124 protein-coding genes, 2 pseudogenes and 1 other annotated feature are annotated in these 115,343 nt (G+C 36.6%); of the genes and pseudogenes, 91 read left to right on the top strand and 35 right to left on the bottom strand.

What is annotated here, in order from left to right; all coding sequences use genetic code 11:
* The first annotated feature begins 289 nt into the window (after nt 1-289).
* The 4 genes from pepV to Q3V31_RS12780 all read left to right on the top strand — a co-directional run bounded on the left by pepV (nt 290) and on the right by Q3V31_RS12780 (nt 5,936).
* Nucleotides 290-1,696, top strand: coding sequence for a dipeptidase PepV (gene pepV / locus Q3V31_RS12765; protein WP_000104325.1), 1,407 nt, complete (start codon nt 290-292; stop codon nt 1,694-1,696).
* 218 nt (nt 1,697-1,914) lie between these two features.
* On the top strand, nt 1,915-2,460 hold the full coding sequence (thpR, locus tag Q3V31_RS12770) for an RNA 2',3'-cyclic phosphodiesterase (protein WP_000248924.1): 546 nt from the start codon (nt 1,915-1,917) through the stop codon (nt 2,458-2,460).
* Nucleotides 2,461-2,748: 288 nt separating this feature from the next.
* A complete protein-coding gene (gene pulA, locus Q3V31_RS12775) occupies nt 2,749-4,890 on the top strand; it encodes a type I pullulanase (RefSeq protein ID WP_000921712.1) in 2,142 nt (713 codons plus the stop codon).
* Nucleotides 4,891-5,138: 248 nt separating this feature from the next.
* Nucleotides 5,139-5,936: a phosphotransferase family protein gene (locus tag Q3V31_RS12780; protein WP_002077574.1), complete on the top strand. Its 798-nt coding sequence runs from the start codon at nt 5,139-5,141 to the stop codon at nt 5,934-5,936.
* Between the two features lie 3 nt (nt 5,937-5,939).
* Here Q3V31_RS12780 and Q3V31_RS12785 read toward each other — a convergent pair whose 3' ends face one another.
* Entirely contained in the window at nt 5,940-6,218 is a 279-nt protein-coding gene (locus Q3V31_RS12785) for a YtzH-like family protein (RefSeq protein WP_001122236.1), read from the bottom strand.
* Nucleotides 6,219-6,450: 232 nt separating this feature from the next.
* On the opposite strand from Q3V31_RS12785, the gene trmB reads away from it, so the two are divergent.
* Nucleotides 6,451-7,104 (top strand): tRNA (guanosine(46)-N7)-methyltransferase TrmB, encoded by a 654-nt coding sequence (gene trmB, locus Q3V31_RS12790; protein WP_001239377.1) that lies wholly within the window; start codon nt 6,451-6,453, stop codon nt 7,102-7,104.
* Nucleotides 7,105-7,174: 70 nt separating this feature from the next.
* On the top strand, nt 7,175-8,029 hold the full coding sequence (locus tag Q3V31_RS12795) for a YtnP family quorum-quenching lactonase (protein WP_000400673.1): 855 nt from the start codon (nt 7,175-7,177) through the stop codon (nt 8,027-8,029).
* A gap of 98 nt (nt 8,030-8,127) precedes the next feature.
* Here the strand turns inward: Q3V31_RS12795 and Q3V31_RS12800 are convergent, their stop codons facing one another.
* Nucleotides 8,128-8,439: a PepSY domain-containing protein gene (locus Q3V31_RS12800; protein ID WP_000118537.1), complete on the bottom strand. Its 312-nt coding sequence runs from the start codon at nt 8,437-8,439 to the stop codon at nt 8,128-8,130.
* 148 nt (nt 8,440-8,587) lie between these two features.
* Here Q3V31_RS12800 and Q3V31_RS12805 point away from each other — a divergent pair, with 148 nt between their 5' ends.
* The 14 genes from Q3V31_RS12805 to Q3V31_RS12870 all read left to right on the top strand — a co-directional run bounded on the left by Q3V31_RS12805 (nt 8,588) and on the right by Q3V31_RS12870 (nt 22,807).
* Nucleotides 8,588-9,661 (top strand): M42 family metallopeptidase, encoded by a 1,074-nt coding sequence (locus Q3V31_RS12805; protein WP_001031515.1) that lies wholly within the window; start codon nt 8,588-8,590, stop codon nt 9,659-9,661.
* A gap of 296 nt (nt 9,662-9,957) precedes the next feature.
* Nucleotides 9,958-10,467: a DUF84 family protein gene (locus Q3V31_RS12810; RefSeq protein WP_000869947.1), complete on the top strand. Its 510-nt coding sequence runs from the start codon at nt 9,958-9,960 to the stop codon at nt 10,465-10,467.
* Nucleotides 10,468-10,550: 83 nt separating this feature from the next.
* Nucleotides 10,551-10,865 carry a thioredoxin family protein gene (locus Q3V31_RS12815; RefSeq protein WP_000838192.1) on the top strand — a complete coding sequence of 105 codons (315 nt, stop codon included), beginning with the start codon at nt 10,551-10,553 and terminating at the stop codon, nt 10,863-10,865.
* A gap of 79 nt (nt 10,866-10,944) precedes the next feature.
* On the top strand, nt 10,945-11,757 hold the full coding sequence (locus tag Q3V31_RS12820) for a DUF1444 domain-containing protein (protein ID WP_000784610.1): 813 nt from the start codon (nt 10,945-10,947) through the stop codon (nt 11,755-11,757).
* Complete coding sequence (ytpR, locus tag Q3V31_RS12825; protein ID WP_001006781.1) at nt 11,754-12,368, top strand: YtpR family tRNA-binding protein; 615 nt, start codon at nt 11,754-11,756, stop codon at nt 12,366-12,368. Before Q3V31_RS12820 ends, ytpR begins: the two co-directional genes overlap by 4 nt.
* A 144-nt stretch (nt 12,369-12,512) precedes the next feature.
* The gene (locus Q3V31_RS12830) at nt 12,513-12,857 is read left to right on the top strand and encodes a hypothetical protein (protein ID WP_016130354.1); all 345 of its coding nucleotides are present in this window, start codon (nt 12,513-12,515) and stop codon (nt 12,855-12,857) included.
* 40 nt (nt 12,858-12,897) lie between these two features.
* Entirely contained in the window at nt 12,898-13,836 is a 939-nt protein-coding gene (locus Q3V31_RS12835) for an N-acetylmuramoyl-L-alanine amidase (RefSeq protein WP_329765388.1), read from the top strand.
* A 156-nt stretch (nt 13,837-13,992) separates the two neighbouring features.
* Nucleotides 13,993-17,910 (top strand): DNA translocase FtsK, encoded by a 3,918-nt coding sequence (locus Q3V31_RS12840; protein WP_329765389.1) that lies wholly within the window; start codon nt 13,993-13,995, stop codon nt 17,908-17,910.
* A gap of 61 nt (nt 17,911-17,971) precedes the next feature.
* The gene (locus tag Q3V31_RS12845; RefSeq protein ID WP_000658379.1) at nt 17,972-19,090 is read left to right on the top strand and encodes a nicotinate phosphoribosyltransferase; all 1,119 of its coding nucleotides are present in this window, start codon (nt 17,972-17,974) and stop codon (nt 19,088-19,090) included.
* Between the two features lie 252 nt (nt 19,091-19,342).
* Complete coding sequence (murC, locus tag Q3V31_RS12850; RefSeq protein WP_000219455.1) at nt 19,343-20,653, top strand: UDP-N-acetylmuramate--L-alanine ligase; 1,311 nt, start codon at nt 19,343-19,345, stop codon at nt 20,651-20,653.
* Nucleotides 20,654-20,845: 192 nt separating this feature from the next.
* Nucleotides 20,846-21,394, top strand: a complete 549-nt coding sequence (locus Q3V31_RS12855) for a GNAT family N-acetyltransferase (RefSeq protein WP_000494646.1) — start codon at nt 20,846-20,848, stop codon at nt 21,392-21,394.
* Nucleotides 21,391-21,882, top strand: a complete 492-nt coding sequence (locus Q3V31_RS12860) for a GNAT family N-acetyltransferase (protein WP_071735160.1) — start codon at nt 21,391-21,393, stop codon at nt 21,880-21,882. Before Q3V31_RS12855 ends, Q3V31_RS12860 begins: the two co-directional genes overlap by 4 nt.
* Before the next feature lie 77 nt (nt 21,883-21,959).
* Nucleotides 21,960-22,364 carry a PH domain-containing protein gene (locus Q3V31_RS12865; RefSeq protein WP_001010607.1) on the top strand — a complete coding sequence of 135 codons (405 nt, stop codon included), beginning with the start codon at nt 21,960-21,962 and terminating at the stop codon, nt 22,362-22,364.
* A complete protein-coding gene (locus Q3V31_RS12870; RefSeq protein ID WP_000717591.1) occupies nt 22,361-22,807 on the top strand; it encodes a hypothetical protein in 447 nt (148 codons plus the stop codon). Before Q3V31_RS12865 ends, Q3V31_RS12870 begins: the two co-directional genes overlap by 4 nt.
* Nucleotides 22,808-22,846: 39 nt before the next feature.
* Here the strand turns inward: Q3V31_RS12870 and Q3V31_RS12875 are convergent, their stop codons facing one another.
* Nucleotides 22,847-23,962, bottom strand: a complete 1,116-nt coding sequence (locus tag Q3V31_RS12875) for an aminopeptidase (RefSeq protein WP_000654729.1) — start codon at nt 23,960-23,962, stop codon at nt 22,847-22,849.
* A gap of 187 nt (nt 23,963-24,149) precedes the next feature.
* On the opposite strand from Q3V31_RS12875, the gene Q3V31_RS12880 reads away from it, so the two are divergent.
* The 5 genes and pseudogenes from Q3V31_RS12880 (at nt 24,150) to ccpA (ending at nt 28,703) form a co-directional block, all read left to right on the top strand.
* A complete protein-coding gene (locus tag Q3V31_RS12880; RefSeq protein ID WP_001197724.1) occupies nt 24,150-24,659 on the top strand; it encodes a DUF948 domain-containing protein in 510 nt (169 codons plus the stop codon).
* Between the two features lie 2 nt (nt 24,660-24,661).
* Nucleotides 24,662-24,988: a bacillithiol system redox-active protein YtxJ gene (gene ytxJ, locus Q3V31_RS12885; RefSeq protein ID WP_002067603.1), complete on the top strand. Its 327-nt coding sequence runs from the start codon at nt 24,662-24,664 to the stop codon at nt 24,986-24,988.
* Nucleotides 24,989-25,100: 112 nt separating this feature from the next.
* The gene (locus Q3V31_RS12890; protein WP_033656793.1) at nt 25,101-26,117 is read left to right on the top strand and encodes a CamS family sex pheromone protein; all 1,017 of its coding nucleotides are present in this window, start codon (nt 25,101-25,103) and stop codon (nt 26,115-26,117) included.
* 237 nt (nt 26,118-26,354) lie between these two features.
* Nucleotides 26,355-27,428: pseudogene (locus Q3V31_RS12895) on the top strand (bifunctional 3-deoxy-7-phosphoheptulonate synthase/chorismate mutase).
* 276 nt (nt 27,429-27,704) lie between these two features.
* Nucleotides 27,705-28,703 (top strand): catabolite control protein A, encoded by a 999-nt coding sequence (gene ccpA, locus Q3V31_RS12900; protein ID WP_001103287.1) that lies wholly within the window; start codon nt 27,705-27,707, stop codon nt 28,701-28,703.
* Between the two features lie 34 nt (nt 28,704-28,737).
* Here ccpA and Q3V31_RS12905 read toward each other — a convergent pair whose 3' ends face one another.
* From Q3V31_RS12905 to dhp61, 3 genes are all read right to left on the bottom strand, one after another.
* Nucleotides 28,738-29,100 (bottom strand): DUF4288 domain-containing protein, encoded by a 363-nt coding sequence (locus Q3V31_RS12905; RefSeq protein WP_000271417.1) that lies wholly within the window; start codon nt 29,098-29,100, stop codon nt 28,738-28,740.
* A 15-nt stretch (nt 29,101-29,115) separates the two neighbouring features.
* Nucleotides 29,116-29,352 (bottom strand): DUF3949 domain-containing protein, encoded by a 237-nt coding sequence (locus tag Q3V31_RS12910; RefSeq protein ID WP_000637886.1) that lies wholly within the window; start codon nt 29,350-29,352, stop codon nt 29,116-29,118.
* An 83-nt stretch (nt 29,353-29,435) separates the two neighbouring features.
* Nucleotides 29,436-29,732, bottom strand: a complete 297-nt coding sequence (gene dhp61 / locus Q3V31_RS12915) for a protein Dhp61 (protein ID WP_000389943.1) — start codon at nt 29,730-29,732, stop codon at nt 29,436-29,438.
* Nucleotides 29,733-29,883: 151 nt separating this feature from the next.
* On the opposite strand from dhp61, the gene Q3V31_RS12920 reads away from it, so the two are divergent.
* The gene (locus Q3V31_RS12920) at nt 29,884-30,156 is read left to right on the top strand and encodes a DUF3917 domain-containing protein (RefSeq protein ID WP_000636596.1); all 273 of its coding nucleotides are present in this window, start codon (nt 29,884-29,886) and stop codon (nt 30,154-30,156) included.
* 47 nt (nt 30,157-30,203) lie between these two features.
* Here Q3V31_RS12920 and mscL read toward each other — a convergent pair whose 3' ends face one another.
* The 3 genes from mscL to Q3V31_RS12935 all read right to left on the bottom strand — a co-directional run bounded on the left by mscL (nt 30,204) and on the right by Q3V31_RS12935 (nt 32,423).
* Entirely contained in the window at nt 30,204-30,608 is a 405-nt protein-coding gene (gene mscL, locus Q3V31_RS12925; protein ID WP_000266993.1) for a large-conductance mechanosensitive channel protein MscL, read from the bottom strand.
* Between the two features lie 128 nt (nt 30,609-30,736).
* Nucleotides 30,737-31,663, bottom strand: coding sequence for a Gfo/Idh/MocA family protein (locus Q3V31_RS12930; RefSeq protein WP_098452307.1), 927 nt, complete (start codon nt 31,661-31,663; stop codon nt 30,737-30,739).
* Between the two features lie 79 nt (nt 31,664-31,742).
* The gene (locus tag Q3V31_RS12935) at nt 31,743-32,423 is read right to left on the bottom strand and encodes an ankyrin repeat domain-containing protein (RefSeq protein ID WP_329765390.1); all 681 of its coding nucleotides are present in this window, start codon (nt 32,421-32,423) and stop codon (nt 31,743-31,745) included.
* Nucleotides 32,424-32,572: 149 nt separating this feature from the next.
* On the opposite strand from Q3V31_RS12935, the gene Q3V31_RS12940 reads away from it, so the two are divergent.
* The 3 genes from Q3V31_RS12940 to Q3V31_RS12950 all read left to right on the top strand — a co-directional run bounded on the left by Q3V31_RS12940 (nt 32,573) and on the right by Q3V31_RS12950 (nt 35,130).
* The gene (locus Q3V31_RS12940) at nt 32,573-34,027 is read left to right on the top strand and encodes a sensor histidine kinase (protein WP_016130342.1); all 1,455 of its coding nucleotides are present in this window, start codon (nt 32,573-32,575) and stop codon (nt 34,025-34,027) included.
* A gap of 1 nt (nt 34,028) precedes the next feature.
* Nucleotides 34,029-34,718, top strand: coding sequence for a response regulator transcription factor (locus tag Q3V31_RS12945; protein WP_000821764.1), 690 nt, complete (start codon nt 34,029-34,031; stop codon nt 34,716-34,718).
* A gap of 121 nt (nt 34,719-34,839) precedes the next feature.
* On the top strand, nt 34,840-35,130 hold the full coding sequence (locus Q3V31_RS12950) for a hypothetical protein (RefSeq protein ID WP_071735164.1): 291 nt from the start codon (nt 34,840-34,842) through the stop codon (nt 35,128-35,130).
* Between the two features lie 92 nt (nt 35,131-35,222).
* Here Q3V31_RS12950 and Q3V31_RS12955 read toward each other — a convergent pair whose 3' ends face one another.
* The 5 genes from Q3V31_RS12955 to acuA form a co-directional block, all read right to left on the bottom strand.
* On the bottom strand, nt 35,223-35,636 hold the full coding sequence (locus tag Q3V31_RS12955) for a VOC family protein (protein ID WP_016130341.1): 414 nt from the start codon (nt 35,634-35,636) through the stop codon (nt 35,223-35,225).
* Between the two features lie 56 nt (nt 35,637-35,692).
* A complete protein-coding gene (locus Q3V31_RS12960) occupies nt 35,693-36,556 on the bottom strand; it encodes an alpha/beta fold hydrolase (RefSeq protein WP_090814249.1) in 864 nt (287 codons plus the stop codon).
* 122 nt (nt 36,557-36,678) lie between these two features.
* Nucleotides 36,679-37,845 carry an acetoin utilization protein AcuC gene (gene acuC, locus Q3V31_RS12965; RefSeq protein WP_080119936.1) on the bottom strand — a complete coding sequence of 389 codons (1,167 nt, stop codon included), beginning with the start codon at nt 37,843-37,845 and terminating at the stop codon, nt 36,679-36,681.
* Nucleotides 37,842-38,486: an acetoin utilization AcuB family protein gene (locus tag Q3V31_RS12970; RefSeq protein WP_000634567.1), complete on the bottom strand. Its 645-nt coding sequence runs from the start codon at nt 38,484-38,486 to the stop codon at nt 37,842-37,844. Before Q3V31_RS12970 ends, acuC begins: the two co-directional genes overlap by 4 nt.
* A 17-nt stretch (nt 38,487-38,503) precedes the next feature.
* Nucleotides 38,504-39,136 (bottom strand): acetoin utilization protein acetyltransferase AcuA, encoded by a 633-nt coding sequence (gene acuA, locus Q3V31_RS12975; protein WP_016130338.1) that lies wholly within the window; start codon nt 39,134-39,136, stop codon nt 38,504-38,506.
* Between the two features lie 176 nt (nt 39,137-39,312).
* Here acuA and acsA point away from each other — a divergent pair, with 176 nt between their 5' ends.
* The 6 genes from acsA to tyrS all read left to right on the top strand — a co-directional run bounded on the left by acsA (nt 39,313) and on the right by tyrS (nt 44,592).
* Nucleotides 39,313-41,031: an acetate--CoA ligase gene (acsA, locus tag Q3V31_RS12980; RefSeq protein WP_329765391.1), complete on the top strand. Its 1,719-nt coding sequence runs from the start codon at nt 39,313-39,315 to the stop codon at nt 41,029-41,031.
* Between the two features lie 95 nt (nt 41,032-41,126).
* Nucleotides 41,127-41,684 carry a maltose acetyltransferase domain-containing protein gene (locus tag Q3V31_RS12985; protein ID WP_000845592.1) on the top strand — a complete coding sequence of 186 codons (558 nt, stop codon included), beginning with the start codon at nt 41,127-41,129 and terminating at the stop codon, nt 41,682-41,684.
* A gap of 66 nt (nt 41,685-41,750) precedes the next feature.
* Nucleotides 41,751-42,206 (top strand): hypothetical protein, encoded by a 456-nt coding sequence (locus tag Q3V31_RS12990; RefSeq protein WP_090814250.1) that lies wholly within the window; start codon nt 41,751-41,753, stop codon nt 42,204-42,206.
* Entirely contained in the window at nt 42,187-42,732 is a 546-nt protein-coding gene (locus tag Q3V31_RS12995; RefSeq protein WP_000057208.1) for an RNA polymerase sigma factor, read from the top strand. Before Q3V31_RS12990 ends, Q3V31_RS12995 begins: the two co-directional genes overlap by 20 nt.
* Entirely contained in the window at nt 42,713-42,958 is a 246-nt protein-coding gene (locus Q3V31_RS13000) for a hypothetical protein (protein ID WP_001293781.1), read from the top strand. Before Q3V31_RS12995 ends, Q3V31_RS13000 begins: the two co-directional genes overlap by 20 nt.
* 77 nt (nt 42,959-43,035) lie before the next feature.
* Nucleotides 43,036-43,265, top strand: a binding site (T-box leader).
* Between the two features lie 70 nt (nt 43,266-43,335).
* Complete coding sequence (tyrS, locus tag Q3V31_RS13005) at nt 43,336-44,592, top strand: tyrosine--tRNA ligase (protein WP_090814251.1); 1,257 nt, start codon at nt 43,336-43,338, stop codon at nt 44,590-44,592.
* 78 nt (nt 44,593-44,670) lie between these two features.
* Here the strand turns inward: tyrS and Q3V31_RS13010 are convergent, their stop codons facing one another.
* Complete coding sequence (locus Q3V31_RS13010; protein WP_016130333.1) at nt 44,671-44,973, bottom strand: YjdJ family protein; 303 nt, start codon at nt 44,971-44,973, stop codon at nt 44,671-44,673.
* Between the two features lie 187 nt (nt 44,974-45,160).
* Between Q3V31_RS13010 and Q3V31_RS13015 the strand changes: the two genes are divergently transcribed.
* On the top strand, nt 45,161-45,289 hold the full coding sequence (locus Q3V31_RS13015; RefSeq protein ID WP_000050938.1) for a hypothetical protein: 129 nt from the start codon (nt 45,161-45,163) through the stop codon (nt 45,287-45,289).
* A 379-nt stretch (nt 45,290-45,668) separates the two neighbouring features.
* On the opposite strand, the gene rpsD is transcribed toward Q3V31_RS13015, so the two are convergent.
* Nucleotides 45,669-46,271 carry a 30S ribosomal protein S4 gene (gene rpsD / locus Q3V31_RS13020; protein WP_000135322.1) on the bottom strand — a complete coding sequence of 201 codons (603 nt, stop codon included), beginning with the start codon at nt 46,269-46,271 and terminating at the stop codon, nt 45,669-45,671.
* Nucleotides 46,272-46,825: 554 nt separating this feature from the next.
* On the opposite strand from rpsD, the gene megL reads away from it, so the two are divergent.
* Nucleotides 46,826-48,001, top strand: coding sequence for a methionine gamma-lyase (megL, locus tag Q3V31_RS13025; protein ID WP_000726600.1), 1,176 nt, complete (start codon nt 46,826-46,828; stop codon nt 47,999-48,001).
* 63 nt (nt 48,002-48,064) lie between these two features.
* Here megL and Q3V31_RS13030 read toward each other — a convergent pair whose 3' ends face one another.
* On the bottom strand, nt 48,065-48,544 hold the full coding sequence (locus Q3V31_RS13030; RefSeq protein ID WP_000494318.1) for a GAF domain-containing protein: 480 nt from the start codon (nt 48,542-48,544) through the stop codon (nt 48,065-48,067).
* A gap of 147 nt (nt 48,545-48,691) precedes the next feature.
* Between Q3V31_RS13030 and refZ the strand changes: the two genes are divergently transcribed.
* Nucleotides 48,692-49,330: a forespore capture DNA-binding protein RefZ gene (gene refZ / locus Q3V31_RS13035; protein ID WP_000814943.1), complete on the top strand. Its 639-nt coding sequence runs from the start codon at nt 48,692-48,694 to the stop codon at nt 49,328-49,330.
* 11 nt (nt 49,331-49,341) lie between these two features.
* On the opposite strand, the gene Q3V31_RS13040 is transcribed toward refZ, so the two are convergent.
* Nucleotides 49,342-50,286 (bottom strand): DMT family transporter, encoded by a 945-nt coding sequence (locus Q3V31_RS13040; RefSeq protein ID WP_016130332.1) that lies wholly within the window; start codon nt 50,284-50,286, stop codon nt 49,342-49,344.
* A gap of 124 nt (nt 50,287-50,410) precedes the next feature.
* Between Q3V31_RS13040 and Q3V31_RS13045 the strand changes: the two genes are divergently transcribed.
* The 8 genes from Q3V31_RS13045 to Q3V31_RS13080 all read left to right on the top strand — a co-directional run bounded on the left by Q3V31_RS13045 (nt 50,411) and on the right by Q3V31_RS13080 (nt 59,949).
* A complete protein-coding gene (locus tag Q3V31_RS13045) occupies nt 50,411-51,253 on the top strand; it encodes a LysR family transcriptional regulator (RefSeq protein ID WP_329765607.1) in 843 nt (280 codons plus the stop codon).
* Between the two features lie 207 nt (nt 51,254-51,460).
* Nucleotides 51,461-53,170, top strand: a complete 1,710-nt coding sequence (gene ezrA / locus Q3V31_RS13050) for a septation ring formation regulator EzrA (protein ID WP_329765392.1) — start codon at nt 51,461-51,463, stop codon at nt 53,168-53,170.
* A 172-nt stretch (nt 53,171-53,342) separates the two neighbouring features.
* Entirely contained in the window at nt 53,343-54,485 is a 1,143-nt protein-coding gene (locus tag Q3V31_RS13055) for a cysteine desulfurase family protein (RefSeq protein ID WP_000638968.1), read from the top strand.
* 6 nt (nt 54,486-54,491) lie between these two features.
* The gene (gene thiI / locus Q3V31_RS13060) at nt 54,492-55,706 is read left to right on the top strand and encodes a tRNA uracil 4-sulfurtransferase ThiI (RefSeq protein ID WP_000989278.1); all 1,215 of its coding nucleotides are present in this window, start codon (nt 54,492-54,494) and stop codon (nt 55,704-55,706) included.
* Nucleotides 55,707-55,785: 79 nt separating this feature from the next.
* Nucleotides 55,786-55,980, top strand: coding sequence for an alpha/beta-type small acid-soluble spore protein (locus Q3V31_RS13065; protein WP_000168891.1), 195 nt, complete (start codon nt 55,786-55,788; stop codon nt 55,978-55,980).
* Nucleotides 55,981-56,172: 192 nt separating this feature from the next.
* Nucleotides 56,173-57,759 (top strand): acyl-CoA synthetase MbcS, encoded by a 1,587-nt coding sequence (gene mbcS, locus Q3V31_RS13070; RefSeq protein WP_000817782.1) that lies wholly within the window; start codon nt 56,173-56,175, stop codon nt 57,757-57,759.
* A 101-nt stretch (nt 57,760-57,860) separates the two neighbouring features.
* Nucleotides 57,861-58,292 (top strand): VOC family protein, encoded by a 432-nt coding sequence (locus Q3V31_RS13075; protein WP_000635056.1) that lies wholly within the window; start codon nt 57,861-57,863, stop codon nt 58,290-58,292.
* Between the two features lie 88 nt (nt 58,293-58,380).
* Entirely contained in the window at nt 58,381-59,949 is a 1,569-nt protein-coding gene (locus tag Q3V31_RS13080; protein ID WP_329765393.1) for an amidohydrolase, read from the top strand.
* Nucleotides 59,950-60,181: 232 nt separating this feature from the next.
* Here Q3V31_RS13080 and Q3V31_RS13085 read toward each other — a convergent pair whose 3' ends face one another.
* Nucleotides 60,182-60,985 (bottom strand): NAD kinase, encoded by an 804-nt coding sequence (locus Q3V31_RS13085; RefSeq protein ID WP_000013620.1) that lies wholly within the window; start codon nt 60,983-60,985, stop codon nt 60,182-60,184.
* A 204-nt stretch (nt 60,986-61,189) separates the two neighbouring features.
* On the opposite strand from Q3V31_RS13085, the gene Q3V31_RS13090 reads away from it, so the two are divergent.
* The 5 genes from Q3V31_RS13090 (at nt 61,190) to ackA (ending at nt 65,561) form a co-directional block, all read left to right on the top strand.
* Nucleotides 61,190-61,828, top strand: coding sequence for a DUF2953 domain-containing protein (locus Q3V31_RS13090; RefSeq protein WP_000252005.1), 639 nt, complete (start codon nt 61,190-61,192; stop codon nt 61,826-61,828).
* Nucleotides 61,829-61,839: 11 nt separating this feature from the next.
* Nucleotides 61,840-62,235, top strand: a complete 396-nt coding sequence (gene ytfJ / locus Q3V31_RS13095; RefSeq protein ID WP_000350005.1) for a GerW family sporulation protein — start codon at nt 61,840-61,842, stop codon at nt 62,233-62,235.
* 134 nt (nt 62,236-62,369) lie between these two features.
* Entirely contained in the window at nt 62,370-62,870 is a 501-nt protein-coding gene (gene tpx / locus Q3V31_RS13100) for a thiol peroxidase (protein WP_000024524.1), read from the top strand.
* A gap of 211 nt (nt 62,871-63,081) precedes the next feature.
* Nucleotides 63,082-64,068 (top strand): class I SAM-dependent methyltransferase, encoded by a 987-nt coding sequence (locus Q3V31_RS13105; RefSeq protein ID WP_000076016.1) that lies wholly within the window; start codon nt 63,082-63,084, stop codon nt 64,066-64,068.
* A gap of 299 nt (nt 64,069-64,367) precedes the next feature.
* Nucleotides 64,368-65,561, top strand: a complete 1,194-nt coding sequence (ackA, locus tag Q3V31_RS13110) for an acetate kinase (RefSeq protein ID WP_000034571.1) — start codon at nt 64,368-64,370, stop codon at nt 65,559-65,561.
* A 23-nt stretch (nt 65,562-65,584) separates the two neighbouring features.
* Here the strand turns inward: ackA and Q3V31_RS13115 are convergent, their stop codons facing one another.
* Both Q3V31_RS13115 and Q3V31_RS13120 read right to left on the bottom strand, forming a co-directional pair.
* Nucleotides 65,585-66,019, bottom strand: coding sequence for an NUDIX hydrolase (locus Q3V31_RS13115; RefSeq protein WP_000283493.1), 435 nt, complete (start codon nt 66,017-66,019; stop codon nt 65,585-65,587).
* A gap of 72 nt (nt 66,020-66,091) precedes the next feature.
* Entirely contained in the window at nt 66,092-66,727 is a 636-nt protein-coding gene (locus tag Q3V31_RS13120; protein ID WP_001054286.1) for a DUF1796 family putative cysteine peptidase, read from the bottom strand.
* 137 nt (nt 66,728-66,864) lie between these two features.
* Here Q3V31_RS13120 and Q3V31_RS13125 point away from each other — a divergent pair, with 137 nt between their 5' ends.
* Entirely contained in the window at nt 66,865-67,698 is an 834-nt protein-coding gene (locus Q3V31_RS13125; RefSeq protein ID WP_001256862.1) for an EcsC family protein, read from the top strand.
* Nucleotides 67,699-67,730: 32 nt separating this feature from the next.
* Here Q3V31_RS13125 and Q3V31_RS13130 read toward each other — a convergent pair whose 3' ends face one another.
* Nucleotides 67,731-68,393, bottom strand: a complete 663-nt coding sequence (locus Q3V31_RS13130; protein ID WP_001244528.1) for a YitT family protein — start codon at nt 68,391-68,393, stop codon at nt 67,731-67,733.
* 853 nt (nt 68,394-69,246) lie between these two features.
* Here Q3V31_RS13130 and Q3V31_RS13135 point away from each other — a divergent pair.
* On the top strand, nt 69,247-69,441 hold the full coding sequence (locus tag Q3V31_RS13135) for a hypothetical protein (RefSeq protein ID WP_000910278.1): 195 nt from the start codon (nt 69,247-69,249) through the stop codon (nt 69,439-69,441).
* 28 nt (nt 69,442-69,469) lie between these two features.
* Here the strand turns inward: Q3V31_RS13135 and Q3V31_RS13140 are convergent, their stop codons facing one another.
* A complete protein-coding gene (locus tag Q3V31_RS13140) occupies nt 69,470-69,787 on the bottom strand; it encodes a hypothetical protein (RefSeq protein ID WP_000759797.1) in 318 nt (105 codons plus the stop codon).
* A gap of 166 nt (nt 69,788-69,953) precedes the next feature.
* Here Q3V31_RS13140 and Q3V31_RS13145 point away from each other — a divergent pair, with 166 nt between their 5' ends.
* On the top strand, nt 69,954-71,159 hold the full coding sequence (locus Q3V31_RS13145; protein ID WP_000412335.1) for an argininosuccinate synthase: 1,206 nt from the start codon (nt 69,954-69,956) through the stop codon (nt 71,157-71,159).
* Nucleotides 71,156-72,544, top strand: coding sequence for an argininosuccinate lyase (argH, locus tag Q3V31_RS13150; protein ID WP_016130328.1), 1,389 nt, complete (start codon nt 71,156-71,158; stop codon nt 72,542-72,544). Before Q3V31_RS13145 ends, argH begins: the two co-directional genes overlap by 4 nt.
* A 57-nt stretch (nt 72,545-72,601) precedes the next feature.
* Here argH and Q3V31_RS13155 read toward each other — a convergent pair whose 3' ends face one another.
* Complete coding sequence (locus tag Q3V31_RS13155) at nt 72,602-73,168, bottom strand: DinB family protein (RefSeq protein WP_329765399.1); 567 nt, start codon at nt 73,166-73,168, stop codon at nt 72,602-72,604.
* A 94-nt stretch (nt 73,169-73,262) separates the two neighbouring features.
* A complete protein-coding gene (locus Q3V31_RS13160; protein ID WP_000342972.1) occupies nt 73,263-73,442 on the bottom strand; it encodes a hypothetical protein in 180 nt (59 codons plus the stop codon).
* 95 nt (nt 73,443-73,537) lie between these two features.
* Here Q3V31_RS13160 and Q3V31_RS13165 point away from each other — a divergent pair, with 95 nt between their 5' ends.
* Nucleotides 73,538-74,233: a hypothetical protein gene (locus Q3V31_RS13165; RefSeq protein WP_001252921.1), complete on the top strand. Its 696-nt coding sequence runs from the start codon at nt 73,538-73,540 to the stop codon at nt 74,231-74,233.
* 41 nt (nt 74,234-74,274) lie between these two features.
* Here the strand turns inward: Q3V31_RS13165 and Q3V31_RS13170 are convergent, their stop codons facing one another.
* Nucleotides 74,275-74,733, bottom strand: coding sequence for a universal stress protein (locus Q3V31_RS13170; protein ID WP_001066676.1), 459 nt, complete (start codon nt 74,731-74,733; stop codon nt 74,275-74,277).
* 147 nt (nt 74,734-74,880) lie between these two features.
* Here Q3V31_RS13170 and Q3V31_RS13175 point away from each other — a divergent pair, with 147 nt between their 5' ends.
* Together Q3V31_RS13175 and ald are read left to right on the top strand one after the other, a co-directional pair.
* Nucleotides 74,881-75,672, top strand: coding sequence for an SDR family oxidoreductase (locus Q3V31_RS13175; RefSeq protein ID WP_329765401.1), 792 nt, complete (start codon nt 74,881-74,883; stop codon nt 75,670-75,672).
* Nucleotides 75,673-75,885: 213 nt separating this feature from the next.
* Nucleotides 75,886-77,019 (top strand): alanine dehydrogenase, encoded by a 1,134-nt coding sequence (gene ald / locus Q3V31_RS13180; protein WP_001219388.1) that lies wholly within the window; start codon nt 75,886-75,888, stop codon nt 77,017-77,019.
* A gap of 51 nt (nt 77,020-77,070) precedes the next feature.
* On the opposite strand, the gene Q3V31_RS13185 is transcribed toward ald, so the two are convergent.
* Nucleotides 77,071-77,496, bottom strand: a complete 426-nt coding sequence (locus tag Q3V31_RS13185; protein ID WP_088009219.1) for a hypothetical protein — start codon at nt 77,494-77,496, stop codon at nt 77,071-77,073.
* Complete coding sequence (locus Q3V31_RS13190; protein ID WP_000615651.1) at nt 77,493-77,708, bottom strand: helix-turn-helix transcriptional regulator; 216 nt, start codon at nt 77,706-77,708, stop codon at nt 77,493-77,495. The genes Q3V31_RS13185 and Q3V31_RS13190 overlap by 4 nt, the downstream gene beginning before the upstream one ends.
* A 179-nt stretch (nt 77,709-77,887) precedes the next feature.
* Here Q3V31_RS13190 and Q3V31_RS13195 point away from each other — a divergent pair, with 179 nt between their 5' ends.
* The 6 genes and pseudogenes from Q3V31_RS13195 (at nt 77,888) to Q3V31_RS13220 (ending at nt 80,517) form a co-directional block, all read left to right on the top strand.
* Nucleotides 77,888-78,310, top strand: coding sequence for a hypothetical protein (locus Q3V31_RS13195; RefSeq protein ID WP_090814259.1), 423 nt, complete (start codon nt 77,888-77,890; stop codon nt 78,308-78,310).
* Nucleotides 78,311-78,354: 44 nt separating this feature from the next.
* Nucleotides 78,355-78,687 carry a cupin domain-containing protein gene (locus Q3V31_RS13200; protein ID WP_329765403.1) on the top strand — a complete coding sequence of 111 codons (333 nt, stop codon included), beginning with the start codon at nt 78,355-78,357 and terminating at the stop codon, nt 78,685-78,687.
* A complete protein-coding gene (locus Q3V31_RS13205) occupies nt 78,684-79,472 on the top strand; it encodes a GNAT family N-acetyltransferase (RefSeq protein WP_000736480.1) in 789 nt (262 codons plus the stop codon). Before Q3V31_RS13200 ends, Q3V31_RS13205 begins: the two co-directional genes overlap by 4 nt.
* A gap of 2 nt (nt 79,473-79,474) precedes the next feature.
* On the top strand, nt 79,475-79,819 hold the full coding sequence (locus tag Q3V31_RS13210) for a DUF6176 family protein (RefSeq protein WP_001100238.1): 345 nt from the start codon (nt 79,475-79,477) through the stop codon (nt 79,817-79,819).
* Nucleotides 79,820-79,974: 155 nt separating this feature from the next.
* Nucleotides 79,975-80,247: pseudogene (locus tag Q3V31_RS13215) on the top strand (anti sigma factor C-terminal domain-containing protein); the annotation flags it as partial.
* Between the two features lie 63 nt (nt 80,248-80,310).
* Nucleotides 80,311-80,517 (top strand): hypothetical protein, encoded by a 207-nt coding sequence (locus tag Q3V31_RS13220; RefSeq protein WP_001248910.1) that lies wholly within the window; start codon nt 80,311-80,313, stop codon nt 80,515-80,517.
* A 14-nt stretch (nt 80,518-80,531) separates the two neighbouring features.
* On the opposite strand, the gene Q3V31_RS13225 is transcribed toward Q3V31_RS13220, so the two are convergent.
* Nucleotides 80,532-81,359 carry a DUF2785 domain-containing protein gene (locus Q3V31_RS13225; protein WP_000941480.1) on the bottom strand — a complete coding sequence of 276 codons (828 nt, stop codon included), beginning with the start codon at nt 81,357-81,359 and terminating at the stop codon, nt 80,532-80,534.
* 89 nt (nt 81,360-81,448) lie between these two features.
* Here Q3V31_RS13225 and Q3V31_RS13230 point away from each other — a divergent pair, with 89 nt between their 5' ends.
* On the top strand, nt 81,449-81,823 hold the full coding sequence (locus Q3V31_RS13230) for a hypothetical protein (RefSeq protein WP_000816834.1): 375 nt from the start codon (nt 81,449-81,451) through the stop codon (nt 81,821-81,823).
* A gap of 20 nt (nt 81,824-81,843) precedes the next feature.
* Nucleotides 81,844-82,227: a DUF3221 domain-containing protein gene (locus tag Q3V31_RS13235; protein ID WP_001081408.1), complete on the top strand. Its 384-nt coding sequence runs from the start codon at nt 81,844-81,846 to the stop codon at nt 82,225-82,227.
* A 20-nt stretch (nt 82,228-82,247) separates the two neighbouring features.
* On the opposite strand, the gene pepQ is transcribed toward Q3V31_RS13235, so the two are convergent.
* Nucleotides 82,248-83,345 carry a Xaa-Pro dipeptidase gene (gene pepQ / locus Q3V31_RS13240; RefSeq protein WP_329765406.1) on the bottom strand — a complete coding sequence of 366 codons (1,098 nt, stop codon included), beginning with the start codon at nt 83,343-83,345 and terminating at the stop codon, nt 82,248-82,250.
* Between the two features lie 149 nt (nt 83,346-83,494).
* On the opposite strand from pepQ, the gene Q3V31_RS13245 reads away from it, so the two are divergent.
* Entirely contained in the window at nt 83,495-84,178 is a 684-nt protein-coding gene (locus Q3V31_RS13245) for a metal-dependent hydrolase (protein WP_016130322.1), read from the top strand.
* A 39-nt stretch (nt 84,179-84,217) separates the two neighbouring features.
* Here the strand turns inward: Q3V31_RS13245 and Q3V31_RS13250 are convergent, their stop codons facing one another.
* Nucleotides 84,218-84,379, bottom strand: coding sequence for a hypothetical protein (locus Q3V31_RS13250; RefSeq protein ID WP_000984674.1), 162 nt, complete (start codon nt 84,377-84,379; stop codon nt 84,218-84,220).
* A 244-nt stretch (nt 84,380-84,623) separates the two neighbouring features.
* On the opposite strand from Q3V31_RS13250, the gene Q3V31_RS13255 reads away from it, so the two are divergent.
* The 3 genes from Q3V31_RS13255 to Q3V31_RS13265 all read left to right on the top strand — a co-directional run bounded on the left by Q3V31_RS13255 (nt 84,624) and on the right by Q3V31_RS13265 (nt 86,801).
* A complete protein-coding gene (locus Q3V31_RS13255) occupies nt 84,624-85,937 on the top strand; it encodes a CBS domain-containing protein (RefSeq protein WP_000201570.1) in 1,314 nt (437 codons plus the stop codon).
* A gap of 155 nt (nt 85,938-86,092) precedes the next feature.
* A complete protein-coding gene (locus tag Q3V31_RS13260; protein WP_329765407.1) occupies nt 86,093-86,416 on the top strand; it encodes a hypothetical protein in 324 nt (107 codons plus the stop codon).
* Between the two features lie 121 nt (nt 86,417-86,537).
* Complete coding sequence (locus tag Q3V31_RS13265; RefSeq protein ID WP_000093645.1) at nt 86,538-86,801, top strand: DUF3949 domain-containing protein; 264 nt, start codon at nt 86,538-86,540, stop codon at nt 86,799-86,801.
* Nucleotides 86,802-86,808: 7 nt separating this feature from the next.
* Here the strand turns inward: Q3V31_RS13265 and Q3V31_RS13270 are convergent, their stop codons facing one another.
* Entirely contained in the window at nt 86,809-87,114 is a 306-nt protein-coding gene (locus Q3V31_RS13270) for a YtpI family protein (protein ID WP_001144758.1), read from the bottom strand.
* Nucleotides 87,115-87,270: 156 nt separating this feature from the next.
* Between Q3V31_RS13270 and Q3V31_RS13275 the strand changes: the two genes are divergently transcribed.
* Nucleotides 87,271-88,203 (top strand): DHH family phosphoesterase, encoded by a 933-nt coding sequence (locus tag Q3V31_RS13275; RefSeq protein ID WP_000545126.1) that lies wholly within the window; start codon nt 87,271-87,273, stop codon nt 88,201-88,203.
* Nucleotides 88,204-88,302: 99 nt separating this feature from the next.
* Here the strand turns inward: Q3V31_RS13275 and ytrI are convergent, their stop codons facing one another.
* Both ytrI and Q3V31_RS13285 read right to left on the bottom strand, forming a co-directional pair.
* A complete protein-coding gene (ytrI, locus tag Q3V31_RS13280; protein ID WP_001265739.1) occupies nt 88,303-88,806 on the bottom strand; it encodes a sporulation membrane protein YtrI in 504 nt (167 codons plus the stop codon).
* Nucleotides 88,803-89,216, bottom strand: coding sequence for a YtrH family sporulation protein (locus Q3V31_RS13285; RefSeq protein ID WP_002034291.1), 414 nt, complete (start codon nt 89,214-89,216; stop codon nt 88,803-88,805). The genes ytrI and Q3V31_RS13285 overlap by 4 nt, the downstream gene beginning before the upstream one ends.
* A gap of 42 nt (nt 89,217-89,258) precedes the next feature.
* Between Q3V31_RS13285 and dnaE the strand changes: the two genes are divergently transcribed.
* From dnaE to Q3V31_RS13325, 8 genes are all read left to right on the top strand, one after another.
* Nucleotides 89,259-92,585, top strand: a complete 3,327-nt coding sequence (gene dnaE / locus Q3V31_RS13290; RefSeq protein ID WP_000673706.1) for a DNA polymerase III subunit alpha — start codon at nt 89,259-89,261, stop codon at nt 92,583-92,585.
* A 133-nt stretch (nt 92,586-92,718) separates the two neighbouring features.
* On the top strand, nt 92,719-93,927 hold the full coding sequence (ystJ, locus tag Q3V31_RS13295; RefSeq protein ID WP_165444500.1) for an NADP-dependent malic enzyme: 1,209 nt from the start codon (nt 92,719-92,721) through the stop codon (nt 93,925-93,927).
* Nucleotides 93,928-93,941: 14 nt separating this feature from the next.
* The gene (locus Q3V31_RS13300; protein ID WP_000204454.1) at nt 93,942-94,586 is read left to right on the top strand and encodes a FadR/GntR family transcriptional regulator; all 645 of its coding nucleotides are present in this window, start codon (nt 93,942-93,944) and stop codon (nt 94,584-94,586) included.
* Between the two features lie 185 nt (nt 94,587-94,771).
* A complete protein-coding gene (gene accD, locus Q3V31_RS13305) occupies nt 94,772-95,641 on the top strand; it encodes an acetyl-CoA carboxylase, carboxyltransferase subunit beta (RefSeq protein WP_000942865.1) in 870 nt (289 codons plus the stop codon).
* Entirely contained in the window at nt 95,629-96,603 is a 975-nt protein-coding gene (gene accA / locus Q3V31_RS13310; protein ID WP_000818787.1) for an acetyl-CoA carboxylase carboxyl transferase subunit alpha, read from the top strand. The genes accD and accA overlap by 13 nt, the downstream gene beginning before the upstream one ends.
* A 128-nt stretch (nt 96,604-96,731) precedes the next feature.
* Nucleotides 96,732-97,691, top strand: a complete 960-nt coding sequence (gene pfkA / locus Q3V31_RS13315; protein ID WP_000821159.1) for a 6-phosphofructokinase — start codon at nt 96,732-96,734, stop codon at nt 97,689-97,691.
* 53 nt (nt 97,692-97,744) lie between these two features.
* The gene (pyk, locus tag Q3V31_RS13320; RefSeq protein WP_001232681.1) at nt 97,745-99,502 is read left to right on the top strand and encodes a pyruvate kinase; all 1,758 of its coding nucleotides are present in this window, start codon (nt 97,745-97,747) and stop codon (nt 99,500-99,502) included.
* 235 nt (nt 99,503-99,737) lie between these two features.
* Nucleotides 99,738-100,127, top strand: a complete 390-nt coding sequence (locus Q3V31_RS13325; RefSeq protein ID WP_000871641.1) for an FxsA family protein — start codon at nt 99,738-99,740, stop codon at nt 100,125-100,127.
* 450 nt (nt 100,128-100,577) lie between these two features.
* Here Q3V31_RS13325 and ytvI read toward each other — a convergent pair whose 3' ends face one another.
* A complete protein-coding gene (ytvI, locus tag Q3V31_RS13330) occupies nt 100,578-101,696 on the bottom strand; it encodes a sporulation integral membrane protein YtvI (protein ID WP_001081383.1) in 1,119 nt (372 codons plus the stop codon).
* Nucleotides 101,697-102,128: 432 nt separating this feature from the next.
* Here ytvI and Q3V31_RS13335 point away from each other — a divergent pair, with 432 nt between their 5' ends.
* The 12 genes from Q3V31_RS13335 to coaE all read left to right on the top strand — a co-directional run bounded on the left by Q3V31_RS13335 (nt 102,129) and on the right by coaE (nt 115,315).
* On the top strand, nt 102,129-102,590 hold the full coding sequence (locus Q3V31_RS13335) for a DUF441 domain-containing protein (protein ID WP_000625507.1): 462 nt from the start codon (nt 102,129-102,131) through the stop codon (nt 102,588-102,590).
* 385 nt (nt 102,591-102,975) lie between these two features.
* Entirely contained in the window at nt 102,976-104,124 is a 1,149-nt protein-coding gene (citZ, locus tag Q3V31_RS13340) for a citrate synthase (protein ID WP_000503655.1), read from the top strand.
* 160 nt (nt 104,125-104,284) lie between these two features.
* A complete protein-coding gene (icd, locus tag Q3V31_RS13345) occupies nt 104,285-105,577 on the top strand; it encodes an NADP-dependent isocitrate dehydrogenase (RefSeq protein ID WP_000206900.1) in 1,293 nt (430 codons plus the stop codon).
* Nucleotides 105,578-105,596: 19 nt separating this feature from the next.
* Nucleotides 105,597-106,535 (top strand): malate dehydrogenase, encoded by a 939-nt coding sequence (gene mdh / locus Q3V31_RS13350; RefSeq protein WP_000153239.1) that lies wholly within the window; start codon nt 105,597-105,599, stop codon nt 106,533-106,535.
* Nucleotides 106,536-106,751: 216 nt separating this feature from the next.
* Nucleotides 106,752-107,225, top strand: a complete 474-nt coding sequence (locus Q3V31_RS13355) for a MaoC family dehydratase (protein WP_000914188.1) — start codon at nt 106,752-106,754, stop codon at nt 107,223-107,225.
* Between the two features lie 96 nt (nt 107,226-107,321).
* Nucleotides 107,322-107,558, top strand: a complete 237-nt coding sequence (locus Q3V31_RS13360) for a hypothetical protein (protein ID WP_033670355.1) — start codon at nt 107,322-107,324, stop codon at nt 107,556-107,558.
* A gap of 161 nt (nt 107,559-107,719) precedes the next feature.
* Nucleotides 107,720-108,439, top strand: coding sequence for a two-component system response regulator PhoP (gene phoP / locus Q3V31_RS13365; RefSeq protein ID WP_001065224.1), 720 nt, complete (start codon nt 107,720-107,722; stop codon nt 108,437-108,439).
* Nucleotides 108,432-110,195, top strand: coding sequence for a sensory box histidine kinase PhoR (phoR, locus tag Q3V31_RS13370; protein ID WP_001032143.1), 1,764 nt, complete (start codon nt 108,432-108,434; stop codon nt 110,193-110,195). The genes phoP and phoR overlap by 8 nt, the downstream gene beginning before the upstream one ends.
* Before the next feature lie 284 nt (nt 110,196-110,479).
* A complete protein-coding gene (gene polA / locus Q3V31_RS13375; protein WP_000412796.1) occupies nt 110,480-113,113 on the top strand; it encodes a DNA polymerase I in 2,634 nt (877 codons plus the stop codon).
* A gap of 12 nt (nt 113,114-113,125) precedes the next feature.
* The gene (gene mutM / locus Q3V31_RS13380; protein WP_090814264.1) at nt 113,126-113,956 is read left to right on the top strand and encodes a DNA-formamidopyrimidine glycosylase; all 831 of its coding nucleotides are present in this window, start codon (nt 113,126-113,128) and stop codon (nt 113,954-113,956) included.
* Nucleotides 113,957-114,028: 72 nt separating this feature from the next.
* On the top strand, nt 114,029-114,661 hold the full coding sequence (ytaF, locus tag Q3V31_RS13385) for a sporulation membrane protein YtaF (RefSeq protein ID WP_090814265.1): 633 nt from the start codon (nt 114,029-114,031) through the stop codon (nt 114,659-114,661).
* A 51-nt stretch (nt 114,662-114,712) separates the two neighbouring features.
* A complete protein-coding gene (gene coaE / locus Q3V31_RS13390) occupies nt 114,713-115,315 on the top strand; it encodes a dephospho-CoA kinase (RefSeq protein WP_016130319.1) in 603 nt (200 codons plus the stop codon).
* Nucleotides 115,316-115,343 lie beyond the last annotated feature (28 nt).

The raw sequence follows: 115,343 nt of genomic DNA on the forward strand, positions 1-115,343 counted from the left end.
TCTACATGATAAAATTCATGCTTTAATCTACTTAAATTTTACAAAAGTTTAACAAATATTCATATAGAAAAATATTGGTAGTTGACATTGTATATTTGGTCAGTCAACTAATTCATAAATTTCTACGTAAAACGCCAAATTCCTGCAAATTTTTTTGAGAAAATAAAAGAAAAACTAATGAGAAATATCTGAAATATTACAATTGTTCGTTATTGGGTTTTCATGTATGGCATAAGAGATTTCGGTTTGCTATGATGAAAGAGACAATATAGTGAAGGATGGATGCGTGATGTCAACGATTAATTGGACAGAAGAAGTTGCAAAACGAAAAGATGATTTAATTCGTGATACACAACAATTTTTACAAATTAAAAGTGTATGGGAAGAAGAATCTGCGAAAGAGGGCGCACCATTTGGTGACGGTGTTGAAAAAGCTTTATCTTTCATGTTACATAAAGGAGACGCAGATGGTTTCGCTTCTAAAAATTTAGAAGGGTATGCAGGTCATCTTGAAATGGGACAAGGAGAAGAATTAGTAGGTATCCTTTGTCACGTTGATGTTGTACCAGAAGGAGATGGCTGGACAACTCCTGCGTATAGTGCGGATATTCGCGACGGGAAGATTTTTGCACGCGGTGCGATTGATGATAAAGGACCGACAATGTCAGCTTATTATGCAATGAAAATTGTAAAAGAATTAGGCTTACCTCTTTCTAAACGTGTTCGTATGATTTTAGGAACAGATGAGGAAAGTAATTGGAAGTGTGTAGATCATTACTTTAAAAATGAAGAAATGCCAACAATCGGTTTTGCACCAGATGCAGATTTTCCAATTATTAATGCTGAAAAAGGAATTTCTGACATACAAGTTGTTCAAAATGGTAGCGAAGAGAAAGAAGGCGCATTTAAGCTGATTTCATTTGAGTCAGGTCGTCGTTTGAATATGGTTCCTGATTATGCAGAAGCGATTATTACAGGAGAAGATGTAAATGCACTTACAGTAGCATATGAAGAGTATTTACAAACTGCTAAAAAAATGGGTAAAGCAATTGTAGAAGGTAATACGGTGACGTTACAAATCAAAGGGATTTCAGCTCACGGATCTACTCCGGAAAAGGGAGAAAATGCAGGTTTATTATTGGCAAACTGCTTAACGAAAGTTTCTCTTGATGGAAAAGGGGCTTCGTTTGCATCGTTTGTAACAGAAACATTTACAGGAGATATTTTGGGCGAGAAAGCTGGTATTTCTTATAAAGACGATATTAGCGGTCCGTTAACAGTGAATGTTGGTCGCCTTTCTTATACGCAAGAGAATGGTGGTAATTTAGGATTAAATGTACGTTATCCAGTTACGACTAATTTTGAAGAAATGATTGCGAAGTTAAAAGAATATGTCGGTACTCATGGATTTGAAGTAGCGGATTATTCGAACTCTCGCCCGCATCACGTTGATAAAGACCACGTATTAATTCGTACGCTGCAACGCGTATATGAAGAACAAACAGGCGAAAAAGCAGAACTATTAGCAATCGGCGGTGGTACTTATGCTCGTTCATTGAAAGCTGGCGTTGCATTTGGCCCGCTATTCCCTGGAAAAGAAGAACTTGCGCATCAAAAAGATGAGTACATTGAAATTGAAGATTTATTAAAAGCAACAGCGATTTATGCTCAGGCGATTTATGAATTAGCAAAGTAATGGATATGTAAATAATGAGAGGCCGTCCCAAAAGTTTTTTTGGGACGGTTTTCTGTTAGAGGTAGGTTGCTTCTCTTGTCGTATTTTGTTGTTAAGTCGATATAATTTTAATTACTATTGCAATTTTAACTTGGTTAGACTTTTTAGGAAGGTTCGATTCTTTTTAACTGAATGAGATAAGAAAGAAAAGCAACAATAATATAAAGGAGACGATGTAGATGGTGCCGCATTATTTTGTCGCAGTAACTTTACCACGTCATATAAAAGAAATTCTTTCTAATTACAAAGTGGAAATGAAGGATGAATTACTATTTCGCTCGTGGGTACATGAAGAAGACTATCATATTACCCTTTCATTTTTAGGAAGTGCGACAGAGGAACAATTAGAAGGAATAAAGAATGGATTACAAACACTTACAGAAATCAAAGAACTAACTTTCACGTTACAAGAATTTTCAACGTTTGGCATGGAAGACGAGCCGCGTATTTTTTGGGCGAAGGTAAGTGAGAATAATAATTTGGTTCAGTTGCAAAAGCAAGTGCATATAATTTGTGAAGAAAATGGCTTCTCTCTAGACACGCGCCCTTATCATCCTCATATTACTGTTGCTCGTAAATGGGTAGGAGAAAAAGTATTTGATCTGGCAAATGTAAAAGGCTTACCTGTAACATCATTTCAAGCAGATACGATTACTTTGTATGAATCTCACGTGAAGGAAACGCCAAAGTATAGACCGGTTGCTGAAATAAAATTACAAAAATAGAATGTATGAAAACGTTTTTTATACAGGTGAATATACTATAGAGAATAATGTTTTACTGTATAGAGTCTTGCTGATAAGAAAAGCCTTATCATTTGCAGCTCGTTTCACCCCTCTATTTGCGGGCAGTAAGACTCCCACCTCAAAATTAGGATAAAGCAAAGAAGTTAGGTGGGAGATCTACTGCCCATAAAGGCCCGATTGGTGTGGGCTAATAATCAGCGGGGTAAAGCCTTCCCACTGATTAAAGTTTCACTTTATTTTAACTTTAAGAATGATGGTGATTTTTTTATGTTGAAAGTAAAACGTCCATTTGATGCCTATTTAGATGAAATGAATAAAATTACAATTTTGCTCCCGCATGCGTATGGAACAAGCCGGACATTTCGTTTACAAGAAGGAAGCAATTTGAAAGAATTGCCGATTGCTCATACTATTGCTCTTCCAGATGCAACGAAGTATGAGTGCTTTATAGAAGAGCCGCTAGATGTGGGGAAATATTATACAGTACGAGATGAACGGAACGAAGAAACAGATTTACAAATAGGCGCTGTGATTCGAACAGCAATTTTCGATGAAAAGTATTATTACGAAGGTACAGATTTAGGTGCTGTGTATCAAAAAGAAGTGACGATATTTAAAGTATGGGCTCCAACTGCAAGGCTTGCAAAAGTAAGAATTTATAAAAGTGATAAAGAATATATCGATTATGAAATGTACAGAGGAGAAAACGGAGTTTGGACTCATACATTACAAGGCGATTTAGCCGGAGTAAAATATACATTTCTCGTATGTATTAATTTAATATGGAATGAAGCAGTGGATCCTTACGCAAAATCAGTGACTGTAAATGGGAAATACGGCATTGTTATCGATTTGGAAAAGACGAATGTAACAAAACGACAGGAATTACCACCATTACAGTCAATGACAGATGCCATATTGTATGAACTGCATATTCGTGATGCTACTATTCATCCAAACAGTGGAGTGAATAATAAGGGAACATATAAAGGGTTGATAGAAGAGGGGACAACGGGACGAAATGGGACGTTAACGGGATTATCTCATATAAAAGATTTAGGTGTTACACATGTTGAACTATTACCTTTATATTGTTTCGGCGGTGTAGATGAGGCGAATCCTGCTTCCGCATATAATTGGGGTTATAATCCATTATATTACAATGCACCAACAGGATTTTATGCTACAACCCCCTCTGATCCGTACAACAGGATAGTAGAGTGTAAACAACTGATTGAAACATTTCATGCGTGCGGCATCAGGGTAATTATCGATGTTGTATATAATCATGTTTATGAAAGAGAGCTATCATCATTTGAGAAGCTTGTCCCGGGATATTATTTTCGTCATGGTGAAGATGGTATGCCTTCTAATGGGACGGGAGTTGGAAATGATATAGCATCTGAACGGAAAATGATGAGGAAATTTATTCTAGAATCTGTTTTATATTGGCTTACTGAATACAATGTTGATGGATTCCGATTTGATTTAATGGGAATTTTAGATGTTGAAACGATGAATGTGTTAGAAAAAGAAGTGCGAAAAATAAAGCATGATGCGCTGTTATTAGGTGAAGGATGGGATTTACAAACACCACTTCCTCTTGGAGAGAAAGCTACGTTAAATAACGCGAATAAAATGCCATGTATCGCGCAGTTTAATGATCAATTTCGTGATGGAATAAAAGGAAGTACTTTTAATATAAATAAACGTGGCTTTGCATTTGGTGGGCATGTAGACTGTAATCATTTGCAGTATATAGTAGCTGGTAGTCTTTTAAGTATGAAAGAAACAGGATTATTCCTAGAGCCAATGCAAAGCATCAACTATGTAGAATGTCATGACAATATGACGATGTGGGATAAACTAGTGCAGAGTAATCCAGAATCAGAAGAAATTTTGAAAAGACGTCATCGATTAGCAACTGCAATAGTTATTCTTTCGCAAGGGATTCCTTTCTTACATGCAGGGCAAGAATTTTATCGTACGAAGCAAGGAAACGAAAATAGTTATAATGCAAATGATGAAATCAATCGATTAGATTGGGAGCAAAAAGAAACAGAGATGGAGACCGTTAATTATATAAAAGGTTTAATCGCGATTCGGAAGGAGCATGGGGCATTCCGATTAAAAAGCGCTGATCTTATAAAAAAGCATATGACTTTTTTGCAAACATCAAAAGAAGCACTTGCATACCATTTGCAAAATGTAGAATCTTTCGGACCGTGGAAAGAGATTGTTGTGTTATTCAATAGTGGTTTGCAAAATGAAATAGTCGAGCTTCCAAAAGAAGAAACGTGGCATGTGATAGTAAACGAAAAGCAAGCAAAAACACAGCCAATTTCTTCATTTAGAGGAAAGGAACTTGAAATGGCTCCAACTAGCACGTATATATTGGCGATAATGTGACAAATCGCTACTTGACGGTGAGAATGTAATAAATGTAGAATTGACAAAGGTGACGATTTTGATAAGTTGTCATTCTATGAGTGATTTTGTAAAATAAACTAGAAGAGCAGGGGATTTATCCTGTTTTCGGCTTATGCCAAGTTTTCTTTTCATTCAACTACAGTAAAATATATGAATCCACAACATGTGTAGAAATGTTGCGGTTTTTCTTTTCATAACTATAAAAGATAAGGATTTGTTAACGGGTAATGAATATGGAATGGTTGGAACAATTATTAGGAAAAGAGTGGAGTCTTATACCGGCTGGTGGAGTAACGGGCGATGCATATATTGCGCAAAACGGACAACAAAAGTTATTTTTAAAGCGGAATACATCGCCCTTTTTAGCGGTATTGTCAGCAGAAGGAATTGTTCCAAAATTACTTTGGACAAGAAGGGTAACGAACGGTGATGTAATTTCTGCGCAAAAATGGCTTCCGGGACAGAAGTTAGAGCCAGAGGATATGAAACTAGAACGTGTTGCGAAACTTTTGAAGAAAATACACTCCTCTAAAGCGCTTGTGCAGATGATTCAAAGGCTAGGAAAGCAGCCGCTTCATGCGCAAGAGTTATTACAACAATTACAACTTGTTTTAAGAGGAGATATAAGAGTTGATGAAACAATTCAGCAAGGTCTTCAATATTTAACAGAGTCATTAAAAGATATTGAGTACGATGAATTCGTTGTATGCCATTGTGATGTAAACCATAACAATTGGATATTGTCGGATGAAGATGAATTGTTTTTAATTGATTGGGATGGAGCTGTGATTGCTGACCCAGCTTTAGACCTTGGTATGTTATTATATTGGTATGTTCCGCGTCATGAATGGAGTGAGTGGCTCGGATATTATGATGTTGAACTAGATGAATCATTGCTTAGGCGTATGAGATGGTATGTTATAGCACAAACGATTTTATCTATTCAATGGCACACAACAAAAAAGCAGCAAGCAGAAGCTAAATATTGGCATCAATATTTACAGCAACTACTTGCTTCAGAATAATACTTAAGAAAAATTGTCCATTCCAGCAATCCACTGAGTAAGTTGTTCTTGATTATTGGAAATATGGTTGTCCAAATTAGAGGAAGATTTACCCGATTGACTATAAGAATATACATCGTTTAGCATTGCTTTAGCGTCACTACTTATACTATCGTTTGCGAGTAACGATTGAATGAGGCGCTCTAATTGCTCGCATTCAGAAACTGTCCCGCAGCAATCACTTTGATGGTTGACTAAAATATCTTTTAACACTTCTAATTGATGCTGTTGATTAATTGGCATGAACGGATCATCCTTTCGAGTGTTTTTCTCTCACTGGAAATGTAAGAGAAAAAGCTGTTTCGTCATGGAATGTTTAATGCTTTATGTAGTTTTTATCAAAATGGTACATCTTATACTTGAAAGAAACGGACCGAGTGCTCGTACGTGCTTGGTTTTTTGTTTGATAGATTGATTAAAACAGAAAGAAGGAATTTTTCCTTTAAAATAGTTTTGTAAAGAGAGGGAGACATCTATGCGTTTAAGACATAAACCTTATGCAATGGATCGAATTAATGAATATTCACATATCGTAATCGGAAACCCAGAAGAGCGCGCTGGTAACTGGAAAGAAGTATTTGGAAATGAACAACCAATTCATATTGAAGTAGGTACAGGGCGTGGCCGCTTTATGTATGATATGGCAAAAGCGAATCCACATATTAATTATATTGGAATTGAAAAATTCACAAGTGTTGTTGTAGATGCACTTGATAAATTAATTGAAGAAGAATTACCGAACTTAAAGTTAATTAATAAAGATGCTGAAGATTTAAAAGTTTTCTTTGCAAAAGGTGAAATCGACCGCGTTTATTTAAACTTCTCAGATCCATGGCCGAAGAATCGTCACATGAAACGTCGTTTAACGTATAAAACGTTTTTACGCAATTATGAAGAAGTGTTAGTAGAGGGTGGAGAAATTCACTTCAAAACTGATAACCAAGGCCTATTTGAATACTCTCTTATGAGTATGGCTGAGTATGGTATGTTATTAACTTACCTTAGCCTAGATCTTCATAATAGTGATTATGAAGGAAACATTATGACAGAATACGAAGAGAAATTCTCTAGTAAAGGTCATCGTATTTATCGAGTTGAAGCGAAATATCGCACAGAACCTATGCAGTAATGCATAGGTTTTTTTGTAGCTAAAACAATCAGAATTTTATGTTAATATTAAAAAGAAAGGGGGATGAAAGATGGAACATTTACAAATTGGAAATATAAAAGTGACATGGCTAAAAGGTGGGAATACACATTTAGATGGAGGTGCAATGTTTGGAGTTGTGCCGAAAGTACTTTGGTCACGCAAATATCAACATAATGATACAAACCATATTTATTTACGAACAGATCCGTTACTTTTGCAAACGAAAGAAGGAAACATGCTTATTGATTCTGGAATAGGAAACGGTAAGTTAAATGAGAAAATGAAGCGAAATCAAGGTGTAACAGAAGAATCATCGGTTTATGAATCGTTAGAAAAACTGGGTCTAAAGCCTGAAGATATTCATTACGTCTTAATGACGCACCTTCATTTTGATCATGCATCTGGTTTAACAAGGCGGGAAGGAGATCACTTTGTGCCTACGTTTCCGAATGCGAAAGTTTACGTAAGTGAAACGGAATGGAATGAAATGAGGAATCCAAATATTAGATCGCGTAATACATACTGGACGGAAAATTGGGAGCCGATTGTAGATAAAGTTGTTACCTTTCAGCAAGAAATAGAAATTACGGATGAAATAAAAATGGCGCATACGGGTGGTCATAGTGATGGACATGCCGTTGTCGTCCTTGAAAGTCAGGGTGAAACGATGCTTCATTTAGCAGACATTTTACCGACGCATGCACATCAAAATGTATTATGGGTAATGGCCTACGATGACTATCCAATGACATCGATTGAACATAAACAAAAGTGGATGAAGTATGGTGCTGAGAAAGAAGCATGGTTTACGTTTTATCATGACGCGTATTACCGTGCAGTAAAGTGGAATGAGGAAGGGCATATCGTAGAAAAAATAGAGCGAAAAACGAGTATAGAAGCTTAAAAAGAGGAGGTTGTTCCAGAATGTTTGTTGGAGCAGCCTCTTTTTTTATTGTCGGCGATTAAAAAAATAAGAGGTTCACCTAATGGGAACCCTCCTTTTTATGCTGCTATAACCTCTAAAACAGTGCCTGTTTTAGCATCAACTAAAAATTCAAATCTTTCTTGTATATCATCTAACATCGTTGTAAGGCCACCGCGATACACTTCGTATGCGACATCATATTTTTCAAATGTCTCTGGAACCATATGTACCCAAGAGCCAGTAATTTCACCTTTATGACTTAATGCTTGTTTCACCATTTTCAATGCTTTTTCTGAAGAAATATGGGATTGTTCTTGCACTTTGTTTGCAACGAAATAACCAGCTGCGAACCCAACGCCAAGACCTGCTACTAAACCTTTCCAGCTCATATATTCACCTCAATTCTGTAAAATAAAAATAGTGTACCGATAATAATTATAATGCAAACGCAACTAAAAAAGAAGAAACTAGAAACATTTCGAAAATTTCGTTACAATAAAAGAGGTATTCTACTAAGGTTTGAAAGAAGGGGACTTCGTGAATAAAGAGACATTACAATTATTTCGTACGTTAACAGAATTACAAGGTGCATCAGGTTTCGAACATGATGTACGCCGTTTTATGAAGCAAGAATTAAGCAAATATGCGGATGAAATTGTACAAGACGGTTTAGGTAGCGTATTTGGTCTGAAAAAAGGGGACGAAACTGGCCCACGTGTTCTTGTAGCAGGTCATATGGATGAAGTAGGTTTCATGGTTACGCAAATTACGAAAAACGGAATGCTTCGTTTTCAAACGTTAGGCGGCTGGTGGAGCCAAGTGTTATTAGCACAGCGCGTACAAGTTATGACAAAGAATGGTCCTGTTATTGGGGTTGTTGGTTCTATTCCTCCTCATTTATTAAGTGACGCGCAACGTGCAAAACCGATGGATATAAAAAATATGTTAATTGATATAGGTGCAGATAGCTATGAAGATGCGATTGAGATTGGTGTAAAACCAGGACAACAAATCGTGCCAATCTGCCCGTTTACGCCGATGGCAAATGAAAAGAAAATTATGGCGAAAGCTTGGGACAACCGTTACGGATGTGGCCTTGCAATCGAATTACTAAAAGAGTTAAAAGACGAAACTTTACCAAACACATTATACTCTGGTGCGACTGTACAAGAAGAAGTTGGTCTTCGTGGTGCACAAACTGCTGCAAATATGATTCAGCCAGACATTTTCTATGCGCTTGATGCAAGTCCAGCAAACGATGCGTCTGGTGATAAAACGCAGTTCGGTCAATTAGGAAAAGGTGCTCTTCTTCGTATTTATGACCGCACAATGGTAACTCATAGAGGAATGCGCGAATTCATTTTAGATACAGCAGAAACACATAACATTCCGTACCAATACTTTATTTCACAAGGTGGTACAGATGCAGGCCGTGTACATACAAGTAACTCTGGTATCCCATCAGCAGTAATTGGTGTTTGTGCACGCTATATTCATACACATGCTTCTATTTTACATGTTGATGATTATGCAGCTGCGAAGGAACTAATTACGAAGCTTGTGAGAGCCACGGACAAAACGACGTTAGAGACAATTAAGAATAACGCGTAAAGAGGAAGGGTGAAAAACCCTTCTTTTTTTAGGTTGAATAGATGACCCAGCGATGAATGGGCGCAGTCAGTGCCTAGTTGGTGCTCGAGCGATGTATTAAGACTGCGGGTAGGAAGAGAGAGGAAGGTTGGTTTTGAGTTCGAGGACGGTAATGTTGAGGGAAGCCACCTTCTTTTTTAGGTTGAATAGGTGACCCAGTGGTGAGTGGTAGCGGTCAGTTTTTAATAGATGCTCGTACCACGTATAAAGGGTGGTTTTATTAAGACGAAAAGATGAATTTTATAGAGGTGAACAAAATGAAAGTAGTAGTTGGATCGAAGAATAAAACGAAGGTTGGTGCTGTGGAGAAGGTTTGGAAAGATGCTGAAGTTACATCTCTTTCTGTTCCATCAGGAGTAGCAAACCAGCCTTTCTCAGATGAAGAGACAATGCAAGGAGCGGTAAATAGAGCGAAGCGAGCGCTGCAGGAAGGAGAAGCTCAAATCGGTATTGGGCTAGAAGGCGGCGTAATGAAAACAGCGCACGGTTTATTTATGTGTAACTGGGGCGCGCTAGCGACAAGTGATGGGAAAACATTTGTTGCTGGCGGGGCACGTATTAAGTTACCTGACGATTTTTTAGCACCTCTTGAAGAAGGAAAAGAGCTAAGTGAAGTGATGGAAGAGTTTGTAGAGCGAAAAGATATTCGTAGTCATGAAGGTGCTATCGGTATTTTTACAGATGATTATGTCGACCGAACTGAATTATTTGTACACGTTGTTAAGTTACTTGTTGGGCAATATAAGTATGATGAAAAGCAAGCATAAACCTTGCACCATGCGCGATGTATGGTAGTATAAAGAAAAGATTATAGTGTAAAAAAGTGCACTCGTTAGAGGAGGAAATATAGATGAAATCATTAGAAAGCATGGAACAATTCCAAGAATTAAAAAATGAAGAGAATGTAGTCTTCATGTTCTCAGCAGAATGGTGCCCAGATTGCCGTTTCGTTGATCCATTTATGCCAGAAGTAGAAGAGAAGTATAGTGATTTCTCATTTTACTATGTAGATCGTGATGAGTTTATTGATCTATGCGTGAAATTAGACGTATTTGGCATTCCGAGCTTTGTAGCGTACAATAAAGGTGAAGAAACTGGACGCTATGTAAACAAAGATCGTAAAACACAAGAGCAAATCGAAGAGTTTATTGAAGGTTTAAAATAAGACAATTAGCCAATTGAATTGTAAAAACAACCTCTACCTTCGCGGGGGAGGTTATTTTTTTGGAAGGGAGGAAAAAGAGATGAAAATGACAAGTAAAAAGATGAAAGACGAGTTAATGAAGAAATTATCTCGACCAGAATGGAATTTTCATTATGATAGCGAGAAAGAAGTTCTTCGTATTGAACAAACAGACTCGAAAAAAGGTATTAACGTATCACTTCCAGGAGTAGTAGCAAAATGGGAAGTGAATAAAGAAAAGGCGATTGAAGAGGTCGCTTATTACGTACAAGAAGCGCTAATTGCAATGCATAAAGAAGAAAATAGCACGGCGAAAATTTTACCTGTTATTCGCTCTACTTCTTTCCCGAAACAATCAGAAGAAGGAAATCCGTTTATTATGACGGACCACACGGCGGAAACACGTATTTACTATGCGCTAGATTCTAATAAAACGTATCGATTAATTGATGAGCGTTTATTGCAAAAATTAGAGCTTACAGAGCAACAAGTACGTGAAATGGCATTATTTAATGCTCGCTCATTAGGTTATGAATTTAAGCAGGACACAGTAGCAGGTAATACATTCTACTTTTTAAACACAAATGATGGGTATGATGCGACTCGTATTTTAAACGAATCGTTACTACAATCGATGCGTGAAAAGATCTCTGGTGACATGGTTGTGGCAGTTCCTCACCAAGATGTATTAATTATTGCTGATATCGTCAACGAAATCGGTTATGATATTATTGCACAAATGACAATGAAATTTTTTGCCGAAGGGCATGTTCCGATTACATCACTTTCATTCGTATATGAAGATGGGGACTTCGAACCAATCTTTATTTTAGCGAAGAATCGGAAGAAGACAGATGGAAAAGAGAAAGGATGAACGAAGTGAACGTTTTTTACAACCTTGAAGGAATTGGTGACACTTTAATTGTTACCTTACAAGATATTACTTTAGAAAACCGTACATTTGACCGCAAAGGAGATGTTGCTCGTGTATACGATCGTGAAAGCAACGTAACAGCAGGATTCAACATCTTTAATGCATCTTCTTATGTGGAAGTAACAGATAACGGAAACGTTACATTAACGAAAGAGTTTGTTGAAAAAATTAACGGAATTTTAGCGAAGAATGGCTTTGAAGAAAAAGTAGAAGCTGATTTTACGCCGAAATTTGTTGTAGGCTATGTAGCTGAAAAAGAGAAGCATCCAAATGCTGATAAATTAAACATTTGTACAGTAGAAATCGGTACAGAAACATTACAAATCGTATGTGGTGCACCAAACGTTGATGCAGGACAAAAAGTTGTCGTTGCAAAAATCGGCGCTGTAATGCCAAGTGGTATGTTAATTAAACCAGCTGAACTTCGCGGTGTTCCTTCTTCTGGAATGATTTGCTCTGCACGTGAATTAGAGCTTCCAGACGCTCCACAAGAAAAAGGTATTCTTGTATTAGAAGACAGCTTTGAAGTTGGACAAGAATTTAAATTTTAATTGATATAAGAAAAAGTAGTCTCACAATATGTGGGGCTATTTTTTTATGCGAAATTCTTAGGATTGTAACGTTTCTCTTCAAAATCTATATTGTATTTTGAAAATGTATTAGGTAAAATTTAGAAAAAAGAAGGGGATAGACGTATGAAACAACAACCAAAAATTGCAGAACTTCTGAAACGAATTGAAACTTCAAAACAGCAAGATATCGAGTTAGGTTCCTATGAAATTTATTTGTTTAGCGAAAGTGAATTAGAAAAAGGGCAAGTCGGTTATCGATATGATAAACATAAAAATTCATTAATAAGTGAAGGGAATGGGAAGTGGCAAGAAGGATGGATTTCGATCGGATATGAAACGGATATGGGCGATCCAGTTTTCGTGAATGTGGATGATGACGTTTATCCGGTTTATACTGCAGAGCGTGGTACAGAAACGTGGCAGCCTGTTTATATTGGAAGTATGGATGAGATTATACAACAATTATAAGAAATACTTTGAGTCCGGTGCAAAGTGATGGGAGAGAAGCATGAAGTATATAAAAATAATGAGCATGATTGCATTCATTGGAATATATATGGGAGGTTGTTCGCAAGAAGAGCCGAAAAAAGAAACAACATCTTCTGTACAACAAAAAAACGATGATAAAAAGGAAGACGCACCGGTAGAAAAGCAGCAAGAAGAACCGCAAGCAATTCAAACGAATAAGCAAGTGGAACATAAGCAGGAGGAAGTGCCAGCCGAGGAAAAGAAAGAGGAAACTACGCCAGTGCAGCCAACTGAACAACCGCTGCAAAATAATGAGCAAAAAGTAGAGAGTAATGAAAAACAAGGAAAGTTTCTTGTCGTTATTGATCCAGGGCATCAACAAAAAGCGAATTTAAATTTAGAGCCGATTGGACCAGGAGCAGCGACGCAAAAATATAAAGTGACAGATGGTACAACTGGTGTTGTAACGAAAAAGAGGGAATCAGTTCTTGTATTAGAAATGGCTTTTCTATTGAAAGAAAAACTGGAAGCAAAAGGTATACAAGTGTTGATGACGAGAACGGCTCATGAGGTTGATATAAGTAATAAGGAAAGAGCGACATTTGCGAATGATCATAAGGCGAATTTATTTTTACGTCTTCATGCAGACGGTTCTGAAAACCAAAACCAAAGTGGGTTCGCTGTATTGACGCCAGCAGAAGGAAGTCCATATACGAAAGAAATTTATGCGGAAAGTCTTCAAATCTCTCAAACAATTATAAACAAAATGAGGCAAAATCATCAGGTGAAAGTAAATGGAATTAAATTTCGGGATGATCTTTCTGGATTTAATTGGTCAAAAGTTCCGGGAGTACTATTGGAACTTGGATTTATGTCAAACCCTGAAGAAGACAAAAAATTATCTGACCCACAGTATGTAAATTCTTTATTGCAAAGTGTAACGGATAGTGTGGATGAATATCGGAAGAGTAAAGATTAAACGGGGTCTTACATGTAAGACCTCGTTTTTCATATAGAAAAACAATCGCGAATTAGAATATTATGGATAAAACTAATATGCTTAATTTTACCTGCACTTTTTGCCGAATGCTGATACAATAAAGGATGTTACTATTTAGTAGAAAGAGTGGTAAACATGTTAGATTGGATGAAAAAGCTGTTTAACAAAGAGGAAGAAAAAACAGTGATGAATAAAGAAGTACCGGCACAAATTGAAAGTCAGCCGAAAATTCCTCGTGTAAACCACTACACTGAAGCAAGAGAAGCACAAATGGCAAGTCGAAATGCAGGGAAATGCCGTTTTCCATTAATACCGGATAATGGGTTCGATGAAGAGGATGTAAGAGAAATAGAGCACTTTGAAGAACGACCTGTTCAAGTAGTAACATATGAAGAGCCGTCTGCTCAAAGCGGAATAAAAGTGGAAAGAAGCAGACGACTATATGTGGAAAAAGCAGTTCCTACATATGAAGAGCCGGAATTGCAATATGAACAGGAACAAGAGCCTATCGTAAAAAAAGCATCCGTCCCATCAAAAGAAAGTAACCGTAGACCATTTCGTCCAACAGAGATGATTTCGCCGATTTATGGATATAATCGTCCTTCAGTAGAAAAGAAGGTTGTACAGGAGGAAGAAAAGGAAAGAGAAGATCTTGAAATATCCATTGAAGGAACATCAGTTGTGGACGCATGGTTAGAGAAAAAGGGCTATACATTATCCGATTTTTCAGCAGGCAAAAAAGAAGGTTCGTCTAATAAGGAAGAACTGAACGAACAAACACAAAAAAATAGTGAAGTAAAAGAAAAATCGGTTGTGGATGCATGGTTAGAGAAAAATGGTTACGAGGTTGAGAGTCAAGTTCCTTCATTAGAAAAAAGCCAGAGTGATCAGTTGCTTCATAAAACTGTAGGACAGTTGGAAGAAGAGGATACAACTGTACAAGCCTTGCAGCAAGAACAAGATGTAGTGGAGTTATCGAATAAAGAAAATAACGAAGAAACTCTACAAGAAGAGTCAATAGATTCTAAAGTAGAGAACGTGGAAACAATATTACGAGAAGAAATTGAATGTAGTACAGAAATAGAAGAAACTGTTGCTGAAGTTGTAGCAAATCAAGTTGAAGAGGAATCTTCAGAAGATGTAGTAATTGTAACAACAGATGAAAAGCTTCAAGAAACAATCACTATAGAAATACCAGATGCTTTTGAAGAAGAATTAGAAGAAGCAACTGAGGAAGCAGCAGAAGAAGTTGTGGAATTAGAAGCAACTGAGGAAGCAATAGAAGAAGTTGTGGAATTAGAGAAATCTGAGGAAGCGACAGAAGAAGTTGTGGAATTAGAGAAATCTGAGGAAGCGACAGAAGAAGTTGTGGAATTAGAGAAATCTGAGGAAGCGACAGAAGAAGTTGTGGAATTAGAGAAACCTGAGGAAGCAGCAGAAGAAGTTGCAGAATTAGAAGAAGCTAAGGAAGCGACAGAAGAAGTTGCAGAATTAGAGGAAGCTAAGGCAGCAGAAGAAGTTGTGGAATTAGAGAAACCTGAGGAAGCAGCAGAAGAAGTTGTGGAATTAGAGAAACCTGAGGAAGCAGCAGAAGAAGTTGTGGAATTAGAGGAATCTGAGGAAGCGACAGAAGAAGTTGTGGAATTAGAGAAACCTGAGGAAGCAGCAGAAGAAGTTGTGGAATTAGAGGAATCTGAGGAAGCGACAGAAGAAGTTGCAGAATTAGAAGAAGCTAAGGAAGCGACAGAAGAAGTTGCAGAATTAGAGGAAGCTAAGGAAGCAGCAGAAGAAGTTGCGAAGTTAGAGGGTACTAAGGAAGAAGAACCAATTTCTCAAGAAACAGTAATTGAAGAAACAATGAATACAGATTTAGTGGAAAATACACCAGTTGCAGGGCAACCAGTGATTTCTCAACAAGAAACAATTACGTTCAAGGAAGAAAGTGAAGTATTCGTACCAATTTCAGAAACGGATGAGCAAACAAAGAAAGATGTTCAAAACTTTGCGAACGTTTTAATTGAAGAAGCGGAAGAAAAGAAGCAAGTTGCTGAAGAACAGCCTGCTTTACAAATAGAAGAACCGAAACGTGAGAAAAAACGTCATGTCCCATTTAATGTTGTCATGTTAAAGCAAGACAGAAAGAAATTAATGGAAAGACATGCGGCAAGAACGAACGTAATGCAATCAACTGCCAGTGAACGAGTGGAAGAAAAGCCAGTGCAGCAAGTGGTAGTAGAACCACAAGTGGAAGAAAAGCCAGTACAGCAAGTGGTAGTAGAACCACAAGTGGAAGAAAAACCAATGCAGCAAGTGGTAGTAGAACCACAAGTGGAAGAAAAGCCAGTGCAGCAAATGGTAGTAGAACCACAAGTGGAAGAAAGTCCAGTGCAGCAAATGGTAGTAGAACCACAAATGGAAGAAAAGCCAATGCAGCAAGTGGTAGTAGAACCACAAGTGGAAGGAAAACCAATGCAGCAAGTGGTAGTGGAACCACAAGTGGAAGAAAAACCAATGCAGCAAGTAGTGGTAAAGCAAGTACAAGAGCCAATTTCAAGTACGGAAGTACAAGAGAAAGCATATGTTGTAAATCAAAGAGAGAACGATATGCGAAATGTATTGCAAACACCACCAACATACGCCATTCCACCATTAACATTGCTATCGGTTCCGCAGCAGGCAGCGTTAGATAATACAGAATGGTTAGAAGAACAGAAAGAATTATTAAATACGACATTTAATAATTTCCATGTTGGAGCACATGTTATTAATGTGTCACAAGGTCCAGCTGTAACTCGTTTTGAAGTACAGCCAGATCCGGGTGTGAAAGTAAATAAAATTACAAACTTAAGCGATGATATTAAGTTAAGTTTAGCTGCAAAAGATATTCGTATTGAAGCACCGATTCCAGGGAAAAGTGCGATTGGAATTGAAGTTCCGAATAAGGAAAGTAAGCCAGTATTTCTTCGTGAAATTTTAAGAAGTCCTGTATTTACAAAGAGTGAATCACCGCTTACAGTTGCGCTTGGACTTGATATTTCAGGCGATCCAATTGTAACGGATATTAGAAAAATGCCACACGGACTTATTGCGGGTGCAACTGGTTCAGGGAAAAGTGTGTGTATTAATGCGATTTTAACAAGTATTTTATATAAAGCGAAGCCGCATGAAGTGAAGTTAATGTTAATCGATCCGAAGATGGTTGAGCTTGCACCATATAATTCTGTTCCACATCTTGTAGCACCTGTTATTACTGATGTAAAAGCAGCAACAGCTGCGCTAAAGTGGGCAGTTGAAGAGATGGAACGTCGTTATGAATTGTTTGCGCATGCTGGTGCTCGTGACTTAACTCGTTACAATACGATTGTAAGTGGGAGAGAAATCCCAGGTGAGACATTACCTTATATTGTAATCGTCATTGACGAGTTAGCGGACTTAATGATGGTTGCTCCTGGTGATGTTGAGGAAGCGATTTGTCGTATTGCACAAAAAGCTCGTGCTTGTGGTATTCACTTATTAGTTGCGACGCAGAGACCATCTGTAGACGTTATTACAGGTTTAATTAAATCAAACATTCCAACGCGTATTGCGTTTACAGTATCATCTCAAGTTGATTCGCGTACGATTATCGATATTGGGGGCGCGGAGAAATTACTTGGCCGTGGTGATATGTTATTCTTAGGAAACGGTACGTCTAAACCGGTTCGTGTACAAGGTGTATATGTATCGGATGATGAGATTGAGAAAACAGTTGATCATGTGAGAAAGCAAATGAAGCCGAACTACTTATTTAAGCAAGAGGATTTATTAGCGAAAACAGAACAAGCTGAGTCGGAAGACGAATTGTTCTTTGATGCATGTCAATTTGTTGTAGAACAAGGGGGAGCGTCCACATCTTCTGTACAGCGAAAATTCCGCATCGGTTATAATCGCGCGGCACGTCTAATTGAAGAGATGGAATCGCAAGGGATTATTTCTGAAGGAAGAGGAACGAAACCGAGAGATGTCCTTATTTCTGAGGATGAATTCGCTGCTATGCAGGAAACAAATGTATAGTAAACGGTTTTGCTGTATACTAATAGAAAATGTTGGATAGTAAAGTAGGGAGTAAAGCGACATGAAAGAAATTGAATTAAAATTAAAAGGTGAAATAAATCGATTAACAAATAGAACATTTAAATTTGACGAGCGCGTTGGAGAAGGATGGTTCTCTGCCGTTTACTTTTTAAAAACTAGAGAAATTATTGAAGAATTTCGCCCGAAAAGTGTTGTAACAATGCAGTTTTTCCAAAAGGAACATGCAGTTCTTTGCGGAACAGATGAGGTAATCGCATTGCTACAAACATTTGCCAAAAATCCTGAGGAATTAGAAATTCATTCTTTAAAGGATGGCGATAATATTAGTCCGTTTGAAACAGTGTTAACAATTCATGGTCCTTATGAAAATTTCGGATTTTTAGAAGGTGTAATTGATGGGATTTTAGCCCGTCGTACATCAGTTGCGACAAACGTATATAATGTTGTCCAAGCTGCACGTAGTGTAGATAAAGAAAAACCAGTTATTTTCATGGGAGATCGTGATGATCATTATACGCAACAAGCTGGTGACGGTTATGCGGCATACATCGGAGGTATGAGCGCACAAGCGACGCATGCAATGAATGAGTGGTGGGGCAGAAGTGGTATGGGGACGATGCCTCACGCATTAATTCAAATGTTTAATGGTGATGTTGTTGAAGCTGCAAAAGCGTATCATAAGAAATTCCCAGAAGATGAATTAGTTGTATTAATTGATTACAATAATGATGTCATTACAGATGCACTTCGCGTAGCTCGTGAATTTGGATCAACATTAAAAGGTGTGCGTGTCGATACGTCTCGTACAATGATTGATCAATACTTCATTCGTCACCCAGAAGTACTTGGAACATTTGATCCACGTGGTGTAAATCCATCGCTTGTATTTGCACTTCGTAAGGCTCTTGATGAGGAAGGGTTCCAACATGTAGATATCGTTGTAACTGGTGGATTTGATGAGAAGCGTATTCGTGAATTTGAAGCTCAAAATGTTCCTGTCGATATATATGGAGTAGGAAGTAGCTTATTAAAAATGAATATTGGCTTTACTGGTGATAACGTAGAATTAAATGGAAAACCAGAAGCAAAAGCTGGTCGTAAATACCGTCCAAATCCACGTTTAGAGCGTGTTCAATTAGAAACAAAAGAAGATATGTAAAAATGAGAAAAACTGATAGGTGATTGACCCTATCAGTTTTTCTGTTATCATAGTATAACAGCTGGTTTTTTGCTATAATAAGTTTGTTATGGACATAAAAAGAAGTACGTACGTGGTTATCCTGATAAGTGAAGATTAAAGAAAACTTCGCTTCATCAGAAATGTATGATGATTACCAAAATAAGAAAAGATTCATATACTGTCTTATAGATAGGCCGTTGTATTAGTTCGAAATGTTGGAGGTTCTTTAAGATGACAGTTTACCATTTTGTAGGAATTAAAGGAACAGGAATGAGTTCATTAGCGCAAATTCTTCATGACATGAAGCATACTGTTCAAGGGTCTGATTATGAAAAGCGTTTCTTTACACAAACAGCATTGGAAAAGCGTGGTATTTCCATCCTTCCTTTTGATAAGAATAATATTAAAGAAGGACAAGTGATTATCGCAGGAAATGCATTTCCTGATACGCATGAAGAAATCGTAGCAGCAAAAGAGTTAAATATCCCAGTACATCGTTACCATCACTTCTTAGGTGATCTTATGAATCAGTACACAAGTGTTGCTGTAACTGGTGCACATGGAAAAACATCAACAACTGGTTTGTTAGCCCATGTAATGCAAGGTGCACACCCAACATCATACCTTATTGGAGATGGAACGGGGCATGGGGTAGAAAATAGTAAGTATTTTGTATTTGAAGCTTGTGAGTATCGTCGTCATTTCTTGTCTTACTATCCAGACTATGCAATTATGACAAACATTGATTTTGATCATCCAGATTATTTTACAGATGTCAATGATGTATTCAATGCATTCCAAGAGATGGCATTGCAAGTGAAAAAAGGCATTATTGCATGTGGTGATGATGAAGAACTTCAAAAAATTCAAGCGAAAGTACCTGTTATTTTCTATGGATTTGGAGAAGATAATGATTTCCAAGCACGTAACATTCAAAAGAGAACAGATGGTACTATATTCGACGTATTTGTTCGTAATACGTACTATGACACGTTCAAAATCACAGGATATGGCGATCACAGCGTATTAAATGCATTAGCAGTAATCGCGCTTTGCCATTATGAAAACGTTGATGTAGAAGCAGTTAAGCATCAGCTAACAACTTTTGAAGGCGTAAAACGTCGCTTTAATGAAAAGCCAATGGGAGAGCAAGTTATCATTGATGACTATGCACACCATCCGACAGAAATTAATGCAACGATTGAAGCAGCTCGCCAGAAACATCCAGAGCGTGAAGTTGTCGCTGTATTCCAGCCGCACACATTCTCACGTACAGAAAAGTTCTTAGATGAGTTCGCGGAAAGCCTAAGCAAAGCTGACCAAGTATACTTATGTGATATTTTCGGATCAGCGCGCGAAAACAAAGGTGAATTAACAATTGAAGATCTGCAAAAGCGTATTGACGGTGCAGAACTAATTACAGATACAACAACGGATGTATTAAAGAAACATAAAAACGGCGTTCTAATTTTCATGGGCGCGGGAGACATCCAAAAATTCGAAGCGGCTTACGTAAAAGAAGTTCAAGTTGCAGAGAAGTAATAGAAAAGACGCATAGCTACGGCTGTGCGTCTTTTTTGTGCTGTTGTGGTTGAACAGCGTTGTCGAATCTAGTCGGTAAGTCGATATAACTACAGCTGTGTTCGATATATTTTAAGAATTGTTGATATATTATGGTGCATTCCTTTAATTTAAAATGTTAGAATAATAAGAAAACTAAAAGGGGCTAAAAACATGTTCACACTCCGAGTAGATGATGAAATTGAACTACAACTATTAGAAAAGCATCATAAAGAGGAACTATATGAATTAATAGATCAGAATCGTACCCATTTAAGAAGATGGCTTCCATGGGTAGATGGGACGAAATCTGCTGATGCGTATAATGAGATTTTTCCAATGTGGTTAAAGAAATTTGCAGAAGGAGATGGGTTTGAAACTGGTATACGTTATAAAGGAAAGCTTGTTGGGATGGTAGGCATTCATCCGGTGAGTTGGGGCAAGAAAGCGACGAGTCTTGGTTATTATCTTGCAGAAGATGCTGGTGGAAAAGGTATTATGACGCGAAGTGTGAAGGCTGTGCTTCATTATGCATTTGATAATTTAAAGCTAAATAAAATTGAAATTCGTTGCGGTGTTGAAAATGCGAAAAGCCGTGCAATTCCAGAGCGTTTAGGTTTTAAGATAGATGGGATTTTACGAGATGAAGAATGGGTGTACGATCATTTTCAGGATATTACTGTATATAGTTTACTAGCTTCGGAATGGAAGGATATTCGATGAACGAGAAGATTTGTATTATTCCATATGAAAGTAAGTTTCAAGATGAAGTAGTAGATCTCATTGTTCATATTCAGCAAAAAGAGTACAATGTCCCAATTACGAAAGAAGAGCAGCCGGACTTACTAGAAATAGAAACGTTCTATCAAAGGGACAACGGAAATTTTTGGGTAGCAACTTATGATGGTAAAGTAGTTGGAACGGTAGCTTTATTAGATATTGGAAAGCATCAAGTGGCGCTAAGAAAAATGTTTGTGAAGAAAGAGTTCCGCGGAAAAGAATGGGGCGCATCACATACGCTACTTCAAACGGCAATTTCTTGGGCGAAGGAAAAGAACTTGGAAGACATTTATTTAGGAACAACAGTTAAATTTCTAGCAGCACACCGTTTCTACGAAAAGAATGGTTTTCAAAGCGTGAATATAGAAGAGTTGCCAAAAAGTTTTCCAGTGCTAGAGGTAGATAAGAAATTTTATAGATATACTGTTTAAAAAGATCATTTATAAATGATCTTTTTTTATGAACTAAAATGGAAATAATGGTATAATTTAGGTTAGGGGGTGTGGGTATGAACTTTCCAATTCAAAGAAGTAAGTCTGCGATAATTTGCGTTAGTCTAACGTTAGCCTTCATGGTGGTATATCCGATTGTAATGTTCTTTACAAGAAAAGGGGATTGGGTTTCAGCTCTAATTGGGATGGGGTTATGCTTCATTGTAAATGGTCCTCTCGTTTGGGAAATATTTATTAAAAAACATAAAGTAGAAAATGGTGTGCTAAAATACGGCGTTTTAAATGAAGATGTTGTATTGAAAGATATTAGAATTATTCGCCAAGTTGGGAAGTCTCTTGAAATTACGACGAATTCATATAAGGTACATATGATTGGGATGCCACAAGATATGAATGAATTCTTGGCGCTTATTGAGAAAGAAAATCCATATGTGAAAATAGAAATGGTGGGTGAGAAATGAAAAAAATCTGTGCGCTCTGTTTATTTTTATTAACGACATCGATTCTTTTAATAGGATGTAGTGCGAAGAAAGAGAAATCTGACGTTAGCTTAGAAAAGGCACAAAAAATTGAAGTTGAATCCCTTATTGATTCGAGTGATAAAAAAACAATTACCGATAAGAAAGAAATCACAAAGTTGTTTGAATCAATCAAAATGGATGAGTGGGAAATGGAATCGGCTCCTATGGATACTCCGCAAGGGAAAACGTTTAAAATGTATCAAGAGGATACACCAAAATTATTGGATTCGAGTAAAGATAAAAAAGAGTTACATGAAATTGGTACTATGACAGTATATAAAGATGTTCCTTATGTTGAGGTTGAATTGAAAATTAATAAAATAAAAAATAAAAATAGTTTTAAAGTATCAGAAGATGTGGCTAAAAAATTATTAGAGTATTAATGGAAAAGCGCTCGGATAAAATTCCGAGCGCTTTTATTATTATTTTAAGTTCTCTGGGTTTAAAGCTTCTAATTCAGGAACAACAAAACGTCCGTCTTTACGGATTAGTACGTCGTCGAAGTAAATTTCGCCGCCGCCGTATTCAGGGCGCTGGATGCATACTAAATCCCAATGGATGTTAGAGTTGTTGCCGTTCCATGCATCGTCGTAAGCTTGTCCAGGAGTGAAGTGGAAGCTGCCATCGATTTTTTCATCGAATAGAATGTCTCCCATTGGATGCAAGATGTATGGGTTTACGCCGATTGCGAACTCACCAACGTAGCGTGCGCCTTCGTCTGTATCGAAGATTTTGTTAATGCGTTCTGAATCGTTTGCAGTTGCTTCAACGATTTGGCCGTTCTCAAACTTAAGTTGTACATTTTCAAATGTATAACCGTTGTAAGGAGATGGTGTATTGTAAGAAACTGTACCGTTAACAGAATCGCGAACTGGTGCAGAGTATACTTCACCATCTGGAATGTTTAAATGACCTGAGCATTTAATAGCTGGAATGTCTTTAATAGAGAATGTTAAGTCAGTTCCAGGACCAGTTAAGCGAACTTTATCTGTTTTATTCATTAATGTAACAAGGCTATCCATCGCCTTATCCATTTTACCGTAGTCTAAGTTACAAACTTCGAAGTAGAAGTCTTCGAAAGCTTCTGTGCTCATTTTAGCAAGCTGCGCCATAGAAGCATTTGGGTAGCGAAGAACAACCCAGCGTGTTTTTGGAACGCGGATGTCTCTATGAACTTTTTTGCCAACTGTTTGGCCATGAACTTTCATACGTTCACTTGGAACGTCAGCTTGTTCGTTAATGTTATCACCAGAGCGAAGGCCGATATAAGCGTCCATATCTTTCATTACGCTCGCTTCATATGCAGCGATTTGTTCGAAATGTTCTTCAGTAGCACCCATTAATAAAGAGCGATCTACTTGATGATCTTTTAAAGAAACGAATGGGAAACCACCAGCTGCATATGCTTCTTTTACAAGTGCAGTTACAAGTTCTTTTTGTAAGCCAAAGTTTTCAATTAATACTTTTTCGCCTTTTTGTAAGCGGATAGAGTAGTTAATTAAATTGTATGCTAACTTTTCAATGCGTGGATCTTTCATATGTAAAGCCTCCCTACTAATTATGTATCCTTTCCTATTGTAACCTACTTAGTGGAATTTGTTGAATCATTTATGTTAAAGTTAACGAATAAGTATGAAAATTCTAATGAAAAGATAGGGATTAGAACGAAACGGAAAATGATTGTATAATGAGAGAAAGTATGAAAAAGATAAAGGAAGTGATGAAATGCAAGTTCTTCTATATGTAAGTGCGGCTATTATCGCGGTTGCTTTCGCTGTATTAGTAGTGTATGTATGCAGAACGTTGTTATCGGTTCAGAAAACGTTAGAAAACGTTGCGAGCACGTTAGAAGGTTTAGAAAAGCAAATGCAAGGAATAAGCGTAGAGACGGAGCAATTATTACATAAGACAAATGCGTTAGCTGATGATATTCAACAGAAGTCACAGTCGTTAAATAAAGTAGTAGAAGGTGTGGATGGAATCGGAACGACGATTCACTCTTTAAATACGAAGCTTCGCAATGTATCAGAGTCTGTTACGGACGAAATTGAAAATAATGCAGATAAAGTAGCACAAGTTGTGCAATGGAGCAGTGCAGCAATTGAAGTATACAACCATTACCGTGCTACGAGACAAGAAAAAAAGATTGAAAAAGAAGAGCGTAAACTTGAGAAAGCTGAGCAGAAGGCTGAAAAGAGAGAGAAACGCTCTAGACTTCGCATGAGAGGTGAGTAATGATGAGTATGATGAAGATTGAAACAATTGAAGAACTTGAAGCGTTAGTAGAAAAGAACGAGCCTTACGTTCTTTTTAAACATAGTACGACATGCCCAATTAGTCACGGTGCATATACAGAGTTTCAAGCGTATTGTGGTGAAGAAAGAGAAGTGCCAGCATATTACTTATACGTACAAGAAGCGAGAGATGTTTCGAACCATGTTGCAGAGCAGTACAGCATTAAGCATGAATCTCCGCAAGTGCTATACATAAAAGATGGAATGGTAGTATGGCATACATCGCACTGGAATATTAAAAAAGAAGCTTTAGAAGAGAATGTAAAATAGGGGGAGGCAAGCGAAGGGCTTGCTTCTTTTTTATTTTGTTGCAATATATTTATGGTACACTATAGATACATTAAAACTAAGTAAATTGAATTTTGAAAGTGGGTTTGAAGCAATGAAGAAAATGGCGTTATTCATCGCAAGCTTAAGTTTATTACTGGGGGCTTGCAGCAATAATACTATTGAGAAGAAAGATGAAGTTGTACAGAAAGATACGAAAGAAAAAAGTATGATTCCAAGAACTGCTGTTTCTAAGGATTACTATAGAACGGTTATTCCTTTAAAAGAACAAAAGGTAATTAATACAGTTAATGTTAAAACTAATTCTAAACTAGATTTAGCAGAATATGAAAATGGTTTAATGAATATTGCTTCAAAACAATTCGATACAGAAAATTACGTATTACAATTAAATCAATATATTCCAGAGAAAACAATTGATGAATTAGTTACGAAACAAGAAGCACCGGTTTTGACTAATATTATAGAACAGGACTACTTCGGCAAACAGAATTCAAATGAACTAAGCTTATCTGGTGTTGTTATTGGTTTAGCCATGTCTTCAAGTGTATCTAATGAAGAAGCTATTTCTAAAGGTACTGCAGTTGCCAAGCAACTTATAGAAGCTATTAATAAAAATGATAAATATAACAAATCTTCAATTACGTTTGCTATATTTAAGCAAGAAAGCACAAGCTCTTTAAAGAATGGTACTTATATTTCAAGCGCTACTGTTCAAAAGAACGAGACTAACCTTGGAAATTGGGATACTATTGATGAAAAGTCGTATTCGTATCCTTCTCAAGAATTTGAGGCGGCACATGGAGAAGATAATGATAAGCTAAAGGATTTTTCTAAAGCAATGAAGGCATTTTCTCCAGGAGATTATATCCCTGTTAATGCTAAGATTTCTTATAAGCAAAATAAGATGGATAAATTAAAGATGGATATTGTCGTTAAATATAATGGTAAGTCAGAATTAATGGCGCTTTCTCAAATGGCTGCTCAAAGTATGTTAGAAAAATTCCCTAAAGATGCTAAAGTTCAATTACAGATAAAGTCTGAGAATAAAATCGAGGCTGTTATTATAAAAGAGAAGAACAGCGATAAACCGTTCGTTTCTTTCCTATAAAATAAAAAAAGACAGTTTTTAAGCTGTCTTTTTTTATTTTATAAATTTTCCGGAATACAGTAATTTAAATTTACACTACGGATTTTCTGCTTTCTTATGATGCTATTTCCACGTCTTTTTTCTATCTTTTTCATACATTATTCTATGTTGTATATCGTGTGACAACCTCGTATGTATCAGCTATAATAAGTTATCTTAAAAAAGTTAATGAAGAAATTTAAAAGAGGTGGCTTTCTTATGGCATCACAAGAATTAGATCGATTACGTTCTAGCATCGATCAAATCAACCTACAATTATTAGAATTATTGAATGAAAGAGGCCGTCTCGTACAAGAGGTTGGAAACTTAAAAGAAGTACAAGGTGTGAAAAGTTTTGACCCTGTACGTGAAAGAGAAATGATGAATTTAATTGCGGAGAATAATAATGGTCCATTTGAAACATCGACCTTACAACATATTTTTAAACAAATTTTTCAAGCTGGCTTAGAACTACAAGAAGACGATCATCGCAAAGCGCTACTTGTTTCTCGTAAGAAAAAAGCAGAAGATACGATCGTGGAGATTAATGGAGAGAAAATAGGAGATGGAAACCAACATTTTATTATGGGACCATGTGCTGTAGAAAGCTATGAACAAGTAAGCCAAGTTGCAGAAGCAATGAAAGAGCAAGGTCTGAAACTAATGCGTGGTGGTGCTTTCAAGCCTCGTACATCTCCATATGATTTTCAAGGTCTTGGATTAGAAGGATTGTAAATTTTACGCCAAGTTGCAGATGAATATGATTTAGCTGTTATTAGTGAAATTTTAAATCCGAATGATATTGAAATGGCATTAGATTATGTTGATGTTATTCAAATTGGCGCTCGCAACATGCAAAACTTCGAGCTATTAAAAGCAGCTGGTGCTGTAAATAAGCCGATATTATTAAAGCGTGGTTTATCCGCAACAATTGAAGAATTTATTAATGCGGCAGAATATATTATGGCAGAGGGGAATGGTAATATCATTTTGTGTGAACGAGGTATTCGCACATATGAAACAGCAACGCGTAATACGCTTGATATTTCCGCTGTGCCAATTTTAAAGAAAGAAACACATTTACCTGTCGTTGTCGATGTAACGCATTCTACAGGGCGACGTGACCTTCTATTACCAGCTGCAAAAGCGGCTATGGCAATTGGTGCTGATGCTATTATGGCTGAAGTACATCCGGACCCAGCAGTTGCATTATCAGATGCAGCACAACAAATGGATATTCCAGAATTCAATGAGTTTATGAAAGAATTAAAAGCATTCGGAAGTAAATTATAAAAAGATTTTTTAGTCTATGTAGCCCTTGTTACATAGACTTTTTACAAAAATTGCCCTTTTTTGCATAAAAAATACGAAAATACGAGAAAAGAAGCGAATTTTTTCGAAACTTTTGCGGGAAAATATTGTATGAGCCTGCGTTTTTATCGTATCATTAGTAAAAGGAAGAACTCGGGACGATTGTTGGCATCTGCAAATAGAGTTGATGTCTTTTTTTCATTCAAGTGAACCGATACATAAAAATAGATAACATAAATAGAAGGAGTGTGCGAAAAGATGAACGTAACAATCTATGATGTAGCTCGTGAAGCAAATGTTTCAATGGCTACCGTATCACGTGTTGTGAACGGTAACCCAAATGTAAAGCCTACAACAAGAAAGAAAGTATTAGAAGCAATTGATCGTTTAGGATACCGCCCAAATGCGGTAGCACGTGGACTAGCAAGTAAGAAGACAACTACAGTGGGTGTTATTATTCCTGATATCTCAAATACGTTTTATGCAGAACTTGCTCGTGGAATTGAAGATATCGCAACAATGTACAAATATAACATCATTTTAAGTAACTCTGACCAAAACAAAGAGAAAGAGTTCCATTTATTAAATACGATGCTTGGAAAACAAGTGGACGGAATTGTTTTCATGGGTGAAGATATTACAGACATTCACATTGAAGAATTCAAAAAGTCTCCAGTACCAATTGTATTAGCAGCGTCATTTGATGATCAAAATGAAACGCCATCAGTGAACATTGATTATACACAAGCAGCTTACGATGCGATGAAGCACTTTATTGAGCAAGGACATAAGCGTATCGGTTTCGTCTCTGGTCCTTTCATTGATAAAGCGGGAAGCGCGAAGAAGTTACAAGGTTATAAAAAAGCTTTAGAAGAAGCAAGTATTTCATATGATGAAAATCTTGTAATCGATGGAGATTACACATATGATTCAGGTATCGAAGCATTCGAAAAGCTTTGGAGCAGTGATGAAAAGCCAACAGCAATCTTCGTATCTTCTGATGAAATGGCACTAGGTGTAATCCACGCAGCACAAGACGCTGGATTAAACGTACCAACTGATGTAGAAGTGCTTGGCTTTGATAACACACGCCTTGCATTAATGGTACGCCCGCAGCTTTCAACAGTTGTACAACCAATGTATGATATCGGTGCAGTAGCAATGCGTCTATTAACAAAGTATATGAACAAAGAAAAAGTGGAAGATCACACTGTTATCTTACCTCACCGTATCCAATTTAGAGATTCAACGAAGTAAGAATAAAAAAGCTCACAGCAATTGCTGTGAGCTTTTATTCATATTCAGGGTAGTATTTTTTTACTACTGTATCTACAGTTTCATTTTTCTTAACATGTAAAAATCTTGCGTACAATTCTTTTCCTGTATCAAATGGCGTATCGTCTAACTCGAAAACATGAAGCACTTTTCGAAATTTCCACGTTACTTGCTGAGCGTACATATTATCGTACGTATCTACAGATTGTATAGCTACCTTTTCCCCTAGTTCATGAGCCTCTTCTAAACTGTTTGCTTTAACAAGAATAATACTTTCTTCAAAAAGCGTATCGTGATTCTCTTCATAATGCTCATCCATTTTACTAGGATTAGGCTCACCTGAATGAACAGATTCAAACAATAATTTTACAGCGTACATACGAGAGTGTTCTCCTTATGCTTGATGTTTTACTCTATAAACAATACTTGCTACAAGTGAGGCTGGTATTGTAAATATATTACTTTGATAATGATAATGTATTTGGGACTCTTCATAAGACATTTTGTCGTAAAGTTCATCTTGCGAAACGTTCATTTTCTCCTGCTTTGTCTTAAGTATCTTAATATAGTTGTACTGTATTGGAACGAGAATGATGAAATAGGCTAATACGATTAGTGAAATCCAGATCATTATGAACACTCCCTTAAAAAGAAAATTTGTATGCACTAATCATATCAATTTATAGAAAAAAATAACCAACTTTTCAAAGTGGATTAATTCTCTTCCCAAAAAGCGAAAAGTTCTTCGGGATTTCGTAAATTATGTTCGAGGCATGTTTGTGCAGTGCGTTTAAAACTTTGTACTAAATGCTCTAACCTAGAAGGATCATATTGCTTTACATTGCCAGCTACAATCGTTTCACCCTTATCCAAGTTAAGTGATATTTTTAGCAAAACTATATTTGTTGCTACTTGTACAACTTCGATATAAAAAAACGTTTTGTCTAAGTCGATTGTAATATAATCGAATCGCTCTACTTGTTTAAAATATCCCACAATATTATCTTCCAAATGAAACCTCCTTATTTTATTGGATTATATTGTAAGGTGTTCGCTATAGATGGGGTTATTCCTTGTTATATGTCACACAAGTGCAAATTCACCTATTATAGGGCAATGTCATGTATAATAGAAAGAAAAGGCTTGTGAGGGGGGAGAAGAGATGATCGTTCTTTGGATAATTACGCTTTGTATGACTGCTATTTTTGCATATATGACGTTAAAACAAAATGGCTTAAAGCGATTTGTTCCAGGAAGTATTCTTGCAGGAATCGCCCTTATCACGTATGTAATTTCAATTTTTACTGAAAGTATTTCGATAGATTTAAGTACGAGCTTAATGTTTATTGGTATTACACTATTTGCAGGTAGCATTATGGTACTGATGGTTGCAGGTATTATTATATTTATTCATATGAATTCGGAAACGTTATAGCATAAAAAAAGGCATGTCCCTAAGGGGCATGCCTTTTGTCCGTTCAATTATGCTCTATCTTTAGAAGAATTTTGTTGTTTTAGTAAATCGCGAATTTCGCCAAGAAGTTCTTCTTCTTTTGTTGGTTCTGGAAGTTCTTCTTTCTTTTCTTCTTCTTCTTCTCTTTTAGATGTTAGTTTGTTGAAAACTTTAACAAACATAAAGATAGCAGCTGCAATAATTAAGAAATCAAAAATAGTTTGGATGAAGTTACCATACATAATAGATGATTTACCGAATGAAATTTTTAAATCTGTAAAGTCAACGCCGCCTAATACCATACCAAGTAATGGTGTGATGATATCTTTTACTAAAGAACTAACGATTTTACCGAATGCAGCACCGATTACAACCCCGACAGCTAAATCAATTACATTCCCTTTGAACGCGAATTTTTTAAACTCGTTCCACATGTGTCAATCCCATCCTTTCCACGATTCATTATGAAATTTATAATTCCTATCAACATATTCTATAGAAATTTGGAAGAGAAATAAAGAGGAAATGGGAATGAAAGTAAATTCTGAAAAATGTATCCGTTTTAATTTTTATTTACATTCTCCAGTAGAGATTGCAACAGTTGCTGCGTTTTTAATGCTTCTAATCCATCTACAACAGGCTTTGTATTTCCGTGTACACATTCGATAAAATGATGAACAGCATCTTCAAAACCACGTTGTTTTAGCGTCGTATCCCATGACGGGGAACCGCTTTGTGAAACCGAGTTTTCTTGTTCAATTTCAAAGGTATTCATATTTTTTACACGAATGATTTTCCCTGTTGTTACAAGTTCAATTTGCTCTAAATTTGTACCTGCATGGCGATGCATTGCTGTAGAAAGTAATAGTCCATTTGAAGTTGTATATGTATGATGCCCGTAAAGAAGTTCATTCTTTTCATTGATTTGCATCATATTGTGAACGACGTTAAGGTCATCATTAGCTAACCAGCGAGCAGTATCTACAATATGTAAGTAATCATCTAACATAGTAAAGTCATACGTATATGGCCCCACTTTATTTGTGCGGTGCTTTTCAATTCGGATCCATGAAATATCATGAGCTTGCTCTTTGGCAGCAACGTACATAGGAACGAATCGGCGATTAAATCCGACCATTAACTTTCGGTTATACTTCTCGCTCAACTCGACTAGTTTCTCAGCTTGTTCTACTGTAGCTGCTAGCGGCTTATCAACATAAACGTCGATTCCTTTTTTCAGAAGTTCAGAAACGATTTCATAATGTGTAGCAGTTGAACTATGAACGAAGATTGCATCGCATTCCGAAGCTAACGTTTCAATAGAATGAAAGTCTTGAATACGGTATTGCTGGCAAACTTGTTTCCTTTTCTCCGCGTTAGGTGTAAACGCCCCTACAAAATCCCAATCTGTTTCTTTTGTAAGTGTTGGAAGATAGGCTTTTTGTGCAATACTTCCAAGTCCAATCATCCCAATTTTAGGTTTGTTCATGTTTATTCCCACCCTATTAATATTAATGTAACGGGTTAAATGTAGCATAGGGTGGGGGAGGAAGGCAAAAAATAGCTTTTTATTTACGTCCGTCTAACAAAATCTTCTCTATCTCTTCAAAGTTATGAGCGCGAGCGTGCTCTAGTGGGGTAACACCATCGTTGTCTGGAATATTTACATCAGCACCGTGCTCGATAAGAAGGCGAATGACTTGTTGCTGTGTTTCGTTTCCGTTACTTAGTACGATGGCTTCCATTAAAGCGGTCCACCCGAGATTATTTACATGGTTAACATCAATAGTTGTTCGCGTAAGGAGTTCTTTAATAACATCAATATAGCCATGTTCTGAGGCGGGGATAAGGGCTGTTCCACCGTAACGATTCGTAAGCAATGGATCTGCGCCGGCATCAATCGTTAGTTTTAAAATATCGAAGTAACCTTCTGCACCGGCGTATAGAAAGGGATTGTTTTTCATATCGTCTTGGATATTTACGTCAGCCCCTGCTTCAATAAGCGCTTTTGCAGTTTTTACATCATTTTTGTATGTAGCAATCATAAGAGGGGTACGTCCTTTATTGTCTTTTATATTCATATCAGCCCCTTTTTTGAGTAACGATATAACAGTATTCGTTTCTTGTTTTTCAGTAGCTGCTAGTAGCGCTGTCTCCATGTTTGTCATCTCCTTTTTAACTTCTTGTTCTTGCGAGCAACCTTGCAAAAAAATTACGCAACAGATCATGCTTAATGTTTTTTTGAACATGGAATTTCAACCTCCTTATTTCAACTGTAAAAGAAGAACATTAAATTTTTATAAACTGACGCTAAAATTACTATAAAATCGCTTGAGTATTTGAACATATATTTTTATGCTTATGGGAAAGAAGGTTTGTTAAAGTGAGGATGTAAGAAATGTCTATTAAAACAAGATTTTTATTCTCTTATATTGCTGTTATTCTCGTTTCCATTATGCTCATATTAGTTGCGGGATTTTTAATTGTTTTTTCCATAACAGGAGACTTGGAATCAGTGAAAAATTTCTATAAAAGTTCCTATATTCAAAAGCCGCTTACGCCCGAAGAAGAGAATACGTATATTGAATTGAAATTAGCGGCAAAGAAAAATCAATCTCAACTATTAGATGAATCGTTCGTTTCATCACTTGAAAAAGAAGGTGTGAAAATAGTTGTAAGAAAGGGAGAAACCATTTCTTATGCTACAAAAATATTTGAAAGTGTATCTTTAAAAGAAGCCCTTCCGAAATTTGAATCAGCAAATATTAATAGTCGTGGTACAACGGAACTAGGCGATACATTTTATCGATATGTAAAATTTGATTTTTATTTTCCTGGGGATGAAGAAGGGAGTATATTTGTACTAAAAAGGCAAAGTTCATTTGTCGATCTTACACAAAAGTTATTTCCGATTTTGTTCGGAGCGCTTTTACTGTTAGCCATTTTACTCATAGGGCTATTAAGTTATTTCGTCTCAAGAAGTGTGATAAAACCAATTTTTGTACTGAAAGATGCGACTGGGAGAATTAAAGAAGGGGATTTGGATTTTCAAATTCCAGTTATATCCCATGATGAAATCGGGCAATTAAATCAAGGATTTGAGGAAATGAGGAAGAGATTAAAAGAGTCGATTGAGGTGCAAACGCAGTATGAAGAAAATCGAAAAGAGCTCATTTCAAACATATCTCATGATTTAAAAACACCGATTACATCTATTATTGGATATGTAGAAGGTATAAAAGATGGAGTCGCAAATACGCCAGAAAAAATGGATAAATATTTAACGACCATTCATACGAAGGCAAAGCATATGGATACACTCATTGATGAGCTCTTTTTGTTTTCAAAGCTTGATTTGAATCGAGTTCCTTTTCAGTTTGAAACGATAGAGTTAAACGTGTTTATGCAAGAATTATTAGAAGAGATGCAGATGGATTTAAGTGAGGAAGGTATAGAAGTACATTTACAATTACATTCATCACCACTATATGTAACGGCTGATTGCGAAAAGATAAATAGAGTGATATCAAATTTAATTCATAATAGTGTGAAATACATGGATAAAGAAGAGAAGAAAATTACTGTAACGGTATTGAGTGATAACAATAAAGTTATTGTAAAAGTGATGGACAATGGATCAGGTATAGAAGCTGATACGCTGCCGTATATATTTGAGCGGTTTTATCGTGCAGAGCAATCGCGAAATTCTAGCACAGGTGGAAGTGGACTTGGCTTAGCGATAGCGAAGCAAATTGTTGAAGAACATGGCGGAGAAATTTGGGCGGAAAGTAAGCTTGGGGAAGGTACAAGTATTTTCTTCTCATTGAAAAAAGTACAGGAATGTGGTGAGTAGAATGAAGAGAATTTTACTAGTAGAAGATGAAATAAGTATTGCAGAATTACAGCGAGATTATTTAGAAATTAGTGATTTTCAAGTCGATGTAGAGCATTCAGGAGAAATAGGTCTACAAATGGCTCTTCAGGAAGACTATGATTTAATTATTTTAGATATTATGCTTCCGAAAATGAACGGTTTTGAAATTTGTAAACAAATACGTGCTATCAAAGATATTCCAATTTTACTTGTTTCAGCAAAGAAGGAAGATATAGATAAAATTCGCGGACTTGGTTTAGGGGCGGATGATTATATAACGAAACCGTTTAGCCCGAGTGAATTAGTAGCAAGAGTAAAGGCGCATATTTCTCGTTATGAAAGATTATCAGGAAATGTGAGTAAGCAACGCGATACGTTGTATATCCATGGGATTTCTATCGATCAGCGAGCGAGAAAAGTTTTTATAAACAATGAAGAAATCGCGTTCACAACGAAGGAATTTGATTTACTAACATTCTTTGTAACGCATCCAAACCAAGTATTAAATAAAGAACAGTTATTTGAACGTATTTGGGGACTAGACTCAGCTGGCGATTTAGCCACTGTCGTTGTTCACATTAGAAAGCTACGTGAAAAAATTGAAAGAGATCCTGCTCACCCGCAATATATTGAAACAGTATGGGGAGCTGGTTATCGCTTTAACGTGTAATGTACCTGCCGAGTAATTGGCAGGTTTTTTGTTGTTATCTGGACTAAAAGGGGTAAATAGGTAATTTATGTTAAAATATAAAGAGAGATAGAACATAGGAGAGTATGAGAGGGCGTGCTACATTTTGGGAGATACATTAAAAGATAATAAATTAAACAAGGCTTTAAAGATTGGAACGAATATCGTACTTATTTTATTAATTATCGGTGCAATACAAATGTTTTACGATAAAGATAATACAAATGATCATTTCGGTTGGTTCTTTTTTGCGATCTTTTGGGTAATTAAAAGTATTTCTAGCTCTAAGGTAAGCTTAAAAGATAGAGATAAAAAGTCAGTATTACTTGATGTAGGTTTAGTTGTTATTTCTTGTGTTCTTTTAGTTGTTTTTAGTGTGAAATATTTCTTTTGAAGGTTAATATATTCATTAACGAGGCTTTAATGGAATAAGCCTCGTATCTTTCTATGTTATTTAATACTTACGTTTGATTGTAAAAAATCACTCTATATTAGGTATTTTTCTTTGAAAATAGGACTTAATTCACTCCAAACATCAAATTTATTACCATCTAAATCATAAAAAACAAAATTCTTCCCAACATGCCCTCTGTTTTCAATCTCCCCAACTAGAATTTCCTTTTCAATAAATTCACTATGAATTGATTCTAGTGCATGTAATCCGTTAACTTCGAATGTTATAGAAAAGCGTTCTTCACCGTGAAAATCAAAAAAATTTAAGGTTTGATTATCTTGGGATTTAACTAGAAAAAAGCTTTGATTTGCAAAGTTAATAATAGCTTTGTCTTCGTCTTTAAAGTGCAACTCTGCTCCCAATTTGTTCACATACCAATTTGAAGAAAGTTCTACGTTGGTAACTGGAATATAAGTCGTTCCAACTCTTAATAATTTTTCTTTCATCCTATTTTCCTCCTTTAGCAAAACAGCACTAATAAACTTGTTCTCTCTTCCTAGACTTATTGCCTTTGTGAGTCCTTAATTTTCTTTTTAATCCCAAAAAATTCTTGAGTAATAGAAGTAAACCGACTGGCTTCTTCTAAAAAAGGATAATGGTTACTGTCCTCAAACGGCACAAAAATAGAATTACGAATGCCCTCATGCATTTCGATAGAATATTGAATTGGGCACTGCACATCGTGTCTTCCGCAAATAATTAGCATTTTTATGTTGATAGAAGGTAAGTACTTTCTTAAATCAAATGAAGGATATTCTTGAGAGAAAGCGTTCATCCGGCTAACAGACATTGTTTTTTTGATTGGTTTACAAAAATAAGAGTTGTAGTTTTCAGGTTTATACAATGATAATTTTGTTCTCTTAGTAGAGAGTTCCTTTCGTTCTTCATTTGTAAGATGAGGGTCCTTCAAGTTTTCGATGAGTTTTTGCATATAATGAAACTGCGGATGTGCAGGGGTATAAATACAAAATGGTGTTTCGGTATAGTTACTTGCTGCGGCTCCGACAACGACTAATGATTGTAAGGAATTTGGATATGTAATCGCGTATAAAAGCCCAAGCATACCGCCTGTTGAATGACCAGCGAAATGCCATGTAGGAAGTTGTGAAGCTTCTCTTATTGCTTCTAAGTCGTGAATCGTTTCAATCATACTTAATTCGTTTTCTACTTTGGCTTTTATAGAGTTACCAGCATCTCGTAAATTAATGAGGAATACACGATGTGTAGAAGTGAAAACATCTGCAAAGTAATCGCCAGTTTCATTAAATTGTGAATAGTGATGTGTAATACAAAGCGGTTCGCCATTTCCTTTTGTAAAGAGTTCAAATGTGCCACGTTTCGTGTGGATCATTTGTTGTGTCCACATAATATCACTACCTTTTCTTATACGAGTTGGGCCAGTCCGTTAGTAACTGAAATATATCGACTTACCAACAAAAACCGACAATAAATAAAAGGAGGCTATTCAAAAACGAGCCTCCTTTTCGTTTAGTACAAAGATTTTGTCATATTATTCCGAATAATTTCAAGAGATTTCGCTACAGTTAATGCATTCTTTTCTTCAATTTCTGGTTTACGGGGGATAGGTTTATACATGTTGTCTGGATCTTCCCATGTGAGGGGAAGTTCTGTTTCGGCTTGTCCTTTCCAAGCGTCAATCCATTCTGGAGGGAGATAACCTGAGATGTTTTGGATGTTGTTCATTTCGAGCCAAATAAGTGCCCAAGCTCTTGGGACGACGCGCCAGTGGTCATAGCCACCGCCGCCGACAGCGATCCAGCGACCATCGCAATATTCATTAGCGATTTCGCGAGCGAGCTTCGGTATTTCACGGTAAATGTTCATCGATGCGCAAAGGTGTGTAAGTGGGTCGTAATAATGTGCGTCAGCGCCATTTTGCGTTAAAATAATATCCGGTTTAAAGTATGCTGCAACTTCTTTTACAACCGTTCGATATGAATCTAAAAACGATTCGTCTTCTGTAAAAGCGTCGAGTGGAACGTTAAAAGAATAATTATATCCATTTCCTTGTCCACGTTCATTTACTGCGCCAGTTCCAGGAAATAAATAACGCCCAGTTTCATGTAATGAAATGGTGCATACGTTAGGATCGTCGTAAAAAGACCATTGTACCCCGTCACCGTGATGAGCATCTGTATCAATATATAAAACGCGTAAACCGTATTTCTTCTGAATATATTTCATTGCGATAGAGCTATCGTTATAAATACAAAAGCCAGATGCTTTACCACGGAAGCCATGATGTAAGCCGCCGCCTAAATTGAGGGCGTGCTTTACTTTTCCAGAAAGAACAGCATCGACAGCTGTTAATGTACCGCCAACGAGTAATGCACTTGCTTCGTGCATATTTGGAAACATCGGTGTATCTTCTGTTCCGAGTCCATATGTCATCGCAATTGATTTTTCTAACTTACCTTCTCCAGCACGTTTTACCGCATTTATGTACTCCTCTGTATGAACGTAGGCAATCTCTTCATCTGTAGCCATCCGTGGCGCGATGACTTGAGAGGGAGAGATAAAACCGCTCTTTTGTAATAAATCATACGTGAGTGTGACGCGCAGTTGGTTAAAAGGATGATCAGGGCTAAATGAATAGCCCCGAAAGTCATCCGAATAAATGAAGGCGCTACTCATGCTTGCATCCCCATTATGTTCGGCCATAAAACACGATAGCCTTCTGTTTCAAGTGCTTCAATCACCCTTAAAGGATTCATCGTTTGAATGCGGAAAACGAGTACTTTATCATTCTCATCTTTTGCTGGGTAGACGAGAACGCTCACGATATTGATTTGTAAATCACTAAAAATAGCAACAACTTTTCCGAGAATACCAGGTTCATTTTTTACTTGAATTTCAATTTGTGAACTTGGTTGATGTGCTCCTGTTAATTTCACTAACGTGTGCAGTACCGTAGATTCAGAAATGATTCCAACTAACTTTCCAGCCTTTGTAACAGGGAGACAGCCAATTTTATTTTCAAAAAATAAAGTAGCAATTTCCTCAACGAAATCAAGAGGATGGCAAGTCATAACAGGATGTTTCATAATAAGTTCAAGTGGTTGCTTCAGCATATCGAGTGAAACTTGTTCATCTAAAATAGACGGACTTGCATCTCTTACATCCCGATCAGAAATAATGCCTACGACATGATTATTTTGATCGACAATTGGAATGTGCCGAATGCCTTTCGTGCGTATTGTTCGGATTGCTGTTTCAATTGTATCGTTTGGATGTAGTGTCACTACATCTTGATTCATAATTTCTTCTACAATCATTCCAGTTGCCCCCTTTATTAATACATAAAACGATTGTGAAAACGTAGACGATCAAATGCTTGAATAGAATCCGTATCAACGCGTTTACCGATGCGGACCATTAAACAGTTAGCAGGATGCGAACAAATTTCAGGATCATCTGTAGCCATCCATTGTAAGCCACCAGCATTCATCATTTTTTCCATTACTTTTCGGTACTCCCAAACATTTAAGCCTGTTTGTTTTAAATCCCAGTGCCAATAATATTCAGTCGTCAATATAATGTAATCTTCCATATGATCGTCCATCATTGAAACTTCTAATAAGTTCTTTCCGACAGCGCAACCGCGGAAGGCAGGGACAACTTCAATCGCCCCGAGTTCAATTAAGTTTTCTATCTTTCCTTCTGACCATCGTTCGAGTGGATCAGGATACAAGTATGTAACATATCCAACAATCATTTGGTCATGTCTAGCAATAATGAGACGAGCTTCTGGTAATTTAGAAATTTCGACAATTGCTTTATATTGCTGCTCGGCAGGACGAAACGCAACTAAATCGGGATGAAATTCATACATTTCTAAGTTATGTGTAGAGACAGGACCTTCAATAATTAAAGTGCCTTTCGCTGTTTTTAAGTTTCTAGCATTATATATTTTTTTATGAATCAATGTATTACTCACCACCTTGAGGGTTTGTGAATCTATTAATATCGTACTTTATAATATATGCGATGTGAATCGAAATTTGTCATTAAAAATTTGTCTAAAAATCAACAAAAATACTGAAAATTTTAAATAATGTCATTATAATAGATAATAGAATACATAGGAGGGGGATGTAAAGTATGAAAGTAGAAACGCTTCCTGTCATTAAAGGAGAAAATAATTTGCCGAATTATGATGAGGCATACGCGAATTTTAACTGGGAAGAGGTTAATAAAAACTTTACTTGGAATGAAACAGGCCGAGTAAATATGGCGTATGAGGCAATTGATAAGCATGCGAAATCCGATCGTAAAAATAAAGTAGCCCTTTATTATCAAGATGGATCGCGAAAAGAGAAGTATACATTTAAGGAAATGAAGGATTTTTCTAATAAAGCAGGAAACGTCCTGAAAAATTATGGCGATGTAGAAAAAGGCGATCGCGTTTTTATTTTTATGCCGCGTTCTCCAGAATTATATTTTGCTCTTCTTGGTGCAGTGAAATTAGGGGCAATCGTTGGTCCACTATTTGAAGCATTTATGGAAGGTGCAGTTCGCGATCGTTTAGAAGATAGCGAAGCAAAGGTGTTAATTACAACGCCTGAATTGTTAGAGCGCGTACCATTAAATGATTTACCTGCTTTAAAAACAGTCTTCCTTGTTGGAGATAATGTAGAAGAAGGCGGTAAAACGGTAGCGTTCAATCCTTTATTTGAACAAGCTTCAAAAGAATTACATATCGAATGGTTAGGCCGTGAAGACGGTTTAATTCTACATTACACGTCTGGTTCTACTGGTAAGCCAAAAGGTGTGCTTCATGCGCAAAATGCAATGGTGCAGCACCATCAAACGGCGAAATGGGTATTAGATTTAAAAGAAGACGATGTATATTGGTGTACAGCTGACCCAGGCTGGGTAACTGGAACAGCTTACGGTATTTTCGCACCGTGGTTAGTTGGGGCATCAAATGTTATTTTAGGCGGGAGATTTAGTCCAGAAGCGTGGTATGAAGCACTGCAAGATTACGGTGTAACAGTTTGGTATAGCGCACCAACAGCGTTCCGTATGTTAATGGGAGCTGGACAAGAAGCAATAAAAAAATATGATTTATCACAAGTTCGTCACGTATTAAGCGTTGGTGAACCGTTAAATCCAGAAGTAATTCGCTGGGGTATGAACGCATTTGGACTTCGTATTCATGATACGTGGTGGATGACAGAAACAGGTGGACAAGTTATTTGTAACTACCCTTGTATGGAAATCCGTCCAGGTTCAATGGGTAAACCAATTCCAGGTGTGAAAGCAGCGATTGTTGATAATGAAGGAAATGAAGTTCCTCCATACACAATGGGTAACTTAGCAATTGGTAAAGGTTGGCCAGCTATGATGCGTGGAATCTGGAATAACCAGCAAAAATATGAGTCTTACTTTATGCCAGGAGATTGGTACGTATCAGGTGATTCAGCTTATATGGATGAAGACGGATACTTCTGGTTCCAAGGGCGCATTGATGATGTAATTATGACGTCAGGTGAGCGCGTTGGTCCATTTGAAGTAGAAAGTAAATTAATCGAGCACGCTGCTGTTGCAGAAGCTGGTGTAATTGGTATTCCTGATCCAGTGCGCGGGGAAATCATTAAAGCTTTTATCGCGCTTCGTGCAGGATATGAACCATCTGATGAATTAAAAGAAGAGATTCGTCAATTTGTAAAAAAAGGCCTAGCAGCTCATGCAGCGCCAAGACAAATTGAATTTAGAGATAAATTACCGAAAACGAGAAGTGGTAAAATTATGCGCCGCGTATTAAAAGCGTGGGAGTTAAACTTACCAACAGGTGACTTATCGACGATGGAAGATTAAAAGAGGAAGGGTCTGAATGAATACGTTCAGACCCTTCTTTTTTATGTTATTATAAACTTATATATACGTGTTGGAAGGGGAGAAGGAAGAAGGAAATGAAAACAGAAAAAGAAAAGATGATACTAGGCGAAATGTACATACCAGCTGATCCAGTTTTAGTACAAGAGAGGGAGCAAGCTCGTATATTAACGAGAAAATTAAATGAAACGCCAGAAGTACAATTAAAAGAGCGTAGCGAAATCGTAAAAGAATTATTTGGAACGACTGGAGATAACATTCATCTTGAATCTTCTTTCAGATGTGATTACGGTTATAACATTCACGTTGGTGAAAATTTTTACGCGAACTTTGACTGTACGATTTTGGACGTATGTCCAGTAACAATCGGAGTGAACTGTATGTTAGCTCCAGGAGTTCACATTTATACAGCAACGCACCCGCTTGATCCAGTAGAACGCATAAACGGATCAGAATACGGAAAACCAGTTACAATTGGTGATAACGTATGGATTGGTGGAAGAGCGATTATTAATCCAGGTGTAACAATTGGAGATAACGCGGTTATCGCATCTGGCGCTGTTGTAACGAAAGATGTGCCGGACAATGTAGTAGTTGGCGGAAATCCTGCAAAGATTATTAAAAAAATAAAATAATCTTTGAACGAAGCGCCTTCCTCGTCTGTATACATTTATGAAAGAATAGATGAGGGAGGCTTTTTTATGTCTAATAAATTACTTCTTACTTTTGCTTTAATTGGAATTATAGTCGTATTTTCTTGTGGTTCGCTATTACCGATGCCAATCGGATTTAAAGTATCAATGATTACAGCTGGGGTCATGATGAGTGTTATGTTTTCAATCATTATTCCATTTGATAGAAAACATATAGTAAGGAAAAATGGATATAAAATTGATTTTACAAAAACAAAAGTGTATTTTCGCTGGAATGTATTTGATACGATTTCGGCTTGTCTGGCAGTGTATGCATGCATATGTGTGCAAGCATTAAATATTTTAGTTTCAACCGGTCATACAATACAAAACCCGTATGTTCAATTTTTTACGAATCAATCGCAAGTATGGATTATTGTCGCAAGTGCATATTTAATTTCCCGCATTTCGTTAACGTTAAAAGGAATAAAGGAGATCAAAAATCATGGCGCAGATTGGGATTGAGGAGGAGCTCATGCTTGCGTATCAAAGTGGAGATAGACAGGCGGGAGAAAAACTATATGTTTTGATCAAACCAGCGCTATACACATTTTTATATCGATTTAACCGAGATGAACAATTAAGTATCGATCTCGTGCAAGATACGTTTTTGACGCTAGAACGTAAGAAACATATGTATGAACCTGAAAAAGGCAAAATAAAAACGTATTTATTTCAAATTGGTTATCGTCTTATGATTAATAAATTAAATAGAAGAAAAAAGTGGCGTACGCTTTTGCCGTTTTTAGTGCCGATTCAGGAAAAAGAATTTTCTATCGAAGACCGGCTCACGGTAAGAGAGGCAATTTTGAAAGTTCCTGAAGAACAGCGGGCTGTCCTTATTCTTTCTTATTATCATGATATGCAGCAAAAAGATATTGCAGAGATATTAAACATTCCGATTGGAACAGTGAAATCGAGACTCCATAACGGAATAAAGAAATTGAAACAATTGCTGGAGGTGGATGAAATTGAGCGAAAATCCCTTTAAGAGTGAATACAAATTAAAACAGCATTTAGATAGTGATCATGTAGAAATACCAGATTTTCCAAAAACGGTAAGTCGCTTCGATCGATTAATCGGATTTCTTGGTTCTCCAGCGAAAGATCCTGTGGAGGCGACGATTGGGAATGATTTATCGGTTGTGTTTCATGTATCGTTATTAGTTGGGGTTCCAATTCTTTCTCTTATTACGATACTCTTTGCGACGTTGTAAAGGATTGGAAAGGAGAGAAACCCGACCTCTATTTGACACGCCTATATAAATGATGGTATAAAGAAAAGTATATGAATAATTGAGCGTGGAAAGGGAGAAGTAGTGATCATTTCCCTGTTTTAGAGAGCTGATGGTCGGTGAAAATCAGCACATAGATGATCGCGAATTACGCCCCTAGAGCATCTTTTTTCGATTGAATTGTATTCAAAAGGGAAAAGACGGTGCTAAGCCGTTATGTAAATAAGGTGGTAGGCTTTTTTTTGCCTGCAACTAGGGTGGTAACGCGATAATCAAAATCGTCCCTTATTTAAAGGGGCGATTTTTTTATGTTTTCAACCTTCACGCCAGTAATGAACTTAAAGGAGAGTATGTAGGATATGGGTATTTTACAAGATCTTGAATTTCGCGGTCTAATTAATCAGCAAACAGATGCTGAGGGCCTTGAGCAATTATTAGAAAAAGAAAGCGTTAAATTATACTGTGGTTTCGACCCGACAGCGGATAGCTTACACATCGGTCATATGTTACCAGTATTAATGTTACGTCGTTTCCAATTAGCTGGTCACCAACCAATCGCACTTGTTGGCGGTGGTACTGGTATGATCGGTGACCCAAGTGGTAAAAAAGCAGAACGTACATTAAATACGAAAGATACAGTTGCTTACTACACAGAAAGCATTAAAAACCAACTTTCAAACTTCTTAGAGTTCGAAAACGTGGACAACCCAGCAACAATGGCTAATAACTATGATTGGCTTGGTAACTTAGATGTAATTTCATTCTTACGCGATATCGGTAAAAATTTCGGTTTAAACTATATGTTAGCAAAAGATACAGTAGCATCTCGTTTAGATACTGGTATTTCATTCACTGAGTTTAGTTATATGATTTTACAATCATACGACTTCTTAAACTTATACCAAAACCACAATTGCCGCTTGCAAATCGGTGGTAGTGACCAATGGGGTAACATTACAGCTGGTCTTGAATTAATCCGTAAATCAGAAGAAGATGCGAAAGCATTCGGTTTAACAATTCCACTTGTTACAAAATCTGACGGTACGAAGTTTGGTAAAACAGAAGGCGGCGCAATTTGGTTAGACCCAGAGAAAACAACTCCTTACGAGTTCTACCAATTCTGGATTAACACAGATGACCGTGATGTAGTTAAATACTTAAAATACTTCACATTCTTATCTCATGAAGAAATTCTTGAGCTTGAGAAGCAAGCAGCTGAAGCGCCAGAAAAACGTGCAGCACAAAAAGCATTAGGTTCTGAAATGACAAAACTTGTTCACGGCGCGGAAGCATTAGAGCAAGCAATTAAAATTTCAGCTGCATTATTCAGTGGTTCTGTAGCAGAACTGACTGCAAGCGAAATCGAGCAAGGATTCAAAGACGTACCATCTGTAGAACGCACTGCAGAAGATACAGTATTAATTGACTTACTTGTAGAAAGCAAAATCTCTCCATCTAAACGTCAAGCACGTGAAGATGTAACGAACGGTGCAATCTACGTAAACGGTGAGCGTACACAAGCATTAGACTACGTTGTAACAGAAAACGACCGCATCGAAGGTAAATTTACAATCATTCGCCGCGGTAAAAAGAAATATTTCTTAATTCGTTACTAATCAGAAACGAATATAAAACAAATAGTACCCCGAATTGTAGGCTGAAAGGTTTATGATTCGGGGTTTTTACGTATGAATTTAGATTGCCTTACGAGTTCTTGTAAATAGAATATGAAGAATTAATACGATCATATAAAGTAAGCTAATGAGCATAACAATAAATGCTGCTGGATAAAACTTTGCCGCATATATAAAGAAATCGATTTGATAAATATCTTGGTAATTTGAAACGGTGCCTTTAAAGTAATTCGTAAACTTAGCGCTATATTTCCATTCATCAGGATAATCTATCAAATTACTCCCCTGATACCAATTAATAAGCGCGGAAGTAATAAACAGCATACATGCACTACCCAATTGAACCATTTGGTTTATTGTCAAAATGAATCACACTCCCATTTTTTGGTATTATATCGTAAGAATTTACTTTAATAAACCATTTCAGCAATAAAATACAGTTAGCAGTTCTGTAACTTTTTTGTTTTAATCTCCTTTTCGAGTTCATACGGAAATCACATGTAAGCGGTATGATAAACGTATAACAAATAGAAAGGAGTGGTAAAACAAAATGTCACTAGAAGCGCTCATTATTTTTTCTTTGCTAAATGCGGGTCAGCTTGCAGAGCATTCGAAGGTTGATGTACATAAAGAGCAGAAAGATGCTTATGTATATGTTCAAAAAGAGGAAAATAAATAACTTTAATATATAAATAAAGGCTACCAGAGAGAACGTTTTATTTTCTTTGGTAGCTTTTTCTATTGAGATATAATGTGGAAGTAATGAAAAAAGGGGTAGTCTGGAAACGAAATGATTATATGTTTAAGGGCATAAGTATAACAGCATGTAATGAAGATGAATTATAAAATTTTGTACAATAAACGGAGCTAGTATTAAAGAGAATCCAATCGTTGGAATGAATAAAAGAGAAGTAAGGACGATTATCCATACTTCATGAAAAAAATTTCTTGAAGTATCTTACTATACATAAGGCATTTATATAAATAAAAAAAGCCCAGGCCCCTTGATAAACAAGGTTCCTAAGGCTTTTAATAATACTCTTTTCAGAGTACCGAGATTAACGAGAGTAGAACTCTACGATTAATGCTTCGTTGATTTCAGCTGCTAACTCAGAACGCTCAGCGTGACGAGTGTAAGTAGCTTCTAACTTATCAGCATCGAAAGTTAAGTATTCTGGTACGAAGTTGTTAACTTCGATCGCTTCTTTAACAACAACAAGGCTGTTAGATTTTTCGCGAACGCTGATAGTTTGACCAGGTTTTACACGGTAAGATGGGATATCTACGCGAGATCCATCAACTGTGATGTGACCGTGGTTTACTAATTGGCGAGCTGCACGACGAGTGCGAGCTAAGCCCATACGGTAAACTAAGTTGTCAAGACGAGCTTCAAGAAGGATCATGAAGTTTTCGCCGTGCTTACCAGGCATTTTACCTGCTTGGTCAAATGTGCGACGGAATTGACGCTCAGTCATGCCGTACATGTGACGAAGTTTTTGTTTCTCTTGTAATTGTAAACCGTATTCTGAAAGTTTCTTACGTTGGTTAGGACCGTGAGGACCTGGTGCGTAAGGGCGTTTTTCTAATTCTTTTCCTGTGCCGCTTAGAGAGATTCCAAGACGACGAGACAGTTTCCAAGCTGGACCTGTATAACGAGCCATAGTTGACTCCTCCTTTAAAAATGTTTTTATTTACGTAAAATAAAAACAGACGTAATCGATATTTACGGGCATTTTGTTTTCATGTACCTTCGCTCCAGCAGCAGGGAGTTACGAGATACACCTCCGTAGAGGAACAAAATACAAACGATAAACTCACATTACAAGGCTGCCTTTTTATTTTACACAAACGCTATTATATCTTTTACCCAGAGTTTCGTCAAGCGACTCCCTTTTTGTTTTATGCATATAAATTTTGGAAATTAACAAGAAGGAATTTAAAACAATATAAAAGAAGAGATAGAAACACAAATAAAACGCTTACATAAAATGTAGTAAAAAATGTTCATTAATTTTTTGTTGATGAATATGCGGCGATAAAGTGAAACTTTACTCAGTGGTGGGGGCATCCCCCACCACTGAGTATTAGTTGAACGAATCGGGCTTTTACGGGCAGTTGATCCCCACGCCTAACTTTTTTGCTTTCGCTGAATTTTGATGTGGGGGTCTTACTGCCCGGCCAATAGCGGGATAAAAACATAAAAGGGGATGTTTTTATGAAAAAGAAGCATATGGAGACAGCGTTAATTCATCACGGTTATACATCAGAGGAACATAAAGGAAGTTTAACACCACCTTTATTTCAAACATCTACATTTACATTTGAGACTGCGCAGCAAGGAGAGGCGAGTTTCGCAGGAGTGGATCCATCGTATATTTACTCAAGACTTGGAAATCCAACTGTGAAATTATTTGAAGAACGTATGGCGGTGTTAGAAGGGGGAGAAGAAGCGCTTGCTTTCGGATCTGGCATGGCGGCTATTTCAGCAACCTTGATTGGCTTTCTAAAGGCTGGAGATCATATTATTTGTTCAAATGGATTATATGGGTGTACGTACGGTTTTTTAGAAGTGTTAGAAGAGAAGTTTATGATTACGCATTCGTTTTGTGATATGGAGACAGAGACTGATATTGAAAATAAAATTCGTCCAAATACAAAGCTCATTTTCGTTGAAACACCGATTAATCCAACGATGAAATTAATTGATTTAGAAAAGGTGATTGGGGTAGCGAAGCGCAATGACTTGCTTGTTATTGTCGATAATACATTTTGTTCACCTTATTTACAAAGACCTCTTGAACTCGGTTGTGACGCTGTTGTTCATAGTGCGACAAAATATATTGGTGGTCACGGTGATGTTGTAGCCGGTGTAACGATTTGTAAAACGAAAGCGCTAGCTGAAAAAATCCGTCCGATGCGAAAAGATATCGGTGGTATTATGGCGCCGTTTGATGCGTGGTTATTGTTACGCGGGTTAAAGACGTTAGCGGTAAGAATGGATCGTCATTGTGATAATGCAGAAAAAATTGTATCGTTCCTGAAAAATCATGACGCGGTAGAAGGTGTTTGGTACCCAGAAGGGGAATTAGCATCTCGCCAAATGAAACGTGGCGGCGGTGTTATTTCTTTTTCAATAAAAGGCGGAAAAGAAGAGACGCAAGCGTTTATCAATGACCTTTACTTTATTACGATTGCGGTAAGTTTAGGTGATACAGAAACATTAATTCAGCATCCAGCGACGATGACGCACGCTGCGATTCCAGCTGATTTAAGAAAAGAAATGGGCATTTATGATAATTTAATACGTCTATCTGTCGGTTTAGAATCATGGGAAGATATCGTTTCTGATTTAGAGCAAGCGTTAAAGAAAATATCTACTGTGAATCAATAAAAAAGAGTGAGTTATCGGTTTCGTACATGACGTACTAAATCGACAACTCACTCTTTTCTTTTTTTAAATATGTTTTAGGAGTGTTTCCACAAACTTTTCTAAATAGTGCTGATCTACTTCGTCAAAACGATTTTTTTCAGGACTATCAATATCAAGTACACCAATGACATTTCCTTCTTTCAGAATCGGTACAACGATTTCTGAATTAGAAGCACTATCGCAAGCGATATGTCCTGGGAATTGATGAACGTCCGCCACAAGCTGCGTTGTTTTCGTTTCAGCTGCAACGCCGCAAACGCCTCGTCCAAATGGAATACGTACGCAAGCAGGCATTCCTTGGAATGGTCCAAGAACAAGCTGATTTCCTTCTGTTACATAAAAGCCAACCCAATTCACACGATCTAAAAATTGGTTTAATAGTGCGGACGCATTTGATAAGTTTGCGACTACGTTTGGTTCGCCAGTTAATAATGCATCCAGTTGTTTAATTACTGTCTCATATTGCTCTTCACGAGATCCTGCATAACTTTCTTTTGTAAACATGGAAACAACTCCCTTTTTAGCGAGATATGTAAAACGATAGCAAAATACGATGTATTTCACATGACTTTGTCGATAGAAAATTAAAGGAATTTGTCTTAAAAGTCAAGAAATTTAAACTATAGCTGTTCAGTGAGAGGAAGTGAGCGCATGAAACAGACGAAACAAAAAGTAATTGATGCGGCAATATCGTTGTTTAACACGAAAGGTTATGATGGAACGTCGGTGCGAGAAATTGCAAAGCGAGCGGATGTGAATGTAGCGAATATTTCATATTATTTTGCTGGAAAGCAAGGTTTATTAGAACAGCTTATTACTGACTTTTTAGAAGGATATATTCATGTAATTGAAACGTCATTTGAACAGAGAGAATATTTATCGGCCAAAGATGTGATGGCGCAAATGGTGCGCGGGATTTTACGATATCAATTTGATAATAGAGAACTGACACGTTTTTTTTATAGAGAGCTTTCGCTTGATACGACATTAATTCGTGAAGTGATGACCGTTTATTTTTCTAGAGAAAGATATTATATAGAGCAAATCATTAAACAGGGACAAATGAAACAAGAGTTTAAAAAGGTATCTTTTACAATGTTTATGACGCAATTAAAAGGCATGATAAATATGCCGTTTTTATATCCGCAATATATATCAGAAGTGTTGCATTCTTTTCCGTCCGAGACATTTTTCCTAGAAATGTACACGAAAGAAATTGAGCAATGGATGGAACAGACATTATATAAAGCGAATATGTACTATGAATTGCCAAGAGCTGTTCATATGTGAAAAATCCCCACCTAACGAACTGAGGTGGGGATTTTTATGTCTTGTTTTCTTTGCCATAAATTGTTGCATAATAGCGCAATAATTGTTAATGAGGCGCCGGCAATTTCAATTTTGTCGACTGTATAACCTCGAAAGATAGAACCGATGAGTGCAAGTACAGGAACTAAATTCATAAATAATATGCCGTTAATAGATGAAATATATCGATTCCCCGTGTTCCAGCAAAATACAGCGATAACGCCGGCGATAATCGACATATAAAAGAGTTCAAAACGAACGCTCATAAGTGTAGATAATGATGGTACATTAACGACGTTTGTGTAAGTTAAGAAAGTGACAATAATGATGAGTGAAATTGAGCCGAATAAACAAGTTAGCGTCGTATACCTGAGTGGTGACCAAGATTGAAAACGAGCACCGCCGTTCGTGTAAATTACCCAGCAAGTAACGCCGCATAACATAAATATATTTGTTGATAAGTGGCTTGCTGCTCCAAATAATAAATGAATATTTCCTTTTGAAATGACAAGCATAACACCGAGTAATGCAACGAACATACAAAGAAATGTGTAATTTTGTGGGCGTTTGTTTTTTGTTATCCACTGCAATAATAAAGCGATGAGTGGCATAAGAGACTGAATCATCGCGGCATGGATGGCTCCAGAAGGCCCGGCAAGTTGTTGGCCATAAAAAATTAGAAAACCATATCCAGCGAAACCGACTGTTCCGTAAAAGAATAAAGAAAGTGTTCTTTTTTCTAAGCGGAGTGAAGTTCTTCCTTCAGTAATGAATAGCAAAATAAGAAAAATAATAGCTGCAGATCCGTATCGGATAGTTGTGAAGAAGAACGGATCGATAAATTGCAAGGCATTTGCCATTACAGGAAACATAAATCCCCAAGCAGTTACAGCAAGCAGGCATAGAAGAGAGCCGAGTAGTATTTGTTTTTTGTCCAAGAGTTTCATTCTCCTTTACATTTCGTTATAGTAAGTTGATGAAATAAGTATAGAGATTGATTCTTCTTAAAAGGAAATATCGATTTTTTATGACAGTTATAACTTTTTGTTAGAGGTGTGTATGATGGATTTGGAGGCAGTACGATCGTTTATTGAAGTAAAGCAAACGCGAAGTTTATCGAAGGCGAGTAAACTTTTACATATTTCACAACCAGCGCTTAGTAAACAAATTCAAAGATTAGAAGCGGATTTAGAGGTTACTTTACTCAAGCGTTCCGCGCAAGGAGTGGAGTTAACAGAGGCTGGAGAGTTATTTATAACAAGAATGTTACCGATTTTGGAACACATACATGAAGTGAAAGCCGAAATGAAGAAATTTCAAGAGAAGCGGAAAATTTCTATAGGCATATTGCCAAGTTTAGCAGCGCATTACATCTCAAAATGTAAAGATATATTAGGTGACGGATTCGAAGTAGAATGGAAAATTGAGCATACGAAAGTACTAATGGGACTCTTTAAAGAACGGAAGATTGAAGCGATGTTCGTCGATTCAGTAGTAGAAGACGTTACGTGTATAAAAGAAGTGCGAGAAGAAAAAATTGTTTGTGTAGTTTCAAATGATCATCTTTATAAAGAGAAAACAGTGATCCGAATGGAAGATTTGCAAAATGAAAAGTTAATCGTATATCCAGAAATCTGTGATATAAGGAAAATGATTACGAATATGTTTCAAGGGATAGGTGCGAAACCAATCATTGCATTTGAAACGTCTTATGCAGAACCGATGCTTGCGATGGTAGGAGCTGGACTTGGTATAACGTTGCTTCCGGAAACCGCTGTACAGCAAGCGGTAATGCAAGGTAACGTGCGTGCGATTTCTGTAGAACCACCACTAACACGAAAAATTTATTTCGTATCTCATCTGAAAGAGTGCTCGTTCTTGTATTCATTTGAGGCTGGAGAATGAAATAAGCGGAATGTTGAGAAAGATTACAAGTGCATTTAAAGAAACATGAAATTTTAAAAAAAACTAGGTCAAAAACACGTCATAACATGGTATGATTAGTACATTGTTAGTTGTTAAATATAGGGGGATTCCCTTTTTATACATAATGCCTTCCATTTCATAAACGGAACGGACAAAAAAAGAGATATAACTAGGAGGCTTTTTTGCATGGATTCTATCCTGACGATCGTTATCATTGTAGTAAGCTCTATTCTAGTGCTGCTCATGATAGAGCTTGTGATAAGAAATCGTTCATATAAAGATATTGAAGCACTGGAGCAGTGGAAACAAGAGATAAAAGATAAGCCTGTGGCAGATGAACTAAAACGGGTGAAAGACTTAAATATGACAGGTCAAACAGAAGAACTGTTTGGTAAATGGCGTGAAGAATGGGATGAAATTGTATCAACAACCCTTCCGAAAGCTGACAAAGATTTAGCGCAAGCGCGAAAATTCGCCTCGCAATTCTCCTTCCGAAAAGCAAAGCATGCGATGAATGAATCCATAAGTGGTTTAGATGACGCTGATAATCGTATTACAGACATTTTAAATGAATTACAGCAATTGTTAGAAAGCCATGAAAAAAATAGCTCGGAAATTGAAGGGTTACGTGATGCATATCGTAGTATGAAAAAGAGCGTTCTTGCTCATCGACACATGTATGGAGCAGCTGAGCAAAAAATCGAAGAGATGTTAGACGTTGAATCCGAGAAGTTCAAAACTTTTGAAGAGGCAACAGATAATGGTGATTATTTAAAAGCGAGAGAAATTGTTATTAGTTTAGAAGAAGGTTTAGCAAGTTTAGAAATCATCATTCATCAAATTCCAGATTTATTAGTAGAGTGTCAAGCGACATTACCAGTTCAACTGGAAGACTTATTACAAGGTCATGATGATATGATAAGACAAGGCTATGTATTAGAGTATTTGGAAATTCCTAAAGAAGTCCGCGATATGACGACACAACTACACACATGTTTAATGGATATACAGGAGCTTTATATAACGGAAGCAGCAGAAAAAGTAGAGAACTTAAAAACTCGTTTAGACAGTTTTTATGATCAACTTGAACAAGAAGTGCATGCGAAACATTATGTGGAGCAAAAAACACTTTCTGTTTATGAAGATTTAGAAGAAATTCGCACTGAAACAATTGAAACGAAAGCAGAAACACAACTTGTAAAACAAAGTTATCAATTACAAGACAAAGATATTGAGTCACAAAAAGTAATTGAAAAGCAAATGCATATTTTAATGAAACGTTTTGAAGTGTTGCAAATACGCGTTGCTGAACAAGATATCGCATTCTCTATTATTCGTGAAGAACTAGAAGAGATTTATGAGCAATGTGAAACGTTAAAAGTACTTCATGCAGAATATAAAGAAATGTTGCAAACGATGCGTAAAGAAGAATTCGAAGCGCGTGAGAAGTTACAAGAAATGCGTAATACTATTTTCGAAACGAAACGCTTTATGCAAAAGTCGAATTTGCCAGGTCTTCCAGAGAGTATTATGGAGGATTTACAAAGAGGACAAATGGCAATGCAAGCTGTATATGATCAATTAGAAGTAAAGCCGTTAAATATGAATGCTGTAAATAGCAGTTTAGAAGAGGCATACACAACTGTTAATGGTGTATCTGAAATGACGGAAGAGTTAATTGGACAAGCATATTTAGTTGAAAAATTAATTCAATACGGTAATCGTTACCGCAGTCATGATGAGAATCTTGCAGAAAGCTTAGATTATGCGGAGAAATTATTCCGTGAATATCAATACGATGCAGCTTTAGAACAAGCGGCTTCTGTACTAGAGCAACTTGAACCTGGCGTTGTTCAAAAAATAGCTGAATATGTAGACAATGAACAAACCCTTTAATAAAGGGTTTGTTTTTTTGTGTAATTTTGGAGGCGATGTTGCTATAATGAATAGCGGAATACAGTAAGGTTATTCGTTTTAAAATATAACGGAACCTTTGAGTAGTTTTAGCGTAATTACACGTATTTATGATATGATTATACGATGTGACAGCGCTGAAAGGGGAAGAACGATGATCTATTTTGATAATAGTGCGACGACAAAGCCATATCCAGAAGCTCTTCAATCTTACGTAACGGTTGCAGGGAAATATTTTGGAAATCCTTCTTCTATTCATTCGCTTGGAGGAGAGGCAGAGCGTCTATTAACACAATCGAGAACGATTGCAGCACAGCTCCTTCACGTTAAACCTTCTGAAATTATTTTCACATCGGGTGGAACGGAAGGGAATAACCTTGCGATTAAAGGAATAGCGATGAGGAATCGTTCGCGCGGTAAACATATCATTACAACAAATATTGAACACGCGTCTGTGTTTGAGGCATATAAACAATTAGAGGATCTCGGTTTTGATGTAACATATTTACCGGTTAACGAGCACGGTGTTGTATCGGTAGAGGATGTAAAACGAGCGCTTCGTGAAGATACGATTCTTGTGTCAATTATTCACGTGAACAACGAGACTGGAGCGATTCAGCCTGTTGCTGAAATTGGAACAATGTTATCGAACTATCCGAAAATAAGATTCCACGTGGACCATGTGCAAGGGATAGGAAAAGTACCGCTTGATTTATACGCTTCTCATATTGACCTTTGTTCAATATCTGGGCATAAATTTCATAGCGTAAAGGGGACAGGTCTTCTTTACGTACGTGATGGTGTAAGGTTAGATCCAATCTTATCAGGTGGTCAACAAGAGCTTAAGTATCGTTCAGGAACAGAAAACTTACCTGGTATTGTAGCGATGGTAAAAGCACTTCGTATGACGATGGAGCAAGTGAAAGAAAAGGTAGTTCATTTGCAAAATTTACAAGCAGAGCTTGTCCGTGTCTTTAAAGAGATGGAAGATGTAACGATTAATACGTCACTTGAATATGCGGCACCGCACATTTTAAATGTATCATTTGTTGGTTTAAAACCAGAAGTGGTCGTTCATGCTTTAGAAGAGCATGGTGTATATGTATCAACGAAGTCTGCTTGTTCTTCAAAAGCAAATGAAGTGAGCCGAGTACTAGTGTCAATGGGAATACCGCATGCCGCAGCTGCAAGCGCAATCCGCATTAGTCTAGCACCGGAAAACACGATGGAAGAAGTAAAACAATTTGAAGGTATTGTTAAAGAGACGATGCCAAAATTATATGAAGTGATGAGGTAAAGAAATATGATGACATATGAATATATTTTAGTTCGTTATGGAGAGATGACGACAAAAGGTAAGAACCGTTCTAAATTTGTAAGCACATTAAAAGATAACGTGAAATTCAAACTGAAGAAATTCCCAAATATTAAAATCGATGCAACACATGATCGCATGTACATTCAGTTAAATGGTGAAGACCATGAAGCAATTTCTGAAAGATTGAAAGATGTATTTGGTATTCATAAGTTTAACTTAGCGATGAAAGTACCATCAGAATTAGAAGATATTAAAAAAGGTGCATTAGCAGCTTTCTTACAAGTAAAAGGCGATGTGAAAACATTTAAAATTACAGTGCACCGTTCTGATAAGCGATTCCCAATGAAGACGATGGAATTACTTCCAGAAATCGGTGGGCACATTTTAGAAAATACAGAGGATATCACAGTAGATGTTCATAATCCAGATGTGAATGTACGTATAGAAATTCGCAGTGGTTACAGCTATATTATGTGTGGTGAGCACATGGGAGCTGGCGGTTTACCAGTTGGCGTTGGCGGAAAAGTAATGGTACTTCTTTCTGGTGGTATCGATAGCCCGGTAGCAACTTACTTAACGATGAAACGCGGCGTATCTGTGGAAGCAGTTCACTTCCATAGTCCACCTTTCACAAGCGAGCGCGCGAAACAAAAAGTAATCGATTTAGCACAAGAGTTAACGAAATACTGTAAACGTGTAACACTTCACCTTGTTCCATTTACTGAAGTGCAAAAAACGATTAATAAAGAAATTCCATCTAGCTATTCTATGACGGTTATGCGTCGTATGATGATGCGTATTACAGAGCGTATCGCAGAGGAGCGTAACGCACTTGCGATTACAACTGGTGAAAGTCTTGGACAAGTAGCGAGCCAAACGTTAGATAGTATGCATACGATTAACGAAGTGACAAATTATCCTGTTATTCGCCCGCTTATTACGATGGATAAATTAGAAATTATTAAAATTGCAAATGAAATTGGAACGTATGATATTTCAATTCGTCCATATGAAGACTGCTGTACAGTATTTACACCAGCAAGTCCATCGACGAAACCGAAGCGTGAGAAAGCAAATCGTTTTGAAGCGAAGTATGATTTCGCGCCGTTAATCGAAGAGGCTGTAGCGAACAAAGAAACAATGGTATTACAAACAGTAGAAGTAGTGGCGGAAGAAGAAAAATTCGAAGAACTTTTCTAAACCCATAAATTACCACATTCAAATGTGTATGAAGTCATGTTGTTTATCACACTCTATACTCACAAGGAGGTGATACAACATGGCAAGCACAAATAAATTAGCAGTGTCTGGTGCTCAAGCAGCATTAGATCAAATGAAATACGAAATCGCTCAAGAGTTTGGTGTTCAACTTGGAGCTGATGCAACATCTCGCGCTAACGGTTCTGTTGGTGGCGAAATCACTAAACGTCTAGTTTCACTAGCTGAGCAACAATTAGGCGGTTACCAAAAATAATCCCATATACGATGGCTTAGAAAGAGCGGGTTCTCCCGCTCTTTCTTTTTTGTCATGGTTTATCGATAAATCGATATAAGTTTATTCAACGGTTCGACATGGATATAAAAAAATTGTCAAAAGAAGAGGGTTCAAAATTTACTGAAAATTCTTTATTATATAAGGGAGGCATAGAAATAAAGGAGGATGTTTATGAAGAGAGAGGAATTATTGGCGCCGCAGTCTTATAATTTAGTTTCGGAAATAGAGAAATATACGAATGATAAAGAGAAGCTTGCTTTAATTTGGCAAGATGATAAAGGAAATAGACGAGAGGTTACATATTTTGAATTAATGCAAGGCGCGAATAAAATTGGAAACGCTTTTATAAAAAGTGGCTTACAAAAAGGGGACAAGCTCCTTATTATGATGCCGCGCTTAATTGAAGCTTACATGACGTATATTGCTGCGATTAAAGCAGGATTTGTCGTTATTCCAAGCTCAGAAATGTTACGTAAAAAAGATATTGAGTACCGTATTGGGCACGGAGAAGTGAAAGCAATCGTAAGTTACGAACCGTATATTGGACAATTCGACGGCGTAGAAGCGGTGGAATCTCTTCAGAAATTCGTCTTGAGCGAGCGTTCAGTAGATGGTTGGAAAAATTTAAAAACAGCATTAGAAACAGAAAGTGACATGTTAGAAATGGCGAAGACAGATAAAGAAGATATGGTCTTTTTATCTTATACGTCAGGGACGACAGGAAATCCAAAAGGAGTTGTTCATACGCATGCATGGGCATACGCTCATTTACGTACAAGCGCCCCGAACTGGCTCGGAATCGAAGAAGAGGATGTTGTATGGGCGACGGCTAGTCCAGGTTGGCAAAAGTGGATTTGGAGCCCGTTTGTAGCGACTCTCGGTTCAGGTGCAACAGGATTTGTATACAATGGTAAGTTTGAACCAAAAACGTATTTAAATTTATTAGGCGATAACAAGGTGAATGTACTTTGTTGTACGCCGACTGAGTATAGATTAATGGCAAAGGTAGAGAACTTAAGTGAGTACAATTTAGAAGCGTTACATAGCGCTGTATCAGCTGGTGAGCCGTTAAACAGGGAAGTTATTGAAACGTTCCAAAGGCACTTTGATATTACGGTAAGAGACGGTTATGGGCAAACGGAAAACACATTACTCGTTGGGATAATGAAAGGGATGGACATTAGACCAGGATCAATGGGAAAACCGACGCCAGGCAACCATGTTGATATCGTAAATGAGGAAGGTATTCCGGTGCAGGTAGGAGAAGTTGGTGATATTGCAGTTCACATTGAAACACCAGCACTCTTTAAACAATATTATAAAGACAATGAGCGTACAGCGATGCAATTCCGCGGTGATTATTATATTACCGGCGATAAAGCGAAAAAGGATGAAGACGGCTATTTCTGGTTTGAAGGGCGCGGTGATGATATTATTATTAGCTCTGGTTATACAATCGGACCTTTTGAAGTAGAAGATGCACTTGTAAAACATCCTTACGTAAGAGAGTGTGCGGTTGTCGCAAGCCCTGATGAAATTCGTGGAAGTGTCGTGAAGGCATTTATCGTATTAAGAGAGAATATAGAGAAGAACGAAGAAACATTAATTCCAGTGCTCCAACAACACGTCAAAGAACTGACTGCACCATATAAATACCCTCGTAAAATTGAATTTGTAGATGAACTACCAAAAACGATTTCCGGAAAAATTCGCCGTATTGAACTTAGAAAACAAGAGATGGAGATTCCGTCAAAATAATTTTGAAAACAGTGAAGGAAATAGTTGAATGAAATGGCAAACAATGATAATATAAAAACGAACACAAGTTCGATTTTATAAACTTAAAAAGAGGTGTCCGTATGATTGTAGGTATTAATCCGTACTTAGTTTTAGATGGTAGTGGGCAAGAGGCTGTACAGTTTTATAAAGAGGCGTTAGACGCAAAAGTAGAAGTCATGCAAACTTTTGGTGACATGCCTGAAAATCCAGAATACCCGATTCCAGCTGAAGCAAAAGAGCGCGTTTTACATGCTACTTTAAAAGTTGGTAATACGGACCTTATGATTTCTGATACATTCCCAGGCCAAGGGCATGCAATCGGATCTCAAGTAACAATTGCAATTCAAATTAGTAATGCAGAAAAAGCAAAAGAAGTATTCGAAAAGTTACAAGAAGGTGGAGAAGTTATTATGCCACTTCAAGAAACGTTCTGGAGCCCAGCATACGGACAACTAAAAGATAAATTTAGCATTGAATGGCAAATTACAACGAATCCTACTGAACAAAATTAATTTTTGGAAAAGCACCATTTTTTAATCGAAATGGTGCTTTTTTTATACGGATTAATTTCGTAGACTTAAGGAAAAAGGGGATGAGTATATGGGAGAAATTTGGTATGGCGGCACCATTTACACGATGAGAGAAGAAAACGAAAAAGTGGATGCTGTTTACGTCGAAAATGGCAGGATTGTTGATATAGGGGAGAAACAAGAGTTAGAAGATCGATATTCTACGGAGAAGTTGCATGATTTAGAAGGTAAAACGATGATTCCAGGTCTCGTTGATAGCCATATGCACCTTATTGGCCATGGGGAGAGGTTACTTCGTCTAGATTTATCAAATTGCACATCTTATAGCGAGATGCTTACTCTCGTTCAGAAGCGAGTAGAAGAAGCGCCAAAAGGCTCTTGGGTTATTGGGGAAGGATGGAATGAAAATAATTTTACAGATACAAAACAAGTTCATGTACGTGATTTAGATGAAATCTCTAAAGAGCATCCGATTTTATTAAAGCGCGTTTGTCGTCACGTGACATGGGTGAATTCATACATATTGGAACAAGCGAAAATAACAGAAGCGGCGCAAGACCCGAAAGGCGGGAAAATTGGCCGGGACTCATTAAATAAGTTAACAGGGCTTTTATATGAACAAGGACAAGAGTTAATTAAACATGTGCAGCCAGAAATTGATGAAGCTTACTTACAAAGAGCTTTGCAAACTGCGATAAAAGATTGCTGGCAATACGGACTCGTTGGTGGGCATACGGAAGATTTAAATTATTACGGTGGTTTTAGAAAGACACATAATGCGTTTTCGCACGTTATAAAAGAAATGCCATTTAAAGCACATTTGCTTGTTCATCATGAAGTAGCGAATGAGCGAAAAGAATATGAAAATGAGCACTACATTGAATTTGGAGCGATGAAGATTTTTTCTGATGGATCTTTTGGCGGAAGAACAGCTTTATTAAGTGAACCGTATGAAGATGCGAAGGAAACAAATGGGGTTGCAATTTTTTCACGTGAAGAGCTTGCGGAGTTAGTGAAGAAAGCTCGTGATTTACATATGCCAGTTGCGATTCATACAATCGGTGATTTATCGCTTGAATATGTTATTGATGCACTTGAATTATACCCACCAGCAGAAGGATTACGTGACCGCATTATTCATTGTCAGCTTGCTCGTGAAGAGTTGATTGAGAGAATGAAAAACTTGCAAGCCATTATTGATATACAGCCAGTCTTTGTTTCATCGGATTTCCCGTCAGTCATTGAAAAAATAGGCGAGCATCGTCTTCGTTATGCGTACGCTTGGAAGACGTTACTGGAAGCAGGATTACACTGCAACGGTGGATCTGATGCGCCGATTGAACAAGTGAATCCGTTTTTAGGTATATATAGTGCTGTTACACGTAGAAGTTTTATTGACGGTGTATGCTATATGCCAGAGGAAAGATTAACGGTATATGAAGCTGTCTCTTTATTTACAACAGGAAGTGCGTATGCAATTGGAAAAGAAGGAAAGCGAGGACAAATTACAAAAGGACATGAAGCAGACTTTACGATATTAGACCACAATGTTTTTGAAATTGAGGCGGAAGAAATAAAAGAAGTACAGGCCGAAATGACCGTCATTGATGGGAAGATTGTTTATAGAAAAGACGTCTAAAAGTTTGAGGGAGCGGCTCCGAAAATACATGTTGGTGATGCTTCCTCTTTTTAGATAGGTTGATGATGTAGTCACTTTTTGTCGGTAAATCGATATTTTGGATGGAATCGTTCATATAATTTCATATACTGTTGTCCTGGTCCGAAAAAATCGTGAAACATCGTTAAGTCTCAGTTGAGAAATAAATAACCGCAGAATTATGGAATCCCATAATTCTGCGGTTATTTTAATACTATAAAAATGTTCTCTGTACTTTTTCCCAGAAAGAGTTGTTTTTTAATTTAACAGTTTTAATTTGTTTATCGCTTAAACGAACAACGGCTTTCTCCACTTGCTTAATGCTAAGTGCTTCGTTATCCATTCCGATAACAGGGTAATCATTGCCATCTGGTTTAAGTGTTAAAGTTAACGTACGCTCGTGATTTAAAAGAAACGGTGATCCGAGTGTACGGTATGTGTTGTTATTTAAAGATGCTAGTTCGCTTACTTGGAAACATGGGATAAGTGGATCGACAACTGCACCATGTAATGATTTATTGTAAGCGGTACTTCCTGTTGGTGTGGAGATAACTAATCCATCACCTCTAAATGTTTCAAAATGTAAATTGTCGACGTGTACATCTACGACAAATGTTTTAATGATGCTAGAGCGTAATGAGAACTCATTTAAACAATGGAATGATGTACCGTGATCTACATCAACTTTAATTGTTGGATACCTTCGCACTTCAATTTCGTTTTTTGTAATTTCTTGAAGGGCTGTATCAACGTGATCGATGTGGAAATCGCAGTAGAAAGAAATTTCATCTTTCGTAGAAATACCTGCGTATAAGCAATCTTCCCTAAAACCAGTTTTACGAACGGCTTGTAAGAAAGTTCCATCATCTCCAACGCTGACGATAGCGTTTGCATTTTTTGGATGATCTAATATAGTAAATCCATTCTCCTCTAAAATACGATATATTGGTTTCATTTTTTCAACGAGCGTTACTTTGTCATCACCATAAAAGAAAAATAAATTGCGACGATTTGCCATTATGTATCCCTCCACTGCAGTTAAATTTTCTAGTCTTAGTGCTGCATACCATCAGAGTGTGTTCTGAATGATATGCTCAAATAGTATATTTCGATATAAAATGTCAAAATCCCTTTTTATTTTTAGAAAAATTTTTATATTCAATTTTATCAAAGGTTGTTTAATGATGAATAAACTTGTCGATAATGGGTATGGAGTGAAAGGATGGTACGAATGAAATGGCTCGTAATTGGAATGATAATTCTTCTACTTTTTATTTTGCTAATACTATTATCGAAAATATCGCTTAAGGTGACGTTTTTATATTCAGAAATGGAAAAGCAATGTTTATTTCAAGTGAAAATATGGATGATTCGATATACGTTTGATGTATTGGAAAGAATTGAAAAACAACAGAAAAAAACGGGGCAGAAAATCGAAAAAGCTGAGGAAGATGGCGGAATAGACAATAAAATTATGGCACAACTTGATAGCATTGGAGAACTGATAAAAAAGCTTCAAGAAGTTCATACTATTGTTAAAGATTTTCTCAAACGTGTGAAAATCAATGGTTGGAGATGGCACACGCAAATTGGAGCAGGCGATGCGGCTAGTACTGGAATTGTCACTGGGTATGCATGGGGGACAAAAGGAATGGCTGCTGGAGTTGTAGGACAATATATGCATATTGTCGACGTACCAGAATTTGAAATTACACCTGTTTTTCAAGGGAAGGGATTTGCATCAAGATGTGAATTAACAGCTTCCTTTCATATATTTCGTACTGTGAAAACAGCGGTAAAACTACTCATGTTTATGAGAAAACAAAAGTCTGGTATGACAGATAAATCTGTTCAAGCATAGGGGGATATAGAATGGACCATCCAATTCAAGGTTTAATGACAACCGCAATGCAGCATTTAAAACAAATGACTGATGTAAATACAATTGTTGGTGACCCGATTAAAGCAGCAGATGGAAGTGTAATTCTTACCGTTTCGAAAGTAAGTTTTGGCTTTGCTGCTGGTGGAAGTGAATTTGGCAAGGTAGAGCATTCAGGCCGTCATCCATTTGGAGGAGGTAGCGGTGGTGGAGTTTCCATTAATCCAGTTGCCTTTCTCGTTATAAATGGAGAAGGTGTGAAAGTTTTACATTTAGATAAACAAACACATGTCATTGACAAAATAATTGAATTAGCACCACAAGCTGTTGATAAAGTGAAAGAAATGATGGATAAACGAAAAGAAGATGATCCGGAATTTCAAATTTAACGAGTAAAAAAGCTAATCAATGGATTAGCTTTTTTATTTTTTTGTAAATAAAGCGATTTTATTTGCATTATCGATAGGGACAAACTATCATTTACATTGTACATATTTTGTTTAAAATAAGGGAGGATTTTTAAGTGGCAAATGTAACTTTTAAAGGTAACCCAATGACTTTAGTTGGAACAGAAGTTAAAGTTGGCGATCAAGCACCTAACTTCCAAGTATTAGCAAACGACTTATCTCCAGTAAGTTTAGAAACATACAAAGGCGAAGTGAAATTAATTAGTGTTGTACCTTCAATCGACACAGGTGTTTGTGATGCACAAACACGTCGTTTTAACCAAGATGCAGCAGGTATTGAAAACGCGAAAGTATTAACAATTAGCGCTGATTTACCATTCGCTCAAAAACGCTGGTGTGCAGCAAACGGTTTAGAAAATGTTGTAACACTTTCTGATCACCGTGACCTTTCTTTCGGTGAAGCTTACGGCTTAGTAATGAAAGAACTTCGTTTACTTGCTCGTGCAGTATTCGTAGTAGATAGCAATGACAAAGTAGTTTACGCAGAATACGTAGGCGAAGGTACAAGCCATCCAAACTATGAAGCAGCATTAGAAGCAGCTAAATCTGCGAAGTAATGTAAATGAAGACGACCTCTCATTAAAGTTTTACTTTAGAAGAGGTCGTCTTTTCTCATATATTGTTAACTGAACCAATATATGAGAAAAGACGTTACATCATAAACAACTTGAAGGGGAGCTCTTTGCAAGAGGTCGCTTTTTCTTTTGGGAAAAATTTAGATTATGGTATGATGTAAGTTATGTGTAAAAGAGAGAAGGAGGAATGTACGTGAGTCAGGCAGTAGAAACATTATTTTCTATTTTTGATTCTTCTACGGTAGTTTTACGTAAAGAATTAGATGTAACATATTTAGAGGCGCTTGTAGAAACAGGTGATAACTTGTTTGAGGGAGCGATTTTACAAGAGGAATTATCCGAATCAACAATTGAAAGGTTGAATCGTGAATATAGTACGTTTAATGAAGAAACATATAAAGGGGAAGAAATTCGTAAAGCATTTCAGCTAGCCATTTTAAAAGGAATGAAAGAAGGCGTGCAAGCGAATCATGAAATGACGCCTGATGCAGTTGGAATGTTCATGAGTTATTTATTCCATAAATTTATGCAAGGGCAAAAAGAAATTACAGTTTTAGACCCTGCAATTGGAACAGGTAACTTAATGACTACAATATTTAATGGTGCCAAAGAAGAACTAGCAATGAGTGGATTTGGTGTAGAAGTGGATGAAGTACTAATTAAACTTGCTTTAGTAAATGCGAATTTACAAAAGCATGCAATTGAATTCTTCCACCAAGATGGACTAGCACCACTTTATATCGATCCAGTTGATGCAGTCGTTTCAGATTTACCAATTGGTTACTATCCAAATGAAATCGGTGCAAGTGAATATACGTTAAAAGCAAATGAAGGAATGTCATATGCGCATCACTTATTTATTGAACAAAGTGTGAAACATACGAAAGAAGGCGGGTATTTATTCTTCTTAGTACCAAACTTCATTTTTGAAAGTGATCAAGCGCCAAAATTACATGCATTTATTAAAGAAACATGCTTTATTCAAGGTTTGTTACAGCTACCTGTTTCCATGTTTAAAAACGAGAAAAATGCAAAAAGTATATTTGTTCTCCAAAAGAAAGGTCCTAGTGTAATAATGCCAAAACAGGCGTTATTAGTGGAGTTACCTAAATTCTCCAACATGAAGGCGATGGAGAACATTATGGATCAATTAAATACTTGGTTTGCAACACATAAATAAGGTAAGTTATATGTAACAGGGGTAGTGATTAATGTAGTACAGATTTATAGGATTTGTCATATTTTTTAATATATACAAGATTTAACTGAATTTTTTTGAAATCTGTAATATATTTTTTTTCTTGGTGTTACAATTTTTTCACTTGAAATATATGTCGGACGATGTTTAAATTAAAATCGTGAGTATAAAATTTACTGATGATGAAACGTTTTCATATTGAGTGAATTTAATTAGATAAAATCGAGCGGTTTGTGGAATGATCCACACAACTACCAAGAGAAAAAGGGGCGAAAGACTAGATGTCAAAAATCATCGCGATTAACGCAGGAAGCTCTTCCTTAAAATTCCAATTATTTGAAATGCCAAGTGAAACAGTATTAACAAAAGGTTTAGTAGAACGTATCGGTTTAGAAGATAGTATCTTCACTATTACTGTAGATGGCGAAAAACAAAAAGAAATTACAAACATCCCAGATCACGCAGTAGCAGTTAATATGCTTCTTAAGAAGTTAACTGAAAACGGAATCGTAAAATCTCTTGATGAGATTGGCGGTATCGGTCACCGTGTTGTACACGGCGGCGAAAAATTTGCTGATTCTGTTTTAATTACTGATGAAGTATTAGCTGATATCGAAGAATTAAGCGATTTAGCACCACTTCACAACCCAGCAAACCTTGTTGGTATTAAAGCATTCCAAGAAGTACTACCAAACGTACCAGCAGTAGCAGTATTCGATACAGCATTCCACCAAACAATGCCGGAATCTGCATTCCTATACAGCTTACCATATGAGTACTATGAAAAATTCGGTATCCGTAAATACGGTTTCCACGGAACTTCTCATAAATACGTAACTGAGCGTGCGGCTGAACTATTAGGTCGTCCACTTGAAAGCTTAAGCCTACTTTCTTGTCACTTAGGTAACGGTGCAAGTATCGCAGCAGTAGAAGGCGGAAAATCAATCGATACTTCTATGGGCTTCACTCCACTTGCTGGTGTAACAATGGGTACACGTTCTGGTAACATTGACCCTGCGTTAATTCCATACATCATGGAAAAAACAGGCCAAACAGTAGAAGAAGTAGTTAGCGTATTAAACAAGAAGAGTGGTATGTTAGGTCTTACTGGTTACTCTAGTGACCTACGTGACATCATTGCGAAAGAAGAAGAAGGCGACCACCGTGCGAAAGTAGCACTTGATGTATTCGTAAGCCGTATCCACAAATACATCGGTTCTTACACTGCTCGTATGAAAGGTGTAGACGCAATCATCTTCACAGCTGGTGTAGGTGAAAACAGTGCAATTATTCGTGAACGCGTATTAGAAGGCCTTGAGTACATGGGCGTATACTTCGACGTAAAACGTAATAATGTATTCGGTGAAGAAGCATTCATCAGCTTCCCACACTCTCCAGTAAAAATTATTGTAATTCCAACTGACGAAGAAGTTATGATCGCTCGTGACGTACTACGTCTTGGAGACATTGGTTAATATATGAAAAGAAAGACGAGACCCTATAGGATCTCGTCTTTTTTCTTTTGTATATAGTTTAAAATGCCATCCGGATATAGTACTTTTTCCTTCTGAGTGAATGCAGTAATGGGAACCCATTTTGCGTATGATACTGTTTTTTCATCTTGTATATTCAGTATTTCCATTTCATATAGTGATGTGTCTAGTAAACGTAAAGAATATAGTTGAATAATTTCATGACCAATTTCTCCATCAAGATGAAAGATGTTTTCTAAGCAGCCTAAATAATGGGTGATTTCTACTTCTGTATGAAGCTCTTCTTTAAATTCACGAATAACGGTATGTGTTGATTTTTCACCAAGTTCAATTGAACCGCCAAGAGGTCGGTAAAATGTTTCATCGGCTGTATGATATTCTTGTACGAGAAGGCGATCTTGATGTGTAGCAAGACCAAAAGCTTTTGCACGTGGATACATATTGCAATCGCTCCTTATTTGTTTTGTATAAGGATAATTATAAGGCAGTGTGTAATAAAAAGTATCGTGTATTTAACAGTGTGGTCTAATCGTGATCCCATCAAATAAGTCATTCCAAAATGCTTCATTGTACTGGTATACGTCCATAATAGGGCATTTCAGAACGCAAATATTTTGTAATCCCCAATCTTCTTCTACAACAGTTGGTACATCTTCAGGAATGAGTAATAGGACAGAGAATGTATGTTTAACTATTTGAGATAAAATGTGTTCCAAGGAACGTGCTTCTTCATATGTTCCTCCAGTTCGAATGAATAATATTGATTCTTCCATTTCAATTGTAGTTAGAAAACGATTAATCCGATGCTCATAATTTAATTTAATATCTGTATAGGAAGGCCAAGAAGTGGGTGTATTTACATCTGTTTTAAAGTCATGACAGGAGTCGATTTCATAAAGCTTGTCTCTTAGTCGTAACTTAGCATTATCATCCCAAAATGAGATGAAAGACAAATTTTCTAATTCTAAAAAACGGTGAAAGCGATTTTGTAATAATAAATTTACTTTCTCTAATGAAGGACTTAGCATAAAATCAATAACGCCAAAAAATGGTGATAATTTGAATTGAAATAATGCCCAAGCAGGCCAACAGTTTTGTCCTAAGCTGAATACTGCATTATAATTTTGTTTTATATTGGATAGATTCATGTGAGTCATCTCATCCTTTTTGCTAATATTTTATGTCATTAAAAAATGGTATGTGAATAAAGATAGACAAGCATATTTGCAAAGAACAAGCGGAAATATGTTACAATGGAAAAAAATCGAACGAGGTGGTTGTTGCGATGCGATCGAAGCGAGAACAAGCCATTTTAGACAATATAAAAGAGTGGGAAGGGCAATTAGTAGAGCAAGAAGCGACTGACTTTCAAAAGATGTTTGATAAGTGGTTGCATACGACAATTGCGAAACTGCCTGAGAAAAAACGAAAAGACTTTTTTACGAAAGCAGATGGATGGCTCTTTCATTTGCATGCGCTTATTCAAAGTTCACAATCACAGCTAGATGCACGTAATCGTATTTTAGGAACGTCGAGAGTATTTGATGAATCCATTGAGCAACTTGAAGATTTGAAGGCGTTATCTATTGATCAATTAACATACATAGCAGAGCAGCAAACAGCACGTCATCGCCTATATTCATTCGTACAAGGCGGAGCAACTGGTGCTGGTGGTTTATTATTATTAACGGCTGATTTTCCGGTTATGATTGCGTTAAATGTGAAGGCTGTACAACTTGTTGCGACATCATTTGGGCATGATGTGAACAAGCCGTATGAAATGATGCTTGCATTAAAAGTATTCCATGCATCATTATTACCGGCGAGACTTCAGCAATATGCATGGTACAATTTACTGAGGGAACTCGAACAAGAGGATTCATTCTTCTATGAAGGAGACGAAGCGGTGTTAAAGCCAGCTTCTACTGAGGTTGTATTAAAACAAATTTTGAAGACGTTTTCGATTTATGCTCTTCGTCGTAAATTATTCCAAGGAATTCCTGTACTCGGAATGGCAATTGGCTCTACAGTGAACTATCGCTTAACGAGGAATGTTACTGAATTTGCAAATAAGTTTTATCAAGTACGCTACATATTAGAAAAAGAAAAGAGAGCATGAAAAAAAAGCGAGAGGCCGAAGCCTTTCGCTTTTTAGTTTGTCGCATGTTTTTTGGACATTGGAATAGATACTGGTTGCTTTGCTGCTTTCTTTTCTGTTTTTGGATAGTAAATTAAATCCAACGTTTTTGCCTGTACGGCAATCGAAAGAATAGTAAAAGCAATTTCTGTCCAATTTAAATAATATAATGAAAGCGCAAGAACAATCGCGTCAAAGACGAAGAAAATTTGCCCAATTGTAAAACGAGTTCGTTTACTTAATACAATTGTTAAAATATCGTCTCCACCGGTTGCACCGCCAAATCGCAATATAAAACCGAGTCCAATACCAGCTAACGCACCGCCAACTACTGCAGCTATAAATAAATTATTTGATAAATCTACCGTAAAAGGAGAATAATTTTCCATAAGGGAATAAAATGCTCCGAATGAAAGTGAACCTAAGAATGAATAGCCAACCATTTTTCTACCTAAAAATGAAGCACATAGTAAAATAATAGGGATATCCATTAATACAGTTGAAATAGATGGTGAAATATCATAAAAATTTTGGATAAATAGTGCAATTCCTACAAAGCCACCTTCTGTTAAGTGGTTTTGGAAGTGAATGTGATATAGCGCTGCTGCTAAAATAAATGAACCGATTAAAACCATAAAAACTTCTTTAATAATTTGTCGACTTTGGATGTTCCTCATCGTTATTCCTTCTTTCCGTAGTTAGTAGTCCTTGTTGTGTTGTAAACTAACTACGAGCTCACATGTAGCTTTCAGTTAGTTTACGAAAAAAACTAACTACGCTATATGTCGCTGAAGAAATAACGAATAATCCTCTCGTCCATCAATTCTCCCTACCTTCGTTTTAGTTTAAGTCTTAAAACGACTAAACAAAACGTGGAGTAGGATTCTTCATTTAGCAATCCTGCTCTTCTTTGTTTTGCTTAGCTAGTAACAATTAAGTCCTAAACAAAACGCTATGTGTAAGAAGAGTCTTTTTTTTGCCAAATTATCCTTCGGGCAATCATAATTTCCCCACTCTCGTATTTTTTTCGCTAGACTAAAGTATCTGAGCTGAAAAATACGCTACGTGTATGATTCGTCAATACGATGCCACATGCTCCTTCGAGCGATCATGATATCAAAATCCCTTCCTTCAAGATTTATATTATTATATCATACTTTCAAAAAATGTATGCGGATGGAAACCGACAATAAACGGAGGAAATCTACAAAAATTATTATGTTTAAATATTTTTGTAGAAAAGCCTAAGTTATTTTGCAGAATTGGACGGTTTTTAAAAGTTTGTCCAATAAGTAAGAAAGGAATGGCGTTTATTCAGTTGTATCTTTCTGGTCACCTTTATCTTTAAAAAACGTATCCCAGCTAATCACACTTAAAAAAGTTAAAGCGATAATAATGAAAGCTCGCATGAAGTTGAGACCTCCTTTTGTACATAGTATATGAATAATTTGTTTCGGAATGTGTCATTTTTTTACAAGTCTTACTTGTTATGAGATATATCAATATAGATAGATGAAAGGGAGAGAAGATATGCTAAAAGACATGTTTAAAAGAAAAGAATTAATATGCGTTTCATGTCAGAAAAAGATTCAATATGAAGAAGAGCTCGTTGCTTTTGTAAAGTTGCCAAAGGAAAGAAGTATATTAGTTGGACCGTTTGATGTGTGTTTGGCGAAAACAGCACAAGAAATATATTGTAAATCGTGTTACGACAAAAAAGCATGACCCAAAGTAATTGAGGGGCATGCTTTTTTCATTGGTGTGCTTTTCCCTCAGATACATTTTGAGTGAGTCGATACCAAAGCCAAAGGTCATTAATGATGGAAGCGAGATCGGCAATTTCTGAATTAAGTTTGCAAGAAATTTCGAAGTTTTCTTCGTTATTTAAATGATGCTGTTTTGCATTAATAGAGTGTTCGAGTTCTTTTATACGATCAGGAATCTTCCCGCGAACTTGCTCCCATTTTAATAAAATAGAATGCTGCGCTTGTTCAGAGATGTTTTCCCATTCGTCTTGTATGTTCGGCACTTCAATTCCTAGATGTTCATTGTATATAAAATACTTTTTCATAGACATCCCTCCATTTTCCTGCCTCTATTTTACATAAAAACAGAAAGAAGTTCGATGAAATTGTTTGAAAAAATTTGAAAATGACCCTTGATACATTTTGTAAAAGGTGTTAAAGTGTGAATTATTATAAAAGAAAATGAATATTTATTCTTTAGGGGGATGCAAAATGGAGAAGAAAAAAGTTGTGTTAGCATATTCTGGAGGTCTTGATACTTCCGTTGCAATTAAATGGTTACAAGAGAAGAATTATGATATTATCGCGCTTTGCTTAGATCTAGGGGAAGGTAAAGACTTAGCGTTTGTAAAAGAAAAAGCACTTTCAGTAGGTGCAATTAAATCGTATATGGTGGATGTTCAAGAAGAATTCGCGAATGAATATGCATTGATGGCGATGCAAGCACACACATTATACGAAGGGAAGTATCCTCTTGTCTCTGCATTATCTCGTCCGCTTATTGCGAAAAAGTTAGTGGAAATTGCAGAACAAGAAGGCGCAACTGCAGTTGCACATGGATGTACAGGGAAAGGGAATGACCAAGTTCGTTTTGAAGTTTCTATTCAAGCATTAAATCCTTACTTAGAAGTGATTGCACCTGTGCGTGAATGGAAATGGTCACGTGAAGAAGAAATTGCATATGCAAAAGAAAATGATGTACCAATTCCGATTAATTTAGATAGCCCATTTTCAATTGATCAAAACTTATGGGGACGCAGCAACGAATGTGGAATTTTAGAAGATCCATGGGCAGCGCCGCCAGAAGATGCATATGAGATGACATTGGCATTAGAAGATACACCGAATAAACCAGAATTTGTAGAAATCGGCTTTGAAGCAGGCGTACCAACGACCTTAAATGGCACTGCATATCCACTTTCAGAATTAATTAAAACGTTAAATGCGCTTGCTGGAAAACACGGCGTTGGACGTATCGATCACGTAGAAAATCGTCTTGTCGGTATTAAATCTCGTGAAGTATACGAATGCCCAGCAGCAATGACGTTAATTACAGCACATAAAGAGCTAGAAGATTTAACACACGTAAAAGAAGTAGCACATTTTAAACCGGTGATTGAGCAGAAAATAACAGAACTTATTTATAACGGTTTATGGTTCTCTCCTTTAAAACAAGCGCTCCATGCATTTTTACAAGAGACGCAAAAGAATGTAACAGGTACAGTGCGTGTGAAATTATTTAAAGGTCATGCGATTGTAGAAGGACGTAAATCTGAGTACTCTTTATACGACGAAAAGCTAGCAACATATACTGCCCAGGACGAATTTAATCATGATGCAGCAGTTGGATTCATTTCGTTATTTGGTTTACCGACGAAAGTATACAGCCAAGTGAATCAAAAGAAGGTGGAAGCGTGAGCAAACTTTGGGGCGGACGTTTTACAGAAGAGGCGGAGGCATGGGTTGAAGAGTTTGGAGCATCCATCTCCTTCGATCAACAATTAGTAAATCAAGATATAAATGGGAGTATTGCACACGTAACGATGCTAGCAAAGCAAGGCATCGTTACGAAAGAAGAAGCCGAGAAAATAAAGATAGGTCTTCAATATTTATTAGAAGAAGCGAAACAAAATAAATTGCATTTTTCAGTTGAAGCTGAAGACATTCATTTAAATATCGAAAAGATGTTAATTGAAAAAATCGGTGAAGTAGGAGGGAAACTTCATACTGGCCGAAGCCGTAATGATCAAGTAGCGACAGATATGCATTTATATTTAAAAGAAAAAGTAGAACATATTATAAAAGCTACAAAACAATTGCAAACCGTTCTTGTTCATCAAGCGGAAAATAACATTGAAACAATTATGCCTGGCTATACGCACTTGCAGCGTGCCCAGCCGATTTCATTTGCGCATCATATTCTTGCTTACTTTTGGATGTTAGAGCGCGATGTGAATCGTTATGAAGATTCGTTAAAGCGTATTAACATTTCACCATTAGGGGCAGGAGCACTAGCTGGTACAACATTCCCGATTGACCGAGAATATAGTGCGGAGCTTCTTGGATTTAATGGAATCTATGAAAATAGTTTAGATGCGGTAAGTGATCGTGATTTCATACTGGAGTTTTTAAGTAACTCATCTATGCTTATGATGCACTTATCACGCTTTTGCGAAGAACTTATTTTGTGGAGTAGTCAAGAGTTTCAATTTATTGAAATGAGCGATCAATACGCAACAGGAAGCAGTATTATGCCGCAGAAGAAAAATCCGGATATGGCGGAACTTATTCGTGGTAAAACGGGCAGAGTATACGGTAATTTATTCAGTTTACTTACAGTAATGAAAGGATTGCCGCTCGCTTACAATAAAGACTTACAAGAAGATAAAGAAGGAATGTTTGATACAGTGAAAACAGTAGAAGGATGCCTTCATATTATGGCAGGCATGATTGAAACGATGACTGTAAACAAAGAAAAAATGGGGCAAGCTGTGACGCAAGACTTTTCTAACGCAACAGAAATTGCCGACTATTTAGCAAGCAAGGGACTGCCGTTCCGTCAAGCACATGAAATTGTCGGGAAACTAGTTCTTCATTGTACGCAAAAAGGAATCTATTTATTAGATGTACCACTTGAAACGTATAAAGAAATGAGTCCGTTATTTGAAGAAGATTTATATGAAGTTCTTTCACCTTATGCAGCTGTAAAGCGCCGTAACAGTGCTGGTGGGACAGGGTTTAAGCAAATTGAAAAGGCTTTGGAGAAGGCGAAGGGGTTAGTTGGAGAGTTTGTTGGAAGTTAAATGATGCATGATATAGAAGGTAAGGTGCTTTTTTAGAAGTACCTTACCTTTTTGTGTTTAGATTTTTAGGTATGTATCTATCATTTCATAATTGTTTTTCATAATCATAAAGTGATGCATCTCATGTATCGCTAATAGCTGAATAGATTGAATAAGGTTAGGGTAGTGAGCAATTGGATCTAAAAATACGATATGACCTGCAATATTTTCTTCTATATTTTGAACTAGTTTCTTTATTTCATCTGTTTCACGTGAGAGTAATTCTTCTAATTCGTTTACATTCATAGAGTAATAGATTTTTTTTGAAGGGATTAAAATCCAAGGAGCTTTCATTCCTTTACCGTGTTTTTCTTTATATTCGGCATAAATGTCATGTATGTCAGTTGCAAATGGGGTGTTTTTTCTTAGCTTGGCATAAGGGATAAGAGTGAAAGAGAATTTAATCGCTACTTTTAGCATCTTTGCAATTAAATATAAATGATAAAAGTGCTCACCGATAGACCATTTTCCATCCTCTTTCCTATACCATAGTTGTTCGTGTGAAAGGGAATGGAGATGAGGAAGGAACTCGTTCCTTTGTACATGTAATGTATGAAAATATTTTGAGATATTTTCAGATTGCATATTTTGGTATCCTCCATTTTTCCTAATTATAACATTTTTCGTATGAATTTAATTAAGCCTAGAACAATATGTTCTAGGCTTAAGGTTTTATCGATTAATCATACTTATGCCGATCTTTCGTAATTCGAATATACTCAATATCCATCAAGTCTCTAAGTAATGCACCATTACTTAGTTCCACACCATGTTTCTCTTTAAAATGTGTGCGGATCGTATGTAACATTTCGATTTCTTTCCCATTCACATCTAAAATAATACGTTCATAATCATCCATGTAGCATCCTCCTTTTCTAAACACATATATTTTGTCCGTCTATTTCTAAAAAATGTATGTTAATGTAATGTTAGGAAATGAGAAAGGAATGGAAAATGAGGCGTATTTATTTTGTAGGGTTAATTTTGTACACGCTAATTGTATTACACGTTGCATTCCCGATCGTATTTTCATTTGAGAATGTAGACACAGTACACGTTGCGATATTTATCTTTACTTTATTTGTGATAGATTGCTGTATTTCGATATGGCTTTCGAAAAGAAAAAATGTACAAGATAAAACAGAAATAGAACGGAAAAAGAGAAAACGTTCATTTTGGATGACAACGTATTGTTTTTCTTTAGTGATTGCTGCTGCATTTTTTAGTGAGCATATTCCACTAGAAAGATTGGATATTGAATTTTGGGCAATCGTATTTGCATGTTATTTTTTTATGCATTTTCTTCCTTATATGAAAGAAAGGCGAGGAGAAGAGGAAGATCCTATTGAAGAAGAAGTGAGAGAACAAGAGAGTAAGAAAATAGAAGAAGACATAAAGAAACTTGGCGAACAAAAGTGGTATTTGAAATCAAAAATCATATATGTTCTTTGCTTTATCACGCCGCCAATCGGTTATTTGTATGTATTCTGCCTTCGTAAAAAAATGACAGAAGATGCAAAGCAAACGTACTTAACGGTTGCGACGATAATGATGGCATTATGGTCTTTGAAGTTCCTGCCGCCCTATGTGTTGGCAGTTACCGTTGTTGTCGTGGCTTGTCTTGTATTTATAGTGAAGTTTGTGAAATGAAAAACACCAAGCCTATGTGGACTTGGTGTTTTATTTATGAATTAAAGATCACCTTGCTCCTCATCACCACGAACAACAAGGACATCGCATTTCGCATAGCGAATAATATGTTCAGAGACGCTACCAATTAGGAAACGTTCTACAGCATTTAAACCAGTTGCACCACACATAATTAAATCCACTTTATGGTTTGGAGCGATTTCTTTTGAAATTTTAGATTTAGGATTACCAAATTCTAATACAGTTTCCACTTTTTCAAGACCAGCTTCAAGCGCAGTTTTTTTGTAGTCTTCTAATAAGTCTTCTGCAAATAGATTTGCACGTTCAGCAATTGCGCGGCTATAAGCCTCTACTGCTGAGTATGCTTTTACATCAACGATATGAGCAATTGTTAATGTTGCGTTGTTTCGTTTTGCAACTTGAATTGCTTTTTTAAAGGCTTTTTCTGCTTCTTTAGAACCGTCCACCGCGATTAAAATATTTGTATATGTATTATTCATAGTAAATTCCTCCCAATCATTTTTATTACCGTTTACAACTTTATTATAAAACAAATTTTGGTAATGTGCTTGTCGGAAACGTTACAGAATTTTGAAAACTTTGCTTTAATTCATTTTAGTTGTAATTGAAGCGAGAACTTGTTACATATGGAGTATAGCAATTTAAAAGGAGGCATGTTTGTGAGACACGCGCTCATTACAGCCGGTACGAAAGGTTTAGGAAAGCAAGTAACAGAAAAGTTATTGGCTAAAGGATATTCAGTAACAGTAACATATCATAGCGATACAAGTGCTATGGAAACAATGAAAGAAACATATAAAAATATGGAAGAACGTCTACAGTTCGTGCAAGCTGATGTCACGAAAAAAGAAGATTTACATAAAATGGTAGAAGAAGCGATGAGCCGTTTTGGCAAAATTGACTTCTTAATTAATAATGCTGGTCCTTACGTATTTGAAAGGAAAAAATTAGTCGATTACGAAGAAGACGAATGGAATGAAATGATCCAGGGTAATTTAACAGCGGTGTTTCATTTATTAAAACTTGTCGTACCGATTATGAGAAACCAACAATTTGGCCGTATTATTAACTATGGATTTCAAGGGGCAGATAGTGCGCCTGGATGGATTTATCGTTCAGCCTTTGCAGCTGCGAAAGTCGGACTTGTTTCTTTAACGAAAACAGTCGCATACGAAGAAGCTGAATACGGTATTACTGCGAATATGGTATGTCCTGGTGATATAATTGGTGAAATGAAAGAGGCAACGATTGAAGAAGCACGAAATCTGAAAGGTAGTAACACACCAATTGGTAGATCTGGAACAGGTGAAGATATCGCAAGAACCATTTCGTTTTTATGTGAGGACGATTCTGATATGATTACGGGCACGATTATTGAAGTAACAGGTGCTGTTGATGTTATTCATAGACATCGATAGAATTAAATAAAGTGAAGTTTCAAATAATTGGACAGTTTATCCTTTATACTGAGAGGTACGGATAATACTGTCCTTTCATGTGAGATTAAATCTATCGGAAAACTTGTATTATTTTTTGTCAAATATTGAGATATTATGTTAGAATATAAGAGCGTAGAAAGCGCTTTAAAAAATGATTCAGGGGTCATTTCATAACTCAAGGGGGAACTAATAATGCGTATCGGTATTCCAACAGAAATTAAAAACAATGAAAACCGTGTGGCAATGACGCCAGCGGGAGCTGTACATTTAGTACAAAATGGTCATGAAGTTTTTGTTCAAAAAGGAGCAGGTATAGGATCAGGCTTTACAGATGAAGAATACGTACAAGCTGGTGCGAAACTTGTTGAAACTGCTGAAGAAGCATGGAATCAAGATATGGTTATGAAGGTAAAAGAGCCAGTTGCAAGTGAATACGGCTATTTCCGCGAAGGTTTAATTTTATTCACATACTTACACTTAGCTCCAGAACCAGAATTAACGAAAGCATTAATTGATAACAAAGTGGTATCAATTGCATACGAAACAGTACAATTAGACAATCGTTCTTTACCATTACTTGCACCAATGAGTGAAGTAGCTGGTCGTATGTCTGCACAAATCGGTGCACAATTCCTTGAGAAAAACAAAGGCGGTAAAGGTATCTTGCTTGCAGGCGTTCCAGGGGTGAAACGTGGCAAAGTAACAATTATCGGCGGTGGTCAAGCTGGTACAAACGCAGCGAAGATTGCAGTAGGTTTAGGTGCAGATGTAACAATCATCGACTTAAGTGCAGAACGTCTTCGTCAGTTAGATGACATTTTCGGAAACCAAGTAAAAACGTTAATGTCTAACCCGTATAACATTGCAGAAGCTGTAAAAGAATCTGATCTTGTAATCGGTGCAGTATTAATCCCAGGTGCAAAAGCGCCAAAACTTGTAACAGAAGAAATGATTCAATCAATGGAACCAGGTTCTGTCGTTGTAGATATCGCGATTGACCAAGGTGGCATTTTCGAAACAACTGACCGTATTACAACTCATGACAACCCAACTTACGAAAAACATGGCGTTGTTCATTATGCAGTTGCAAATATGCCAGGTGCGGTTCCACGTACATCAACGCTTGCATTAACAAACGTAACAGTACCATATGCAGTACAAATTGCTAACAAAGGCTACAAAGATGCTTGCTTAGGCAATGCTGCATTATTAAAAGGTATTAACACATTAGATGGATATGTAACATTCGAAGCAGTTGCAGAAGCTCACGGCTTACAATACGCTGATGCAAAAGAGCTTCTTGAAAAAGCTCCTGCTTTATCATAATAGAAATAAAATAAAGACCTTTCCTTTGTAGGAAGGGTCTTTTTGTTTAAATTAATTATCTAATTTCTTCACAATTTTCAAGCCGAACATCATTGTGAAGAAAAGAATTCCAAACAAGTAATACAGGGCATACTCTACTCGTATCGTCGAATTTTCGTTGGTGATATATAAAACAAATAGTATCGCAGAGCCGATTAAATGAGAGAGACCGAAAATTTGGGCCATAAGCTTTAAACTCATTTTCTCAATTCGTTCATCCATCTCAGGTAATGGGTATTTCTCGGATCCTTTCTTTTTTTTCTTAAAGAATATTCGTTTCACTACAAATAGTACCAAGGCTAAGAGTATGTATACGGCAGCGAATAGAAGGACAGAACGAATCTTTTCTTCATCACTACTATTGAAATAAAGAAAAATCGATCCTAACACTAAAATGATAAGATCTGAAAAGAATTCTTGATTAAAAGTATTTTTCATTCTTTTTCCTCCCCAGTTTTATCTAATTGAAATAAATCTTCTACTTTACAGTTGAAAAACTCACATAATTTCAATGCTAATTCTAAACTTGGGTTGTATTTATTCTTCTCGATAGCGATGAGGGATTGTCTAGTGATTTGAACAGAGGAAGCTAATTGCTCTTGGGTGATGTCTCTAACGACGCGGAATTGTTTTACTTTATTTTGTATCAAATATACAAAGTCTCCTTTTTGTAAATTTGTTACATTTATTATATCCATTTTTAGGGAATAAGTAAATAAAACTTTACAAAAAGTAAACAAAACTTTACGAGAAATATAGCTTGTTTTGATGTTGTTTTTTGTGATAATTTGGAATTAAATGAAAATTAAAAGTCAAAAGAGGAGATTTGATGGGGAGCAAAAATAGAAAGAAAAAGCAAGCTAGGAGACAGAAATACATAAAGAAAAAACAGGAACAGAACATACCAATTTCAAAAAAAGTAGTCATTATGATAGAAAAAACATTTCGGTATATTTGTATGGCCCTGTATGTAATTTTGTGTCTTTATTCAGCTAGGGTGTTTTACAGTTTTGGGATAACCCCCAATATTATTGAGAATGTTTTTGGATATATCCTTGTCGCAATAGAGTTAGTCTTATTCTTTATATTATTTAATAAAGTGTGGCCTAGTCATGAAAGTAAAAAAGATAGAAAAAGAAGTGAAAAATCTTCATACGCTTCAAGCTCATCAAGTGGATTCGGTGACTACAGTAGCAACGATTGTAGCAGCTCAAGTGATGGTGGAGGAGATTGCGGAGGTGGTGGAGATTAAGTTAGTTTTTCAGAAGAACGACTAATGAAAGGGTGGGATAAAGGGTGGAAACTGTGAATTTAATAGAATTAACAAAGGACATTCAAGATCAACATAAAAACTTCGTCGTTTCAAATGTGAATAATCATTGCTTACGAATCGCTGTATTTACTGGTGAATATGATTGGCACTACCATTCTAATTCGGATGAATTATTTATTGTGTTAGAGGGAGAATTACTTATCGATTTTCAAGATGGAGAAACGGCGGTTTTAAAGCCAAATGATTCGATTTTAATTCCAGCATGCAAGATTTATAGAACGAGAGCATTAAAGAGAACGGTAAATCTTTGTTTTGAAAATATAGAGGCTGATACGATTGTAGTGGAGCAACTATGAAAAAATTATCTATAGCCGAATATAGAAAAATTCTTCCGATTTTAGAAGGTAATACAAGAACGACGACTTTTGCTTATGCGGTATGTGATCAAATGATAGATGGTGATTTTTTTGTAAACGAGCAATTAACAGCAGGACTAATCATCACAGTAAACGGTATTTATTATTTGTTTGGTGATGCTCATGATTCAAGTTATAACGAAGCTGTATTTTCGTATATAAAAACGGCTATTGAAAAAACAGAGAAACGATTTACATTATTCACTTCTAGTGTAGAGTGGGAAATGATGATTGAAGAGCATTTTAGTAATACACTTCGGAAAATCCCACGAATGAAATTTCAAAGAGGGATTTTGGAAGATAGAAAACGATATGTAAATAAAAATACATATGAAGTTAAGCGTATTGATAGGGAAGATATAGAACGAAGCAATGAATTTACAGAGGACTATTACAAAGAGTATTGGGGATCAAAAGAAGCGTTTTTAAATGGTGGATTTGGTTTTTGTATAGAGCAAGATGGGGTGATTGTAGCCGAATGTGTTTCAATATTTAGTGGGAATGGATTTGCTGAAATTGATATTGCGACGCATAAAGCATATCAAGGGAAAGGATTAGCCCAAGCAGTTGCAACACGGTTCATGGAACATTGCATGCAAAATGATATTACACCGTGCTGGGATTGTTATGTAGACAATATTCCTTCGCGAAAATTAGCTAGTAAATTAAGTTTTCATAACCCGATAGAATATAGTTTATTTGTACGTAAGAGAACGGGGGAATAAAAATGAATGTGGAGTTAACGAGATTTAACGTGAAACAAGGTAAAAGTCATCGTGTAGATGAATGGATGCAGCTTCTTAATGACAATATGAAAGAAGTGCTTTTGACACTAAACGACGAAAAGATGTACGTTGAGACAATTTTCCGGGAAATAAGAGACGGAGAAGAGTACTTATATTGGTATTCTGTGCAAGGGGAAGGTGGGGCTCTTGTCGAAAATTCTCATCATGAAATTGATAAAAAGCACTTAGCGTTTTGGTATGAGTGTATTGATGAAGAAGCGCCGGCTATTGATATGAAAACAGAAGTCGTTATGATTCAAGATGTTGTGAAAGAAGCGATGAAATAATAGAATAATATTTTTGTGAGAAGTGCATCAAAATGGATGTGCTTTTTATTATGAAAAATTTTTCGGAAAGGCTGTATACATTGTGTGCTCTCAAACGTTGAGTATATAGAAAGGAGAGCTAGATGAGTCATGATACGTTTGAATCATTATTAATAGAGAAATCAAAAGCTGTGTTTGGATTTCAGGGGAGTTATGCTGATAGAAAGGCGAGTACGAGTTGATTGGTTCTATGAAATCTTTAAGTGAAAATAAAGGGGGGATATCAAGAATATTTTAGGACAAACTATGATGAGATGAAAAACTTCGAATCAAAAGACCTACCAATATATGGTGTATTTGTAACAGGCAAAACAGAGGATTTACAAAGTTTACAAGGAGCACCATATATTAAGGCTGCTGTTAGAGGTGTAACAGTTGAGAAATATTGATTACAAGTAATTAATGTGAATAATCAGAAAATTTATGTTATAATATGGGAAAAGGAGGTTTATATGAGGCAAATACATGGAGCAATTTATATTTACATAACAATGTTTTTCGTAGGCGCATCTTATGGTTTAGGGCATGTGTATTCGCATCCTGTATTAACCTTTTTGAGTGGAGCATGTATGGTGATTGCGTTTCTTGTCCACCTTTTCTCAGTTTGGATCGTGAAATTTCAAATAAATATTAGTGAAATAGAAGAAGGCACTTTTTAAGGTGCCTTCTTTTTTTAATAATATTTGGGAAGCTCTTGCAATAATTTTTCAATTTCGCATTCGGTTTCTTTACATATAGAAAGTGTGCGTAGTCTGAAAAATAAGCTGCGTAAGAAAGATTTTATATTTCCGTATAGGTACTCGTACGATTCGATATGTAATGTTTGTTTTTGGACGGGTAATTGAGCTACTAAATCATGAAGGGCTAATATGAGTACCTCTTCCTTTAGACCATTTTGTAGCATTGCGACAATCGGATAAATGAGACGCTCGTCTTCTTCATATTTGTAATAGATGGAATGGACACAAACTTTGTTTAATAAAGTTTGTAATATTTCTTCGTAATATAAAGTTTCCAGTTTAGGACTACGAACGAGCGCCTCAAATGTATCAGAAGCGTGAGCGATACTATGTGCCCAGCCGTGGTCTTGAACATATCCACGGAAATCATGTTCATTGTTCATATATAGAATTAATTGATCTTTTACAGTTAAAATATCAGTCTGTGATAAGAAATTATATTTTGTATCAGCATCAATAATGAGCGCAAGTAATAATGTTGTAAATGCACGGGTAAATACAGCATCTTTGTCGTCTGAATGAATGTTATACAATAAATATTTTTCACTAATGCTTTCTAATAATAATTTCTGTAAGTGTGTGTGTGAAATGTAGTCCTTTTTGATGAGATGGTAAAAAGTAGAGTAAATAAGTTTGTCTCTTAAATAGCTATCAGTAACACCGATGTGCTCAAGCATATTTGAACTTAAAGAATCAATGTTAATTGTGTTATCCATTATGTAATTATTATTACGAATTTCTTCTAACTGTTGTTGTAACATATAAACCTCCTATTTTAGAAAATTCTGTATTTTAATAGTATAATAAGAGGAAGAAATAGACAATAAATGCTTTTGAATGGAGGGGCATGATGAAGAGAGCATTAGTCTTTTTTATTACTATTTTCTTTTTAGGGAGTTGTTCAATTTGGTATGTTACTTTTTCTAGCGAGAGCAAAAGTTGGACGGGACAATATAAGGGCTATATTAAGGATGACAGTGAAGATGGAATGTTTACATTTCAGTATAAGGGCGGAGATGGAAATACAGAATTTAAAAATTTAGAGATTGCTATTAATGAAGCGTTTCGTACAATGACACAAACGTCAGAAAGTCATAAAGGGGCAAGGATTGAAATGAAATCATCTTGTGTAAGTTGTGCGCCTCTATCTAAAGATGAACCGATAGAGGTTGTGATTAAATGGGATGATAAGTATGAAGAGAAGATGGTTTTAAAGCGGAAATAGCGAAGAGCAAGGGATTAAAAATGAATAGAAATATGAAAATTTCTATTCATATATTTTTAAGTGTACTTCTAATCATATTATCAGCGTGTACTACGAAAACAGTAGAGCAAGTAGGAGTAAAAGAAGAACCTAAAGAAGGGTATGTAATATTGAGAAATGGCACAATATTTTTTGAAAGTGATAAAACTTTTAAAACAAAAGTAGAGTTGCAAAATTATATGGAACAACAAATGAATAAAGAGCATCCATCACATACAGTCTTGAGTTTTAAGAATAAAGACGCATATAATCAATTAAAAACAGGGGATAAAATAAAAGTATGGTCTTCTCAAATATTAGAAAGCTATCCAGCAAAAATGATTATAGAGAAATTTGAAATAGTAGAGAAGATAGAAAAAAGGTAGCGATCACGCTACCTTTTTTATTATTTCACAAATTGTAATTCTTTCGGGAACTTCGTTAAAATTTCTGATCCGTCTTTTGTGATATAAATATCATCTTCAATACGAACGCCACCTACGTTTGGTACGTAAATACCTGGCTCGATTGTGAAGACCATACCCTCTTTTAATGGAGACTCGTTACCAGCTTTTACATCTGGATATTCGTGTACGCTAATTCCAAGTCCGTGACCAAGGCGGTGTGGGAAGAAGTCGCCGTAACCTGCATCTGCGATAACAGAGCGAGCAGCGTTGTCGATTGCGCCAAGTGTAACACCTGGTTTACATGCTTCAACTGCTTGTAGTTGTCCAGCAAGTACAGTGTTATAAATGCGAGTTTGTTCTTCAGAAATGTCACCGAATGCTACTGTACGTGTAATGTCAGAGCAATAACCTTCAATGATTACGCCTAAATCAAATAGTACGAAATCGCCGCGTTTCATTTTGTTGGCACCTGGAATACCGTGTGGAAGAGCAGAGTTTGCACCTGCTAATACCATCGTATCGAATGACATTTTATGGATGCCTTTTGTTTTTAATTTATGCTCAATAATTGCTAATACTTCTAGCTCGCTGCGATTTTCTTTAATTGCATTTACACCCACTTCAACAGCATAGTCTGCCATTTTAGCTGCTTCGCGTAAAATAGAAAGTTCTTTTTCGTCTTTAATTAAGCGAAGCTCGCGAACTTTCTCTTCAGCTGATTTGAAAGCTGCATTTGGGAATAATTTTGTTAATTCTTCGTAACGTTCTACGTTTAAATGTTCTTTTTCAATTGCAACTGCATTTGCATTGATGCCGCGGTCTTTAATTGCTTTTGCAATCATATCCCATGGTCTGTCAGTATCAGTAAATCCGATAATTTCATGTGCCCAGCCAGCGTTACGTGCTTGGCCTTCTTCCATTTTAGGACAAATTAAAATAGGTTCTTTTTCTTGGAACACAAACATACCAAGTAGTCTTTCATGTGGTTCACAATGGAAGTTCGTCATGTAGAAAACGTTTGGTGTAGAAGTTAAGAACGCAGCTTCTACGTTTTTTTCTTTTAGCCATTGCATTAAATTTTCTAATCTAGCATTCATCGATTGGCACCCCCGAGATATTTAATTACAAATATAACTTTACATCGGACGAAAGCGTTATGACAAGTAAATAGATGTGAGAAAAGACAGGGAATTAAGAAATCATGTAGAATAAAAAGTGTGAATGTGAATAGGGGAGGAATGTAATGATGAAAGTATCTTATCACGGGCATTCAGTTGTAAAGATTGAAACGAATGGAAAAGTTATTTTAATTGATCCATTTTTAACGGGAAATCCGAAAACAGATTTAAAGGCTGAAGATGTAAAAGTTGATGCGATTCTTTTATCGCATGGACATGGTGATCATGTCGGAGATACAGTAGAGCTTGCGAAGAAAAATAATGCAGTTGTTGTGGCACCATTTGAACTAGCGACATTTTTAAGTTGGCAAGGTGTAAATACACATCCGATGCATATTGGTGGTTCGCATGAATTTGACTTCGGCAAAGTGAAGTTTACACAAGCATTCCACGGTTCTAGTTATATTGATGAAGAAAATAAGACGATTACATATACAGGTATGCCAGCGGGTATTTTGTTTACATCGGACGAAAAAACTGTGTACCATGCAGGAGATACCGCTCTATTCTCTGATATGAAATTAATTGGGGAACTGAATAACATTGATGTAGCATTTTTACCAATTGGCGATAATTTCACAATGGGACCAGAAGACGCTGCTTTAGCTGCAAAATGGATTGGTGCGAAAACAGTTGTACCAATGCATTACAATACGTTCCCAGTTATCGAACAAGATCCATATCAATTTGTAGAAAAACTACAAAATTGTACAGGGAAAGTATTAAAAGCTGGAGAAAGTATTACATTATAAAAAAGAAACCCTTCATTTGAAAAGACAAGTGAAGGGTTTTTACGTGTTCAGTATAGCTTTGAAAGCTTGTGGTTGTTTTGGTGATTCTTTTCTTTTTGGAAGTGGCTGTTCAGGTGTTTCATTCAATTCCATCGCAACTTTTTTTCCATCCACGAAAGCTAAAAATACAGCACCTATAACCTCTAAAAATTTTCTCATCATTTATCCGCTCCTTTGTTTCATTTCTTGTCTTAATTGTATATTGAAGCGTCTGGACAAACTATCGAACGAGATGACAATACCATTACATTGTTGTAATAGAACGACGGGTGTAATGTAAGGAGTATTTTGTTATAAAAAAAATGGTACAGGTATATAAAGAGAGAGTGTAACAGTTTTGAAAATATAGTATACTGAAAATACAACACATGAAGAATTTAGGGAAAAGAAAGTATGGTGAAACCATTTGGCTACCAAGCATAATCAAATTTTAGAACATATTAATAGCCTGCCAGTAGGGCATAAAATTTCTGTGAGGCAAATTGCAAAAGATTTAGGTGTAAGTGAAGGGACAGCTTACCGTGCAATTAAAGATGCAGAAAATAAAGGGTATGTTAGTACAATTGAACGTGTCGGAACAATTCGAATTGAACAAAAGAAGAAAGAAAATATCGAAAAACTGACATATGCAGAAGTCGTTAACATTGTCGATGGTCAAGTACTTGGGGGCAGAGAAGGACTACATAAAACATTAAATAAATTCGTAATCGGAGCCATGAAATTAGAAGCGATGATGCGCTATACAGAAGCAGGGAACTTACTGATTATCGGTAACCGTACGAACGCGCATCAATTAGCATTAGAAGCTGGAGCTGCAGTGTTAATTACGGGCGGATTTGATACGGAAGATCATGTGAAGAAATTAGCAGACGAATTAAAGCTTCCAATTATCTCGAGTAGTTATGATACATTTACGGTCGCAACGTTAATTAACCGTGCAATTTATGATCAACTTATTAAGAAAGAAATTGTACTCGTTGAAGATATTTTAACGCCAATTGAAGAAACGTTATATTTAAAGCCAAATGATACAGTACAGCAATGGCATGCCTATAATGAAGAAACGATGCATGGACGTTATCCAATTGTTGATGAAAATAAAAAGGTGTTAGGTATCGTAACTTCAAAAGATATGATTGGTGTCGTAAAAGAAACACCAATTGATAAAGTGATGACAAAGCATCCGATTACGGTAAATGGAAAAATGTCTGTTGCAGCTGCGGCACGTATGATGGTATGGGAAGGTATTGAGTTACTTCCTGTTGTGGAAGAAGGGAATAAATTGCAAGGGATCATTAGTCGCCAAGATGTACTTCAGGCGCTGCAAATGATTCAGCGCCAACCACAAGTTGGCGAAACAATTGATGACATTGTAACAAATCAATTTATGACACCGAAAGAAGCGAAAAATGAGCATCTGTATCAATTTTCAGTGACGCCACAAATGACGAATTCAATCGGAACGTTATCTTACGGTGTATTCGCAACAATTGTGACAGAAGCGACAAACCGTGTTATTCGTGCGCAGAAGAAGAGCGATTTAATTGTTGAGAACTTAACAATTTATTTCGTAAAGCCGGTTCAAATTGATAATGTTGTATCGGTTCATCCGAAAGTATTAGAAATTGGCCGTAAATTTGGTAAGGTTGATGTGGAAGTGCATCATGAAGGTAATGTTGTCGGGAAAGCATTACTTATGGTGCAGTTAATCGATAAATAAAAAGATGGAACAAATCGTTTTGATTTGTTCCATCTTTTTTTGTTGAAAGGATAGAATCAAAAAAGAAAATAAATTGCGTATTATTTCATATTCATAGTAGAAATACTCGGGAATTTGAAAGTGGAGGAAATGTCGTAGTGATAAGGAGGTGTTGAATGGCTGGGATAATTTTCTTTTTAGTTGTCGTATGTATCATAATTGTTCATGTGTTAACACATAGAAGAATGAATGGTATTAAAAAGAAGTTGTATTTTGTAAGTTTGATTCTCGCAAGTATTGGTTCCTTTATTCCTATATCAGGAGAAAATGAGCCTGATTTCCTTTATTTTGGTGTACCAGCTGAAACGTTTGTTTATTATGGTGGTTGGGAAGTCTGGTTTAATCCATTAGGGTTTTTCTTTAACTTTATTTTGTTTTATTGGGTGTTGAAGCTGCTGCTAAAGATATGGGGGGGTTTTAGCTGGAAGACAAAGAAGTAGCAGGATATATATGTGGAGAAGTAATTATACGGTTAAAAATCAGAATATTAATTCAACTTTATTTTATACTATGTTATAATTGTATTGTAAGATAATGGATTTTCGGAAGGTGGTATACCATATGTCATCAGAATTACTCCTTTTTGGTGGTATCGCACTATTTTACTTTCTTGTAATGATACCGATTCAATATTTATATTTACAAGGACTGCATGAAAAAAAGAAACGAACAGGATTATCACAGCGAGAACTATATGAAAAGATGTCCTTTGAAGAAGAGCAATTACATTTTCATGTGCAAGGTAACCTCTTTAATATACCATCCGCGTTTGTTGCATATATGATTTTGAAAGTTAAGGGACGTAAAAAAGCATCACAATATTGATGCTTTTTTACGTTGTTTTATAAGATTCGGCTTCTTTGACTGCCAATGGTAGAAAGTGTTTATATTGGCGGAATCCATTAAATGTACTCGCGCTGCCAAATAAAATAAATAAAGCACCAACAATAATGCGGGCAGTTGAAAGTTCTAAAAAGAATTGGTTTATCCCGAAAAATAGGACGAATAAGCCGAGTGCCATTGCGGATTTTCCGGAGAGCCACCCTTTCTCCATCGGACGGTTTGTACGAAAGAATTTTGTTTTATAGAAAAGATACAACATAAATGAGACGATAATACAAAAGACTAATACTGGCATAATGCACACTCCCATCGCTTCGTATAAAATGGTAAAGAAAAAGAAATATCTAAACTTTCTAATTTTTATTATAAAGCAATTGTTCGCATGTATGAAATATTTTCCGTTATAATGGGGGATAAAGTGAAGAAGTTGAATAAAAAGGAGATTATACATATGCATGAGCAAATTTTAGGAGCAATTAAAGAGTTTGATACGATTATTATTCATCGTCATGTACGTCCAGATCCAGATGCATTAGGTTCTCAGTGCGGTCTTGGTACAATTCTACAAGAATCGTTTCCAGAGAAAAATATTTATATGGTTGGGTACAATGAACCGTCTTTATCATTTTTACGAGTAATGGATGATATTGAAGATAGTGTATATGAAAATGCACTTGTTATCGTTTGTGATACTGCGAACCAAGAGCGTGTTGACGATCAACGCTATACAAAAGGAAAGATGTTAATTAAAATTGATCATCATCCGAATGAAGATCCATACGGAGATATTACGTGGGTGGATACGACAGCTAGTTCTACAAGTGAAATGATTTATGAGTTTTACAGTTATGGAAAAGATAAAGGATTAAAGATAACAACAGAAGCAGCTCGCCTTATTTTAGCGGGTATTGTCGGTGATACAGGTCGTTTCTTATTCCCGAATACAACAGCAAAAACACTTCGTTACGTAAGTGAGCTCGTTGACATGGGTGTTAAATTCACAGATTTATACAATGAAATGTATAAGACGAAAGAAAAAATTGCTCGTTTAAACGGTTATATTTTACAAAACTTTACGATGGTAGAAGAAGGTGCAGCGTATATTAAATTAACGAAAGAGGTACTAGAAGAGTTTGATGTACTTCCTTCTGAAGCATCTGGTGTTGTCGGAGCGCTTGGTAATATTGACGGATTAAAGGCGTGGGTTCTATTTTTAGAGGAAGGCGATGTGATTCGTGTTCGTCTTCGTTCAAAAGGACCAGTTATTAATAAATTAGCAATGCAATATAATGGTGGAGGACATCCGATGGCTTCGGGTGCAAAAGCATCTTCTTGGGAAGAAGCGGATCGTCTTTTTGCTGATTTACGTGAGCTGTGTAGATAAAAAGTGTATGTCGAACGAAAGAGAAGGAGGGGCACTGAAGCCCTCCTTTTTTGTTTTTAAATCTAAATATCATTAAATGGAGATTTGAGGAGGTATTTTTTATTTTTCTTTCTCAATAACAATACTAATTTCTAGTACGGTATCAAAAGAGACTGTGTCTACTTTAAAGCGATATATACGATCGTAATGTTTGTACGTTTTATTTTCGATCACTTTTTTGAGTAGGTCTTTATTTTTTGCGATGCTTTGAATGTTTTTCGTTAAAAGATGCTGGAGATCATTATGGATAGAAGTAGTCATGTTTTCGAGTGTAAGGTTGTCTAAATCATATTTTTCACGATTTATAATTTTTATTTTAATTTCTTGAATTGTTAAGAGCCGCTTATTTTCTGTATTCAATTTCTCTTGATCTTCGAGAAGGACGTGGAGTTTTGCTTCTTGCTTTTCTATAATTTCTCTTTGTTCTGCTATTTCACTAGCTTGTTCCTGCTGAAAAACACCATATATGTACAAAAAAATAAACCAGCTCAAAACGCCTCCAACAGCAGCACCTGCTAAAACTAAGTACCATCTTTTGGCTGTATTGGCACTTGGTACTCTCATACATGTTCCTGCGTTAGCCATTTAATAATAATAAGACCAGTTTGCATACCACCAGTTGCAAAAAAAATAAGGAGAATTTGTTTTACGATATCTTTCATATCTCCGCCAAAGAAGCTTCTTTCAAAGCTATAAAAGGTATCGAACGTTCCGCCTATCGCTGCAACGAGTGCCCAGATTCTTAAATTTTGAGCAAATTGATTAATATAAGTTAGAGCTGGTTTTCCAATGAGAAATGCACCAAATCCGCCAATTAATGAACCACCAAGTATAACTCCAAAGGCAATAAAGTAACTAATAATAAGCAGAGAGAAAAAAGTATGTTCTCTTACATCCATCGTCATTCCCCTTTCTTCTTCATATATATGGACAAAGTATGAGAAGTATGTTTTGATTTCCGCTTTCCTCATCACCTATAATAAAAGTAGTCAAATAGGTAAAGAGAGGGTACAACAGTGAAGTTTGTGCATTTACAATGTCAAACCGTTTTTAGTTTGTTAAAAAGTGCTTGTAAAATTGATGAGCTTGTCATTCGGGCGAAAGAGCTTGGATTTTCATCGCTGGCCATTACAGATGAAAATGTTATGTATGGAGTTATTCCGTTTTATAAAGCATGCAAGAAAAATGGTATACAGCCTATTATCGGCTTAACAGCTTCTATTTTTAGTGAAGAAGAAGAAAAGTCTTATCCACTCGTCTTACTTGCTGAGAATGAAATAGGCTATCAAAATTTATTGAAAATTTCTAGCAGCATTATGACTAAGTCAAAAGAGGGTATTCCAAAGAAGTGGCTCGCTCATTATGCGAAAGGATTAATTGCAATTTCACCAGGGAAAGACGGAGAGATTGAACAGTTATTATTAGAAGACAAAGAGAGTCAGGCTGAAGAAGTAGCTCATACGTATCAAAATATGTTCAGCAATTTTTATATAAGTTTGCAGCATCATGCGATTCAAGATGAACTGCTTTTACAAGAAAAGCTGCCTGAATTTATTAATAAGGTAAACGTTCCAGTCGTTGCGACAAATGATGTACGCTACATTAATCAAAGTGATGCACTTGTTCATGAATGTTTATTATCTGTTGAAGGCGGAACGAAAATGACTGATCCAGATAGGCCGAGAATGAAAACGGATCAATATTATTTAAAGTCATCGGATGAAATGGAAGCACTATTTTCTCATGCTGAGGAAGCGATTCAAAATACAATAAAAATCGCGGAGCGTTGCCGAGTAGAAATTCCTTTCCATGTAAATCAATTACCGAAATTTCCTGTTCCATCTAATGAGACGAATGATACGTATTTGCGCCGTGTTTGTGAAGAAGGCTTGCGCAAACGATATGGTACGCCGAAAGAAGTGCACATACAGCGTTTGAATCATGAATTAGATGTGATTTCTAGTATGGGATTTAGTGACTATTTCCTCATCGTATGGGACTTTATGAAATACGCACATGAAAATCATATTTTAACAGGACCAGGACGTGGATCGGCAGCTGGTTCACTCGTTTCTTACGTATTGGAGATTACAGATATCGATCCGATTGAATATGACTTACTATTTGAAAGGTTTTTAAATCCTGAACGTGTGACACTTCCAGATATTGATATTGATTTTCCAGATATAAGACGTGATGAGATGATTCGATATGTGAAAGATAAATATGGTCAGCTTCGTGTTGCTCAAATTGTAACGTTCGGAACTCTTGCAGCGAAAGCTGCAATTAGGGACATCGCTCGTGTAATGGGGCTTCCGCCAAGAGATATTGACATATTTTCAAAACTTATCCCATCAAAGCTTGGTATAACATTAAAAGATGCATATGAGGAATCTCAGTCACTCCGTGAGTTTATACAAGGGAATCTTTTGCATGAGCGTGTGTTTGAAATTGCAAAACGTGTAGAGGGATTACCGCGTCATACGTCTATTCATGCGGCCGGCGTTATTATGAGCCAAGAACCGTTAACAGGAAGTGTAGCAATTCAAGAAGGGCATAACGATGTTTATGTTACGCAATATCCAGCCGATGCATTAGAAGAGCTTGGGTTGCTCAAGATGGACTTTTTAGGATTACGTAATTTAACGTTACTTGAAAATATTATAAAGTTTATTGTGAAAAAAACGGGGAAACACATTGATATAAGAAATTTACCTCTTCAAGATGAAAAGACGTTTCAATTGTTAGGAAGAGGGGATACAACAGGTGTATTCCAGCTTGAATCAGGTGGTATGCGAAATGTACTTCGTGGGTTAAAACCGAATGAATTTGAAGATATAGTTGCTGTTAACTCGTTATACAGACCGGGACCGATGGAACAAATTCCAACCTTTATTGAATCGAAGCACGGAAAACGACGAATTGAATATTTACATCCGGACTTAAAGCCGATTTTAGAAAGAACATATGGCGTAATTGTATACCAAGAACAAATTATGCAAATCGCATCGAAGTTAGCCGGGTTTTCGCTTGGAGAAGCGGATTTACTGCGCCGTGCAGTGAGTAAAAAGAATCGTGATATTTTAGATCAAGAACGTAAGCATTTTGTTCAAGGTTGTTTGAAAAATGGATACGATGAGACAGCTTCAGAACAAATTTACGATTTGATTGTAAGATTTGCGAACTACGGTTTTAACCGAAGTCACGCTGTAGCTTACAGTATGATCGGATATCAGCTTGCCTATTTAAAAGCGAATTACACGCTAGAATTTATGACGGCACTATTATCAAGTGCAATTGGAAATGAAGATAAGATTGTGCAGTATATACGAGAAACAAAACGAAAAGGGTTTCATGTGTTGCCGCCGTCTCTTCAGAGAAGTGGTTATAACTTCCAAATGGAAGGGAATGCGATACGTTACAGTTTACTTTCAATTCGAAATATCGGGATGGCTACAGTGACGGCGTTACTCGAAGAACGAGAGGGAAAAATGTTCGAAGATTTATTTGAATTTTGTCTTCGTATGCCATCAAAGTTTGTTACGGAGCGAAATTTAGAAGCGTTTGTCTGGTCGGGATGTTTTGACGATTTTGGTGTTTCGAGAACGAATTTATGGAAAAGTCTTAAAGGAGCGCTAGAGTACGCGAACCTTGCACGTGATTTAGGAGATGCTGTTCCAAAATCAAAATATGTACAAGGAGAAGAGCTACCCTTTATTGAACAGTTAAATAAAGAGAAAGAAGCCCTCGGTTTTTATTTATCTAGTTACCCGACAGCGCAGTATGCGAAGTTAGGAAAAGAATTAGAAATCCCATCTCTAGCTCAGGCGATGCGACATAAGAAAAAAGTACAAAGAGCGATTGTATATATAACAAGTGTGAGAGTGATTCGTACGAAAAAGTTTCAAAAGATGGCGTTTATTACATTTTGTGATCAAAATGATGAAATGGAAGCGGTTGTTTTCCCGGAGACGTATATACATTTCTCAGACAAGTTACAAGAAGGGGCAATTGTTTTAGTTGACGGTACGATTGAGCTAAGGAATCATAAGCTGCAATGGATTGTAAATGGACTCTATCCGTTAGAGGAAATGGATGCTTATGAAGAAAAGAAAGACGCATCTGTTTACGTGAAATTGCCATCTCAGTATGAGAAAAAGCTTTTAAATCAGGTTACAAAAGTATTGTTTGACTATTCAGGTTTTGCGAAAGTACTAATTTATTATGAAAAGGAACATAAAATGGTACAATTATCTCGAAGTTTATCAATTCATCCGAGTGAAGAATGTCTAGGAGCACTTCGTGAAATTGTCGGCGGCGAAAACGTCGTTGTGAAAATATAATGGACAATTTCCCTACACTTCGATTATTATAGTAGTAGTGTTCGTGGTCAGACCACTTGGAGAAATTGATATCAGCAAGAATAATTTGAGGAGAGTGGATAGTTTGTCAACACTTCGTGAAGAAGCACTTCACATGCATAAAGTGCATCAAGGAAAATTAGAAACTGTATCAAAAGTAAAAGTAGAAAATGCAAAAGATTTAAGTCTTGCATATTCTCCAGGGGTTGCAGAGCCTTGTAAAGAAATTTATGACGATAAAAGTAAGGTATATGAATATACAATGAAGGGAAATATGGTAGCAGTTGTGACAGATGGAACGGCTGTACTTGGTCTTGGTAACATTGGACCTGAAGCATCTCTTCCAGTAATGGAAGGTAAAGCTGTATTATTCAAGAGCTTTGCTGGTGTAGATGCATTCCCGATTGCCTTAAATACAAACGATGTAGATAAAATTGTTGAAACTGTAAAATTAATGGAGCCAACTTTTGGCGGTGTAAACTTAGAAGATATTGCAGCACCAAACTGCTTCGTTATTGAAGAACGTTTGAAAAAAGAAACAAATATTCCTATCTTCCATGATGATCAACACGGAACAGCTATCGTAACAGTAGCGGGCCTTGTAAACGCGCTGAAATTAGTTGGAAAGAAAATGTCTGACATTAAAGTTGTCGCAAATGGCGCAGGTGCAGCGGGTATTGCAATCATTAAACTTTTATATCGCTATGGTGTACGTGACGTTATTATGTGTGACCGTAAAGGTGCAATCTATGAAGGTCGCCCTACAGGTATGAATCCGGTGAAAGATGAAGTTGCAAAATATACAAATAAGAATCGTATTGAAGGTTCTTTAGCTGACGTTTTACAAGGTGCGGACGTATTCATTGGTGTATCTGCAGCAGGTGCATTAACTGAAGAGATGGTTCGTACAATGAATGACGATGCAATTATTTTTGCAATGGCGAATCCGGTTCCAGAAATTATGCCAGAATTGGCAAAAGCAGCGGGCGCAGCTGTTGTTGGAACAGGTCGTTCTGACTTCCCGAACCAAGTAAATAATGTACTAGCGTTCCCTGGTATTTTCCGCGGTGCACTTGATGTACATGCGACACAAATTAATGAAGAAATGAAGATGGCAGCTGTACAAGCCATTGCAGAGCTTGTATCAGAAGATGAGTTGAATGCGGACCATATCATTCCAGCGCCATTTGACGCGCGTGTAGCGCCTCAAGTAGCGGCTTACGTTGCGAAAGCGGCAATGGAGACAGGAGTAGCTCGCCGTCAAGTAGATCCAAATGAAGTCGCTGAGAAAACAAAACAATTAGCGCTGATTGGTAAAGAATAAGCGAGGAATTTCCATTGACATCATCAAATACAAAAGTATATCTCGAAATTGTAAAAAAAATCCGTTCCATAATGGAAGAGGATGGTTTAGTAGCGGGGGATCGTTTGCCGTCTGAGCGTGAGTTAAGTTCACGCTTAAACGTTGGACGTTCCTCTGTAAGAGAAGCATTGCGTGCTTTAGAACTTGTAGGGTTAATTGAAACAAGACGTGGTGAGGGGACGTTTATTCGAAACTTTTACGATAACGGTCTTGTACAATTAATTGCTCCGTTCTTGCTGCAAGATGAGAAAACAATTCGTGATTTATTACAAACAAAACGATTGCTTGAGAAAGATATGATTCGACTTGTATGTAATTTGCCGAAAGAAACGTTTTCTAAAGTGCTAAGTAAATTACACCAAGTGCTTGAAGAAAATGAAAGCTCAATTCCAATGCTTCATCAAACGTTCTTTAAAACACTTATTGAACAATTCGATAATTATTTACTTTATCGCATTTGGATGATCGTAAATGATTACGTTGCAACGCTTTCTTGTGAAATTTCAGGAGATTCTATCGAAATATATAGAAAGCTTTATGCTGCCTTGAAAGAGAAACAAGAAAATGATGCGTTAAAAATTTACGATGAATTAGTAGAGAATATACAGTTTCACTCGTAATGTATAAAATTTGTCGAAATGACCATGACACGTTATGACAAACATTCTACCGCATAGCGGTTAAAGTTAAACGTAAAGAGTGAGGTTATTAGACAGATTGAGAAGATAAGGCTAACATCAAACTTTGGTGTTAGCCCAATTTTCTTCTTGCGCTAACCTTAGCTCTCAACGAAGGGGGTCAAATTGTGCTAAGAGATTTATTCGTGAAAAAGAAAAAGTACGCTGCAATACCTTCAGAACAAGTACGAAAAGATGTACCGGATGGCGTTATGACAAAATGTCCGAAATGTAAAAAAATCATGTATACGAAAGAGCTGCTAAAAAATTTAAAAGTATGTGTGAATTGTGGATATCATCATCCTATGAATGCATGGGAACGTCTTGATAGTATATTGGACGAAGGGTCATTCCGTGAGTATGACAAAGAAATGGTTTCATTAAATCCACTCGAGTTTCCAGGATACGAAGAGAAACTAGAGAGCGATCGTAAGAAGACTGAATTGAACGAAGCGGTTGTAACTGGTGAAGGAACAATTGATGACATGCTTGTTGTTGTTGCAGTAATGGATTCTCGTTTTCGAATGGGCAGCATGGGCTCTGTTGTAGGAGAGAAGATTGCCCGTGCAGTTGAAAAAGCGTACGACTTACAAGTTCCATTTATTATCTTTACTGCGTCGGGTGGTGCCCGTATGCAAGAAGGGATATTAAGTTTAATGCAAATGGCAAAAACAAGCGTAGCTTTGAAAAAGCATAGTAATGCAGGAGGACTATTTATTTCTGTTATGACTCACCCGACGACGGGCGGGGTTTCAGCGAGTTTCGCTTCACTTGGTGATTACAATCTTGCAGAGCCAGGTGCACTTATCGGATTTGCTGGTAGACGTGTAATTGAACAAACAGTGCGTGAGAAACTACCGGAAGATTTCCAAACGGCAGAATTTTTACTAGAGCACGGTCAATTAGATGCGGTGGTGCATCGTGATGATATGAGAGAATCGCTCCGTAAGATTTTAGAAGTTCATCAAGGAGGGGAAATGGCTGTATGGCAGAGTTAGAATTTGAGAAACCAGTTGTTGAGCTAAGAAATAAGATTCGTGAACTGAAAGACTATACGAAAAACAGCCAGATGGACTTCAGTGAGGAGATTCGTATTTTGGAAGACAAGCTAGAAAAATTAGAGGAAGATATATACGGCAATATGAAAGTATGGGACCGTGTTCAAATTGCTCGTCATGCAGAAAGACCGACAACGCTCGATTATATTGAGCACTTATTTACTAATTTTTTTGAATGTCATGGAGATCGCCTATTTGGCGACGATGCAGCGATTGTCGGCGGCATTGCGAAATATAAAGGGATGCCTGTAACTGTAATTGGGCACCAACGCGGAAAAGATACGAAAGAAAATATTCGTCGTAATTTTGGGATGCCTCATCCAGAAGGCTATCGAAAAGCACTGCGTCTCATGAAACAAGCGGAAAAGTTTAATCGTCCTATTATTTGTTTCATCGATACGAAGGGAGCTTATCCTGGTAAAGCAGCTGAAGAACGTGGACAAAGTGAGGCAATTGCCCGTAATTTATTTGAAATGGCGGGTTTAACTGTACCTGTTATTTGTATTGTTATCGGTGAAGGTGGTAGCGGTGGTGCGTTAGGTCTTGGAGTAGGAGATTACATTCATATGCTGGAAAATTCCACGTATTCTGTTATTACACCAGAGGGTGCGGCGGCAATTCTTTGGAAAGATGCAGGAAAAGCGAAGGAAGCTGCAGAAGCGATGAAAATTACAGCATTAGATTTGAAAGAATTAGGTGTAATTGACGAAATTATTCCAGAGGCAAAAGGCGGAGCGCATCGTAATGTTTTAAAACAATCAGAAAATATAGATTTAATGCTTAAGAAAACTTTTGAACAATTAAGCGGAATTTCGAAAGATGAATTAATCGAAAAACGTTATGAAAAATATATGAAAATTGGGCAAGTTTCGTTTTCAAACGCTTCCATTGGGATAAAATAAGAAAAGCGTGCGTTCCTCTTCGCGAATGCACGTTTTTATTATGAAAAGACACATCTTCTCCATTGTGTTTTTGTATTTTTTCGTGTTATTTTATTATAAGGCAAATAATCTTTATGAGGTGAGTACAAATGAAACGTATTGGTGTATTAACAAGTGGTGGAGATTCACCTGGTATGAATGCTGCCATTCGTGCAGTTGTTCGTAAAGCGATTTTCCATGATATTGAAGTATATGGTATTTACCATGGATACGCTGGTTTAATTTCTGGTCATATTGAAAAATTAGAACTTGGTTCTGTTGGCGATATTATCCACCGTGGTGGTACAAAATTATATACAGCAAGATGTCCTGAGTTTAAAGACCCAGAAGTACGACTTAAAGGAATCGAGCAATTAAAGAAACATGGTATTGAAGGACTTGTTGTTATTGGTGGAGATGGTTCTTACCAAGGTGCTAAAAAATTAACTGAGCAAGGATTCCCATGTGTTGGTGTACCAGGTACAATCGACAATGATATCCCTGGAACAGACTTCACAATTGGTTTCGATACAGCTTTAAATACTGTTATTGATGCAATTGATAAAATCCGTGATACAGCTACATCTCATGAACGTACATATGTTATCGAAGTAATGGGGCGTCATGCTGGAGATATCGCATTATGGGCTGGTTTAGCTGATGGTGCCGAAACTATCTTAATTCCAGAAGAAGAGTATGACATGGATGATGTTATTGCTCGTCTGAAACGCGGTAGTGAACGTGGTAAAAAGCACAGTATTATCGTTGTAGCTGAAGGTGTTGGAAGTGCGATTGACATCGGTAAGCACATTGAAGAAGCAACAAGCTTTGATACTCGTGTAACTGTATTAGGTCACGTACAACGTGGTGGATCACCAAGTGCACAAGACCGTGTATTAGCAAGTCGTCTTGGTGCAAGAGCAGTTGAATTATTAATTGCTGGTAATGGCGGACGTTGTGTTGGTATTCAAAACAATAAACTTGTTGATCATGACATTATCGAAGCGTTAGCTCAAAAGCATACAATCGATAAAGATATGTATCAATTATCTAAAGAATTATCCATCTAATCGGCTTAATGCCTTGTATTTGGGAACGGTTTCATAATTTTCGGAGGTGCAATATGCGTAAAACTAAAATTGTATGTACTATAGGTCCTGCTAGTGAAAGTATTGAGAAATTAGAACAATTAATGGAAGCGGGTATGAACGTTGCTCGTTTAAACTTCTCTCACGGTAGCCATGAAGAGCACGGCGCTCGTATTAAAAACATTCGTGAAGCTTCAAAGAAAACTGGTAAAACAGTTGGTATCTTACTTGATACAAAAGGTCCAGAAATCCGTACTCACGACTTCGTAGACGGACAAGCTGAGCTTGTAACAGGTGCAGAAGTAATTCTTTCTACTGAACAAGTATTAGGAACTGCAGAGAAGTTCTCTGTATCTTATGCTGGTCTTTATGATGATGTTGATCCAGGTTCTCGTATTCTAATCGATGACGGTCTTATCGAACTAGAAGTAATCGAAAAAGCTGATGGAAACATCCGTACAAAAGTATTAAACAGTGGAACTGTAAAAAATAAAAAAGGTGTTAACGTACCAAACGTAAGCATTAAGCTTCCTGGTATCACTGAAAAAGACGTAAAAGATATCGTTTTCGGTATCGAGCAAAAAGTTGATTTCATCGCGGCATCTTTCGTACGTAAAGCATCTGACGTATTAGAAATTCGTGAATTATTAGAAGGACATGACGCTCAATACATCCAAATCGTACCAAAAATCGAAAACCAAGAAGGTATCGACAACATCGATGCAATCTTAGAAGTTTCTGACGGTTTAATGGTTGCTCGTGGTGATATGGGTGTAGAAATTCCACCAGAAGAAGTACCATTAGTACAAAAGCGTCTAATCAAAAAATGTAACGTATTAGGCAAACCGGTTATTACTGCAACACAAATGTTAGATTCTATGCAACGTAACCCACGTCCAACTCGTGCGGAAGCAAGTGACGTAGCAAACGCAATCTTCGATGGAACAGATGCAATTATGCTTTCAGGTGAAACTGCTGCGGGTCAATACCCTGTAGAAGCTGTAACAATGATGGCTAACATTGCAGTGCGTGTTGAAAAATCATTACAATATGAAGATATGTTCAAAAAACGTATTAAAGAGTTCACTCCAACAATTACAGATGCAATTAGCCAATCTGTTGCGCATACAGCACTTGCTCTTGATGTAGCTGCAATAGTAGCTCCAACAGAAAGTGGACATACTGCGAAAATGATCTCTAAATACCGTCCAAAATCTCCAATCGTAGCTGTAACATCTGACGAGCAAGTAGGACGTCGTCTTGCACTTGTTTGGGGTGTACAAGCGTTTATGGCTGGAAAACGTGCAGCTTCTACTGACGAAATGTTAGATACTGCAATTCAAACAGGTATGGATGCAGGTCTAATCGGACTTGGAGACACTGTAGTAATCACTGCTGGTGTTCCAGTTGCTGAAACTGGTACAACAAACTTAATGAAAATCCACGTTGTTGGTGAAGAAGTTGCTAAAGGACAAGGAATCGGTCGTAAAGCTGCAAAAGGTAAAGTAGTTGTAGCAAAAACAGCTGCTGAAGCTGTAGCGAACGTAAACAAAGGTGATATCCTTGTTACAACAAGCACTGATAAAGATATGATTCCTGCAATTGAAAAAGCTGCTGCTTTAGTTGTTGAAGAAGGCGGCTTAACAAGCCATGCGGCTGTTGTAGGTGTATCTATCGGTATTCCTGTTATCGTCGGTGTAAACGGCGTAACAACAACTTTAAAAAATGGCCAAGAAGTAACAGTTGATGCAGCACGCGGAATTGTTTATAATGGACATGCGGAAGTGCTATAAGAAGTAATACGGAGAGAAGGAGCGGAGTCCTTCTCTTTTTTTTACACAAAAAAGGATAGAGATAACTTTAAACGCCTGAAATCACTCCAGGAAACGTTTGTTATAGCGTTTATTGGAGAGGGTTGTTTATCTTTTATGAGGCTTATACGGGCGTCGTAAGGGACTTATAAGGGGCTTGGTAAGGTGAAAGGAAGATACTTAAATCTTTGAAATGAAATATGAAGGAGTGTGAGCTATGAAGTGGTTACTATTCTTGCTTATTTTAATACCGGCGATTGAAATTACGGTCTTAATTGGATCAAGTCATGTAATAGGTTTATGGTCTACGTTCGCTATGATTGTATTTACAGGTATTGTAGGTGTGTATTTGGCGAAACGACAAGGGTTTAAAATAGTTAGAGAGATTCAATTTAGGTTAAATAGAGGAGAAATGCCGGGTGATGCCGTCCTAGATGGTATTTTCGTCTTTATAGGAGGTATTCTTTTAGTACTTCCTGGATATGTGACGGATATAATAGGTTTTATCTTTGTTATCCCAGTAACGAGGGCTTTATTGAAGCCGATTGTTATGAAGTGGATTGATTGGAAATTGAGAAAGAAGGCTACTATTATTGTTCAGAAATAACACTTAGATTGCTGTAATCTAAGTGTTATTTTTTTATTGTATTTTCTATTTATACCTCTGGTAGTTAATGTTAGGTGGAATACAGGGGTTACGGATTGGAAGTTTTACATCAGGGTAATATTTTTTTGTGTTGTTAGTGTTCGATTAGTGTGAAAAAGTTAGATGAGAGAAAAAAACTACTGATTAAAGGAGTATTTCTCTCTATTTTGTATATTTATTCATTTACATAAAAAGTAATAAATGTAAGTAATAATTATAAAACAAATAGAATAAAAATGTAAAAATACCGCGAAATATGCGTTTTTCATGAAAAAAACAAGAGAATTATCCTTTTTTGGGAAATCCTCTCGTTTGAACTGTAGTTAGTATAAAAGTAAGTACAATGAATAATCAGTGGGAATTTCCCACTGATTACAGTTAAGTTTTTTGTTGTATGTGAATTAGAAAATATTATTTTGATGGTGAGCCTTTAATGAATTTCCATAAGTCATGGAAAACGTGGGCTTTGTGTAATGTGTTAAGTAGTACTAATGTGACTGGACCGATGATTAATCCTAAAAAACCAAAGAGCTTAAAGCCGACAAATAAAGCGATGAGTGTCGCTAATGGATCAAGTCCAATATTAGATGAAAGTACTTTCGGCTCCATGATTTGTCTTTGGACAATCACGACGATGTATAAGATGAGAAGACCGATGGCGAATGCGGTGTCGCCTGTGAAAAATACGTATATAACCCAAGGAACGAAGACGGCTCCAGTTCCTAAGTATGGGAGTAAATCTACAACTCCTGTAATAATCGCGATAGTAATCGCGTATGGCACGCGTAATATTAAAAGGCCGATTAGTACAATGACAGTTGTCATAGACACGAGTGTAAGTTGTGCTTTAACAAAACCAAACAAAGCTTTTCTTAAATCGACAAAAATAGTTTTTCCGTATCCGTGTACACGATTAGGTAAAAATTTTCTTACTTTATGAGCAAGATGGTGCCAATCGTAACTAATGAAGAAAGTTGCTAATAAAATGAATACAAGGACAGTTAAAGTTGTTGGTAATGCGCTAATGAAATTTGTTAATCCGCTTATAATAGCGGTTAAAAGTTCTTTCATTTGTGTCGTTGCTTCAGTGCCTAAGTTTTGAATGTTTTGTGTAATAGTATATCGTTGGGGTTCGCCGAGATGATTAAATTTAGAAATTAAATCATCGTAGAGAGGCATAATATGATTAAGCGCAAATTGTTGAGCGAATGCAACGATATCTGGGAACTTCACTGTAACAATTTGAAGTAAGTATGTTGTGGCGGATATTGCTTCAGTTACAAGGTATGTAACAAGTCCGACGATAGCCCCGAATACGAGAATTAAGCTAACGAGTACTGCTAATGCACGAGGGAATTGTAGTTTTTGATTAAGGAAATTGACGACAGGATTAATCAAATAAGCGAATGCAAAAGCGATAATAAAAGGATAGATAAGTCCTGACATGTATAGTAATACATAGAACCCAGCTACCGTTGCTACAATGACAAATATGAGTCGCAATATCATATATAGTAAGTTTCGGTTCAAAGATGTATACCTCCCATTCCAATTTGTATTAGCCTAATTCGTTCAACTTATAACGAGTAGCATTCACTGATTAAAGTTTCACTTTTATGTTATAGTGGAATGATGGATTTTCCCTGCTTTTTCAGTACATGAACGACTGTAAAAGCTTGTTGATGATGCTTCTACTATATGGTAAAAACTTCATTTTCTCTTCTTTTTATTTTACCTGTTTCTTGTTAGAAAAGAAAGGAGAGACAATCGTTTTCAAAAATGTATACATGCTTTGATTTTTTTGGTTACAGTCTCATTCTGTAAGTTAAAAATGCATGAAAAAATGAAATTGTTGCCTTATTCTCATTGGCAAATAGACATCGATATGACATGTATAACGATAGGTTTAAAGGTATTTTTGTTTGGAAGCGAGTTCATTATTTTCAGAAAGGAAGTGAAAACATGATTAGTCAGTCAACGTTATTTTTATTCATACTACTTATTATAGGACTTATTGCTAAAAACCAATCGCTTACTGTAGCTATTGGAGTGTTATTCTTATTGAAGTTTACGTTTTTAGGAGATAAAGTCTTTCCTTATTTACAAACGAAAGGGATTAACCTTGGTGTAACAGTCATTACAATAGCAGTGCTCGTACCGATTGCGACAGGGGAAATAGGCTTTAAACAACTCGGAGAAGCAGCGAAATCGTATTATGCATGGATTGCTTTAGCCTCAGGTGTGGCGGTCGCTTTGTTAGCGAAAGGCGGTGTGCAATTATTGACGACGGACCCACATATTACAACTGCGCTTGTTTTTGGGACAATTATAGCTGTAGCTTTATTTAATGGAGTCGCTGTAGGTCCGTTAATTGGGGCTGGAATTGCCTATGCAGTTATGAGTATTATACAGATGTTTAAATAAGGAATTTTATAGTAATATAAAATTTTTGAATTCTTTCTGTTCACAAAAGTCAGATAATTGTTTATAATAGGATTAGAAACTTTGAAAAGTTACATAACAGCAGAGACTATACACCAGATAAAATAAAAACAACATAAAACAATTTTATAATGATATTGTTTTATGTTGTTTTTATCATAAACTCTTCGGGATTCATTTTCCTCACTAACTTGTTGTTCTGAGCGTGAGGATTCGGGGAGACATTCACGCTCATGCTTTCCATGTAGCAATGGACAATAAGAGGGGAACATCGCAACAAATTTGCATGAACGTGCATTTTGCTTGCCTAAAGAGTGAACGAGCGTTCATAATTTATAAGGGGAGCAAATAGATATAAGGAGCAAGGTTGGGAGAATTTTCAGGAAAAGGAGAGAATGTCATGACTGTTATTCGAGGTTTAGAAGGGGTAGTAGCAACAACATCATCTGTGAGCTCTATTATTGATGATACATTAACTTATGTTGGGTATAATATTGATGATTTAGCTGAGAATGCTACGTTTGAAGAAGTAGTGTACTTATTATGGCACCGCAAGCTTCCTAACGAAAAAGAACTAGCGGAATTTAGTGAAACTGTATCTGAATACTATAAAGTACCAGGTGAAATTTTAACATATTTGAAACAAGTAGATTTAAAAATCGCGCATCCGATGTCTGTTTTACGAACTGCGATTTCCATGCTATCATTATATGATGAGAGCGCTGAAATTATGGATGAGAAGTCCAATTATTTGAAAGCGGTTAAATTACAGGCTCAAGTAGGAACTTTAATTGCTGCTTATGCAAGAATCCGCAAAGGTTTAGATGTTGTTGAGCCAAGAAAAGATCTATCATTAGCTGGAAACTTCTTGTACATGTTAAATGATCGTGAGCCAAATGAAGTTGAAATTGAGGCTTTTGATAAGGCGCTTGTACTTCATGCAGATCATGAGTTAAACGCTTCTACATTTACTGCACGTGTTTGCGTAGCTACACTTTCAGATGTGTATTCTGGTATTACAGCAGCAATCGGTGCATTAAAAGGTCCTCTTCACGGCGGAGCAAATGAAAATGTAATGAAGATGTTAACTGAAATTGGCGAAGAAGAAAATGTAGAAGCATATATTCATAATGCTCTTCAAAATAAAGTGAAAATCATGGGCTTTGGCCACCGTGTGTATGAGCATGGTGATCCACGTGCAAAACATTTACGTGAAATGTCTAAGAGATTATGCGTGCTTTTAGGAGAAGACAAATGGTATAATATGTCTATCAAAATTGAAGACATTGTAACAAAAGAAAAAGGTCTTCCACCAAATGTTGATTTCTATTCAGCTTCTGTATACCACTGTTTAGGAGTTGACCATGACTTATTTACACCTATTTTTGCAATTAGCCGTATGTCAGGCTGGTTAGCTCATATTCTAGAACAATATGAAAATAACCGTTTAATCCGTCCACGTGCTGATTATAATGGACCTACGCATCAAGTGTATGTTCCAATTGCACAACGATAAGCGAAAAACACTATTTCGATAGTAAAAATACGCTTTCAAAAGTCTGATTTTTCCGGGAAGATGTAATGATTAGAATATTTAAATTTGACTAACGGTTTGAACTGAGGGGTTATTCCCTCAGTTTCATACATATGAAATTTCAAACATGGGGGTTATCACATTGACGACAGGTGAAAAAATTACTGTAACTAATGGTGTTATGAATGTACCAAACAATCCGATTATTCCATTTATCGAAGGAGATGGAATTGGTCCTGATATTTGGGCTGCAGCGTCTCGCGTACTAGAAGCAGCAGTTGAAAAAGCTTATGATGGTGAGAAGAAAATCGTTTGGAAAGAAGTGCTTGCAGGGGAAAAAGCATTCAACCAAACAGGCGAGTGGTTACCAGAAGAGACTTTAAATTTAATCCGTGAATATTTAATCGCAATTAAAGGTCCACTTACAACTCCAGTTGGCGGTGGTATTCGTTCTCTAAACGTAGCGCTTCGTCAAGAATTAGATTTATATGTATGTCTACGTCCAGTTCGTTACTTTGAAGGTGTTCCTTCACCTGTAAAACGTCCGGAAGATACTGATATGGTTATTTTCCGTGAAAATACAGAAGACATTTATGCTGGAATTGAATATGCACAAGGTTCTCCAGAAGCAGAAAAAGTTCTTGCTTTCTTAAAAGAAGCAATGGGTGTTAATAAAATCCGCTTCCCAGAAACATCTGGAATTGGTATTAAACCAATCTCAGAAGAAGGGACAAAGCGTCTTGTTCGTGCTGCAATTCAATATGCAATTAACGAAAAACGCTCTTCTGTTACATTAGTTCATAAAGGAAACATTATGAAATTTACAGAAGGTGCTTTCAAGAACTGGGGTTACGAAGTAGCGGAACAAGAATTCGGCGACAAAGTATTTACTTGGGCTGAATATGATCGTATCGTTGAAAAAGATGGAAAAGATGCAGCGAATAAAGCGATGGCAGACGCAGAAGTGGCTGGGAAAATCATCGTAAAAGATTCTATTGCAGACATCTTCTTACAACAAATTTTAACTCGTCCACGTGAGTTCGATGTTGTTGCAACAATGAACTTAAACGGAGACTACATCTCTGATGCACTTGCTGCACAAGTAGGTGGAATTGGTATTGCACCTGGTGCAAACATTAACTATGTGACTGGACATGCTATCTTTGAAGCTACACATGGTACAGCTCCAAAATATGCAGGTTTAGATAAAGTAAACCCATCTTCAGTTCTTCTTTCAGGTGTATTATTATTAGAGCACTTAGGATGGAACGAAGCTGCGAATTTAGTAACTGATTCAGTTGAGAAAACAATTGCTTCAAAAGTAGTAACATATGATTTCGCACGCTTAATGGAAGGTGCAACAGAAGTGAAATGTTCTGAGTTCGCTAATGAACTTATTAAAAACATGGATGTAGCGATAATCAAAAACGCATAATTAAAGCGGGGGGTAAATTATGACAATCAAACGCAAGAAAGTTTCAGTCATCGGTGCAGGATTTACAGGAGCAACAACAGCATTCTTATTAGCACAAAAAGAACTTGCAGATGTTGTATTAGTGGACATTCCACAGCTGGAAAATCCAACAAAAGGGAAAGCGTTAGATATGTTAGAAGCGAGCCCAGTACAAGGTTTTGATGCTAACATTATTGGTACATCTGATTACGCAGATACTGCTGATTCTGACGTTGTCGTTATTACAGCAGGTATTGCGCGTAAGCCTGGTATGAGCCGTGATGACTTAGTAGCAACAAACTCTAAAATTATGAAAAGTATTACGCGCGACATTGCAAAACATTCACCAAATGCGATTATTGTTGTATTAACAAATCCGGTTGATGCAATGACATATTCTGTATTTAAAGAAGCAGGATTCCCGAAAGAGCGTGTTATCGGTCAATCGGGCGTATTAGATACAGCTCGTTTCCGTACATTCATTTCACAAGAATTAAATCTTTCTGTGAAAGACATTACAGGATTTGTTCTTGGTGGACATGGTGACGATATGGTACCTCTTGTACGCTATTCCTATGCAGGTGGCATTCCGTTAGAAACATTAATTCCAAAAGAGCGTTTAGAAGCAATCGTAGAACGTACACGTAAAGGTGGCGGTGAGATTGTAGGCTTATTAGGAAACGGTAGTGCATATTATGCGCCAGCAGCTTCTTTAGTTGAAATGACAGAAGCAATCTTGAAAGATCAACGCCGTGTATTACCTGCTATTGCATACCTTGAAGGTGAGTATGGTTATAGTGACCTTTACTTAGGGGTACCAGTAATTCTAGGTGGTAACGGAATTGAAAAAATTATTGAATTAGAACTTCTTGCAGATGAAAAAGAAGCGTTAGATCGCTCTGTAGAATCTGTACGTAACGTTATGAAAGTTCTTGTTTGATAATTAAATATAAGCGGAAAAAGATTCGGGGCCCCGAATCTTTTTCTACTATTTATCGAAATATTTTTTTGGAATAATATGAAAACGCTATCATTAGGTGTATCCTATAATGAAACTATAGACTTATACTATATATTGCCCTCATCATAGTAAATTTCGGATAAGGTATCGCTTTTAGTAGGATAATAAGGTGAAAAAATCGGAGGGGGTTGTAACATGTTAAAGAAAAAAGTTCAAATTGGTCGTAGAATGGATGAAATTACAGTAGGAGAGAAATTATCTATCACTGAAAAAATTGAGGATAAAGATTTGTTATTGTACTTAGGGTTAACGAATGATGCCAATCCATTATATATTCAGCATGATTACGCATCCCAAACTCCGTATGAAAAGCCGATTGTGCCAAGCATTATGCTAACAGGGCTCATTACAACGGCGGTTACGAAATATTTACCGGGTCCAGGTAGTCATATTACTAGGAAGGACCTTACGTTCGTGAAACATGTTCACCATTATGAAACGTTACAAATCCACTTTGAAGTTGTGGCTGTTTCAGAGGAGGAACATACAATTGATATGCTCGTATCAGCTTATGATGAACAAGGAGAGCATGTTGTAAAAGGTTCATTAACAGTAACGCCACCTTTTAAATCTGTTTCTATTATGGAAAAAGCATTAGATAATTTTTAAAAAATGAAAGTTAGAATGATATAAAAGTAGCGCTGGTCGTATTCTTATTAAGGATATGCTGGCGCTACTTTTTGTTTGGAAGAGGGGATGATAACTGTGAAATGGGAAAGGGAAGACATTATTTTTGAAACGATGAGAGAGGCTGAAGTATGGGCTGATTCAATCGCGAATGAAATGTACGGGAGTGTATTTGATGGATATGAAACACCAGATTATAAAATAGCGTATGCTCTTTCGTTTTTTTTAGCGCAAAATCAAGGCTTCACAGTTTGTACAGGGGTGATTTGTGAAGCTGATAGGATGATTTACAGGGTATGGATAGCTAATGAATAGCGAAAGTGTAATTATTTCGATTTTCTAGAGTAAATCTACTGTAATCTAACCCCACAAATAGACAATTATATTGAGGGGGACCTTGTTTTCTAGTATGATGAGAATAACGGGGAAAATACTAGGATGAAGAAGGTTTCAAGTCTATAACTTGGAGGAAAAGAATGAACAATCGTATTTTAGTAGTGGATGATGAGGAGTTTATCTTAACTTTAATTGAATTTAATTTACAACAAGCTGGGTTTGAAGTTATAACAGCGATGGATGGAGAAATGGCGCTTCAAAAAGCGACAACAGAACGCCCAGATTTAATTATATTAGATTTAATGCTTCCGAAAATGGATGGTATGGAAGTTTGTAAAGAATTACGATTGCAGCGTGTTATGACGCCGATTTTAATGCTAACAGCAAAAGATGATGAGTTTGATAAGGTACTGGGTCTTGAACTTGGGGCTGATGATTATATGACGAAGCCATTTAGCCCGAGGGAAGTTGTTGCTCGTGTGAAGGCGATTTTGCGCCGCACGAAATTACAGCAAGAAGAACAAGTTTCGGAAGCACCAGATGAAGAGAGCATCATAATTGCAGAGCTTAAAATTTTACCGGAGTTTTATGAAGCGTACTTCCAAGGTAGGAAACTGGAGTTAACACCGAAAGAATTTGAGTTACTGGTTTATCTCGCGAAAAATAAAAGTCGTGTATTAACTCGTGACCAATTATTGAGTGCTGTATGGAATTATGATTTTGCTGGTGATACTAGAATTGTCGATGTCCATATTAGCCATTTGCGCGATAAAATTGAACAAAATACGAAAAAACCGACGTACATTAAAACGATACGTGGTTTAGGTTATAAATTAGAGGAGCCAAAAGGGGATGAATAAATTTCGCTCCAGGCTTCTTTTTACATTTGTTTCTCTTATCGTTTTTATTTTAGTTGGACTAGGTGTATTATTAGAAACTGTATTTGAAAATTACTATATAGATCATGCTAAAGAAAGAATGATAAAAGAGACAAGATATGTTGCTGTATTAGCAGAGGAGCAAGGGTTTGAATCTGTTTTAAAAAATCCGTATGTATTTAAAAAGTTAGAAGAACAAATACCAGCTTCTATTATATTTGTTGATGAAAAAAAGAAAGTTCAATATAGCGGAGGGCAACAATCTGCATTTAGTCAAGAGATGATTAAAGAACTTTCTTCTGAAACAGCAAAACAAAGAAATAAAGTTATTACGAAAGAAGCGGATCAAAAGAATGAGTTTTATCATGCTGTGTTCGTTCAGGATGTAGCAGGGAAGCAAGGATACATTTTGGTGAAAAGTACAATCGATACTTTGAGGGACGTTCACCAAAAAACGTGGGGATTATTAATTATCGGATTTGTCATTGCCTGTCTTGTCGTTGTATTCCTAGGTGTTAAAATTACAGGACAATATATTAGGCCGATTGAATCAGTTACGAAAGTTGCGATTGAATTAGCGAAGGGTAATTATAAAGCGCGTGCATATGAAAGTCATTCGGATGAAACAGGAATGCTAAGTAAAGCAATTAATATTTTAGCTCGTAATTTACAAGAGATGACACTCGAACAAGAAATGCAACAAGATCGTTTGCACACATTAATTGAAAATATGGGAAGCGGAATGATTTTAATTGATAGTCGTGGTTATATAAACCTTGTAAACCGTTCTTATAAGGAGACTTTCCACGTAACAGACGAAGAATATTTAGATCGTTTATATTATGAATCGTTTCACCATACGGAAATTATTGAGCTTGTAGAAGAAATTTTTATGACAGAAGTGAAAGTGCGTAAACAAATGTTATTGCCGCTTGGTATTGAGCGAAAGCATTTTGAAGTATACGGAGCGCCAATTATTGGGACGAACCATGAGTGGAAAGGAATTGTTCTCGTATTCCATGACATTACGGAGTTGAAGAAATTAGAACAAATGAGAAAAGACTTTTTAGCGAATGTTTCTCATGAATTGAAGACACCGATTACTTCTATTAAAGGTTTTTCAGAAACACTCTTGGACGGAGCGATGGATAATAAAAAATTCTGCGAACATTTCTTACATATTATTTTAAAAGAAAGTGAGCGCATGCAAGGATTAATTGAAGATTTATTAGATTTATCAAAAATCGAGCAGCAAGGGTTTAGATTAAATATGGGTACGGTTGATATGAAGGGGATTCTTGAAGACATTCACATGGTGCTCGATAATAAAGCGGGTGAAAAAGAAATCTCTTTACAAGTGAATGGATTGAAACGAGTTTCCGTTATTGGAGATCCGAGCCGCTTAAAACAAATCTTTATTAATTTAATTAATAATGCAATCGTGTATACGCCGGCTGGCGGTGTTGTTTCAGTTGAATTATTAGAGGATAAATATAATGCGTATATAAAGGTGTCGGATACTGGAATTGGTATTAGTAAAGAAGAAATCCCTCGTATATTCGAACGTTTTTATCGAGTTGATAAAGCGAGAAGTAGAAATACGGGTGGAACGGGTCTTGGTTTATCAATTGTAAAACATTTAGTTGAAGCACATCAAGGTACGATTACGGTGGATAGTGAGGTTGGGGAGGGAACAACATTTACGGTTGTTTTGCCAAAATCAGCTACTGAAAAATAGGGTGAAGGATATTTACAATATATTAACAATGGCTTAATTAAATATTAATAAAGCTCTGTTAATATAATAGATGAAAACCCCTTCATCCAAGGAGTAATTTTGGACGAGAATAGTTATGCTGTTCTCGTCACTTCCCTTTTATGTTAGTAAACGTTTGTATATATGATAGAAAATAGCCGTTATTTTTCTTCTCTCTATTAGTCATGTTAATATAGAGAGAGGACAGGAACGGTTTTTTTTCTGTGGAAAAAATCGTTTCAAATATGTATGGGGAGGTTTGTAGTTTGGAAAAAAAAGTCGTATTAGTAGATGGTAATAATATCGCGTATCGTGCTTTCTTTGCACTACCGCTTTTAAATAACGACAAAGGTATACATACGAACGCAATTTATGGTTTTACAATGATGTTAATGAGGATACTAGAGGAAGAAAAACCGACGCATATGCTTGTGGCGTTTGATGCGGGGAAAACAACATTCCGTCATAAAACGTATAGTGATTACAAGGGAGGACGTCAAAAGACTCCACCTGAGTTATCAGAGCAATTCCCGTTTATTCGTGAGATGCTTGATGCATTTAATGTTCCGCGCTATGAATTAGAAAACTATGAAGCGGATGACATTATGGGAACGCTAGCGAAGGAAGCGAGTGAGCAAGGGGCTTATGTAAAAGTTATTTCAGGAGATAAAGACTTACTTCAACTTGTTTCTGATAATACACTTGTATGTATTCCACGCAAAGGGATTACAGAAGTAGATGAATATACGAAAGAAGCTTTATTTGAGAAATATAGCTTATCACCAAAGCAAATTATCGATATGAAAGGTTTAATGGGAGACCAATCGGATAACATTCCAGGTGTACCAGGTGTTGGTGAGAAGACAGCCATTAAATTATTAACGCAATTTGAAACGGTTGAAGCAGTGTATGAAAACTTAGATCAAGTGAGCGGAAAGAAATTAAAAGAAAAGTTAGAAGCAAATAAAGAACAAGCACTTATGAGTAAAGAACTTGCGACGATTATTACAGACGCACCAATTACTGTGCATGTAGATGATATGGCATATAAAGGGTATGAACCAAGTGATGTTATTCCGATGTTTGAGAATTTAGGATTTACATCTCTTTTAAATAAGCTAGGTGTTACGCCTGAAGAAACAGCTCCAGCTGAGTTAGATGATATTACATTTGATATTGTGGAAGAAGTTACAGAAGAAATGCTTCAGCAAGATAGTGCGCTTATTGTAGAAGTGCAAGAAGATAACTATCATAAAGCGGATATTCAAGGTTTTGGTATTCAAAATGAAAATGGTTGTTACTTTATTTCGGCAGACATTGCCCTTAAATCAGATGCTTTCAAAGCATGGCTTGCAAATGCAGAAATGAGAAAGCATACATTTGATGCGAAGCGAGCTATCGTTGCTCTCAAGTGGAAAGGTGTAGATATTCAAGGGATTGATTTTGATTTATTAATTGCTGCTTATTTACTGGATCCAGCTGATACAGATAAAGATTTTCGTGCTGTAGCAAAAATGAAAGAAACACATGCCGTGAAATCTGATGAAGAAGTTTACGGAAAAGGTGCGAAGCGTGCAGTTCCAGAGTTAGATGTAGTAGCGGAGCATGTAGCTCGTAAAGTGCATGTATTATATGATGTAAAGCAAACATTCATTGAAGAGTTAAAAAAGAACGAGCAATATGAATTGTTTACAGAGTTAGAATTACCACTTGCGCGTGTATTAGCTGATATGGAAGTAAAAGGTGTAAAAGTTGATACGGAGCGTCTTCGTAATATGGGAGAAGAACTTGCAGGTAGACTAAAGGAAATGGAACAGGAAATTTATAAGCTTGCGGGAACGGAATTTAATATTAATTCACCGAAGCAACTTGGGGTTATTCTGTTTGAGAACTTAAACTTACCAGTTATTAAAAAGACGAAAACAGGCTATTCTACGTCGGCGGATGTATTAGATAAACTTATGGATCATCATGAAATTATTCCAAATATTTTACATTATCGTCAATTAGGAAAGCTAAATTCAACTTACATTGAAGGTTTATTGAAAGTTGTACATGAAGATTCATCTAAAATCCATACTCGTTTCAATCAAGTGTTAACGCAAACAGGTCGATTAAGTTCAACAGATCCGAACTTACAAAATATCCCGATTCGATTAGAAGAAGGAAGAAAGATTCGTCAGGCATTCGTTCCATCAGAAGAAGGATGGATCATGTACGCGGCGGATTATTCACAAATCGAACTTCGTGTGCTTGCTCATATTGCAAATGATCCAGGGTTAGTTGAAGCATTCCAACATGACATGGATATTCATACGAAAACAGCTATGGATGTATTTGGTGTTGGGAAAGATGAAGTAACATCTAACATGAGACGACAAGCAAAAGCTGTTAACTTCGGAATTGTGTATGGCATTAGTGATTATGGTCTTTCGCAAAACTTAGGAATTACAAGAAAAGCAGCAGCGGAATTTATTGAAAAGTATTTAGAAAGTTTCCCTGGTGTACAAGAATACATGGATGAAATCGTAAAAGATGCGAAACAAAAAGGATATGTGGTTACATTATTAAATCGTCGCCGTTATATTCCGGAAATTACGAGTCGTAATTTCAATTTACGTAGCTTTGCTGAACGTACAGCTATGAATACACCAATTCAAGGTAGTGCGGCTGATATTATTAAAAAAGCGATGATTATTATGGCAGATCGTCTAGAAGAAGAAGGATTACAAGCACGTCTTCTTCTGCAAGTACACGATGAATTGATATTTGAAGCACCAAAAGAAGAAATTGAAAAATTAGAGAAGCTTGTACCTGAAGTAATGGAGCATGCAATTGAACTAGCCGTTCCATTGAAAGTTGATTATTCTTACGGTCCAACTTGGTACGACGCGAAATAAGGACGTGATGAAATGCCAGAATTACCAGAGGTTGAAAACGTTAGACGGACGCTTGAAAATCTTGTAACAGGAAAAACGATTGAAGATGTCGTTATTACTTATCCAAAAATAGTAAAACGACCGGATGATGCAGAAATCTTTAAAGAAATGCTAAGAGGCGAGACGATTGAAAATATAAAGCGAAGAGGAAAGTTTTTGCTTTTATATGTAACGAATTATGTCATTGTTTCACATTTGCGTATGGAAGGTAAGTTTTTACTTCATCAAGAGGATGAGCCAATTGATAAACATACGCACGTCCGTTTCTTATTTACAGATGGAACTGAATTACATTATAAAGATGTGAGAAAGTTTGGTACGATGCATCTCTTTAAGAAAGGTGAAGAGTTGAATCAAATGCCTCTTGCTGACTTAGGCCCGGAGCCATTTGATGCTGAATTGACACCGCAGTATTTACAAGAAAGATTGAAAAAAACAAATCGTAAAATAAAAGTTGTATTATTAGATCAGCGTCTTTTAGTGGGACTTGGAAATATATATGTAGATGAAGTGTTATTCCGTTCTCAAATTCACCCAGAACGAGAAGCAGCGTCTTTAACAGAAGAAGAAATAGAAAGAGTGTACGAAGCAATTGTTACAACGCTAGGCGAAGCAGTAAAGCGAGGCGGCAGTACAATTAGAACGTATATCAATTCGCAAGGGCAAATTGGTTCATTCCAAGAACTTCTAAATGTATACGGAAAAAAAGGAGAACCATGTGTGACTTGTGGTACGATCTTAGAAAAAACAGTTGTTGGCGGCCGGGGAACACATTACTGCCCAATTTGTCAGCCTAGAATATAGAAAAGAGATAACATCGGATAGGCATTTGTCATATACATACAGCAGAGCTATGTATAAGGGAGGAGCTTACCGATGTACCTTTATTTATCTCTTATTTTATTAGCTTTTACATTAAGCTTAGATAGCTGTAGTGTAGGGCTAACATACGGATTAAGGAGTGTAAGAATTCCACTAAGATCAATTATAATTATCGGGATCTGTTCAGCGGCTGTCATGCTCGTTTCCATGGGAATTGGACATATGATCGCGAAAATATTTTCACCTGTTATCGCAACGCGTATCGGTGGGCTTGTTCTTATTGGAATCGGGATTTGGGTATTATATCAATTTTTTCGGAGTGATAGAAAAGAAGAACCGAAGCAAGAGGAGAAGGTTTGGAAATTAGAAATTGCTTCTCTAGGGCTAGTGATTCAAATTTTGAGGAAACCGACTGTTGCGGATTTTGATAAATCAGGAACTATATCTGCAGGTGAAGCGCTACTTCTCGGTATTGCTCTTTCTGTCGATTCGTTTGGTGCTGGAATTGGTGCATCCTTATTAGGTTATGCACCTGCTATGATGGCGATATTAGTTGCAGTGATGAGTTCTTTATTTTTATTTATTGGAATGAAGCTTGGTACGGTTTTATCGAATATGAAGTGGTTACAAAAATTTACATTCCTGCCTGGGGTATTACTCATTATTATTGGAATTTGGAAAATGTAAGTATGGGCGTGGAACATTAGTTTCGCGCCTTTTATTATGAGGAGGATTATTATGACAGTAGTAATTGGATTAACGGGAGGCATTGCAAGCGGAAAAAGTACGGTATCAGAAATGTTTCGTGAACTAAATATACCAGTTATTGATGCTGATATTATTGCACGAGAAGTTGTAGAACGAGGAAAGCCAGCATATAACAAAATTGTAGAGGTATTTGGAACGGAAGTGTTACAAGAAGATGGGGAGCTTGATCGACCTAAATTAGGAAGTGTTGTTTTTTATAATGAAGAAAAACGATTGCAGTTAAACAAAATTGTGCATCCTGCGGTACGTGAAGAAATGAATGCGCAAAAGGAGATGTACATAAAAGAAGGTATGCAAGCGGTTGTGTTAGATATCCCTCTTTTGTTTGAAAGTAAATTAACAAATCTCGTTGATCGTATTTTAGTTGTAGCAGTTATGCCGAGTACGCAATTAGAACGTTTAATGAAACGGAATAATTTTTCAGAAGAAGAAGCAACGGCGCGTATTCAGTCTCAAATGCCATTAGAAGAAAAAGTAAAGCGTGCAGATGAAGTGATAAATAATGATGGCACAATTATGGGAACGAAAACACAATTACAGGTAATTTTGAAGAAGTGGAACATTATTAACTAAAAAATTGTGAAATTAATGAAAATGCTTA

It is taken from the genome of Bacillus nitratireducens (genome assembly GCF_036320425.1).
Taxonomy (GTDB): domain Bacteria; phylum Bacillota; class Bacilli; order Bacillales; family Bacillaceae_G; genus Bacillus_A; species Bacillus_A nitratireducens.

Coding starts and splice junctions, on each gene's coding strand:
- pepV (WP_000104325.1), top strand. CDS start 290: ATGTCAACGATTAATTGGACAGAAGAAGTTGCAAAACGAAAAGATGAT.
- thpR (WP_000248924.1), top strand. CDS start 1,915: ATGGTGCCGCATTATTTTGTCGCAGTAACTTTACCACGTCATATAAAA.
- pulA (WP_000921712.1), top strand. CDS start 2,749: ATGTTGAAAGTAAAACGTCCATTTGATGCCTATTTAGATGAAATGAAT.
- Q3V31_RS12780 (WP_002077574.1), top strand. CDS start 5,139: ATGAATATGGAATGGTTGGAACAATTATTAGGAAAAGAGTGGAGTCTT.
- Q3V31_RS12785 (WP_001122236.1), bottom strand. CDS start 6,218: ATGCCAATTAATCAACAGCATCAATTAGAAGTGTTAAAAGATATTTTA.
- trmB (WP_001239377.1), top strand. CDS start 6,451: ATGCGTTTAAGACATAAACCTTATGCAATGGATCGAATTAATGAATAT.
- Q3V31_RS12795 (WP_000400673.1), top strand. CDS start 7,175: ATGGAACATTTACAAATTGGAAATATAAAAGTGACATGGCTAAAAGGT.
- Q3V31_RS12800 (WP_000118537.1), bottom strand. CDS start 8,439: ATGAGCTGGAAAGGTTTAGTAGCAGGTCTTGGCGTTGGGTTCGCAGCT.
- Q3V31_RS12810 (WP_000869947.1), top strand. CDS start 9,958: ATGAAAGTAGTAGTTGGATCGAAGAATAAAACGAAGGTTGGTGCTGTG.
- Q3V31_RS12815 (WP_000838192.1), top strand. CDS start 10,551: ATGAAATCATTAGAAAGCATGGAACAATTCCAAGAATTAAAAAATGAA.
- Q3V31_RS12820 (WP_000784610.1), top strand. CDS start 10,945: ATGAAAATGACAAGTAAAAAGATGAAAGACGAGTTAATGAAGAAATTA.
- ytpR (WP_001006781.1), top strand. CDS start 11,754: ATGAACGAAGTGAACGTTTTTTACAACCTTGAAGGAATTGGTGACACT.
- Q3V31_RS12830 (WP_016130354.1), top strand. CDS start 12,513: ATGAAACAACAACCAAAAATTGCAGAACTTCTGAAACGAATTGAAACT.
- Q3V31_RS12835 (WP_329765388.1), top strand. CDS start 12,898: ATGAAGTATATAAAAATAATGAGCATGATTGCATTCATTGGAATATAT.
- Q3V31_RS12840 (WP_329765389.1), top strand. CDS start 13,993: ATGTTAGATTGGATGAAAAAGCTGTTTAACAAAGAGGAAGAAAAAACA.
- Q3V31_RS12845 (WP_000658379.1), top strand. CDS start 17,972: ATGAAAGAAATTGAATTAAAATTAAAAGGTGAAATAAATCGATTAACA.
- murC (WP_000219455.1), top strand. CDS start 19,343: ATGACAGTTTACCATTTTGTAGGAATTAAAGGAACAGGAATGAGTTCA.
- Q3V31_RS12855 (WP_000494646.1), top strand. CDS start 20,846: ATGTTCACACTCCGAGTAGATGATGAAATTGAACTACAACTATTAGAA.
- Q3V31_RS12860 (WP_071735160.1), top strand. CDS start 21,391: ATGAACGAGAAGATTTGTATTATTCCATATGAAAGTAAGTTTCAAGAT.
- Q3V31_RS12865 (WP_001010607.1), top strand. CDS start 21,960: ATGAACTTTCCAATTCAAAGAAGTAAGTCTGCGATAATTTGCGTTAGT.
- Q3V31_RS12870 (WP_000717591.1), top strand. CDS start 22,361: ATGAAAAAAATCTGTGCGCTCTGTTTATTTTTATTAACGACATCGATT.
- Q3V31_RS12875 (WP_000654729.1), bottom strand. CDS start 23,962: ATGAAAGATCCACGCATTGAAAAGTTAGCATACAATTTAATTAACTAC.
- Q3V31_RS12880 (WP_001197724.1), top strand. CDS start 24,150: ATGCAAGTTCTTCTATATGTAAGTGCGGCTATTATCGCGGTTGCTTTC.
- ytxJ (WP_002067603.1), top strand. CDS start 24,662: ATGAGTATGATGAAGATTGAAACAATTGAAGAACTTGAAGCGTTAGTA.
- Q3V31_RS12890 (WP_033656793.1), top strand. CDS start 25,101: ATGAAGAAAATGGCGTTATTCATCGCAAGCTTAAGTTTATTACTGGGG.
- ccpA (WP_001103287.1), top strand. CDS start 27,705: ATGAACGTAACAATCTATGATGTAGCTCGTGAAGCAAATGTTTCAATG.
- Q3V31_RS12905 (WP_000271417.1), bottom strand. CDS start 29,100: ATGTACGCTGTAAAATTATTGTTTGAATCTGTTCATTCAGGTGAGCCT.
- Q3V31_RS12910 (WP_000637886.1), bottom strand. CDS start 29,352: ATGATCTGGATTTCACTAATCGTATTAGCCTATTTCATCATTCTCGTT.
- Q3V31_RS12920 (WP_000636596.1), top strand. CDS start 29,884: ATGATCGTTCTTTGGATAATTACGCTTTGTATGACTGCTATTTTTGCA.
- mscL (WP_000266993.1), bottom strand. CDS start 30,608: ATGTGGAACGAGTTTAAAAAATTCGCGTTCAAAGGGAATGTAATTGAT.
- Q3V31_RS12930 (WP_098452307.1), bottom strand. CDS start 31,663: ATGAACAAACCTAAAATTGGGATGATTGGACTTGGAAGTATTGCACAA.
- Q3V31_RS12935 (WP_329765390.1), bottom strand. CDS start 32,423: ATGTTCAAAAAAACATTAAGCATGATCTGTTGCGTAATTTTTTTGCAA.
- Q3V31_RS12940 (WP_016130342.1), top strand. CDS start 32,573: ATGTCTATTAAAACAAGATTTTTATTCTCTTATATTGCTGTTATTCTC.
- Q3V31_RS12945 (WP_000821764.1), top strand. CDS start 34,029: ATGAAGAGAATTTTACTAGTAGAAGATGAAATAAGTATTGCAGAATTA.
- Q3V31_RS12955 (WP_016130341.1), bottom strand. CDS start 35,636: ATGAAAGAAAAATTATTAAGAGTTGGAACGACTTATATTCCAGTTACC.
- Q3V31_RS12960 (WP_090814249.1), bottom strand. CDS start 36,556: ATGTGGACACAACAAATGATCCACACGAAACGTGGCACATTTGAACTC.
- acuC (WP_080119936.1), bottom strand. CDS start 37,845: ATGAGTAGCGCCTTCATTTATTCGGATGACTTTCGGGGCTATTCATTT.
- Q3V31_RS12970 (WP_000634567.1), bottom strand. CDS start 38,486: ATGATTGTAGAAGAAATTATGAATCAAGATGTAGTGACACTACATCCA.
- acsA (WP_329765391.1), top strand. CDS start 39,313: ATGAAAGTAGAAACGCTTCCTGTCATTAAAGGAGAAAATAATTTGCCG.
- Q3V31_RS12985 (WP_000845592.1), top strand. CDS start 41,127: ATGAAAACAGAAAAAGAAAAGATGATACTAGGCGAAATGTACATACCA.
- Q3V31_RS12990 (WP_090814250.1), top strand. CDS start 41,751: ATGTCTAATAAATTACTTCTTACTTTTGCTTTAATTGGAATTATAGTC.
- Q3V31_RS12995 (WP_000057208.1), top strand. CDS start 42,187: ATGGCGCAGATTGGGATTGAGGAGGAGCTCATGCTTGCGTATCAAAGT.
- tyrS (WP_090814251.1), top strand. CDS start 43,336: ATGGGTATTTTACAAGATCTTGAATTTCGCGGTCTAATTAATCAGCAA.
- Q3V31_RS13015 (WP_000050938.1), top strand. CDS start 45,161: ATGTCACTAGAAGCGCTCATTATTTTTTCTTTGCTAAATGCGGGTCAG.
- rpsD (WP_000135322.1), bottom strand. CDS start 46,271: ATGGCTCGTTATACAGGTCCAGCTTGGAAACTGTCTCGTCGTCTTGGA.
- megL (WP_000726600.1), top strand. CDS start 46,826: ATGAAAAAGAAGCATATGGAGACAGCGTTAATTCATCACGGTTATACA.
- Q3V31_RS13030 (WP_000494318.1), bottom strand. CDS start 48,544: ATGTTTACAAAAGAAAGTTATGCAGGATCTCGTGAAGAGCAATATGAG.
- refZ (WP_000814943.1), top strand. CDS start 48,692: ATGAAACAGACGAAACAAAAAGTAATTGATGCGGCAATATCGTTGTTT.
- Q3V31_RS13045 (WP_329765607.1), top strand. CDS start 50,411: ATGGATTTGGAGGCAGTACGATCGTTTATTGAAGTAAAGCAAACGCGA.
- ezrA (WP_329765392.1), top strand. CDS start 51,461: ATGGATTCTATCCTGACGATCGTTATCATTGTAGTAAGCTCTATTCTA.
- Q3V31_RS13055 (WP_000638968.1), top strand. CDS start 53,343: ATGATCTATTTTGATAATAGTGCGACGACAAAGCCATATCCAGAAGCT.
- thiI (WP_000989278.1), top strand. CDS start 54,492: ATGATGACATATGAATATATTTTAGTTCGTTATGGAGAGATGACGACA.
- Q3V31_RS13065 (WP_000168891.1), top strand. CDS start 55,786: ATGGCAAGCACAAATAAATTAGCAGTGTCTGGTGCTCAAGCAGCATTA.
- mbcS (WP_000817782.1), top strand. CDS start 56,173: ATGAAGAGAGAGGAATTATTGGCGCCGCAGTCTTATAATTTAGTTTCG.
- Q3V31_RS13075 (WP_000635056.1), top strand. CDS start 57,861: ATGATTGTAGGTATTAATCCGTACTTAGTTTTAGATGGTAGTGGGCAA.
- Q3V31_RS13080 (WP_329765393.1), top strand. CDS start 58,381: ATGGGAGAAATTTGGTATGGCGGCACCATTTACACGATGAGAGAAGAA.
- Q3V31_RS13085 (WP_000013620.1), bottom strand. CDS start 60,985: ATGGCAAATCGTCGCAATTTATTTTTCTTTTATGGTGATGACAAAGTA.
- Q3V31_RS13090 (WP_000252005.1), top strand. CDS start 61,190: ATGGTACGAATGAAATGGCTCGTAATTGGAATGATAATTCTTCTACTT.
- ytfJ (WP_000350005.1), top strand. CDS start 61,840: ATGGACCATCCAATTCAAGGTTTAATGACAACCGCAATGCAGCATTTA.
- ackA (WP_000034571.1), top strand. CDS start 64,368: ATGTCAAAAATCATCGCGATTAACGCAGGAAGCTCTTCCTTAAAATTC.
- Q3V31_RS13115 (WP_000283493.1), bottom strand. CDS start 66,019: ATGTATCCACGTGCAAAAGCTTTTGGTCTTGCTACACATCAAGATCGC.
- Q3V31_RS13120 (WP_001054286.1), bottom strand. CDS start 66,727: ATGAATCTATCCAATATAAAACAAAATTATAATGCAGTATTCAGCTTA.
- Q3V31_RS13125 (WP_001256862.1), top strand. CDS start 66,865: ATGCGATCGAAGCGAGAACAAGCCATTTTAGACAATATAAAAGAGTGG.
- Q3V31_RS13130 (WP_001244528.1), bottom strand. CDS start 68,393: ATGAGGAACATCCAAAGTCGACAAATTATTAAAGAAGTTTTTATGGTT.
- Q3V31_RS13135 (WP_000910278.1), top strand. CDS start 69,247: ATGCTAAAAGACATGTTTAAAAGAAAAGAATTAATATGCGTTTCATGT.
- Q3V31_RS13140 (WP_000759797.1), bottom strand. CDS start 69,787: ATGAAAAAGTATTTTATATACAATGAACATCTAGGAATTGAAGTGCCG.
- Q3V31_RS13145 (WP_000412335.1), top strand. CDS start 69,954: ATGGAGAAGAAAAAAGTTGTGTTAGCATATTCTGGAGGTCTTGATACT.
- Q3V31_RS13155 (WP_329765399.1), bottom strand. CDS start 73,168: ATGCAATCTGAAAATATCTCAAAATATTTTCATACATTACATGTACAA.
- Q3V31_RS13160 (WP_000342972.1), bottom strand. CDS start 73,442: ATGGATGATTATGAACGTATTATTTTAGATGTGAATGGGAAAGAAATC.
- Q3V31_RS13165 (WP_001252921.1), top strand. CDS start 73,538: ATGAGGCGTATTTATTTTGTAGGGTTAATTTTGTACACGCTAATTGTA.
- Q3V31_RS13170 (WP_001066676.1), bottom strand. CDS start 74,733: ATGAATAATACATATACAAATATTTTAATCGCGGTGGACGGTTCTAAA.
- Q3V31_RS13175 (WP_329765401.1), top strand. CDS start 74,881: ATGGAGTATAGCAATTTAAAAGGAGGCATGTTTGTGAGACACGCGCTC.
- ald (WP_001219388.1), top strand. CDS start 75,886: ATGCGTATCGGTATTCCAACAGAAATTAAAAACAATGAAAACCGTGTG.
- Q3V31_RS13185 (WP_088009219.1), bottom strand. CDS start 77,496: ATGAAAAATACTTTTAATCAAGAATTCTTTTCAGATCTTATCATTTTA.
- Q3V31_RS13195 (WP_090814259.1), top strand. CDS start 77,888: ATGGGGAGCAAAAATAGAAAGAAAAAGCAAGCTAGGAGACAGAAATAC.
- Q3V31_RS13205 (WP_000736480.1), top strand. CDS start 78,684: ATGAAAAAATTATCTATAGCCGAATATAGAAAAATTCTTCCGATTTTA.
- Q3V31_RS13210 (WP_001100238.1), top strand. CDS start 79,475: ATGAATGTGGAGTTAACGAGATTTAACGTGAAACAAGGTAAAAGTCAT.
- Q3V31_RS13220 (WP_001248910.1), top strand. CDS start 80,311: ATGAGGCAAATACATGGAGCAATTTATATTTACATAACAATGTTTTTC.
- Q3V31_RS13225 (WP_000941480.1), bottom strand. CDS start 81,359: ATGTTACAACAACAGTTAGAAGAAATTCGTAATAATAATTACATAATG.
- Q3V31_RS13230 (WP_000816834.1), top strand. CDS start 81,449: ATGAAGAGAGCATTAGTCTTTTTTATTACTATTTTCTTTTTAGGGAGT.
- Q3V31_RS13235 (WP_001081408.1), top strand. CDS start 81,844: ATGAATAGAAATATGAAAATTTCTATTCATATATTTTTAAGTGTACTT.
- pepQ (WP_329765406.1), bottom strand. CDS start 83,345: ATGAATGCTAGATTAGAAAATTTAATGCAATGGCTAAAAGAAAAAAAC.
- Q3V31_RS13245 (WP_016130322.1), top strand. CDS start 83,495: ATGAAAGTATCTTATCACGGGCATTCAGTTGTAAAGATTGAAACGAAT.
- Q3V31_RS13250 (WP_000984674.1), bottom strand. CDS start 84,379: ATGATGAGAAAATTTTTAGAGGTTATAGGTGCTGTATTTTTAGCTTTC.
- Q3V31_RS13260 (WP_329765407.1), top strand. CDS start 86,093: ATGGCTGGGATAATTTTCTTTTTAGTTGTCGTATGTATCATAATTGTT.
- Q3V31_RS13265 (WP_000093645.1), top strand. CDS start 86,538: ATGTCATCAGAATTACTCCTTTTTGGTGGTATCGCACTATTTTACTTT.
- Q3V31_RS13270 (WP_001144758.1), bottom strand. CDS start 87,114: ATGCCAGTATTAGTCTTTTGTATTATCGTCTCATTTATGTTGTATCTT.
- Q3V31_RS13275 (WP_000545126.1), top strand. CDS start 87,271: ATGCATGAGCAAATTTTAGGAGCAATTAAAGAGTTTGATACGATTATT.
- ytrI (WP_001265739.1), bottom strand. CDS start 88,806: ATGAGAGTACCAAGTGCCAATACAGCCAAAAGATGGTACTTAGTTTTA.
- ystJ (WP_165444500.1), top strand. CDS start 92,719: ATGCATAAAGTGCATCAAGGAAAATTAGAAACTGTATCAAAAGTAAAA.
- accA (WP_000818787.1), top strand. CDS start 95,629: ATGGCAGAGTTAGAATTTGAGAAACCAGTTGTTGAGCTAAGAAATAAG.
- pfkA (WP_000821159.1), top strand. CDS start 96,732: ATGAAACGTATTGGTGTATTAACAAGTGGTGGAGATTCACCTGGTATG.
- pyk (WP_001232681.1), top strand. CDS start 97,745: ATGCGTAAAACTAAAATTGTATGTACTATAGGTCCTGCTAGTGAAAGT.
- Q3V31_RS13325 (WP_000871641.1), top strand. CDS start 99,738: ATGAAGTGGTTACTATTCTTGCTTATTTTAATACCGGCGATTGAAATT.
- Q3V31_RS13335 (WP_000625507.1), top strand. CDS start 102,129: ATGATTAGTCAGTCAACGTTATTTTTATTCATACTACTTATTATAGGA.
- mdh (WP_000153239.1), top strand. CDS start 105,597: ATGACAATCAAACGCAAGAAAGTTTCAGTCATCGGTGCAGGATTTACA.
- Q3V31_RS13355 (WP_000914188.1), top strand. CDS start 106,752: ATGTTAAAGAAAAAAGTTCAAATTGGTCGTAGAATGGATGAAATTACA.
- phoP (WP_001065224.1), top strand. CDS start 107,720: ATGAACAATCGTATTTTAGTAGTGGATGATGAGGAGTTTATCTTAACT.
- phoR (WP_001032143.1), top strand. CDS start 108,432: ATGAATAAATTTCGCTCCAGGCTTCTTTTTACATTTGTTTCTCTTATC.
- mutM (WP_090814264.1), top strand. CDS start 113,126: ATGCCAGAATTACCAGAGGTTGAAAACGTTAGACGGACGCTTGAAAAT.
- ytaF (WP_090814265.1), top strand. CDS start 114,029: ATGTACCTTTATTTATCTCTTATTTTATTAGCTTTTACATTAAGCTTA.
- coaE (WP_016130319.1), top strand. CDS start 114,713: ATGACAGTAGTAATTGGATTAACGGGAGGCATTGCAAGCGGAAAAAGT.